Below are 110,565 nucleotides of genomic sequence, written 5' to 3'. Positions count from 1 at the left end.
CGCCATTGGCTTCACCCTGGGCATGGGCATGTTCGCCGCGCTGGCCTTCGTCCCGACGTTCCTCCAGATGTCCACAGGCACCTCGGCGGCTGTCTCCAGCTGGGAGTGCACGGTGCTGAAACCGGTCAGCAGCCGGCTGGCCGATTCTTCGCCCACTTCGGCGGCGACCGTGTCATGGACCGAGGCGGTGAGCTTGTCCACGATGCTGCTGAGCAGGTAATTGTTCGCGTCATTGGTGGTGACGTGCAGGGTGGCCTGTCGGGCGCCGCCGAGGTCTGCGGCTGAGGCGAGGTTCGCGGAGAAATCCGCCGGAATGGCCAGGGCGAATTCGTAGCTGCCGGCACGGACCCCCTCATCGGCAGCACCGGCCCCGTCAACAATCTCCCAGTCGAAGGTGCCGTCCTCCAGCAGGTTCTCCCGCACCGAAGCGCCGACGTCGAGGCGGCCGTCGGCGGTGTCAGCGCCTTCATCGTCAACCACCAGCGCGGCCTTGACGCCGTCGAGGTTCCCGTAAGGGTCCCAGTTGGCGTACAGGTAGATGGCGCCGTACAGCAGGGGCACCAGGGACAGGGCAAGGATGGCCAGCTTGGGCAGGATGCCGGCGGTCATGCGTTTGAGCTCGCTCAGGGCGAGGCGGAAGACGGTCATGCGGAAGCCTTCGCGGTTTGGGCGGTCCCGGCGGTATCCGCCGCGGAACCTGCATTGGTATCTGCCGTGTCGCCGGCAACGGCGGAGGGTCCGGTCCACTCCGCAGGCAGCTGCGCAACCACGGCAACGGCGGTCACCTGCCGCCCGGCCGCGGAAACGGCTTCCGCCAGGAGGGGAAGCCAGGCATCCGGGTCCGGTCCGTGGCGGTCCGGTGAGTCAACCACCAGCAGGTCCACGGCAGCATCCGCCAGCGCCAGCCGGAGCAGCAGGTCCAGCCGTGCCGCGGCGCCCAGTTCCTCAATCCACAGCGGTCCCAGGTCCGCCAGGCCTTCGCCGGACAGCCAGGCGGACGCGCCCGTTCGCGGCCGGCTGCGGCGGGGAATCAGTGCCAGGTCCTCCGCCACCAGGTCCCGGACGCGCAGATGCCGCTCCGGTTCGCTGACCTCGGGCGAATCCAGCAGTGCTGCGTGCCGGCGCAGATGTTCCGGACGGGGATCGCGGCCCCAGGAAACGGAACCGGAGGTGGGGAGCATGCGGCCTGAAAGGGTCAGAGCCAGGGCCGTCCGGACGGACTGGTTGCCGCCGCAGGCAAGGAACAGTTCCCCGGCGCGGACCGTCAGGGACGTTGGCGGCAGAAGCGGGCTGTGGCGCCCCTTCACGAATAGATTGTCCGCACTGAGCATGGTCTTCGCCTTTTTGTCCGTGGATGCTTCGCGCCGGGCATACGGCGGGGCGCATCTGCCAACCTAGGCGAAACTGACTGGTCAGTGCAAATAGTGGTGCGGAGAGTTCCGCCACGTCCCAGCAGGCGGCAGTCCTACAGCCCGTATTTCTCCAGCAGCCTCAGCCATACTTCGCTGATGGTGGGGTAGGCCGGGACGGCGTGCCACAGACGGTCCAGGGGTACTTCGCCAACAATGGCGATGGTGGCGGCATGCAGCAGCTCCGAGACGCCCGGGCCGGCAAAGGTCATCCCGACCAGTACGCGGCGGTCCTCATCCACCACCATCTGCGCCCACCCGGTGTAATCATCCGCATACAGCGCTGAGCCCGCCACGGCAATGTCCAGCGAGGTTTCGGACACGTTGAGCCCGTCGGCCCGTGCCTGTTCAACGGTGCGCCCCACCATGGCGAGCTCGGGATCGGTAAACACCACCTGCGGTACGGCGTACTTGTCCGCGGTGGCGGTGTAGCGGGTCCAGGCAGCCGAGGCAGGCGCGGGTTTCCCGGCAGCCCGGGCTGCAATGGCATCACCCGTGGCGCGGGCTTCGTATTTCCCCTGGTGGGTAAGCAGTACCTTTCCGGCGGCATCGCCCACGGCATACAGCCAGCCGCCGTCCACACCCGCCACCTGTCCCGAGTCATCGACTTCCAGGGTGCGCGGATCCAGGCCCACCTCTTCCAGGCCGAGGTCCGCCAGTGCCGGACGGCGGCCGGTGGAAACCAGCAGTTTGTCTGCCGCTACGCTTTCGCCGCCCTCGAGCTCAAGGTGGACGCCGCCGTCGTCGGCTCCCCGGACCGAGGCGGGGGAAGTGTTGGTCCGTACGTCCACGCCGGCGTTCTTCAGTCCCTGCTCCACCAGGTTGCGCGCCGGTTCCGGAAAGGATTTCAGGAGGGGGCCGCGGGCGAGCAGCGTGACGGCCGAACCGAGCCGGGCGTAGGCCTGGGCCAGCTCCACGCCGGAAACTCCGCCGCCGATCACCACGAGCCGGCCGGGAATCTCCTGTGCGGAGGTCGCTTCCCGGGTTCCCCAGTAATCAACGGTGTCCAGCCCCGGAAGCGGGGGAGGGGTAGGTGTGGACCCTGTGGCCAGCACGACGGCGTGGCGTGCGGAAATGCGCAGGGTCCGGCCGTCGGTGGTCCGGACGTCCATTTCGCGCGGTGCGCTCAGCCGTGCCCGCCCGCGGACCAGCTCGATCCCGGCGTCGGCCACCCAGTCGGCCTGCCCGGCATCATCCCACTGAGAGGTGAAGGAATTCCGGCGGTCCAGTACGGCGCCGGTGTCCAAGGCGCCGGTGACGGCTTCGCGGGAACCGGCCACTGCCCGGGCCTCGGCCAGTGCGGTGCCGGGTCGCAGGAGTGCCTTCGAAGGCATGCAGGCCCAGTACGAGCACTCGCCGCCCACCAGATCCGCTTCAACGAGGACGGCGGAAAGTCCGCCCCGGACAACGCGGTCTGCCGCGTTTTCGCCGACGGCGCCGGCGCCGATAACAATTACATCGGTCTGCAGAGTCTCAGTCATGGACCGAGCCTTGCACTGCCGCGGTGCCGGGGCAACCTGTGGGCGGGCAACAAAAAACCCGGCCCGATCAGGTTGTCCTGATCGGGCCGGGTCCGAGTGGTGCGCGCGAAGGGATTCGAACCCCCAACCTTCTGATCCGTAGTCAGATGCTCTATCCGTTGAGCTACGCACGCATAAGAACTAGTCTATCAAAACCGATTCTCACCGGTTTCTTTCAAGTTCTTCCGTGGCTGTTTGGCCGTAGATAACTATAGCGGGGTTTTGAGGGGAGCGCCAATCGAGAGTGATGACGTCTCCGTCACTAGACCGGTCTATGTGACGTTAGTCACATTCACTTGGGGTTGAGGGCACATAACTCGTGGATTTCAGGGAGTCTTTGAGTCGCAGCCGCTAAAGGTGCGACCTTTCCAGCCGAAGCCGTCCGGAAGGCGCAACTAGCATCAAAACACACCACTGACCCAACGAAGGGAAGAGTCATGGGCGATGACGCGCGTCAGCTAGTTCTCGATGAGAGCGGCGAAAACGCTGCTAGCCAGCCGCTGGACAGCATAGACGGTGGGGCTGATGCCCCGACCACCCACCAGGCCCTCCTTGCGTGGGTGAAGGAAGTTGCCGAGCTGACGCAGCCTGACCGCGTGTATTGGGTCGATGGCTCCGAGGATGAAAACCGGATCCTGACCGATGAACTCGTGGACGCCGGAACCCTGGTCCGGCTGAACCCGGAAACCTTCCCGAACTCCTTCGCTGCGTTCTCCGATCCGAAGGACGTGGCCCGCGTCGAAGAGCAGACCTTCATCTGCTCGGAAAAGCGCGAAGACGCAGGGTTCACCAACAACTGGATGGACCCGGCCGAAATGCGTACCAAGCTGAACGGGCTTTTCGCCGGTTCCATGCGCGGACGCACCATGTACATTGTTCCCTTCGTGATGGGCCACCTCGAGGCCGAAGATCCGAAGTTCGGCGTCGAAATCACCGACAGCGCCTACGTGGTGGCCTCCATGCGCATCATGGCCCGGATCGGCACCGATGTGCTGCGGAAGATGGAAGAGCTGGATGCCTTCTTCGTGCCGGCGCTGCACTCCGTGGGCTACCCGCTGGCCGAGGGTGCCGAGGATGTTGCCTGGCCCTGCAGCGACGAGAAGTGGATTGTGCACTTCCCGGAGGACCGGTCCATCTGGTCCTACGGTTCCGGTTACGGCGGCAATGCCCTGCTGGGCAAGAAATGCTACGCCCTGCGTATTGCCTCCATCATGGCCCGCGACGAGGGCTGGCTCGCCGAGCACATGCTGATCCTCAAGCTCACCAGCCCGGAGCAGAAGGACTACTACGTTTCCGCCGCCTTCCCCTCGGCCTGCGGCAAGACCAACCTGGCCCTCCTTGATCCCACGATCGAGGGCTGGAAGGTGGAAACCCTGGGGGATGACATCACCTGGATGCGGTTCGGCAAGGAAGGGGAACTGCGCGCAGTCAACCCCGAGGCGGGCCTGTTCGGCGTTGCCCCCGGCACCGGCTGGAGCACCAACCCCAACGCCATGCGCGCCATCGCCAAGGGCAACTCCATTTTCACCAACGTGGCTCTGACCGATGACGGCGGAGTCTGGTGGGAGGGCATGACGGACGAAGCGCCGGCGCACCTGACGGACTGGCTCGGCCAGGACTGGACCCCCGAGTCCGGCCGCCCGGCAGCGCACCCGAACTCGCGGTTCTGCACCCCGATTGACCAGATTGACATGCTGGCCGACGAGTACCATTCCCCGAACGGCGTCCCGGTCTCCGCGATCCTCTTCGGCGGCCGCCGCAAGACCACGGTCCCGCTGGTGACCGAGGCCCGCGACTGGGCCAGCGGCATCTTCATGGGTTCCACGCTGTCCTCCGAAACCACCGCGGCCGCTGCCGGCCAGGTGGGCGTGGTCCGCCGCGACCCCATGGCCATGCTGCCCTTTATGGGCTACGACGCCGGGGACTACCTGCGCCACTGGATCGAACTCAGCGGCAAGGCCAATCAGGAGACGCTGCCCAAGATCTTCCTGGTCAACTGGTTCCGCCGGACGGCTGACGGCGGATTTGCGTGGCCGGGCTTCGGCGACAACGCCCGGGTGCTCAAGTGGGTCATTGAACGCCTCGAAGGCAAGGCCGGCGCCGTGGAAACCCCCATCGGCTTTGTGCCGACCGGGGATTCCATTGACCTCACCGGCCTGGACATGACGCCCGAGGACGTGGAGCAGGCAGTGCGGGTGGATCCGCAGGAATGGGCCACCGAACTGGACGGTATCGATGAGTGGTACGCCCGCTTCGGGTCCACTCTGCCGCAGGAGCTTCAGGACCGGCTGGCTGAGCTGAAGGAACGCTTCGCTGCCTGAGGCTGAACCTCACGGATAGAAGAACAAAAAGGGTGGTCCCGCCGAATCCGGCGGGACCACCCTTTTTGTTTTACTGCTGATTGTTTTACTGCTGAGGCTTAGGCTTCCTCTGCGGCCCAGACGATCGGTTCGCCGCCCTCCCAGATGGGCTCGTTGAAGGTCCACTCTTCCCCGTTGGAGGAGTAGGTCTGGATGGCGGAAATGCAGACGCCTTCGGAGTGTTCGGTCACCACGTGGATGGCGTCGGTGTTTTCCTCCGGCAGGTGGATGTCGGAGAAGACCGCCACTGCACGGTTCTCACCCTTCTGCTCGGTAAGCACCGTGTAAATGTCATCGATCATGGCGTCGGCGTCGAGGTCCTCGTCGCTTTCCTCCGGTGCAACAGCGATCATCCGCAGTTCGCCGTCGTTCTGCACCACGAGTGCGGCGGGCAGGAACGCGCCCTGCGCTTCCAGCTGCTCCTGGGCGACGCCCAGGGCCGTGCCGATCAGGGAGTTCAGATCCTCCTGGACCTGGGCGGAGGGTTCGCTGCCGTTCAGTTCTACATCTGCCATGTTTATTTCCTCACTAGTTCAAGTACGTGGTCGCGGACGCGCTCCATGGTGGGCAGGTCCTCTGCTTCAGCGTTCAGCCGCAGGAAGGGTTCTGTGTTCGAGGCGCGGAGGTTGAACCACCACGCGCCGTCGTCGGAAGTGAACGTCAGGCCGTCGAGCGCGTCAACCGTGACGCCGTCGCGCCCGTATTCGGCGCGGACGCGGTCCAGCGCAGCGGGGACGTCCTCGACCCGGGAGTTCACTTCGCCGGAGGAGAAGTACGGTTCGTATTCACGGGCCAGGTCCGAGAGGATGCGGTTCTGCTCGCCCAGGGCGGCCAGGACGTGCATGGCCGCCAGCATGCCGGTATCCGCGTTGTAGAAATCCCGGAAGTAATAGTGCGCGGAGTGCTCGCCGCCGAAGACAGCTCCTTCGCTGGCCATGACGGCCTTGATGAAGGAGTGGCCCACCCGCGTGCGGACGGCGCGGCCGCCGTCATGCGCCACCAGCTCGGGCACGGCACGGGAGGTGATCAGGTTGTGGATGATCACCGGGGTCTGCTCCCCGGCCGCCTTGGCACGGGCAATTTCGCGGCGGGCCACCAGCGCGGTGACGGCGGACGGGCTCACCGGCTCGCCCTTTTCATCAATCACGAAGCAGCGGTCGGCGTCGCCGTCGAACGCAAGGCCGATGTCGGCGCCGTGTTCGATGACGGCGGCCTGCAGGTCCCGCAGGTTTTCCGGCTCCAGCGGGTTGGCCGGGTGGTTCGGGAAGGACCCGTCCAGTTCAAAGTACAGCGGCACAATATCCAGCGGCAGGCCGGGCAGGATGCTGTCACCCAGCACCGCCGGGGTGGTCATGCCGGCCATACCGTTGCCGGCGTCCACCACAACCTTCAGCGGGCGGATACCGGAAAGGTCCACCAGGTTGCGCAGGTAGCCGGCGTAATCGGCGAGCACGTCGCGGACGGAGATCCGGCCGGGCTGAGCCACGGTGTCAAACCCCGCGCCGTTCAGGTACTGCTCGGCGAGGGCCTGGATTTCCCGCAGGCCGGTCTCGGAAGAGATGGGCACGGCTCCGGCCTTGGCCATTTTGATGCCGTTGTACTGTGCCGGGTTGTGGCTGGCCGTGAACGTGACACCGGCAGCGTTGAGCACACCGCAGGCGTAGTACAGCTCGTCTGTGGAGATCAGGTCCAGCAGCAGCACATCGGCGCCGCGGGCGGTGGCCCCGCGGGCAAAGTCCCGGATGAACTCGGGCGAGGACGGACGCATGTCACCGCCTACCAGCACCGTCTGTCCGGCCAGGCCCTGGACGTCAACAAACGCGGCCCCTACGGCCTCGACGATCTGCGGGGTGATTGTCTCGCCCACGACGCCGCGGACGTCATAGGCCTTAAAGGACGCGGAGAGGTCGAATGCATTGTTCACGTGGGCCAGTCTATAGGGCCGCCTGCGGCACGGGACTTGTGCACACCGGAAATCCGCCGCAGGAAACAGTCAGAGGAGGCTGGGATAGTGGAGGTATGGAACGCACGGATATAGATGCCCCCTCTGACGCCCCTTCTGACGGCGCGGCCCGGAACCCCGCCCTGCATGCTGAAGCCGTGCAGCTGCTGCGGGCCTTGGTGGGCACCGATTCGGCGCAGTTCCACCAGGACCAGTTTGAGGCCATTGAGGCGCTGGTCTCCGGCGGACGGCGTGCCCTGGTGGTCCAGCGCACCGGCTGGGGAAAGTCCGCCGTGTACTTCGTCGCCAGCCTCCTGCTGCGTGCCCGCGGTGCCGGACCCACACTGATTGTCTCCCCGCTGCTGGCCCTGATGCGGGACCAGGTGGCCGCCGCCGGGCGTGCCGGGGTCCGGGCGGAGGCCATCAACTCCGCCAACCAGCTGGAATGGCAGGAGATCTCCGCCAAGCTGGAAGCCGATGAGGTGGATGTGCTGCTGGTCTCCCCGGAGCGGCTGAACAACCCGGGATTCCGGGAACAGCACCTGCCCGAACTGATCCGCCGCTCCGGGCTGCTGGTGATTGATGAAGCGCACTGCATTTCCGACTGGGGCCACGATTTCCGCCCGGATTACCGCCGGATCCGGAACCTGATTGAACAGCTGCCCGCCACCGTGCCGGTGCTGGCCACCACGGCAACCGCCAACAGCCGTGTGGTGAAGGACATAGAGGACCAGCTGGCCGCAGGCGGGGAAGACGTCTTCACCATCCGCGGTCCGCTGGCACGGAAGTCACTGCGGCTGGGAGTGCTGCGGCTGCCCAATCCTCGGGACCGGCTGGCCTGGCTGCTGACCCACCTGGAGGAGCTGCCAGGCAGCGGCATCATCTACGCCCTGACGGTATCCGGCGCTGAAGACACGGCCCGGCTGCTGCAGAAGGCCGGGCATCCGGTACTCGCGTACACCGGGCGCACCGATCCGGCGGACCGGGAGGAAGCCGAAGCGGCACTGAAGGAGAACCGGGTCAAGGCACTGGTGGCCACCAGTGCGCTGGGCATGGGTTTCGACAAACCGGACCTGGGCTTCGTGATCCATCTGGGTGCACCCTCCTCCCCGGTGGCGTACTACCAGCAGGTGGGACGCGCCGGCCGCGGCACTCCCAATGCCGACGTCCTGCTGCTGCCCGGTGCCGAGGACCGGGACATCTGGCAGTACTTCGCCACCTCCTCCATGCCCGCCGAAGGCCCGGCCAACGCGGTGCTCGCGGAACTGGCCGACGGCGCGGTGCTGTCCACCGGAGCCCTGGAAACCCGGGTCAACCTCAAGCGCTCGCCGCTGGAACTGCTGCTGAAGGTGCTGTCCGTGGACGGCGCCGTGGAAAAGGTGACCGGCGGCTGGCGGGGCACCGGGAAGCCGTGGCACTACGACCGCGAACGCTACGAGCGGATTGCCGCAGCCCGGGTGAAGGAACAGCAGGCAATGCTGGATTACGAGAGCACCTCCGGCTGCCGGATGCAGTTCCTCTCCCTGCAGCTCGATGATCCCGCTGCGGCGCCGTGCGGACGGTGCGACAACTGTGCCGGACGCTGGTTTGCCTCCGATGTTGCCGAGGAGGCGGCGGACAACGCCGGACAGGCACTGAACAAGGTGGGTGTGGATGTGGACCCGCGGGGTATGTACCCCTCGGGCATGGACCGGCTGGGCGTGCCGGTGAAGGGCAAAATCAAGCCGGCCCAGGCGGTCTCCTCCGGGCGTGCGCTGGCCCGGCTCACCGATCTGGGCTGGGGCGGCCGGCTGCGGGAGATCTTCGCCCCCGGCGCCGGGGACGCTCCGGCGGATGCCGCGCTGATCAACGGCTGCGTCCAGGTGCTGGCGCAGTGGGGCTGGGAGCAGCGCCCGGTGGCGATTGTGTCCGTCCCGTCCCGGTCTCATCCGCAGCTGGTGGATTCGCTGGCACGCGGGCTGTCCGAGTTGGGCCGGATTCCGTATCTGGGCGCCCTGCTGGCCCCGCACGGCGGCCCCACCGGCGGCCCGGGCGGCAACAGCGCCTTCCGGCTCGCGTCGGTCTGGGACCAGTTCGCCGTCCCGCCCGAGGGCGCTGCCTGGTTCGCTGCCAACCCGGGTCCGGTGCTGCTGGTGGACGATTTCGCGGACAGCCGCTGGACCCTGACCGAAGCAGGCCGGGTGCTGCGCGAGGCCGGTGCCGAGTCGGTGCTGCCCTTTGTCCTGGCGCTGAAGGCCTGACCGGCAGCCTCAGCCCTCGGCGAGGAAGCCCAGCAGTGCCTTGTTGACCTCGGTGTGGTGGGTCCACAGCAGTCCATGGGGTGCGCCGTCGATCTCCACATACCCGGCTTCCGGCACCAGTGTGCGGAACCGGCGGGCAGTGGCATCGATGGGCAGGATGTTGTCCGCTGTGCCGTGCAGAATCAATACCGGCTTCCCACTGTCGCGGACCGCCTCCACATCCGCCCGGAAGTCCTCAATCCAGGTGGGAACCACCGCGTAGGCGGCCATCGGCGCGCTGCCCGCGGCGGTATTCCAGCTGGCGGTCACCGCTTCCTGGCTAATCCGCGTGCCCAGGTTCTCCTCCAGGTTGTAAAAGTCGGAGAAGAAGCTGGTGAACCAGGCGAACCGGTCCTCCCGGGCCGCGGCTTCGATCCCGTCGAAGACATCCTGCGGCACACCGTCCGGGTTGTCCTCCCGGGCCACCAGGAAGGGTTCAAGCGAGGCGAGGAAGGCGAGTTTTGAAATGCGCCCGGCACCGTACCGGGAGACGTACCGGGCCAGCTCGCCGGTGCCCATGGAAAAACCGACCAGAACCACGTTGTTCAGGTCCAAGGTCTCCAACAGTGCGTTCAGGTCCTCAGCGAACGTGTCGTAGTCGTATCCGGTCCCTGCCATCGCGGACCGGCCAAACCCGCGGCGGTCGTAGGTGATCACACGGTAGCCGGCCGCCAGCAGCTCACGGGTCTGCCGCTCCCAACTGGAGCCATCCAAGGGATAACCGTGGATCAGCACCACCGGTTGCCCGTCGCCGTGGTCTTCGTAATAGAGGTGGACTGTGGTGCTGTTTTCGGTGCCTGCGGCAATGTATCCCATGCTGGTTTCCTCTTCCCGGTCCCTGCGGAACCAATGATCCGCTGCGCAGTACCCGCTCTGCGTCGAAGGTGACACTATTTCCGCAGCGTCGCGCCGTAAACACGTGGCCGGGGAAACGGGCTCGCGGCCCGCCGACGCCGCGGCAGCGGAACCGCGGACGGCGTGCTAGATTTCCCGACACCGGGACCCGACCCACGGACTAGGGCATCCCGGCAGGACGAGGGGACACACGGGGGAGAACCATGGGCACCCAAACGGCAGCGCCCACACCGGGCACGGATGCGGCGTATTCCGCCGACCGCCGGGCGGCCCTGTGGCTGTACGCTGCCACAGGCACGGCGGCAGCGCTCGGGATGGTGTGGCAGCTGGCGGGAGCCGGCGGGCTGCCGTTTGTTCCGCAGAACCAGGCCGGCTCCCTGCTGGTGGCCTTCGGCGCCGGAATCCTGGCGGCGGCCCTGCTGGTGGCCGCCTGGTTCCTCACTGCACGCGCGGAGGAACGCCTGGGGATCCGGCAGCAGCGCGGAGCCCTGGCGGCACTGGCCGGGCTGGGCGTCTTCTGTATTCCGTTTACTCCCGCACTGGTCTTCAGCCCGGTTCCCGGTCTTGCGCTGATTCTGCTCTCGGTGCGGACCCGGGACCTCCGCACCGCAGCCATGGGTGGAACGGCACTGGCGGCGGCCCTGGTGCTGGCTTTTTTCCCGGACCTGCCCTTCGCCGTGCCGATCCTGGCTCTGGTTGCCGCAGCCGCGTTCGCCGTGGTTGTGCAGGCACACTCCCGCCACGGCCGGGGCGGCGCGGGTTACTCCCCGCGGAAAACCGGCTGACGCCGCTCGGCGAACGCGGCGGTGGCCTCACCGAAGTCGTGGCTGGCCAGGAACGCCGAGTTCCAGACCTGCACATAATCCAGCCCGTCCTGCACGGAGTTCTGCGTCCGCCGGTTCATCACCTGCTTGACGCCCTGCACCACCAGCGGCGGGTTCGCTGCCACCTGGGCGGCCAGCTCACGGCCCCGGGCGACGACGTCGTCAGCCACTTCGGTGACCAGGCCCAGTTCACGGGCGCGGGCGGCGTCGAAGTCTTCGCCTGTCAGGGCCAGCTGCCGGGTGGCACCCTCACCGATGATGGCCGGCAGGCGCTGCAGCGAGCCGAGATCGGCCACGATGGCCACCTTCACTTCGCGGACGCTGAACCGTGCGGCAGGGGAGGAGATGCGGATGTCCGCCGCGGCGATCACATCAATGGCCCCGCCGATGCACCAGCCGTCCACGGCGGCAATCACGGGTTTGGCGCAGCGGGCCAGCGAACTGACGGCGTCCTGCAATGCGCGGATCTGCCGGCGGAAACCCTCACGCAACCTGGCGTCCATCCCGCCGGCACCCAGCAACGGGGCGAAGACGGGAGCCATGGCCGGCAGGTCCAGGCCGTAGCTGAAGTTCCCGCCGGACCCGTACAGCAGGACGGACCGGACGTCGTCGTTGGTGCTCAGGGCATCAAAGACCTCGGGCAGCTCCGTCCAGAAATCCGGGCCCATGGCGTTGCCCTTAGACGGGCCAATCAGCTGGACCTCGGCTACGCCGGCATGAATTTCGACACGGAGGGACCGCAGTCCCGGCAAAGTGGTGGCGCTGGAAGTCATGGCATCTCCGTTGATTGGCCGTGCATGTGTCGAACGTCAATATACCGGCCGTTTTAGGGCCCGGAGAAAGCGAAGCTAGGATCAAGGTATGGAGCTTGCGGTTATCATCCTCTTCGTCCTATCCATCGCTGTTGTGAGCGCGCTCGTGGGCAGGTTCGAGAAGCGCCGCGCCGCCGCGGCCAAGGACCGTCCGGCCTCGGCCGAACCGCGCCCCACCGACGGGCAGCCGGCCAGGCCTGCCCGCCCGTCGCGCCCGCGTCCCGCACCCGGGGAGACCGGCACCTCGCCGCAGGCCGCCAAGGACGCGGCCGCCCTGCTTAGCGCGGACCAGCACCGGCAGATCTATGCCGCACTGGGCCAGGGTCAGCCGGTCAAGGCACTGAAGCTTTACGCCATGTTTACCGGCGCCGGTATCCGCGCCTCGGGTGCCGCCATCCAGAACATGGCCGCACACCCGCAGCCGTACGTGCGCCCCATCCCGGACCCCGCACCCGAATCCGGGAGCGATGCCGCACCCGCAAAGGGTGCTGCGACACCGGACGCCGCCGCGAAGGCAGGCAAGGCCGATCCGGTGGAGGAAGAGGAAATCAGCAAATGGGCGCAGCAGCTGCGGCCCGAGGATTTCCTGAAGCCCTGACGGCTCTTCGAACCTGAAACAGCAACGCCGGACCGGCAGCCCGGTCCGGCGTTGCTGTTCTTCGGGGCTCTCCCTGCGTCGGGAGCTTAGCGTCCGGTGCGTCCGCCGCCGAGCAGGCGCTCGCGCTGGTTCAGCCCGTCGGGGCCATAGGGATAGTTCCCTACCTGCGGCATGCTCAGCTCGGTGAGCCTCTCGGTCTCCTCCTGAGTGAGCGTGAGGAACGCTGCGCCCAGATTGTCTGCCAGCTGGTCGGTGGTCCGTGCACCGAGAATCACCGAAGTCACTCCCGGGCGTCCTGCCAGCCAGGCCAGGGCCACCTGTGCCACCGTTGCCCCGTGGGCGTGTGCAACGGTGCGCAGCTCGTCCAGGATCCGCCAGGTCCGTTCGTTGTGGCTGCGCAGATCCCAGCCCTGGAACTGGCGGGTGGGGTTATCTCCCACGCGGGTGTTTCCCGCAGGCACGGTCTCCCGGTCATACTTGCCGGTGAGCCAGCCGCCGGCCAGCGGGGACCAGGGCAGCAGGCCCAGGCCGGCATCGAGTGCCGCCGGAACAATTTCCGATTCGATTTCACGTTCCAGCAGGTTGTACTGCGGCTGCAGGGTCACCGGCAGCGCCCAGCCGTGTTCGCGGGCCACATACACGGCCTTGGTCAGCTGCCAGCCGGTGAAATTGGAGAGACCGTAGTAGCTGATCTTGCCTGCGGTGATGGCGTCATTGAGGAAGCCCAGGCTTTCCTCCAGCGGAGTGTACGGATCCCAGGAGTGCAGCTGGTACAGGTCCACGTGGTCCACGCCCAGCCGGGTGAGGGAGTCATCCAGGGCGCGGCGCAGGTGCCGGCGGGAGGTGCCCAGGTCATTGGCGCCCGAGCCCATGGGGAAACGGCCTTTGGTGGCCAGCACGACGTCGGCGGCGGCGTCGGGATTGGCGTGCAGCCAGCGGCCGATGATTTCCTCCGATGCACCGGAGGTGTAGACATCCGCGGTGTCAATGAAGTTGCCGCCGGCGGCCACGTAGTCATTGAGCAGGGCGTGCGAGACGCGCTCGTCGGACTCGTTGCCGAAGGTCATGGTGCCGAGGGCATAGTTGCTCACCGCAGTGCCGCTGCGGCCCAGTAGTCGCATTTCCATGGGGGCTTCCTTCACTGTTGGGATGCTGACGGACCGGCTGCCAGCCTATCCGGCTCCGGCTCCGAACGCAGCGGCATACGATCGATGCGCAATGCGGCGAACAGCAGGGAGTCCCGCCGCTGCCCGTTGACGCTCTTATGGCCGCGCAGCCTGCCTTCAAAGCGGAAGCCGTTTTTCTCCAGCACCCGCACCGAGCCGGTGTTGTCCGGGTGGCAGGTGGCTTCCACCCGTTCCAGTCCCACGGTGTCGAAAGCATGGTCCAGCAGCAGCCCGGCGGTTTCGGTGCCGATGCCCTGCCCCCAGGCATCCTTCGCCAGGGTATAGCCCAGTTCCCCGTTCCGGTCCGCGGGGCTGGTGGTCCACACCGCTGCCGTGCCCACTACCTCACAGTTCACCGTGACGGCGAGCGTGAAGCCGGGCCGCTCCGGCGCGGCAGCTTCCGCGACGGCGCCGTCAAGAAAAGAGCGGGTTTCCTCGGGCGTGTTGGGCCCCCACGTGGACCACTGAACCACCGCCGGGTCCGAGGCGAAGGAATGTACGGCGTCGAAATCGGTGGGCATGAGGTCCCGCAGGGTCACGCGCGGTCCCCTGCGTGGTCCCCTGCGCGGGAAGTTGTTAGTCGGCACGGAGCTGAATCTACCGGAGCCGGAGCGCAGTTGCCGGAGCAGGGATGCGCGCCGAAAAGGAGGGGATAAGCCGCCGTCCCGGGGGTGAACGCAAAAAGTCCCCCGGAAAACCGGGGGACTAGTGGCGGAGACGGGGAGATTTGAACTCCCGGTGGGCTTTAGGCCCACACTTCATTAGCAGTGAAGCCCATTCGGCCGCTCTGGCACGTCTCCAACATACTGATTCAGCATGGCTTGCAGCTTCCGCTGCCAGCCTGACAAGACTACCGGCAAGCGGCCGGTTTCGGCAAAACGCCTCAGGCAAGCCCGCCGGTCAGCGCTTCCCAGAGAAATTCGTAGGACATGGCGTACATGCGGGCGCTCTGCCGGTTGTCCGCCGCACCGGCATGGCCGCCCTCCAGGGCCTCATGGAACCAGACCTTGCCGGCGCCCATGGACTTCATGCGGGCGGCCATCTTGCGGGCCTGCACCGGTCCCACCCGGTCATCGCTGGTAGCGGTCCAGATCAGCGCGGGCGGGTAGGACACGCCTTCCCTGATCAGGTGGTAGGGCGAGAAGGTCTGCACAAACTCCCACTGCGCCGGATCATCCGGATCCCCGTATTCGGCAATCCAGGAATAGCCCGCCGAAAGCTTGGTGTAGCGGCGCATGTCCAGCAGCGGCACCCCGCAGGACACGGCACCGAACAGGTGCGGATACGTGGTGAGCATGTTGCCTACCAGCAGTCCGCCGTTGCTGCGGCCGGTGCAGCCAAGATGCTCCCGGGAGGCGACGCCGCGCGCGGCCAGATCCTCTGCCACGGCAGCGAAATCCTCATAGGCCCGGTGCCGGTTCTCCTGCAGTGCGGCCCGGTGCCATGCCGGACCGTATTCCCCGCCGCCGCGGATGTTGGCCAGCACATACACCCCGCGGCGTTCCACACCGCCGGCATCGGTGATGCGGCGTTCCAGCCAGCCGCGGCCCACCATGCCGCTGTAGGCAGGAGTCAGGGAGGCCTCGAATCCGCCGTATCCGTTCAGCAGGGTCGGGTTCCCGCCGTCGAGCACCAGGTCCTTGGGGCCCACTTGGAAATACGGGACCCGGGTGCCGTCGGCGGATACAGCGAAATGCTGTTCGACGGTAAGCCCGGAGGTGTCGAAGAACGCCGGTGAGGTCTTTACTGCCGTAGCGGTGCTTCCTTCGGACCCGCCCACAGCCAGCGTTCCCCGGGAAACAGTGGACGGGGTCAGGAACCCGGTGCTGATCAGCCAGTAATCGTTGCCGGCTTCCTCATCCTCGTCGTCCACCGCGTAGGCATCCACCGAGTGCAGCGGCGGGCAGGCGTCCAGCAGTTCCGCCCGCCAGCCCTCCTCCGGTGCCAGGACGGTGATTTGGGAGCTTACGTCGCGCAGCAGGTTCAGCAGCAGGCGGTCGCGGGTCCAGCTCCAGGATTGCAGGGAAGTGGACGGTTCCGGGGTGAAGATGCGGTGCACCTTCCGGTTTCCGCCGGTGAAGTCCGCCAGTGACGCCGCCAGCAGCGACCCGGCCGGGTGGGTCTCGCCGTCGAGCTCCCAGTCGGTGCGTGGACGCAGAAGCAGCCACTGCCGGTGCACATCCACGTTCACATCCAGCGGTACGTCCAGCTGGACCCATTCGCCGCCCTCCCGCAGGAAGGTGCGGGTGTTGTAGAAGTCGATGATGTCCACGGCGATGTCGCGTTCGAACCCGGGCGTCTGGTCCCGCTGCACCACTGCCATCATGTGGTCTTCCGGGACCTCGAAGTACAGCTCGGCGTCCGCCAGCTCCTGGCCGCGGCGCAGGATCCTGCTGGTGCGGGGGTAGGAGGAGGTGGTCATGGAGCCGGGGCCGAAATCAGTGCCGACGTACAGTGTGTCCTCACCGGCCCAGCTGATCCGGCTTTTCGCCGTGGGGATGTCGAAACCGCCGGGAACAAAGGCGCGGTCCACGACGTCGAACTCGCGGTAGCGGGCGGCGTCCCCGCCGTCGGGGGAAAGGACCAGCAGGGCACGCCGGTAGGAAACGCCGTCCGCGGGACGCAGGAACAGAGATCCGCCCCAGACCCACTCGGTGCCCTCGGCGGCGCTGAGTTCATCGAGGTCCAGCAGCACCTCCCACTCGGTATCCGGTGCCACGTAGCTTTCCCAAGTGGTGCGGCGCCACAGGCCCTTGGGATGTTCAGCGTCGCGCCAGAAGTTGTAATAGTGGTCCCCGCGTTTTCCGGCCATGGGGATGCGGTCGGTGGAATCCAGCACCTCCAGCAGTCGTTCCTCGGTGCGCTCAAAGCCCGTCCGGGACAGCAGCTCCTCCGTCACGGCGTTCTCGCGGCGGACCCAGTCCAGCTGCCTGTCGCCATAAATGTCCTCCAGCCAGAGGAACTCGTCAGTTTCTGCAGGGGCCTGGTCAGGGTTCGCCGAAGTCATGGCCCCATCCTAGTTCCGAACACCGCCCGCGGCCGGGACACCTCTCCTGCGGGTAGGCGCGGGAATCCGGGGCACGGACTGCCGATACCCTAGAGGCATGGGTTCCACGCAAAGTCTCCGGGTAGCTGTCATCGGTGCCGGCCCGCGCGGGCTGTCGGTGCTGGACCGGCTGCTTAGCCACCGCCGCGCGTCGGAGGACCGGCGGCCGCTGACCGTTGAGCTGGTGGATCCCTTCAACCCCGGTCCCGGCCACGTCTGGCGCACCGGCCAGTCCAGGCTTTTCCTGATGAACACTCCGGCGCTGTTTCCCACGGTGGTTCCCGCCGGTGACACGGTCCGGGACCTGCTGCCCTCACCGGAGGGGCTCTCCTTTAATCAGTGGCGCGAGCTGATGTCTGCCCGCGGCCATGCCGCCGAAGGACTCCCGGCCGGGGACCAGGCGGAACTCGCGGCCCTCGGCCCGGCGGACTTCCCCAGCCGTCCGCTGTACGGCCGGTATCTGGAATGGATGTTCGAGCAGCTGAAGAAAACCGCTGCCGAAGACGGCGTGGAGCTGGTGCACCGGCGTACCGAAGCCCTCAGCGTGACGCGGGCACCCGATGGCCGGCTCGTGGTGGAACTGGAGGCACAGCAGGTGCTGGCCGCGGACGCCGTCGTCCTGGCCATCGGCCACCTGCCGGCTCTGCTCTCGCCCGAGCAGGCGCGCCTGCAGGACGCCGCCGAGCGCCATCACCTCACCTACCTGCCGCCGGCGGTACCGGCCGACGTCGACTTCTCCCGCCTTCCCGCGGGAGAGCCGGTCCTGATCCGCGGGCTGGGGCTGAACTTCTTCGATGTCATGGCCGCCGTGACCATTGGCCGCGGCGGACGGTTCGTGGCGACCGGGCAGCCGGCCGGCCGGGCCCTGCGCTACGAACCGTCCGGGCGGGAGCCGCAGCTGATTGCCGCATCCCGCCGCGGCACACCGTACCGGGCCAAGGCCCGGCTGGACTCCTATGTGCCGCGCAGCGTACGGCTGCGCTGGCTCACCCGGGAAGCTGCGCAGGCGTTCAAGGCGGACGGGCTGCAGCCCGGCTTCGACCATGACCTGTGGCCGCTGTTGCACCGCGACGCCGTCTGGGCCTACTACAGCACCCTGGCCCGGGTGGCCGGGGACGAGTTGAACGGAACACCGCAGGAATTCCTGGAACAACTCGAAGCCGCACTGCACCTGCCCGGGCCGGAATGGGACGCGGCGAAGGAAGCAGTGCTGGACCGTTACGTCCCGTCAGCCCGGCGCACCAACCTTGAAGGTCTTGCCCAGCCGCTGGGCCGCCGCCCGTTCTCCGGTCCGCAGGAACTCGATGACGCCGTTCTCGCCTACCTGGAAGACGACGCCGCCGGGTCCGCCGCCGGGGAGGACGATCCGCTGAAGATGCTCATCGGCGCACTGAACGCCGGCCGCAGCCTGCTCAAATCCGTGGTGGCGGACGGTGGGCTGGCCGAGGCATCCTGGCTGGCGGAACTGCGCGGCTGGTTTGAACCATTGGTGGAGGGCCTGGCCAGCGGTCCGCCCCCGGAACGGATTGAGCAGCTGGCCGCGCTGGTCCGTGCCGGCCTGGTGCACTTTGTCGGCCCAGACCCGCGGTTCGACGTGGACGAGGCGCGCGGCGTGTTTACCGCCTCTTCGCCATGGGTCGGCACGGAGTACGCGGCACGGACCCTGATGGAGGCGATGATGCCGCCCAACCGGGTGGACCGCAGCGTGTCCCCGCTGCTGGCCGGCCTGATCCGCGACGGACTGGCCCGGCCCAAGGTGATGATGTCCGCCGACGGTACGCCGGTGGTGACGCCCGGACTGGATGTCACGCTCCCGCCGTATCGGAGCGTGAGCGTGAGCGGTGAACCCGTCCCCAACCTGTACGTCCTGGGGCTGCAGCTCTCCTCGGTCCAGTGGGGCACCGCCATCGCCGCGGAAGCCGGGTCCTCGGCCGCGGAAGGTTCGCGGACGCTCCGCGACGCGGACGACATTGCCGCCGCTGTGCTCAGGGGTATCGGATCCGGCACCCGGGACGACGCCGGTATGCCGGCTGTGCCGGCCGGCACCTGACCGTTCCCGCACCGGGGCCTGTGCGTCGCAGACTACCAGCGGCGTCGGCACTGCTATCTCTGCCACGCCCGGGACTCCGCGTCGCGCGAACCACCGGGGCCGGCAGCTGCCGGAAACTTAAAATTAGGGCAAGGGCATGGTCGAGGTACGTGCTCCGGCAGGCGCCGGCAGGTCCGGTTGCTTGGTCTTCCCGTCCCGAAAGGAAACCGTCCGATGAAAGCTTGGCAGTACATGGGGAACCGTCAGCCGATCCAGCTGAACGAGGTCCCGGAACCCGTCCTAAGCCCCACCCAGGTCCTCATCGATGTGAAGGCCGCCGGCCTCTGCCACTCGGATGTGATGTACATGGAGGTGGGGGACTCCGCCATGCCGTTCCTGCCGATGACGCAGGGCCATGAAAATGCCGGTGTTATTACCGCGCTCGGCTCCGAGGTTACCGGTTTCAAGGTGGGCGATGTGGTGGGGGTGTGCTCCTCCGGCGTTCAGCCGCCCCTGGGCATGTTCACCCCCGGCGGCTTCGCCGACAAGCTGGCGGCCGACTACCGTGACCTCGCCCGGGTCCCGGACGGCTTGGATCTCTCCCTCGCCGCCCTGGCCACCGACGCCGGCATGACCTCCTACCACGCGATGATCAAGGTCGGTGGTGCCGGCAAGGGCATGAAGGTGGGCGTTATCGGCTTCGGCGGGCTGGGACAGATCGGGGCCCGCGCAGCGGTACTCGCCGGCGCCGAAGTGCACGTGGCAGAGATGAAAGAGGAAGCATGGGAGGCGGCCCGGGAAGTGGGAGCCGTTTCCTGTGTCAGGGATGCCGCGGAATGGGTGACGGATCCCCGGCGTGGCGGCGACTTTGACCTCATCGTTGACTACGCAGGCTTCGACACCACGCAGAAGGCCGTGAACGCCGTCCGGCGCGGCGGCAAGGTGGTCCAGGTGGGCTTGGGCAAGCCCACTTTCACCGTGGCGACCAACACCATCCTGGGTAAGTCCATCGAAGGGTCGCTCGGCGGCACCGTGGCCGACATTGAGGAAGTCTTCGATCTGATGCTGCGCGGGGAAATCACCCCTGCGTACGAGGAAATCGGCTTCGACCAGGTGGGTGAGGGCCTGGAACGGCTGAAGAACAACCAGGTCCTGGGCAGGCTCGTGGCCCGCTTCGGGGACTAGCTTCTGTTCCACCCCGTAAACGACGGCGGCCCCGCACCACCAAAGGTGCGGGGCCGCCGTCGTGCTTTATACCCTTGTGCCGCTTAGAACGGGTAGTCGCGCGGAGCGTGCTGGATGCTGATGGTGTGGTCGGTGGTGAACTCATCAATGGCCCACTCGCCGTTGAACCGGCCGAGGCCGGAGTTCTTCTCGCCGCCGAAGGCAATGTGCGCCTCGTCCTGGACCGGGAAGTCATTGACGTGGGTCATGCCTGCCTTGATGCGGCGGGCAAAGGACACACCCTGTTCCAGGTTGGAGGTGAACACGGCGCTGGAGAGGCCAAGATCGGTGTCATTGGCCAGGGCCAGTGCATCCTCGGCGTCCTTGGCGCGCATGATGCCTGCGATCGGGCCGAAGATTTCCTCGCGGGCCAGTTCCATGTCCTTGGTGACGTCGGCAAAGACGGTCGGGGTGAGGACCTGTCCGTTAACTTCGCCTTCAAGCACCAGGCGGGCGCCCTCGGACTTGGCCGTCTCGATCTTGGTCTGCAGGCCCTCGAGCTGGTTGGCGTTGATGATCGGGCCCACAATATTCTTCGGGTCCGTGGGATCGCCGGAGTTCAGCGTCTTCACGTGTGCGGTGAACTTCTCCACGAACTCGTCATAGACGGCGTCTTCCACAATGATCCGGTTCACGGCCATGCAGATCTGGCCCTGGTGCAGGAACTTGCCCATCGCTGCGGCGCGGACCGCCTGGTCCACGTCGGCGTCCGCCAGCACCACAAAGGGGCTGTTGCCGCCGAGCTCCAGCGCGGTGTACTTCAGCGTGGCGCCGGTGGCAGCCAGGGCGCCGATGTTCTTGCCCACCGGGGTGGAGCCGGTGAAGGAGATCATGCGGGGTACCGGGTGCTCCACGAACGCGTCACCGATTTCCGAACCGGCGCCGACGACGGCGTTCAGTACGCCCGCGGGCAGGCCGGCCTCTTCGAAGACCTTGGCAATGATCAGGGCGCCGGTGACCGGGGTGTCGCTGGCCGGCTTCAGGACCACTGCGTTGCCCAGGGCCAGGGCCGGAGCCACGGAGCGCTGGGACAGGTGCAGGGGGAAGTTCCACGGGCTGATGACACCCACAACGCCCAGCGGGGCGCGGTAGACACGCAGTTCCTTGTTCGGAGTATCCGATTCCATGATCTTGCCGGAGACCCGGTGCGGGAACGTTGCCGCTTCGCGGGTGATGGAAGCGGCGGAAGCCACCTCAATGTTTGCCTTGAGCATGGTGCTGCCGGACTCGGCGTTCAGCCACGCGATGATCTCATCGCGGCGCTCATCCAGGATCTCAGCTGCCCGGGCAATCACGGCGCGGCGCTCGTTGGGGGTTTTCGCCGCCCATTCCTTCTGGGCTTCGGCAGCTGCAGCGTACGCGTCATCCAGATCCTCCCGGGAGGCCTGCTGCATGGTCAGCAACTGGGACCCGTCGAAAGGATTGGTATCTGTCAGGACCTTTTCCGACCGGCCGTCGCGCCACTCGCCGCCGATGAACTGCTTGGCGGGGATCCAATCCGTGAGGGCGGGGGACGTTGCTTCAACCTGCGTTGTCATGACTTCTCCTTGATGAATCTTGACGTGTGTTGAGGGGTATAACGCCTCTCTCGGGGCGATCCATTCCCGAATGATGAGGATAGGACGGAGTCAAGGTGAAAACTAAACTAAGCACCCTTTGTTTTCCCGGCGACTGCGCCTACCGTGTGGCGTACACAGGCATTGCTTCCGGCAGTTCCAACGGCAAAGGACACACCTCATGAGTACAGGGGCGAGCGCTGCGGGTGACCGCGCGCGGGGGCAGGGGATCGGAGCAGGGCGACGGGCCGGTGCTGACCCGACACCGGACGGCCGGCGTTCGGAAGATCTGCGGCCGGACACCACCGATGTGGGGGACAGCAGCAGGCAGCGGGTGGTGGAGCGCGAGAAGGCCAGCTTCGGCGGGGTGAAGATAGGCTCGGCCTTTTTCGGCTGGCTTACCGCCATCGGCACCACGGTTTTGCTCAGTGCCCTGGCCACGGCGCTCGGCGCGGTGCTGGTAGCCAATACCGACGCCGGGTCAGCGGACGCTGCCGCGGTCAGCGTAACCGGGACCATCGTGCTGCTGGTCATCCTGTTTGTGGCCTATTACTGCGGCGGTTACGTTGCCGGGCGGATGGCCCGGTTCAACGGGATGAAACAGGGAATAGCAGTGTGGGTCTGGGCTCTCCTCATTGCCGTTGTTGCCGCCATCGCAGCGGCCATCGCCGGAGACCAGTTCAATATCCTGGTCCAACTCAACGGTTTTCCGCAGATTCCTGCCCTTGGCGGCAATGCAGCCGCTTCGGCTGTCATCGCCGCAGTGATTGCCGCTGCCGTGGCCCTGCTGGGTGCCGTATTGGGTGGCCTGGGCGGGATGCGCTTCCACCGGCGTGTGGACAAGGCCGGCCTGGGGGACTGAGCGCTAACAGTTTGGGGGATGCACGATCCAACACAGCACCAGGCGCTGCGGCGCGGATATAGGAGATAATCGTGATCACCACCGAACAAATCGACGCCATCCTGAACCACGGGACGGTCGAAGGCCCCAACGGCGAGAAAATCGGGTCCGCCGGAGAGGTCTACCTGGACGATGAAACAGGGCAGCCAGCCTGGGTTACCACCAAGACCGGCCTCTTCGGGTCTTCAGAGACCTTTGTTCCCCTGGCGGACGCCACCCTGGAAGGTTCAGTAGTCCGGGTGCCGTACTCCAAGAGCATGGTCAAGGATGCGCCGCGGGTGGACGAGGACGGGCACATCAGCGAACAGGAGCAGGACGAGCTCTACAGCTACTACTCCGTTGGCACCTCCTCGACCGGCCATCGTACGGATTCGTCCGGTACCTCCGGCTCTGCGGGAACGGACACGGATTCGTCCGGCACCTCGGGTTCCGGGGGAATGCAGGCGGATTCGTCCGGCACCTCGGGTTCCGCAGGAACGCACTCCGGTGTGGATGGGTCCGGGCGGTCCAGCGGTCAGCACGCACCCAAGGTGGGCCATGACACCTCCGGTCCCACCACCGATGATGCGATGACCCGGTCAGAGGAACAGTTGCGGGTGGGCAAGCAGAGCCGGGAATCCGGACGGGCGCGCCTGCGGAAATATGTCACCACCGAGAACGTCACCAAGACGGTCCCGGTGAGCCACGAGGAGCCCAGGCTTCGCCGCGAGCCGATTACCGACGCCAACCGTGACGCGGCAATGGATGGGCCTGCCATCAGCGAAGAGGAACACGAGGTTACCCTCCACGCTGAGGAACCGGTGGTACAGAAGGACACCGTTCCGGTGGAACGGGTCCGGCTGGACACCGAAACCGTGACCGAAGAGGCCACCGTCAGCGAGGACGTCAGCAAGGAAGAGATCGAAATGGAAGGCGAGGGCGGCCACGGGACGGAAGGGCGTCACCGCTCGTAGCCGTTCCTAAGCACCTCCATAGACGCAACATGGCAGCGGCAGCCGGAAGGCCTGCCGCTGCCATGCGTTAGCGGGTACTTCTCTCTGGATGCGACCGGATCCACCGATCCAGCAGGCGTGCAAACTCGGCACTGTTGTCTTCCGGGAACCAGTGGCCGGCATCCACTGCCACTACTTCAACTTTGGGGAAACGGTCCTTCAGACCGGAGGCCAGCAGGGGAGAGATAAAAGGATCCTCCAGCGGTACGATCACCTGCACGGGACCGGCATACGTGCCCATGGGCGGGGTGGACCCGGATAACATATTGGCCCGGTAAAGCTGCAGTCCGCGGATGGCGTTATCCCCGATGCTCCGCCCTGACCGTTTTTCATAGCGCGAGGTCAGCACGTACTTCCACGCCGCCTCCGGGACGGCCGGCAGTTGAAAGGCCGCCACGTAGGAACTGCGGAGCACCTGTTCCAGCGCCTGCGGCCAGCGCAGGGGAGTCCGAACCCGGGACGCCAGCCAGTTCCGGACATGTCCCAGGTCCGGGCCGGAAACGCTGGTGTAGCTGAGGATGCGTTCCTCGGCGCGTGGATCCTGCAGGGCGGCCCAGCCCTGGATTGAACCCCAGTCATGGGCGGCCAGATGAACGCTGCCTGCTCCGGTGGCGTCCAGTACCGCGTACAGATCCTCCACCAGCAGATCCAGCCGGTAGGACGCCGTCTCCTCGGTATCCACGCGTGAGGCTCCGGCATTCCGGGTGTCGTACGTAATCACATGCCGGTCCGCAGCGAGTGCCTCAACTACGGCGTCGAACACATGATGATCATCCGGGTACCCGTGCACCAGTAGGAGCGCCGGGTTCTCCGCAGTGGGCGGGGGCCCGTACTCGAACACCGCCAGATCGGCGCCCCTGCTGCGCACCGTACTCCGCCGTTCCGCCGCCGTCACCGGTTGCCTGCCTCAGTGTGGACACTCATTCCAGCACCCTAGCCGGTAGCAGCTGCCACGCCAGAGTATTTGCCCGATATCGTCAGCCGACTTACAGTTGGGCTCCGGGTCAAGCAACGGCCCGCCGCATCCACCACTGAAGGGCGGAGCTATGCGCACCGTCGGGATTGAAGAGGAATACCTCCTGGTCGACGGCGACACCGGCGTGCCGTTGCCGGTGGGGCCGGTGATCTGCGCGTCGGCCCCGGCGGACGGACAGCTGACGGCGGAGTTCAAGCAGGAACAGATCGAATCGGGTACCCGTGTGCATCTGGCCCTGGATACCCTCGCTGCGGACCTGATTGCCTGCCGGGCGCTCGCCGACTCGGCCGCGTCAGCGGCCGGAGCACGGGCTGCGGCACTTGCTACGTCTCCCTTGCCCTGCCTGCCCACCCTGACGGAAGGCAGCCGTTTCGCCGGTATGGAGCAGCGGTTCGCGCAGATTGCCCGGGAACAGCTCACCTGCGGGTGCCACGTGCACGTGGGGGTGGAATCCGATGAGGAGGGCGTGGCGGTTCTGGACCGGATCCGCTCCTGGCTTCCGCTGCTCGCGGCACTGAGTGCCAATTCCCCGTTCTGGAACGGTATGGATACCGGCTTCGCCAGTTACCGTTCCCAGGTCTGGAGCCGGTGGCCGATGGCCGGACCGTACCCGGTCTTCGGCTCAGCAGGGAATTATCACCGTTTGGTCGGTGACCTGCTGGCCACCCAGGTTCCCATGGACCATGGACAGATTTACTTTGATGCCCGGCTCAGCCGCAGCCACCCCACCGTTGAGGTACGGATAGCTGATGTCTGCCTGTACCCGGATGACGCCGTCCTGTTAGCCGCCCTGGTGCGTGCGCTGGTGGAAACAGCTGCCCGGGAATGGCGGAGCGGGGCGCAGCCGCGTGAGGTCCCGGAAAGCCTGCTGCGGCTGGCCGCATGGCGGGCAGGGCGGTTTGGTCTGGACGGGGAACTGGTGGACCCGCTCGGCGCCGCCATTGCGGACAACTCCACCGTGGCGAAAACACTGCTGGAATACGTCCGGCCGGTACTGGAGGAGCAGGGCGAAGTGGCCCTGGTGGAATCCCTGGGCCGGCAGGTGCTGGGCCGCGGGACCGGGGCCCGCCGGCAACGTGCCGTGTTTGCGCGCACCGGCAGCTTGGCGGCGGTGGTGTCCGACGCCGTTCGTCTCAGCAATCTCAGCGCGGCGCCGCTGCTCGAACGCCACCGTACCTGAGCCGGCGTCGGAAACACCCGCACGTCCCGGGCCAACACGTCCCGCAACCACAGGAAGCGCCGCCCCGGATATCCGGAGCGGCGCTTCCTGTGTTGTGCTGTCCGCCCTGTCCCATACTCAGGACAGGGCGGGACTCAGCGCAGGGCGGGGTTTACCGCCGTCCGGTCAGGCACAGGACGTACTGCGCCAGCTCGACGGCGTAGCGGACCCAGCCGCGGACATCCCACCAGTTCTTCGGTGCCGTGGGCGCCTTGCAGACCGGTGCCGGCGGGGTGGGTTTCTCCACCGTTACCGGCAGGGTGACCGTGGTGCCGGATCCGGCAGCCGTCAGCACCAGGCTTCCGGTTCCGGAGGCCGACGCCGGTACGGTCACCGTGACGGACGCCGAACCTGCGTTGACCGGCGCGGTGCCCAGCGGAGTTGCGGTGCCGGCGGCGTTCACGAAGCTGACGGCCAGCGAGGTGTTGGCCGGGCTGCCCAGAGATGTCAGGTTCAGCTGGGAAACCGTGAAGGTTGCTGCGGTTCCGGCCTTCACCGTGGTTGGTGCTCCCTTGACCACTACGCCCTGGCGGGCGAAGTCCGGGGAGAGCGGGCTGTTGGCCGAGATGTAGCTGATCCAGGCATCCCGGTCCACCAGGCCGGTGTCGCGGGTGTTGGTGCCTTCCTGGAAGACGGTGAAGTTGTCTCCGCCCTGGGCCAGGAAGCTGAAGGTGCCCACCCGGTAGTCCCGGGCCGGATCCAGGGCGGCACCGTTGACGGTCACGCTCTGGATCCGTGAGCCCCGCGGCTGGTCCGGATCGAAGGTGTAGGTGATGTTGTCTGACAGGCCGAGCGCCAGGAAGGCCCGGGAGCTGCCGTCCGGCTGCCACTGCTGCTCCAGCATCGTCTTCAGCTGGGCGCCGGTCAGCGTGGTTGTCCAGAGGTTGTTGACGAAGGGCAGTACGGCGTTGGCCTCGGCGTAGGTGATCACGCCGTCCTCACCGTAGTAGAGCTCGCCGCGCAGGCCGCCCGGGTTGGTGACACCGATTTCGGCGCCGCCGCGTTCGGGCGAAGAGAGCGTGGACAGCAGCGAATCCGCCACCAGCCCGCCGAGCGTGGACTCGGAGCTGCGGTCATCGCGGGCGGTGCCCACGAAGGCCGTAGTGATATCCGCGGTGACGGACCCGATCGGCTGGTTGCCGATTTCGGCCGAGTAGGCCAGGGCGGCGTCGACAATCCGCTTCACCTCGGCAACGGCCGGGTAGGTGGCTACCAGCTCGGCGGGAGCAGTGGTGGTACGTGCCACGTTGGACGCGGTGTAGGAAAGCACCTCGTCGGTTTCGGCGTTGTACTCGAGCTTGATCTGGCCGACGAATTCGCCGTAGGAGCCGGTCTGCACCACGGGACGGGTCTTGCCGTCGCCGCCCGGAATGGCAGCGTCCCACGCGTACTGCTTGTGCGTGTGGCCGGTGTAGATGGCGTCCACCAGTTCGGTGGTGTCGTTGATGATCGAAGCGAACGCCCCGCCGGCGGCCAGTTCCTGCTCCAGGTCCGCGCCGTCGGGAGTGCCGCTGCCGGCACCCTCGTGGTACTCGGCGATGATGACGTCGGCCAGGTCCTGTTCCTCGAGCTGCTGCGCCACCCGGTTGACGGCCTCGACCGGATCCCCGAATTCGATGGTGCTGATGCCGCCCGGGGTGACCAGCGTGCCGGTCTCCTCGGTGACGGCGCCGATGATGGCAACCTGCACGCCGTTCACATCGATGATCTCGTACTCCTGCAGGGCGGGAGTGGTGGTGCCCTTGGTGTAGACATTGGCGCCCAGGTACGGGAACTGAGCTGCCGAAGCCACGCGTCCGGTGAGGTCCTCCAAACCGGCGTCGAACTCGTGGTTGCCGACGGCGGAGGCCCGCAGCCCGAGGGCGTTGAGCACGTCAAGGGTGGGGGCGTCCTGCTGTACCGAGGAGGCAAACAGCGAGGCGCCGATGTTGTCGCCGGCGGAGAGGAACAGCGAGCTGCCTTCCGGCGCGCCGGCCTTCAGCTCTTCGACCGTTCCCGCGAAGGGCACGGTGTTGGCATCAATGCGTCCGTGGAAATCATTGATGTTCAGCAGGTTGAGGGTGGAGGTGTCCGTACCCTCGGCGGTGAGGTTCATTCCCACGAGGATCGGGTCATGGTCCGAGGCCCGGTAGGGATCAGCGGCGTAGAAATCAGTGGCGTTGTAGTTGTAGCGGCTGTATTCCAGCGCCACGGACTCCACCGAGTTGATGTTCCAGATATCGGTGCCGGTGACCGCTTCATTGGCTGCCGGGGAGGCCAGGATGTGGTCGAGGCTGCCGACTGTGCCGCCGAAGGCGTAGGAGTGCTTGCCGGTGGTTGCACCGAGGTCAACGTAGCCCGCATCGGTGAGGACCTTCAGCGGGTCCTCTGCGTGGTAGGCATTGAAGTCACCGAGCAGGAAGACCTTGTCGGTGCCGGCTGCCTCCGAGGCGGTGCCGGCAAAGTCCACCAGTGCCTGCGCCTGCCGGACGCGGTCCGCGTTCCAGCCGCCCTGCCCGGTGTCGGCGTTCTCACCCGAGGCCGGGGCGGAGCCCTTGGACTTGAAGTGGTTGGTCACGGCCAGGATCTCGGTACCCTCGTCAGCGCCGGCGGGCCGGAAGGCCTGCGCCATCGGCTCACGGGCGTTGGAGAAGACGGCCTCGTTGTCCAGGATGGTGGATTCGCCCACCGGCTCTGCCGTGCCGGTGCGGTAGATGAAGGCGGTCCGGATCACGTCCTCGTCCGCGGGCAGGGCCGCGGGGGAGCGGACGTAGTCCCAGGTGCCCGGTGCCTCGGCGTTCAGTGCGGCCACGAGGCGGGAGAGTGCATCGTCGCGGTCCTTGCCGAACTTGGCGGAATTCTCCACCTCCATCAGCGAGACCACGTCGGCGCCCAGCGCGTTGATGGCGGCCACGATCTTGGCCTGCTGGCGCTCCAGGTTGGCCGCGTTGGCGGCGCCGCGGGCATCGCAGCCGCCGCGGACGGTTACGGGAGCTCCGCTGCGGTCATTGTAGAAAGTGCAGCCGGTCAGGCTGTCTCCGGTGGTGGTGAAGTAATTCAGCACGTTGAAGGAGGCCAGCTTCAGGTTGCCGCCCACGCTCTCGGGCGCAGCGGTGCGGGTGTTGGAGAACGACGCCGGCTGGACCGACGCGGCGTTGGCGGGCGTCAGCTCGGTCAGCGGCTGGAACTTCCAGGCGCTGTTGCGGAAGTCCAGGATGACACCGGTGCTGAACGTGGCTGCCGCGCCCACCCGGACCGGGGTTTCGGGTGTGAGGTAGGGCAGCGGCTTGTCCATGTTGGCCGCGTTGAGGAAGTTGGTGCTGGCACCGTCGTCGAGCTTTACGGCCCGGGCGGCGTTGTCGGCCACGACTGCGGCGTGTTCCGCGGTGCCGACGGCGGCCACGGCGGTGGGCTGGACCAGCGCGGACGTGCCGGCGGCGAGGCCGATTTCGGCGTACTGGTTCAGGGAGAAGTTGTCGGTGACGGTGAAGTCCCCCTGCGGGGCGAGGAGCATGCCCTCCAGGGTTTCGCGGGCTTCGTCCGTGGCGGGCCAGGCCACCGCTGCGGGCTTGACCTCCGGTGCGGCCTCGCTGAGCTTGGTCATGGCGCCGGCGGCAACTGTGAGCTGGGTGAGCTCGAAGTATTCGCCCACGGTGCCGGTGACCTCGACGTAGTCGCCTGCGGCTACCTGGCCGACCGTGGCCGCGGAGAAGATGAAAATGCCGTCCGACGCGGCGTGCGCAGCGGGATCAAGGTCTCCGCCGGTTCCCGGGGTCTGGATGTAATACCCGTTGAAGCCACCGGTGGGGTACACCGCGGTGACCTTGCCGCGTGTGGTGACGGACTGGCCGATCATCGGGCTGGCAGCTCCGGTGCCCTGGATCTCGGCAATCGGAACCACCGCGCCGGGTTCAACCGGTGTCGTCGGCGTCGGCGTCGGTGTGGGTGTCGGTGTCGGTGTCGGTTCCGGGGTGACCGTACCTGCGGAGGATGTCGGCGTGACGGCGGTGCTCAGCGTGAAGTCCGCGGCGTTGTTGTTGGAGTCTGCGAAGCCGGTGCGGTTCAGTGACTTCGGATCGGAATTGCCCGCCGGTGCCCCGGCCGCAGCAGTCTCGAACGTGTTGGAGGCACCGTAGCCGAGCAGGTCGACGACGCCGGGGGCGGCGGTCACCGAGCCGGTGGGCAGGGGATCCACCCGGGTGGACTGGTTGGAGAGGATCAGGGTGCCGGCCGTGCCGGAGAAGCTGGCTCCGATGGTGGCGTCAGCGGCAGGAAGTGCTGCACCGGTGGTGCCGTTGCTGGCGCCCGAGACCAGGTAGTAGCCGCCGGGGGCGATGCTGCCCGAGAGCGCACCAATACCGGTGGGAGCTGCAGTGGCACCGGAGGAGCGGTACTGGAGGGACCAGCCGTCCAGGCTCACCGGCTCACTGGTGGGATTGTAGAGCTCAACGAATTTCGTGTTGAACGGGGCATTGGCGCTGCCGCCGGACAAATATGCCTCATTGATAATGATGCCGGGGACGGCAGCTTTGCCGTCCTGTGCGTAAGCCGGGAACGCGGTCAGCGGCGCGGCGAGCAGGCCGGCCGAGAGGGTTGTTCCCAGCACGGCCTTCCAGGTTGAAGGTCTCATGCCTCATACTCCTTGGTCGGCCGTGCGGGCCGACGGGTCATGGCCGCGCGGTGCGGCAAGGGGGTAGCGCAAGTGATGCTGTCCGGCTCCGTGACGGACGGACGGCGGTGGTGGCGGGTGGTACGGAATGACGCTAAATGACGCAGGTTACAACCAGATGACCGTGAGGTGTCCTGCAACGTTGCAGGGCACGGTGGCCAGCCGATACTGCCAGCCCCCCAGGATGACAGAAAGTGATTGCCAGCACAGTGTACTGGCTCCCGCCCCCACTTCCACTTCCGGAGTCCGAGTACGTCCCGGACAGTAAAAAAGCGCTGCCGTCCCCGCGGACGGCAGCGCTTTTGCGGGTGGCAGGATCGCCCTACCGGTCCGCGTCCCTGAAGGATTCGGAGGAGGGCTCACCCATCGGTCCCAGCACCGTGCAGACAATTTCCCTGTCGTCGGCGTACTGCCAGGATTCAAGGCTGGGCACAATGTAGGCCGCTTCCAGCTCCGAGCTTCCGAAGGCCTGGCCCACGTACCCTTCGAATTCGGCGGAGCAGAATTCCTGCGCCTCCGTGTCCACGGCGTCTTCGCCCGGGAACTCGCCGGCAGGCAGCGTGGTCAGCGCGTAGACCTCCTGCTCGTGCGGCTGGTCGCAGGGGAAGACGTCCACTTCGGTGAGTTGTGCCTGCTCCTCGTCCGCCGGCGGATTGGAGAAGCAGTCACCAAGGGCCAGCTCTGTCGCGTCCACGCTGCGGGCCGGAACCGGCGGCGCGGCCGGTTCAGAGGCCGACGCCGAGGCGGTCCGCCCGTCTGCCTCGACCGACGGGGCGGGGGATGCGGATTCACGCTCCCCTCCGTCGGAACCGGTGCAGCCGCTGAGCAGGCCGGCGAGCAGGACAGAGAGGACCAGTCCGCGCAGGCGGAAGGTCTTCGGGGAATTCATCGGTGAGACTCCTTGGATGGCGGTTGTCGCGGCCCACCCCCGTGGCGGCCGAAAACCATGCGTACAGCCTATGGCAGGTGTGCCTCAGTCAGTCCGCTCCTCGTAGGCGGCCGGCCGCTGCTGGATTTTGCGCAGCCGCTCGACGTCGAACTTCTGGCCCCGCTTGAAGTCATAAACGCCGTTCTTTTCCTGGAAGACGTCCGTCAGCTGCGTGTAGCAGTACCCGAACATGTTCGGGTCATCGAGCAGGACGTTGGTCAGGCCCTCGAACCGGGCGTAGAACTCCTCCTCGGACCGGACACGGTCGCCGTACCCCCAGGAATCGGCCTGGTCGCTGCCGACGGCCTTGCGCTCCTGCTCCGCCTCGGCGGCTTCATGCTCGTTCCACCAGATGCCGCCGTATTCGGACACGAAGAAAGGCTGGCCGGCGTACGGGACGGAGTACTCGGTCTGTCCGTGCGGCAGGCCGATCTCACCCAGCGTGGCGGGCCGGTTCAGGAACGGCCTGCCCTCGGCAAGGCCCTGCTGCTCGGTGCGGAAGGCCTCCGGATCCTGCTCGTAGGAGTGCGAGTCGTAAACATCGGTCTCCAGCACGCGGTGCGAGTAGCCGGACGCGTCGATGACCGGGCGGGACGGGTCAGCCAGTTTGGTGGCCAGGAACATCGCGCGGGTGACGTCGTCGAGCACCGTAATGCGGTCATGCAGCACCTGGTGGGTCTCATTCAGCGGGCACCAGCCCACGATCGAGGGATGGTTGATGTCCCGCTGCACCGCTTCCAGCCACTGCGAGACAAAAGAGGCATCCGGTTTCTGGTTGGCGCCCATCGGGCCCTGGCCGGAGACGCCCCAGTCCCCGAACTCGCCCCAGACCAGGTAGCCGCGCATGTCCGCGTGGAAGAGGAACCGCTCTTCGAAGACCTTCTGGTGCAGCCGGGCGCCGTTGAACCCGGCAGCGAGGGAAAGCTCAATGTCGTCGATCAGGGCCTGGTCCGAGGGCGCCGTCATCAGCGATTCCGGCCAGTAGCCCTGGTCCAGGACCAGCCGCTGGAATACCCGGCGGCCGTTGAGGCGGAAGGAGTTGCCGTCAATGCCAACCGACCGCAGCGCGGTGTAGCTGCTGATCCGGTCCACTTCGGTGTCTCCGGTGCGCAGGGAGATTTCCAGGCCGTAAAGCTGCGGATCGCCCACATCCCAGATCCGGACATCCTCAGCCGGAACCGTAAGCACCAGGGACGGAGCCAGGTCATAGGCAGTGCCCACGGATGCTTCCGCGACCGTGCGCCCGTTCATGTCGGTGAGGGTGGCCGTCAGCGTGCCGCCGGGCAGGTTGGCGCTGAGCGGTGCGGTGACCGAGAAGCTGCGGCCGGCCAGGTTCGGGGTGACCTGGATGCGGTTCACCGCCGTGCGGGGGACCCCTTCCAGCCAGACCGTCTGCCAGATTCCTGTGGTGCGGGTGTACTGGCAGTGCGTGTTGGCATACCAGGTGGCCTGCTTGCCCCGGGCCTGGACTTCACCGTGCAGGTCACGGGCACGGACGGTGATTTCGACGTCGTCGCCCGGCGCCGCAATGCCGGAAAGATCCGCGTCGAAGGGGGTGAAACCGCCGCGGTGCCGGGCAACTTCGGTGCCGTTGGCCCACACCGTGGCGTCATAGTCCACGGCGCCGAAGTGCAGGACCGGCCGCAGGCCGGCCCAGTCTGCCGGAACGGTGATGGTCCTGCGGTACCAGACGGCATCCATAAAATCGGTGTCGCCGATGCCCGAGAGCTCTGCCTCGGGGGCAAAGGGCACGGTGATGGAGGCATTGAGCGGGCGTTCCAGCAGGCCGCGGTCCAGTCCCGAGTCGCTGCGGTCAATTTCGAAGTCCCAGGTGCCGTTGAGGTTCACCCAGTTTTTCCGCACGAACTGCGGTCGGGGGTGTTCGGGGCGGGGGATATCCGTAGCGGTTACGGGCGGGTCAAACGCGGGGAGGGTCATGGAACATCCTTCGGGCGGCGTGAAAATTGTGATCCCAGTCAACCGCAGGGGCCGCAATATTGCAACGTTAGAATTTTTGGTTCTTTCTGCCCAGCAGACTCCGTCAGGGCCGGCGCAGGCAGGGCGGGCCGAGGGGGCTGAGGAGGAGGCGAGTCAGGCCCGGACTGCCGGCGCGGAGGATTCGCGCTCCATCAGGCGGTGCGGAATGACCACCTCGCCGGCCAGCTCCCCGAGAACCGAATCCAGTGCGGCCTCGGCCAGGGCCGGAAGGTCCGGGGCCACCGAAGTCAGCCCGGGGGAGGTGTAACTGACCTCGTCGATGTTGTCCCAGCCCACCAGCGCCAGATCGGAGGGAACCTGCCGGCCGAGGTCGCGGGCTGCTGCCAGGGCGCCGACGGCGAGCAGGTCATTGGCGCAGACAATGGCATCCACCCCGGGGGTGGCCAGGATCTGCTGTGCGAGGTCATAGCCGTCCTGGCGGAACCACGAGTTGGTGGCCGCCACCAAGGCTGCGTCGTACGGCAGTCCGGCAAACCGCAGAGCCGCCTTGTACCCTTCGAACCGCTGGCTTCCGGTGGAGATGCCTCCGGTGCTGTCCGCGCCCAGGAAGGCAATCCGGCGTCGTCCGCCCTCCACCAGGTGACGCACCAGGTCCACGCTGGAGGCGACATTGTCGATGGCTACGTGGGGCACATCGGTGCTGATGATGCGTTCGCCCAGCAGTACCAGTGGCGTGGGATCAGTACGTTTGGCGATGGCCTCGGCGGTCACGGCCGACGGCGAGAAGATCAGCCCGTCGAACAGGCGGCCGTGCCAGCCATGCAGGTAATGCTGTTCGATATCCACCGTGCCGCCGGAGATTTCAATGGAGATGGTGTAGCCGCGCTGCTTGGCCGCATGCTCGAGGGTCTGGGCCAGCACACCGAAGTAGGGATTGTGCAGATCAGGCACCACCAGGGCAATGGCCCGGGTGGAGCCCTGGCGCAGCTGGCGGCCGATGAGGTTGGGCGTGTAGCCCAGTTCCTCCACGGCCTGCAGGACGCGGGCGCGCGTTTCCGGGTGCACTACCGGGCGGTTGTTCATCACGTTGGAGACGGTCTTCCAGGACACCCCCGCACGCTCAGCGACTTCCTTGATCCCCACACGCTTCACTGGCCGGTTCCCTTCCCTTGTTGGACCCTGAGGTTCCGGGCCGGGTATTTCATTGCTTCGACACCAAGAGTAGACGGTTGCGGATTGCTAACGTTAGAATCCACGTCATGTGGTTCAGCTCACCACAGAGTCTGTCCTCAACGATGAGCCAGCACCGACGGCCAGGAATGGAGCAGGATGAACACCAGATATCCGGACCGCAGGCAGTTCCTGCGGGGAGCGCTGGCCGCTGCCGTCACGGCAGCCGGCGTAGGTGCAGTGGCCGGTTGCGGCAGCCCGGGCGCGGGCAGCGGCAGCCGGACACCGGTGACCGTCTGGGATCCCTTCCAGGGATCCGACGGCGCCAACATGCGCGGCATCATCGCGGACATCCAGGAACGGACCGAGCTCAGCGTTGAGCCCACCACGCTTTCCTGGGGCTCGCCGTATTACACCAAGCTCGCCATGAGCTCGGCCTCCCAGCAGCCGCCGGACGCCGCCATCATGCACCTGTCACGGATGCCCGGCTACGCGCCCGGCGGCCTCCTGGAACCGTGGGACACGGACCTGCTGGCAGAGCTGGGTGTCAGCGAGAAGGACTTCGCGCCGGCAGTGTGGGAATCCTGCCAGTACGAGGGCAAGCTGTACTCGCTGCCGCTGGACACCCACCCCTTCATCTCCTTCTTCAACCAGGACCTGGCCGAGCGTGCCGGGGTACTGGCCAGCGACGGGACCATGGACATTTCCTCCCCGGAGCAGCTGCAGGAAGTAGGGGCCAAACTCGCAGAAGCCACCGGCGGATACGGGATCAGCTTTGGCTACCTCATGGACACCGCGCAGGCCTGGCGGCTGTTCTGGGGCCTGTACCGGCAGACCGGCGGCGAGTGGAGCCTCGAGCCGGGCGGGAAAGCCGGCCTGGACGAGGACAAAGCCGCACAGGTGATCGGATCCGTGGCGTCCTGGATGGACGGCAAGGCCCTGACGGACAACCTGGACTATGAGGGCGGCCTGGCGGCCTTCAACGGCGGACGGGTCGGGATGATCCTTTCGGGCGTCTGGGAAGTCGCCGGCCTCAGCGCTGCCGTCCCCAACCTCGGTGCCATGCCGATGCCCACCATGTTCGGGACCCCCGCCGCGTACGCCGATTCACACAGCTACGTGCTGCCCCGGCAGCGGTCCATGACGGCGGAACACCGCCGCTCGGTCTACGAATTCGTCACCTCGGTCATCCGGGACGGCGGACCGCAGTGGGGCACGGCTGGGCACATCCCCGCCTACCTCCCCGCCCAGGACACCGCCGAATACCGGGACCTGCGGCCGCAGTCCGACTACGCTGCCGCCGGTGCCAATGTGGTGTTTGACCCGCCCGCATGGTTCGCGGGGGCAGGCACCGACTTCCAGAACCAGATGTCCCAGGCCCTTGCCGATGCCTTCCGCGGACTGAAGAAACCAATGGACGCCGTCGGCGGCATGCTCTCCGCCATGGACCGTTTCCTCGCCGCCCCGAACCCGACTGCGTGAGGAACCAGCCATGACCACCACCACCAACAGTCCCGCCAGCACGCCCCGTCCGCCCGCCGCAGCCGGAACAAGCCTTGCGCCCCGGCGGCGCCCCGGTAAGCAGCCGGCCCCGTCCCGCACCGGATACTGGTTCCTGGCCCCGTATCTGTTCTTCTTCGCAGTCTTCCTCGTGTGGCCGATTATCTACGGCCTCTGGATGAGCCTTACCAACCGGTCCCTGGTCAACGACGAATCCTCGTTTGCCGGGTTCGCCAACTATTCGGAGGCCCTGACCGACCCGCAGATGTGGTCCAGCCTGGGCAACACCCTGTTCTTCACGGTCATTTCCTCGGTGCCGCTGATCCTGGTTTCCTTCGCCATGGCGTACCTCGTGTACACCGGGCTCAAGGGCCAGTGGCTGTGGCGGCTGACCTTCTTCGCGCCGTTCCTGCTGCCGGTCTCCGTGGTCACTGCCATCTGGGCCTTCCTCTTCACCAACGACTTCGGGCTCATCAACGGCCTGCTGGACCGTTTCGGCATCAGCCAGGTCGGCTGGCTCAGCGATGACCAGGTGGCCATGTGGTCCATAGCCCTGGTGACCCTGTGGTGGACGGTGGGCTTCAACTTCCTGCTCTACCTGTCCGCCCTGCAGAACATCCCGGACCACCTCTATGAGGCGGCCCAGCTGGACGGGGCCGGCACCTGGCGGCGGCTGTTCTCCATCACGCTGCCCATGATGAAAAGCACCACCGGGCTGATTGTGCTGCTGCAGGCACTGGCCTCGCTGAAGGTCTTTGACCAGATCTTCCTGCTGACCGCCGGAGGGCCCAACGGCGCCACCCGCTCCATCCTGCAGTACATCTACGACGCCGGCTTCACCGGATACCGGCTCGGCTACGCCTCCGCGACCTCCTACATATTCTTCGCGCTGATTGTTCTGGTCTCCCTGGTCCAGATGTGGTTCGCGAAGCGGAAGGACTCCTGACATGGCTACGTCCACAACACCGGCAACCGCCCCGGCCGGCTCCGGCCGGGAACCCGTGGGGTCCGACGTCGAGGCCCGGGCCCGCGCCCGGGCCCAGAAAAAGCGGGAAGCCGAACACCTGCGCACCCTGACCCTCGGCCCCGGCAGGAAAGGCCGGGTTGCGGCATACACCGTGGTGGCCGTCCTGGCTGCCCTCTGGGCACTGCCGATGGTCTGGGCCGTTCTCTCGTCCTTCAAATCCGAGGCCGATGTTTCGGCTGCGCCGCTGCAGTTCTGGCCCGAGGGCGGGTGGACGGCGGACGCTTACCGCAACGTGCTGGCCGCCGGAGACATCCCCCTGTGGATCTGGAACTCTGTCCTGGTCTCCACCCTGGTCACGGTGATTACCGTAATCATCTCCGCTTTGGCCGCCTATGCCTTTTCCCGGCAGAAATTCCGCGGCCGGCGCTGGCTGTTCGTGCTGACCATTGCCGCGCTGATGGTGCCGCCGCAGATCCTCATTGTTCCGCTGTTTGACCAGATGATTGCCCTGCGGCTTTCGGACACGCTCCTGGGCGTTGCCCTGCCGCAGGTGGTGATGCCGCTGATGGTGATTGTGATGAAGAACTTCTTCGACCAGATTCCGGTGGAACTGGAGGAAGCTGCCCGGCTGGACGGGGCGAGTGACTTCCGGGTGTTCTTCTCCGTGGTGCTGCCGCTCTCCCGGTCAATCCTCACGGCGGTCTCGATCTTTGTGTTCATCAGTGCCTGGAACAACTTCCTGTGGCCGTTCATCGTGACCAATTCCCCGGAGATCATGACGATCCCCGTGGGGCTGGGTACGGTGAAGAATGCCTATGGTGTGCAGTACGCATCCGAAATGGCGAGCGCCATGATCGGTGCGCTGCCGCTGCTGATCGTCTTTATGCTCTTCCAGCGGCACATCATCCGCGGATTCGCGACATCCGGCATGGGAGGCCAGTAAGTGTCCAGCACGTCCCCGGCAGCGCGGCAGGAAAATGCCGCACTGCCCATCGTCCACCGCCGCCATCAGCTGGCGGACGGCCGCGAATCGCTGTTCTTCACGGACCGCGGCGGCCGGCCGGTGGACGAGGTCTCCGATGCCCGTCCGCTCGATCCCCGTTCCGGCAACGGCGAGGTCCGCTTCGACCGGCTGACCGGGGAATGGGTGGCCGTGGCTGCCCACCGGCAGTCCCGCACCTATCTGCCGCCCGCGGACCAGTGCCCGCTCTGCCCGTCCACGGACACCCGGGCCTCCGAAATCCCGGCCGGGGACTTCGACGTCGTTGTGTTTGAAAACCGTTTTCCGTCCCTGGGCCCGGCCCTGGGCGAACTGCCGGCCGACGACGACGGCGCCCGGTTGTGGGGCGCCCCCGAGCCCGCGTTCGGGCGCTGCGAAGTGGTGGTGTTCACCCCCGAGCACAACGCCTCCTTCGGGCAGCTGCCGTATGAACGCGCCCGCACGGTGGTGGAGGCCTGGGCGCAGCGCACCGCGGAGCTCTCCGCACTGCCCGGCATCCGGCATGTGTTCCCGTTCGAGAACCGCGGCCAGGACATTGGCGTCACCCTGCACCACCCGCACGGACAGATCTATGCCTACCCGTACGCCGCCCCGTATGCGGCGCGGCTGGCCGAACGTTCCCGCCGGCACCTGGCAGACCACGGGCAGCCGCTCATGGGCGAGCTGCTCCGCGCCGAAACCGAGGCCGGGGACCGGATGGTGCTGCAGGGCGAGCATTTCTCCGCCTATGTCCCCTATGCCGCCCGCTGGCCGCTGGAAGTCCATCTGGTGCCGCACCGCCAGGTGCCGGACCTCGCTGCACTGTCCGGTGCCGAACGCGACGAGCTCGCCGGTATGTACCTGGACCTGCTGCAGCGCGTGGACGGACTGTATGACACTCCCACCCCCTACATTGCGGCGTGGCACCAGACTCCCGTCACCGCTGCGGACCGGGAGGCCGGGTGGCTGCACCTGCAGCTGACCAGCCCGCGCCGGGCCGCAGACAAACTGAAGTTCCTGGCCGGCTCCGAAGCCGCCATGGGCGCCTTTATCAATGACACCACCGCGGAACAGACCGCCGCGAAACTCCGGGAGGTCCGCGCATGAGCGCCGCCGTCAACGCCGAACCGCTGCAGGACCGCGCGGAAAGCCTGTCCCGGCGGTTTGCCGAGGTTTACGGCCAGGAGCCCGACGGCGTGTGGCGCGCACCGGGGCGGGTGAACCTGATCGGGGAGCACACGGATTACAACAACGGTTTTGTGCTGCCCTTCGCGATCGACCGCAGTGCCCTCGTCGCCGTGCGGCTGCGCCGGCCGGACCAGGATCCGGAGGACGAGGCCGACGTCGTCCGGCTCGCCTCCACCTATGGGCAGAAGGGCCGGGGGCTCTCGCACGCGCGGTTCCGGACCGGCGGCCTGGTGCCGGGAGCCGCGGAGGGCTGGGGCAGCTATCCGGCGGGAGTGGTCTATGCACTGCAGCAACGTGCCGGGGTTTCCGTACCCGGCTTTGACCTGCTGCTGGATTCCACCGTCCCGGTGGGTGCCGGGCTCTCTTCCTCCCACGCCGTGGAGGTAGCGGTGATCGTGGCGCTGAATGACCTGCTGGGCCTGGGCCTGGACCGGCCCGGGATGGCCCGCCTGACCCAGTATGCCGAGAACGAGTTTGTCGGCGCCCCCACCGGGATCATGGACCAGTCGGCCTCACTGATGGGACAGGACGGCGGTGCCCTGTTCCTGGACTGCCGCTCCCTGGACGCCGAAAACGTGCCGCTTCCGCTGGCTGACCACGGGCTGGAGGTGCTGGTGATGGACACCCGGGTGGCGCACAGCCATGCCGACGGCGGCTACAGCGCCCGCCGGTCCGCCTGCGAACGCGGCGCGGCAGCCCTCGGCGCGGACTCGCTGCGGGATGTGGCAGCCGATGCGGACCTCTCCGGACTGGATGCGGAGGTTCAGCGCCGGGTGCGCCACGTGCTGGGCGAGAACCAGCGGGTACTGGCCGTGGTCGAGGAACTGCGCCGCGGAAACGTGGACGGCATCGGCGGGCTGCTGGTTGCCTCCCACGCCTCACTGCGGGATGACTTCGAGGTTTCCTGCCCGGAGCTGGACCTGGCTGTGGACGCAGCGCTCGCGGCCGGTGCGTTGGGGGCACGGATGACCGGCGGCGGCTTCGGTGGCTCGGCCATAGCCCTGATCCGGGCTGAGGCCGAGGACGAGGTCCGGGCGGCCGTGCGTGCAGCCTTCGAGGACAAAGGCTGGAAGGAACCGGCACTGTTTACCGTCCTGCCCGCCGCCGGCGCCGGGCGGCTCTAAGCTGCCTCGGGGTTACCCGGGCCCGAAGGGAATGACGGCCCGGCCGTCCCGGGGAGCTGCGTCGCCCTCCTCGACCGGTGACTGCACAGCGTAGGAGATGGTTGCGCTGTCGCGTCCCCACTGCACGGAAAATGCCCCGGTGCCGAACGGATCGTAGCCGTCATCTGTCAGCACGGTGTCCCGGAGGACGTAAACGGGTCCGTGCTGCTGTTCATATACGACATGCGTCCCGAGCAGCAAGAAACTCCGGTTGTTGATTAGCAGTGTATGTTCCCCCGCCGGGGCCGACACTTTTTCATAGCCTGGCCCTGAACTCAGGAGGGCAATGAATCCGTACCCGGCCAGCAGTGCCAACGCGAGGCAACTGGCGGCTGTGCCGAGGATACCGGCGGACCATCGCCACACCCCGTGGCGGACCAGGCCGCTGAACCAGGGAACCATCGCGACCGACGATCCGAGCAGGAACCCCCAGGCTCCGGCCAGGGCAACCAGCCGCAGCTGGCCCGACCCGATTCCTCCGCCCAGATAGACCAAGGTCCCGGCGTCACGGAAGCGGCCAAGCAGGTAAGCCAGGGCCACCAGCCCGGCCGCTTGGACCAGCCGGCTGATACCTGCGATCAGCGCCGGCGGGACGGTGATCATCTTGGTGAGTCCGTCCCGCGGTTCACCTCGGCGTCAACGGCACGCATGCCCTGTTCCAGCGCGCGGAGGTCTTCCAGGGCGAGCTTGGCCAGAATGTCGAAGTTCAGCTCCGGACGTCCCGAGACGAGCCTGCGGACCACGCTGCGGCCCAGCTCCGTGGCCTTCACCCGGCGCACCCGTGCGTCCCTGGGATCCTCCGAACGCACCGCTACGCCCTGCGCGACGAGGCGGTCGATCAGCCCGGACATGGAGGCCATCGAGACGCCAAAGGACTCCGATAATCCCCGCCCGGTGGCCCCTTCCTCGGACGTGACCAGGATGGTGAGCACCTTCAGCTGGCGCACCGTCAGGTCCGTGGAAAGCAGCGGGTCAAGAAAGGTGGGTACGGATGAGGACTGCAGTGAATCGGCGAGGTCTTCGAGGTCGCGCAGGATTCGCTCGCGTTCCTGCTGCTCGTTGCCTGTGCCGCCGCTTCCGTCGCTCATGAGTTCACCGTAGCCGCAGCACCGGAGTCAGCAAACACTCAGCCAATTTAGTTAGGGTGAGGCTAACCGTTTAGGCGGTGAACGTAATACCGGCGTTCCCGGTTGGCGTAGGGGGAGCAAGCTGCATTCCCGCGCGCCCCGGCGTCGTTCGTCTTCCTTGCTCCGCTGTGCCTCCCGGGCGCGCAAGCGACGTAAGGAAACAAATGAGCTATCAAACGCCCGCAAATGAACGGGACCTGTCGGACGGCCTGGACGTTGAGGCCCTCCGGGCCAAATACAAGGCAGAACGGGACCGGCGCATCCGCCCGGACGCAGCCTCCCAGTACCAGCCGGCCAAGGGGAAATTCGGCTACTACGCCACGGACCCCTACACTCCCCGCACGGAGCGGGAACCGCTGAGCGACTCGGTGGAGGTACTGGTGATCGGCGGCGGCTTCGGCGGGCTTATGACCGGAGCGCGCCTGCGGCAGGCCGGCGTCGAAAACATCCGGATGATGGACGAGGCCGGAGACTTCGGCGGGACCTGGTACTGGAACCGCTACCCCGGCATCCGCTGCGACATTGAGTCCTACGTCTACATGCCGCTGCTTGAGGAAGTCGGCTACATCCCCAGCGAACGCTACGCTCCGGGGGAAGAGATCCGCCGGCATGCCGTGGCCATTGCGGAGCGCTTCGACCTGTACCGCGACACCGTCTTCCACACCCGGGTGACGGGGCTGGTATGGGACGAGGCGGCACTGGAATGGATTGTTTCCACCGACCGCGGCGATTCCATGCGGGCCCGTTTTGTGATCACGTCCTCCGGAACGCTCACGCAGCCAAAGCTCCCGGGCATCCCGGGCATCGACTCCTTCAAAGGCCACACCTTCCACACCAGCCGCTGGGACTACGGCTACACCGGCGGAGACCAGTTCGGCAACCTCACCGGGCTGGCGGACAAAAAAGTGGCGGTGGTCGGCACCGGTGCCACGGGCATCCAGGTGGTCCCCATGGTGGCGCGCGACGCCGAGCAGCTGGTGGTCTTCCAGCGCACACCGTCCTCGGTGGACATCCGGAACAACCGGCCCACCGATCCCGCCTGGGCGGCTTCCCTGCAGCCGGGCTGGCAAAAGGAACGGATGGAGAACTTCTTGGCCGTGGTGTCCGGGGAGCCGGTGGAGGAGGACCTGACCCGGGACGGCTGGACCTCGGTTCCGCAGCTGCACCGCAAAATGATCAGCGGCGCCGTCGACACGTCCGTTTCCGCGGAAGAACGCGAACGGCTCGACGAGCTTGTTGATTTCCGGAAAATGAACGCCATCCGCGCCCGTGTGGATGAGGAAGTCTCCGATCCGGAGACGGCCGAAAAGCTCAAGCCCTGGTACCGCTACATGTGCAAGCGCCCGGCCTTCAGCGACTACTACCTGGAGACCTTCAACCGTCCCAACGTGACCCTGGTGGACACCGCGGACTTCGGCGGGATCAGCCGCATCAAGGAGAACGCGGTCGTGGTGGGCGAGGAGGAATACGAGGTGGACTGCATCATCTTCGCCACCGGCTTTGAGGTGGGCGTCTCAGGTGTCACTTCCGGCGCCATGCCGGTGACCGGACGCGGCGGGCAGACCCTGCTGGAAGCCTGGGGGCGCGGACCGCGGACCCTGCACGGCTTCTACACGCACGGCTTCCCGAACCTGTTCCACCTCGGATCGCTGCAGAACGCCAACTCGGTGAACTTCGTGCACATCCTGATGGAACAGGCGAACCATATTGCCGCCGTCATCGGCAAGGCACGCGAGGTGGGTGCCCAGTACATCGAACCGACGGCCGAAGCCGAAGCGGCCTGGGGGGAAACCATCCAGCGCACTGCGGCGGACAACCGGAAGTTCGCCGCGGAGTGCACACCGGGCTACTACAACCGCGAGGGTAACCCGCCGCCCGTCAGCTTCTCCTTCAGCCCGGGGCCGGTAGTGTTCCACCGGATGCTGGAGCAGTGGCGCGGGGAGTTCATCGAGGATGTGCTCGTGACTGAGGTTTAGCGCCTCTTTGTCCTGGTCCGTGTGCGGGGCCTGGCAGCCTTGGCCCCGCCTGCTCGGCCCCGCCTGCGGGGCCTGGCTCCGGCGGCAACGAAATTCCAGAGCTCGCAGAGCTCGCTTGGAATATTAAAGCCGCCTCCGCCAGGCCCCTACGGCGGTACGTCACCGGGGCAGGCAACAAAACAGGCCCCGCCAGCGCGTCCTAGGTTGCCGCCTTTAGTTGGGTGGAGGTTAGCCGCCGTTTGATTGGCGGATGCCGGTGGAGAGGGCGTCGAATTCATAGATGAAACCGCCGTCCGGGCCGCTGGCCGTCAGGTAGGCCTCGGTGGTGCCGGGTTTGATGGCGATATTGGTGGCCGAGGTGAGGCCGTCGGCGTCGTCGGTGGGGACGGTGACCGTGGAGAGCAGTTCGCCCTCGGGGCTGTAGACAAAGATGCGGGGCTGTCCGTGGACGGCCTGGTACACGTTGCCGTCGGCGTCCACGGCGTTGGAATCCGTCTGGCTCGTGCCGCCGTCGAAGTGCATGCCGGGGTGGGACGTGGCGACCTCGGTTTTGTCCTCATTCAGCACCAGGTAGTCGATCCGGTTGTCCATGTACTGGCTGACCCACAGCGCCTTGAAATCCTCGCTGAAGGAGATGCCGTTCGGAGCGGCAAGGTTCTCCGCCAGGACGGTGGCCTCCGCGGTGTCCTTGTCGATCCGCACCACGCGGCCCTGTGCTTCCCACGCCGGATCGGCGTAGCCGGTGGAGTCGCTGACGAAGAGGTTGCCCTCCTCGTCGAACGCGAGGTCGTCCGGGCGCATGGGGGCGCCGTCGACGTCGCCGGTGAAGAAGGTCTTGTGGTCCTTGCCGTCGGCGGTGATGCTGTCGATCTTTCCGCCGGCAAAGTCCGTTAGGTAGATCCGGCCGTCCTTCGGGCTGAACTGCGCCGAGGTGTAGGCGCCGTTGCCCTCGGTGTAGACCGGGGAAACGGACTCCTCCTCCACATCCACCCGCATCACCTTCGCGTCGCCGGCCGGAGCGGTGACATCGACAACGAACAGGCCGCCGTCGGGCCCGAAGGTCGGGCCTTCGATGAGGGTCATGCCGGTTTCGGGATGGACGGAGCTGACCTGGACCACGCGCTCGGCGGTGCGCTCCTCTACCCCGTGCATGCCGATGCCCGACGCCGGCTGATCATGATCGTTGCCGGCGGCGCATCCGGTGAGTGCAAGGGGCAGGGTGAGGGCGGCCAGGCCGGCCGGCTTCCTCCATGAGATGGGCTGGAGATGGTGGGACATACTGCGGCTCCGACGTGGTGGGGGACTGCGGACTCGATTACTTAAGACCAGCCTAAGTTATTTAGTCCGTGCCCTGCCGCCCGGAACGGAGCCCTTAAACGGAGCCTTAAACACCGGAAGCGGCCCCGTGACGGGACCGCTTCCGGTGTGTCTGTGCGGAAGGTAAGGGATTCGAACCCTTGGTACGGGGTTACCGCACACTGGTTTTCAAGACCAGCTCCATCGGCCGCTCGGACAACCTTCCTCACTATGTAGTCTGGCAGAAGGGATGAAATCACCAAAATTCCCCAAAGCAGGAAGGACAGCATGAAAGCCATCGTTATTGGAACACCCGGCGGCCCCGAGGCCCTGGAAGTGCAGGATGTCCCGGCGCCCGAAGCCGGGCCCGGGGAAGTGCTGATTGATGTCATTGCCGCCGGCATCAACCGTGCAGACGTGCTGCAGCGCCAGGGGCACTACCCGGTCCCGGCGGGAACCTCCGAATATCCCGGCCTGGAAGTCTCCGGCCGGATCGCCGCACTGGGGGAGGGCGTGGAGGGACTGGCCGTGGGCACCGAGGTAGCCGCCCTGCTGACCGGCGGCGGCTACGCCGAACAGGTGGCCGTACCCGCCGTCCAGGTCCTGCCCCTGCCGGACGGCATCGACGCGGTCACCGCAGCCTCGCTGCCGGAAACCGCCGCAACCGTCTTCTCCAACCTCTTTATGGCCGCCGCCGTACAGGAAGGGGACTACGTCCTCATCCACGGTGCCTCCGGCGGGATCGGCACCATGGCCATCCAGATGGTTGCCGCGTTCGGCGCCGTCCCGATCGTCACCGCAGGATCCGCTGAAAAGCTGGAGCTGGCCGAGTCGCTGGGCGCGAAGGTGCTGATCAACTACAAGGAACAGGACTTTGTTGAAGCGGTCCGGGAAGCGACGGACGGCCACGGAGCCGACGTCATCCTGGACGTGGTGGGCGCCAAATACCTGCAGCGGAACCTGGACGCGCTCGCCGTCGCCGGACGCCTGGTCATTATCGGCCTGCAGGGCGGGGCAAAGGCCGAGCTGAACCTGAACCAGCTGATGGCCAAGCGGGCCGCCGTCATCGGCACCACCCTGCGCGGACGCCCCGTGGAGGAAAAGGGCGCCATCATGTCTGCCGTGGGCCAGTACGTCTGGCCGCTGCTCGCCTCCGGCGCCATCCGCCCGCTGGTGGACCGCACCTTCCCGCTGGCTGAGGCAGCCGCTGCCCACGAGTACTTCGACTCCGGACAACACACCGGCAAGATCCTGCTGACCGTCTAGCGGAAGGACAACGACGGCGGCCGCCCACCCGGTGCGGCCGCCGTCGCGCTTTAACGTGATGTAACACACCCCCGTGGTAGTAATCTCTAGGTGCAGGGCCACTCCCTGCCTATCGGTATGACTGTCAACGCAGACAACGCCACCGCACACAAAGGGATTCATCATGAGCGAGAAACATCGGCGCCGGGCCGAAACCCCGGACACGCCAGGCCCCACCGGCCGGCCGGACGGCGACGTCCTGGAACAGGACCCGGCACTGCCGCCGGTGGCCGTGGATCCGGAAGTCCTCGACGCCGAGGACCGCCGCTGGACCCCGGCAAAAATTGCCATCTGGGCGGGCATCGCCCTGCTGGGCGGCCTGAGCTGGACCATGCTCGCCGTAGTCCGCGGCGAAACCGTGAACGCCATCTGGTTTGTCTTCGCCGCGGTCTGTACCTACCTGATCGGCTACCGCTTCTACTCCAAGCTCATCGAAGCGAAGCTGCTCAAGCCCAATGACCGCCGCGCCACCCCCGCCGAATACAAGGCGGACGGCAAGGACTACGCCGCCACGGACCGCCGGGTTCTTTACGGCCACCACTTCGCCGCCATCGCCGGCGCCGGACCGCTGGTCGGGCCGGTCCTGGCCGCGCAGATGGGCTACCTGCCCGGCACCATCTGGATCATCGTCGGCGTGGTGCTGGCAGGCGCGGTGCAGGACTACCTGGTGATGTTCTTCTCCATGCGGCGCGGCGGGCGTTCCCTGGGCCAGATGGCACGGGACGAACTCGGACTCATCGGCGGCACCGCCGCCCTGATCGCCACCCTGGTCATCATGATCATCATCGTGGCCATCCTTGCCCTGGTGGTGGTGAACGCCCTCGCCGAAAGCCCGTGGGGCGTCTTCTCCGTCAGCATGACCATCCCCATCGCCCTGTTCATGGGCGTGTACCTGCGCTACCTGCGTCCGGGCAAGGTCACCGAGGTCTCCATTATCGGCTTCGTCCTGCTGCTGGCCGCCATTATTGCCGGCGGCTGGGTTGCCGATACTCCGCTGGGCGACGCCCTGACCCTGGAACCGACCACCATTGCCTGGGGCATCATCATCTACGGCTTCATCGCCGCCGTCCTGCCGGTCTGGCTGCTGCTGGCCCCGCGCGACTACCTCTCCACCTTTATGAAGGTGGGCACCATCGTGATGCTGGCCGTGGCCATCATCATCGTCCGCCCGGAGATCAACGTTCCGGCGGTCAGCGAGTTCGCCAGCCGGGACGACGGGCCGGTGGTCGCCGGACCGCTCTTCCCGTTCCTCTTCGTCACCATCGCGTGCGGTGCGCTCTCCGGCTTCCACGCGCTCATCTCCTCCGGCACCACTCCGAAGATGCTGCAGAAGGAACGCCAGACCCGCTTTATCGGCTACGGCGGCATGCTGATGGAGTCCTTCGTGGCCATCATGGCGCTGGTGGCGGCCATCTCCATTGACCGCGGCATCTACTTCGCCATGAACTCGTCCGCCGGCGCCACCGGCGGCACGGTGGAAGGCGCCGTCGCCTTCGTAAACAGCCTGGGCCTGGCCGGAGTGAACCTCACCCCGGACATGCTCTCCTCCCTGGCATCCGACGTGGGCGAGGAATCCATTGTGTCGCGCACCGGCGGCGCGCCCACCCTCGCCGTCGGCCTCGCCACAATCATGCAGAGCCTGATCGGCGGACCCGGCATGATGGCCTTCTGGTACCACTTCGCCATCATGTTCGAGGCCCTGTTCATCCTCACCGCAGTGGACGCCGGCACCCGGGTGGCCCGTTTTATGCTGCAGGACACCATCGGCAACGTGGCCCCGAAGTTCAAGGACATGGCCTGGCGTCCCGGAGCCTGGATATGTACGGCCATCATGGTCGCCGGATGGGGATCGATCCTGATCATGGGGGTCACGGACCCGCTGGGCGGCATCAATACGCTGTTCCCGCTCTTCGGCATCGCCAACCAGCTCCTGGCCGCCATTGCACTGGCCATCTGCATGGCCATCATCGCCAAGAACAATGCGTTCAAGTGGCTGTGGATCGTGGCATTGCCGCTGGCGTTCGCTGCGGTGGTGACCATCACGGCGTCGTTCTACAAGATCTTCTCGCCGGTGCCGAGCGTTGGCTACTGGGCCAACCACGAGGCGTTCCAGCAGGCGCTGGCCGACGGCAAGACCAGCTTCGGTACGGCCAAGACGGTGGAGGCCATGGAGGCAGTGGTGCGCAATACGCTCATCCAGACCACGCTTTCGGTGGTGTTTGTGACCCTGGCGATCATTGTCATCATCACGGCCATCATCGCCACCATCCGGTCCTTCCGCTCCGGCGGCGCCCCGAGCGCCGAGGACCCGGCAGTTCCGTCCCGCACCTTCGCACCGGCAGGTTTCCTGGCCACGCCGGCGGAGAAGGAGATCATGGCTCAGTGGGATGCGCTGCCGGAGGAGAGCCGGCCCGGGAAACGGGCGGCACACTCATGAGTGCCGCAGTCGCCGTCCGGCAGGGCCTGGCCGGATTTGTGCGCTTCTTCCGGGACGTGATGGGGGAGGACGCCTACCGCAAGTACGCGGACTTCCACGCTGCCTCCGGCTGCTCGTCGCCGTTGATGAGCGAGCGGGAGTTCTGGCGGGACAAGATGGACCGGCAGGACGCCAACCCCGAGGGGCGCTGCTGCTGACGGCCGCATAGCCGGCCCATTCCGACGGCGGTGCCGCGGCTTTTTCAGAAGCTGCGGCACCGCCGTCGTCCGTCCGCGTCCCTTTGTTGCGTCCCCTTGAGTGCACGCACGGATGCTGGTTGGGTGGAGGAATGCGAAAAGACGATGATCTGCAGGCACTGCCGGAGCACCTCCGCGAGGACATCAGCGCAGCCTCGGCCCCCGAGGTGCAGGACGACGACGAGCACCTGGAACAGGACATCAACCTGCCGGCCGGGGAGAAGGTCTCCGGCCCCGAGTTCGACAGCCGGCATTACACCGCCGGCCAGCTGAACGCCGGCGCCCAGGTGGCGGGGCTGAGCCCGGACGGCGAATACGCAAAAAGCCGCGAAGAAGAGCTGGAAAGCTGACCGCCCCGGCGGCAACGGCCACCAACCGTGAGAGCATTAAGCCCATGACTGAACAGAACGGATCCTCCGACCGGCCGCAGGCCGCGGACGCTCCTGTCGGGCAGAAGTCACATGAGACTCCGGACGGCGGCGGAACGGCGGGTGGCGCTGCAGCCGATTCCGGCGCGGCGGCGGACGGGAACCGCGCTGCGGACACGGCACACGCGGACACGGCACAGGCGGACGGGCAGGACGGGCACCCCAAACACAAAAACGGCCCGGCCAAGCTGAACGAGCTGGTGGATGAACCCGCGAAGGTCATGCGGATCGGCACCATGATCAAGCAGCTGCTCGAGGAAGTGCGCAACGCGCCCCTGGACGATGCCGCCCGCAACCGGCTGGCGGAAATCCATGCCCGCTCGGTGAGCGAGCTCGAAGACGGGCTGGCACCGGAGCTGGTGAACGAGCTGCACCGCATCAACCTGCCGTTCCTGGATGATGCCACCCCCACCGACGCCGAATTGCGGATTGCCCAGGCCCAGCTGGTCGGCTGGCTGGAGGGGCTGTTCCGCGGCATCCAGACGGCCATCGCCGCCCAGCAGACCGCCAACCAGCTAAACGCCGGCCGCCTGCAGCTGCGCCAGCTGCCGCCCGGGACCATGCTGGCCCCGGGAGTTGTTATCGGAGATGACGGGGAACCGCACCGCGCGCAGGGACCCCAGGGAACGGGCAGCCCGCGGCAGGAACCCCACGCGGGCCCCGGTCAGTACCTGTAGTAGGACGTAGATGGCACTTTTTGCAGCCGCCCGGCAGGGGCGGAAGGACGATGTTGAACTCGGCAAGGGCGTGTGGCGCCGTGCCCATGACCGGTTTACCCGCGGGCTGGACCGCTATTACCAGATGCTCGAAGGCGTGGAGGATGACGCCGTTTACAACGGGCTGGTGACGGTGGCCAATGACCTGGCGGCCCTGCTGCCGCGCGTGCGTGAGGTGTGCGCCCGCGCCCAGCGGCAGCTGCCCAGCACCGGGCAGAACATTCCCGGTGCCCTGACGGCCGTGCACCGGGCACTCTCGCGCAGCGGCAACTCGCTGGCCGCCGCGGCGGAAGCCGCAGCCATGTCCCGGCTGGAAGGGGAGCGCTGGGGGATTGCCTCGGCCGGGCTGGAGAACGTGCGCCGCCGGGCTGCCCTGGTGGAGGAGGACGTAGCCGAGGCCGAACGTGCGCTGAAGGCTGCCGGACTGCAGTAGAAGATCCCGGAAATAACCGCCGGAAACGGGAATACGTTAAGCCGGCTTTTCGCGGTGAGCATATCCGCTTTGTATCCCGGGGAGCGCGGGATAAGGATGTGGGAATGACTACATCACCGGTTCTGACTTTCAATGACGGCAATACCATCCCCCAGCTTGGCTACGGCGTCTGGCAGGTTGAGGACGAGGTTGCCGAAAAGGTAGTGGGACAGGCCTTCGAGGTTGGCTACCGCCACATCGACACGGCCAAGATCTACGGCAACGAGGCCGGCGTCGGCCGCGCCATTGCCGCCACCTCGGTTCCCCGCGAGGACATGTTCATCACCACCAAGGTGTGGAACGCAGACCAGGGCTACGAAGAGACCCTGAAGGCCTTCGACGCTTCCATGGAGCGCCTGGGCCTGGAAACTCTGGACCTGTACCTGATCCACTGGCTGCAGCCGAAGCAGAACAAGTACGTGGACACCTGGAAGGCCCTGGTGGAACTGCAGAAGCAGGGCCGGGTCAAGTCCATCGGCGTCTGCAACTTCACCAAGGAAGCCCTGCAGGAAATCATCGACGCCACCGGCGTGGTCCCGGTCCTGAACCAGGTGGAAACCCACCCGTACCTGAACCAGGCGGACCTGCGCGCCTTCGAGGCCGAGCACAACATCCTGCACGAGTCCTGGTCCCCGCTGGGTTCCGGCAAGGGCCTGCTCGAGGATCCCAAGCTGGTGGAGATCGCCGCGAAGTACGACGGCGCCACCCCGGCCCAGGTGGTCATCGCCTGGCACCTGGCCCTGGGCAGCATCGTGATCCCCAAGTCCGTGACCGAATCCCGGATCCGGGAAAACTGGGAAGCGCTGAACCTCACGCTCAGCGATGAGGACATTGAGGCCATCAACGCGCTGGATAACGGCACCCGCTACGGTGCGGATCCGGCCACGGCCGACTTCGCCTAATAGCTGCGAAACACTAAAGGCGCACACCCCGCGGGGTGTGCGCCTTTTTCGTGTGGTGGGTCCGGCTGGCCTGGCTGCGCCGCGACCGGGCTGTGTCGCGACCGGGCTGTGTCGCGACCGGGTTAGGCTGCGACCGGCTCCAGCGGAGCGCGGACCGGCCAGTCCTGGCCCTCCAGGATCACCTGGGCGCAGCTGCCGGTGTGGACGTTGAGCACGATCGGTGCCAGCAGGTTCACGGTGGTGCCGTCCAGTGCCGGGTTGGCGACCACCAGCACCGCGGCGTCCTCGGAGGTGTTCAGGTCCAGCTGGCGGCGCTGGTCGTCGGTGATTTCCGGGTGGTAGTCCGGCAGGTAGACGGAAGCATCCAGCACATAGAGCCGGTGGCTGCCGCCGGATGCCGAAGCGGCGGTGAGCGCGAACAGCCCCGCGGCGCCGTCGATCTCTTCCAGCTCGAAATGCACTTCCGGCGCCAGTCCGGGAGGCGGGGTCAGGAACGTCAGGCCCGTGCTCATCGCAGGAAGTCCATCAGGGTCGGCTGCAGCGCCCGTGCGGTGACGGCCAGGGCCGACTGGTAGGCGACTTCCTGCAGTTTCATATCCAGGATGACCTTGGCGGTATCCAGATCCTCGATGCCGGAGCGGCGGGTTTCCAGGCTGATGGACTGGTCCGCCAGCGTGTCCTTGGCCTTGAGCGTGGCTGCGTGCCGCACACCCAGGGCCGAGTGTTCCCGCAGCACAGTGTTGGCTGCCGCGTCGATCTTGGTGAGATACCCGGTGGAATCCTTGTTCGCCTTCAGATCCGAGACCAGGTCATCCACGAGCCGGAAGACGGAATTCTCGCCCTTGCCAAAGACTGCTTCACCATCGGTATCAACGCGCATGAGCGTACTGCTGTCCAATCGGCGCGTAGTGGGGGTGCCGCTTCCGCTGTAGTCGTAGGTGCCTGCGGGATTTTCGGTGAAGGCCTTGCCGGTGTCCGAGGTGCCCGCGAAGACGGTACGGCCCAGGTAGGTGGTGTTGGCCTCGCGCAGCAGGTCCGTTTTCAGGCCCTCCAGCTCGGTGGCAATGGCCTGCCGGTCCGTGGGGGACATGGTGCCGGTGCTGGCGCTGAGCGCCAGGTCCTTGACCCGCCCGAGGATCTTGTTGGTGTTGGCTAGGGCGCCGTCGGTCACGCTGAGCCAGCCCTCGGCGTCGCTCACGTTGGCGGCGTGCTGGGTGTTGGCCCGGATTTCGGCCCGGACCTTCATCGCATTGGCGGTGCCGGTGGGATCGTCGGAGGGACGGGCAATGGCGGAGGAGGAGGTGACCTGCTCCTGCAGCTTGGCCATCCGGGACATGCTGGCCTGCAGGTTCTGCTGGGCCGTCCGGGCCATGGTCTGGTTGGTGGTGCGGCTGATCACGGGTTACCTTCCCACAATTCCGGTGCGGTTGATGAGGGTGTCAAGCATTTCGTCAATGGCGCTCATAACGCGCGAGGCGCCCTGATACGCGTGCTGGTACATCAGTAGGTTCACGTTTTCCTCGTCCAGATCCACCGAGGCGTTGGACAGCTGCAGGTCCACGGCCGAGGAGGAGGCCACCCCGGCCAGGGTGGCCTGCTGCAGCTCCGCCCGGCTCTGGGAGGCCGTGGCAGTGACAAAACCGCTCCACACCTTGTCCGCGGAACCGGCCTTGGACCCGAGCTGGGAGATCGCCTCGGCCAGGCTGCCGTCCAGGGCACCGGCATTCGGGTAGCCGGCGGCGATGCCGGAGGCATCCGTCGGGATCGCCTTCAGCGTGGTGGCTGCCGGATTGCCGACGGCGAAGAAGTTCAGGCCGGTGGTCCCGGCCGTGGTGGCGCCCTGGCGGTGCAGATCGTTGACGGAGGCAGCCAGCGTGGCGGCTACCTCGTTGTAGGACGCTGCAGCCTTCGCGAACACACCGCCGCTGTCGGCGGAAGCCAGCAGGGAAACGGCGCCGGCTATTTCGCCCTTGCTGATTCCTGCCGTGCCGGACCGGTCGGTCCAGCCCACGGCGGTTTCCCGGGCGTCCTCCATGGAGGTGCCGCCGGTGACCTGCAGGGTCCGGGCATTGGTGCCGGAGACCAGGGCGTTGCCGTCAATGAGCACATCCACCATGCCGTCCGCGGATTCCCGGACCGTGGCGCCGCTCAGGGCGGAGATGGTGGTGGCGAGGGCATTGCGCTGGTCCACCAGTTCGTTTGCGGAGGCGCCGGAGGCGAGCGTGGACCGGATGGTGCCGTTGAGGGCGGCCAGCTGCGCGGCGCTGGCGTTGAGCTCGCCCACCATGTCATTGAGCGAGCCGCGGGTGCTGTTCCACTGGTCCTTGACGGTGTTGTAGCCGTTGGCAATCTGTCCGGCGGCGGCGCCTGCCGCGTTCAGCAGCACGGCAGCGGCGGCATTGTCGCCGGGGCTGTTTTTGATGCCCTGCCACGCGGCGGAGAAGTTCTGCAGCGCTGCGGACAGGCCGTTTTCGCCTGGCTCGTTGAAGCTGTCCTCCAGATCGATCAGCGCATTGGCACGGACCGCGGAGTAGCCGGCAACGGCTGCGGTGCTGCGCACCCGGGTATCCAGCTGCAGGCTGCCGAGACGGGCAATGGAGTCCACGGACACGCCCTGGCCCACACCGGTGCCGGAGGCGAACCGGCCGGTCGGTGCCACGGAGGGCGCGGCGGAGGTGTTCAGTCGCTGGCGGGTGTAACCGGCCACGTTGGCGTTCGCCACGTTCTGGCCCACTACGTCCAGGCCCTTGCGGGCGGCCGAAAGGCCTGTGTAGGCCGTGTTAAGGCCGCTGAAGGTGCTCATTGCTTAGGAGTCCTTAACGTCAGATGTTCTGGTCAACCAGCCGTGCGGCTGACGTAGGAGCGGCCGAGGTGCCGGACGCCGTGTAGGTATTGGCTTCGGGATTCAGCCCGGCCAGGGTTTCCTGCGCCGAGCGCGCGGCGGTGCGCAGGAACTGCTCATTGATGTCCCGCAGTTCGCGGATCTTCACTGTCAGTTCCGTCATGGCCTGCAGATGGGCGCCGAAGATTTCGGTCCAAGGTCCGGGAGGCGCAGCGGCCACCAGCTCGCGCAGGGTCGCGTCTTCGGCGGTACCCCATTCGGCGGCGAGACCGGCTACGGCGACGGCGCGGCCCAGGTCGGCCGCGCGCAGGCGCTCAAGGACCTGCTCCACTTCGCGGGTGGCATGCGTCAGCCACTTGGTTTTCCCGGAGGTAAGCAGCAATTGTTCTTCTTCGAGCTTGAACACAAGAAGTTCCAATAACTCGCGTTCCTCCCAGAGAAGCGCCGAGAGTTTCTGGGTACCCATGCTTAGCTCACCTCCTAGGTTGTGCACTGAATATCAATAAGCAGAACTAAGACGTCTGCTTCCAGGCCCCAACCTGCGGCAAAAGTCTTCGGTTTGGCGGACATCTGGCTATTTGTCCGCCACAAAACACTATCGGCCGGTTCCCTCTCAATGTTAGTGGTATGTTTCAGCTAAAGCGCTTGAGCGTGGATACCGCAGGGGACTCAGCCACTGACCACGAAGCCGGCGCACAACTGGAGACAGTTGGGCAACTGGAAAAAAACAGTTGGGTCATTTGGGGAACAAGGGCTTGGGGGTCCAAAAATTGAATCGCGCCGAACGCAATGCCCTTGTGGTGGAAAACCTGCCGCTGGTTGGCTATCTAGTATCCGAAGTCTGCGCCAAGGCCACGCACCTCTCGCGTGATGACCTGGCGTCCGCCGGGTCCATAGCCCTGATTACGTCGGCGGATTCCTTCGACCCGACTCTGGGCGTGCCGTTCGGTGCTTACGCCCGCCGCCGCATCGTTGGCGCGTTCGCTGACGAAATGCGCTCCAGCGACTGGGCCACCCGCTCCGCCCGGCGCCGGATCAAGGAAACCCTCGCAGTTAAAGAGACGCTGACCGCTGCCCTGGGCCGCACCCCGAATGTGGATGAGATTGCCTCCGCGCTGGGCGTGGACCGCACGGTGGCTGAAGATGCCCTGTCTGATGCGTCCCGCACCGTGTCCAGCCTGGATGAGTCCGTCTCCGACTTCCTGGTGACGGACCTGCCCACCCCGGAAGGGTCCCTGCTGGCCTCGGAGCGGTTGAAATACCTGACCGCTGCGGTGGCCGCGCTGCCGGAGAAGATGCGGTACATCGTGGAGGAAATCTACTTCCATGACCGCACCGTCAAGGACCTGGCCGAAGAGCTGGGCAGCACTCATTCGGCCGTCTCCCAGCAGCGTGCCGAAGCCGTCCGCCTGCTCCGAGACGGACTGGGGACGCATTACTCTGACGAAGGCGCAGCCCCGCAGATCTCGTCCCGGATTGCCCCGGCCCGCCGGAACGCCTACCTCACCTCGGTAGGGGACCGTACTGCCGGCGGGATCACCCGTCACCACCTGGCACCTGCCATGCCTGCCGCTCCGGTGCTGCCCCCGCTGTTCAACCCTGCAGCGTCCTAGGAACTCCGGCTACGAATACCGGTTAAGAAGTCGTTGAAAAAAGCCTAAAAAACTTTTTCCCGAACTCCTAACATCGATTGATGCTCCGCCGATAGCTATGGTTGCAGGCCCACGGACGGGCCTGGGAACACAGCCCGCTCACGGAGGAATACATCATGGGTTTCACAATTAACACCAATACCTCGTCGCTCAACGCGATGCGTAACCTCAACCTGAACCAGACGGCTCAGGCCAAGTCGGTGGAGCGTCTCTCCAGCGGTATGCGCATCAACCGTGCGGCTGACGACGCTGCAGGCCTGTCCATCTCCGAAGGTCTGAAGAACCAGGTCTCCGGTCTTCAGGTTGCCGGCCGCAACGCCCAGGACGGCGTCAGCCTCATCCAGACCGCTGAAGGCGCTCTGACCGAGGTCCACAACATCCTCAACCGGATGCGCGACCTGGCCGTGCAGTCCGCGAATGATACGAACAATGAAGCATCTCGCGGAGCCATCGAGTCCGAGGTCACCGCTCTCACGAGCGAGCTCGACCGCATTGTCTCGAAGACCAACTTCAACGGCATTCAGCTGCTGGACAACACGAACAACAATGCAGCCGGAACCGGCGCAGCAAACGTGAGCATTCAGGTTGGTGCTTCTGCTGAGGACACGATCGTTGTCGATCTGGCGGATGTTGCCGGCACAATGACGACGCTGAAGGGTACAGGCGCTGATGCGCTCTCGGTCTCCACCGAGGACGGTGCCCAGAAGGCTATCGCCGCGCTGGATATCGCTATCGCCAGCACCTCGGAGCAGCGCGCCACCCTTGGTGCACAGCAGAACCGCCTGGAATCCACCGGACGCTCCATCGCGGTGTCCGTGGAGAACCTCTCCTCGGCCAACTCCCGCATCCGCGACACGGATATGGCACAGGAAATGGGTAACTTCACCAAGTCCCAGATCCTGTCTCAGGCAGCCACCGCCATGCTGGCCCAGGCCAACCAGATGAACTCCGGCGTTATGTCGCTCCTGCAGTAGTAGCAGCGCCTGACTCGATTCATCAGCAGTAACCGCAGAACCGGCAGGTGAATGGCCGCTGGCGGCGGGGAAACATGACTTGGACCTCACGCTTCCCGCCGCCAGCCCATTCCCTGCCTTCGGTTTTTCTCAGCAGGACCAGCAGCACACAGACAGCAGGACTTCTCAAGGAGCATTTCCATGGCGCTAGGCATTGACGGGCTGATCAGCGGCATCGACACCACCGCCATGATTGCTGATCTGATGAAGATTGAGGCACGCCCGCAGGCGATGCTCAAGCAAAAGGTCGAAACCAACAAACTGTTCGCTACGGCCCTGCAAAACCTGAATACCAAGATCGCGTCCCTGGCCGAGTCCGCCGGAAAGATCGCCAAAGCAGGCGGAACCGACCGTTACGCCGCCGTCACCGGCTCGGAGACGGTTCAAGCGGCTGTGAAGCCAGGTGCCGCCGCCGGCTCCCTGGACCTCACCGTCAACAAACTGGCCACCGCGCAGGTGTCGCTGTCCGGAGCTATGGCTGCCTGGCCCAACGGCGACGCCCTCGCCATTTCCGCCAACGGAACCATCACCGAGCTGGATACCGCCGGCAAAAGCCTTGACGAGGTGATCAGCACCGTCAACAAGGCAAACCTCGGCGTGACCGCCGTGAAGATCTCCGCCGGCAGCGTGGATGGCGTGCAGCAGTACCGGATGCAGTTCACCGCTGCTGCCACCGGTGCTGCCGGGACATTTACCGTCTCCCAGAACGGCACCGACTTGGGGGCCATCCGCACCGGGCAGGACGCCGAGGTCACCCTCTGGGCCGGGGTCGCCGGTGCGGAAACAAAAATTACCTCGGCCACCAACACCTTCGCGGACTTGATGCCGGGCGTGGACATCACCGTTTCCGCCGTGTCTGCCGATCCCGTCACCGTGGCCGTGAGCCGGGATACCAAAGCCATTTCCGACGTCGCGGCGTCCCTGGTTGCCAGCCTCACCGACGTTTTCACTTACATCGACCGGAACTCCGCCGTCAGCGTCAACACCTCCGACGGGGTCACCAAGACCGTGGGCGGAGTGTTCACCGGAGACTCGGCCACCCGCTCCCTGAAGCAGTCCATTATGGACGCTGCCACCGGCGCACTGGAGGGGAGTTCGACGTCGGCCATCGGCATCACCCTCACCAAGTACGGCACGGTCGAGTTTGACGCCGAGAAGTTCACCGCCGCCCTCACAGCGGATCCGGAAAAGACCCAGGCCGCGCTGGGTGCCATTGCCGCCCGCGTGGAAACCGCCGGCAAAGCCGCCTCGGACAAATACGACGGCTCCATCACCAAACGGATCACCAGCCAGGAATCCATGGTGCGAACCCTCAACACCCAGGTGGAGGATTGGGACCGCCGGCTGGCCTCCCGCGAATCCACGCTGAAACTCATCTGGACCAACCTGGAAGTCAAACTCGGCTCGCTGAACAGCCAGATGGACTGGCTGACCGGCCAGCTTGATTCCCTCTCCGCCAACTCGAGTAAGAAGTGACCGTGAACTACGGACTTGCCGCCAAACGCGCCGAATACGCACGCAACGCAGTGCTCTCCGCCTCACCGGCGCGGCTGCTGACCATGCTCTACGACCGGCTGCTGCTGGACCTGGCCCGGGCCGAGGAAGCGCAGCAGAACGGCAACTGGCAGGTTGCCTCCGAGAACCTGCTCCACGCCCAGGCCATCATCACCGAACTGCTCGGCACGCTGAAGACCGACGTGTGGGAGGGCGGGGAGAACCTGCACGCCCTGTACACCTACTCGCTCTCCACCCTGATGAACGCCAACATCGGCCGCGACGCCAAACTGACCCGCGAGTGCATTGACCTGCTGGAGCCGATCCGGTTGGCCTGGCATGACGCCGCCGGCCAGCTGCCCGCCGCCGGTGCAGCACCGGCAGTAGCGGGCGTTCCGGGAGGGGTCCTCGGTGTCGGCTGAATCCGCGGAGCCCTACCCCGCACCGGAGGACCTGGCCAACTTCCTGCTCTGGGAAACCGTACTCACGCAGCTCGAGGACAACCTCGAGGCCTTCCTGGAAGGACAGTCGCTGGCTGAACAGGCCAACGAGCTGGCCGCTGAATGGGAACCGCCGGCCGAGCTCGGCCCACTGCCCGAGGCACTCACCCAGCGGGCCCGCCTGCTGGCAAAGGCGCAGGCGCGTGCCTACGCGCAGCTGCGCAACGAATCCCGGACCAACCGGAAGCAGTCCATGCTGATCCGCAGTGTCCCCGGACCGTCGTCGTCGGCCGTTTACCTGGAAGTGGACGGCTGAAAGCAGACATAGGAAAGTCTGCTTACTTTTTTGTGTAACGCATACCTGCAAAAAGTATAAAAATTACTCGGCATTCCACTTACATGGATTTGCGATATGCCGATAACTCACAGTGAGCATGGATCGCTCACGTCTTAGGCCACGGATCGGCCGCACTGTCCCCTTAGCGAGAACTGGGTTCCACTGTGTTCGATTCCGTTTCCTCCATTGCGCTGCAAAGTGCCCTGGACGGGCTCGCCCTCCGCCAGCGCGCCATCGCGAACAACATTGCGAATGTGAATACCCCCGGCTACCAGGCCCAGCGCGTCAGCTTCGAAGACGCCCTCGCCAAATCGGTCAAGGCCGGCAACGGGGCGGCAGCCGCCACCACCTCCCGCTCCCTCGAGCCCACCCGACTGGACGGCAGCAACGTCAACCTGGACACGGAAACCCTGTCCAACATCGACACAGTGCTGCGCTACCAGTTCGCCACCCAGGCCGTAGGCGGGGAAGCCAACTCCCTCCGCACCGCAATGAGGACCAACTAATGACTTTTGACGCCATCGGCATTGCCGCCACCGGCCTCACCACCCACCGCAAGTGGCTCGACGCGGTCTCCGACAACCTGGCCAACGCCAACAACGTTTCCAGCACCGACGGTGCAGCCTTCCAGGCCCGCTACGTCGTGGCGCAGGAAGGTGCGGAGGGCAACGGCGTCTACGTTGCCGGCGTCCAGTACGGCGACGCCGAAGGCCGGATGGTTTACCAGCCGGACCACGCCCTGGCCGACGCGGAAGGCTACGTCCGCTACCCGGACATTGACCTCTCGGAACAGATGGGCAACCTGATCCTCGCCCAGCGCGGCTATGAAGCCAACGCCGCCGTCGTTGACCGTGCCAAGAGCACATATGAAGCAGCACTGCAGATTGGACGCTCCTAATGCCTGTCCCCGCCATCGCGGCCGTCAGCGGCACCACGCCCACGGCCTACGTTGAGATGGTGAAGCCGGCCGTCTCCACTGACGGATCCTCCTTCGCAGCCTCGCTGACCGGGGCCGTGGACAACGTCACCGATCTGTCCGCCCAGTCCAAGACCCTCGCGGTCCAGGCCGTCACCGGCGACCTGGATGACATCCATGCCGCCACGATCGCCTCCACCCGGGCATCCCTGACCCTGGAACTGGTTGCCGCGGTGCGGAACAAGGGTGTTGACGCGTTCAACGAGATCATGCGGATGCAGGCCTGATGCCGCCGGCAGTAAAAGGGATGGCCGGCCGCTTCGGCTCCACCATCCGGGAATTCAGCCTCGCCCAGAAGACCATCGCCATTATCGGCGTCGCCGTGCTGGCCCTGGGTGTGGCGCTGCTGGCCTCGTGGCTGACCAAGCCCGCCTACACCCCGCTGTTCTCCGGCCTGCAGGCTGAGGACGCCAACGCCATTGTGGAACAGCTCAAGACCGACGGCGTGCCCTACGAAATTGCCGGGGGCGGCGGCACCGTGATGGTGCCGGAAGAGAACGTCTACGACCAGCGGCTCAAGGCTGCCGGTGCCGGCCTGCCCTCCGCCTCCACCGGCGGTTACTCGCTGTTGGATGAAATGGGTGTCACCTCCTCCGAATTCCAGCAGTCCGTGACCTACAAGCGGGCACTGGAAGGCGAGATTGCCAAGACCGTGGGCTCCATCGACGGGGTCAAGAACGCCTCGGTGCAGCTGGCCATCCCCGAAGACACCGTGTTTGTCTCCGAAAAGTCGGATCCCACGGCATCGGTGTTCGTGGAAACCGCCAACGGCACCACGCTCACCGCGGACCAGGTGCAGGCCATTGTCCACCTGACCTCCGCGTCCGTGGATGGCATGCAGTCCACCGACGTGGCAGTGATTGACGCCACCGGCACTGTGCTGTCCGCCGTCGGCGTCGGAGCCACCGGATCCGCGGACAAGCAGGCCACTGACTACGAACAGCGCGTCGGCGCCTCCGTCCAGTCCATGCTGGACCGCGTGGTCGGCCCGGGCAACGCCACCGTGGCAGTGGCCGCGGACATGAATTACGAATCCGCCAACCGGGTGGAGGAGTCCTTCAACGCACCGCAGGACACCCCCGCACTGAACGAGTCCACCAGCGTTGAGGAATACACCGGAGCCAACGGCAACACCGCTGCCGGCGTGCTGGGCCCGGACAACATTGCCGTACCCAACGGCGGCAACGACGACGGGTCTTTCCGGTCCGAGACCAGCACCAAGAACAACGCGGTCAACAAGGTCACCGAAACCCGGGAGATCCCGGCCGGCTCACTGAACCGCCAGACCGTCTCGGTGGCGCTGAACACGCAGGCCGCGGCCGGACTCAACGTCGCGGACCTGGAAGCACTCGTGGCCTCGGCCGCCGGCATCAACGTGGAACGCGGGGATGAAATCACCGTGGAAATGGTCTCCTTCAACGCCGACGGCGCCGCCCAGGCACAGGGCGCCCTGGCCGAGGCGCAGGCAGCGGAAGAAGCCGAGCGCCGCGCGCAGATGCTGCAGATGGGCATCATCGTGGCAGGCATCGTGCTGGTGGTCATCCTGGCCCTGGTGGCCTACGCGATGCGCTCACGCCGGCAGAACCGCGAAGTGGTGGACCTCGGCGAACTGCCCGAGCTGGATCCGCTGGCTCCCGCCGCCGGACTGGCCATGCTGGGCGAACCGGTGCCGGAAGTTCCCACTGACACTGCCTCGCTGCAGATTGTTGCCGCCACGGTGGACCAGGACCGCAAGCGGGCAGAGCTTGATGCCCTGGCTGCCCAGGATCCGGTCCGCACCGCGGACTATCTGCGCAACCTCATGGAGGAGAGCCGGTCATGACCGAGCTTGCCACCGCCCCGGTGGGGATGCCGCTAGCGCTGGGCACCGCCGTCGCGCCGGAAACCAAGGAACTGACCGGCATCCAGAAAGCCGCCGTCATCCTGATGCAGCTGGAGACTTCCCGCGCCGCAGTGGTGATGCAACAGTTCACCGAGGCCGAAGCGCAGCTTATTGCTGCGGAAATTGTCCGGCTCAAGCGGGTGGATGCCGGGTTGGCCGAGAAGGCCATCAACGAGTTCTACGACATGACCGTGGACGGCCGCCGCCGTGCGCACGGCGGCCGCGACGTCGCCATGGGCCTGCTCGAAGCGTCCTTCGGCGTCGAGCGTGCCTCCGGTGTGATGGAACGGCTCGCGTCCTCCATGGCCGGCAAGTCCTTCGAATTCCTCGAAAGCGCCGAACCGAATCAGGTGATCTCCCTGCTGGACGGGGAACTGCCGCAGACCATCGCGCTGGTCCTGGCGCACATGCGCCCCCAGCGTGCTTCCGCGGTGCTCACCGGCCTGAACGCCGAACTGCGTACCGACGTTGCGCAGGCCATCGCCACCATGGCCCGGGCCACGCCCGAAGCCGTGCGGGTGGTCGCCGAAACGCTGAAGTCCCGTGCCTCCGCGCTGGGTGCTGCCCGCGAGGCATCCGATGCCATCGGCGGAGTGCAGCCGCTGGTGGACATCATCAACCGCTCCGACGCCGTCACTGAACGCGCACTGCTGGAAGCACTCGAGGAACGCGATCCGGAGCTTGCCGAGGAAGTACGCTCCCGGATGCTCACCTTCGCCGACCTGGTCAAGCTCGAACGCCGGGACGTGCAGCTGGTGCTGCGCGGCATCGACGTCGGGACCTTGGCACTGGCCATGAAGGGGGCCACCGAAGCGGTGCTGGACGCCATCCGCACCAACGTCTCCGAGCGCAACCGCGAACTGCTCGACGACGAAATCAAGGTTTCCGGCCCCGCCCGCCTCTCGCAGGTGGAAGAGGCACGCGCCAACATTGTCCGGGCCATCCGCGAGATGGAAGCCCAGGGCATCATCGAGGTGCACCACGCGGACGAGGAAGAATATGTCTACTGAGCAGCAGACGTTCTCCCGGCTCGTCTACACCGCGCTGGGCGCCACCGACGAGGAACAGCTCAATGCACAGGTGGAAGCCCGCGGCCACGCCGCCGGGTATGCCGCCGGCCTGCGCGCAGCCGCCGCCGATACGGAGCTGCTGCGCCGCACCCTGCGCGAGCAGCATGAGGATGAAATACGCCGCGGGCAGGAACGCGTGAACCGCACCGTCGCCGCCCTGAACGCTGCGGTGTTCAGCCTTGAAGGCCGCACCGTTGCCCTGATCACGGACATGCAGGACACCCTAGCCGCCGCGGCCATTGAACTGGCCGAAGCCCTGCTGCGCCGCGAACTGGCCGACGACGAAGCCTCCGCCCGTGCGGCCCTGGCCCGGGCGCTGGAAGGCGTGGACACCGATCTCGTCCAGCGGGTGCGGATGCATCCGGTGGACCTGGCCGCCCTGGACGAAGAAACCCTCCGCCGTGCCCGCGTGGATTTTGTTGGCGACGCCGGCCTGCAGCGAGGAGACGCCGTGACCGAGTTCCCCAACGGCTACCTGGATGCCTCCCTCAGCGGAGCCATTGAGCGCGCCCGCCGCGCCCTGCTTGAGGATGCCGGATGACCGCCACCGCCTGGCGGCCCCGCAGCGCCGGTTTCGCCGCCGCCCTCCGCACCGCCGCCCCGCAGCGGGTTGGCCGGGTGTCCTCCGTGCTCGGCCTCAGCGTGGAAATCTCCGGCCTGGACTGCGGCGTGGGTGACCTGGTGTCCATCGGGGATCCCGGTTCCGCGGTGGACGCCGAGGTAGTGGCAGCCACCCGCGAGGGCGTCCGCTGCATGCCGTTTGGCCGGCTCACCGGCCTGACCGCCGGCGCTCCGGCCCGGTCCAAGGGCACCCCGCTGCTGGTTCCCACCGGCACCGGACTGTTCGGCCGTGTGCTGGACGGCCTGGGCCGGCCCATTGACGGCAAGGGCCCGCTGGACATCGAAGCCCTGGTCCCGCTGGACCACGAAACCCCCTCCGCCATGCTCCGCACCCGGATCGACACCCCGCTGCAGCTGGGCGTGCGGGCACTGGATACGCTCACCACCGTGGGCCGCGGCCAGCGCATGGGCCTGTTCGCCGGCTCCGGCGTCGGCAAGTCCTCACTGCTGTCCATGATTGCCCGCGGCACGGACGCCGAAGTGTCCGTGATTGCCCTGGTAGGGGAGCGCGGGCGTGAAGTGCGCGAGTTCCTCGAAGACGATCTGGGTGCCGAAGGCCTGGCCCGCTCCATCGTGGTGGTGTCGACGTCGGACGAACCGGCCCTGATGCGCCTGCGCGCCGCTTTTGTGGCCACCCGCATCGCCGAATCCTTCCGCGACCGCGGCGCCGACGTAATGCTGATGATGGATTCCCTGACCCGCGTGGCCATGGCCCAACGCGAAATCGGACTCTCCGTGGGCGAACCGCCCGCCACCCGCGGCTATCCGCCCTCCACCTTCTCCCTGTTGGCCCAGCTCCTGGAGCGCGCCGGCACCGGAGAGCGCGGTTCGGTCACCGGCATGTACACCGTGCTGGTGGACGGCGATGACCACAACGAGCCCATTGCCGACAGTGCCCGGTCCATCCTGGATGGCCACGTGGTGCTGGACCGCAAGCTGGCCGTCTCCGGCCACTTCCCGTCCGTGGACGCCCTGGCATCCATCTCCCGGGTGGCCTCCCGGGTGAACCCGCGCGAACGCAGTGACGCGGCCTCCACCCTGCGCCGGGTCATGGCTGCGCGCCGGGCGGCACAGGACCTGCTCGACGTCGGCGCCTACCAGCGCGGCTCCAACCCGCTGGTGGACGCGGCAGTGGATAACGAAGACGCCATCAACGCTTTCCTGCAGCAGCGGATGGATGAACAGACCCCGGCGGAAACCGCCTGGGCGCAGCTGCACCAACTGACCCGGATGCTGGGGGTGTCCTAAATGTCCCGTGCCTTTCCACTGGCCGGCCTGCTTCGCCTGCGCCAGCTGCAGCAGGACCGCGCAGCCGGTGAACTCTCGGCCGCCAACGCCCGGAACCGGGAAGCCCGGCAGGCCCGCGTCGAGGCCTACGCTTCGCTGGAAACCTCCAACACTGACGCGGTGGACGCCGCCACCATGAACGCCATTGCCGCCGCCCGCGCCTCCTCCCGCAGCATGCTCGCGGACCTGAACGCATTGGGCGCCCAACGGACCGCCGAGGTGGAAACCGCGCGTGCCGAGTTTTCCGCCGCCCGCGCCCGGTCCGTGGGCCTGGAAAAACTGCAGGGCAAGCACGCCGAGGCCGAAGCCGCCGAGAACCTGCGCGCAGAACAAACCATCCTGGATGAACTTGTCGGCACCGCCTGGCACCGCCGGCAGAAGGAAGCCAACTCATGAGTATGACTGACGCCCTGGGGCGGATCGAGGAAATCCGGAGCACGCTGAGCCAGCTCTCCGGCGCCGCGGGCACCAAAACAGCTCCGCTCGGTACGACGTCGTCCGTCACCGGAACGGATACGGAGTTCGCCTCCACCCTGTCCTCCCTGACATCGGCGGCAACGGGGACCGCAGGAGCTGCAGGCGCCGCCGGGGCCGCAGGTGCCGCCGCCGGCGGTGCCGCAGCGGACGGCAAAGTGCTCGACGCCGTGCAGAAGTACCTTGGCCTGCCCTACATCTGGGGCGGCAACGACCCGGCTCAGGGGCTGGACTGCTCCTCCTTTGTACAGAATGTCTACAAGGATCTCGGCTACACGCTGCCCCGCGTCACCTGGGACCAGATGAACTCCGGAACCGAGGTGGCCTCCCTGGCCCAGGCCCAGCCCGGTGACCTGATCTTCAGCCACGACGGCGGACACGTCGCCATCTACCTGGGCAACGGAAAGGCAGTGGACGCCCCGCAGCCGGGCCAGACCATCGCCATCCGGGATGCCTGGGAAAACGATTCCAACATCACCACCATCCGGCGCATCCTGCCTACCGAGACTGCGGGGGCCGCCGGATCCCTTTCGGCTCCCGGCGGAGCCGGTGTTCCGGGCATTTCTGACCTGGTTGCCTCCGCCCGGGCCGCGCAGGCCGCACTGATGGGTTCGGCAGCATGAGTGCCGCCGCCGGGCTCCTCCGGCCTGCCGTCCCCACGGTTCGGGATTCCGCACTGACCGGCACCCGGACGGGGTCCGCTTCGCAGGATGGCGCACAGCGTTTCGGTTCTTCCCTCGAAGATGCCGTCAACGCCACCAGCCGCAGCGACAAGGCTAGCCAGCGCAACGACGCCGGGGCCCGCGACAGTGCGGGTGGCGGCAGTGCCTCCTCCGCCTCGGATCCGCGGTACGCCGGCGCGGGAACCGTGGTCTCGGGAACCGCGGCCGCCGGAACTGGTGCCGGGCAGGGCGACGGCGGGTCCGATGCTGCCCGGGCTGTTGCAGCAGATTCCGCGACCGCGTCTCCGGCGGATAATTCCCTGAACGGTGCTTCCCTGAACGGTGCTTCCCTGAACGGTGCTTCCCTGAACGGTGCTTCCCTGACGGTGGAAACCGCGGGGGGCGCCGCCCTGGCCACGGCGTTTGCCGGCCTGGCCGGGAGCAGCCTGCCCGGCTCGTCCCTGTCAGCGATGGACGGTTCACCCTCCGGTGCTGCCGCTGCAGGAACCGCAACTGCAGGGGAAGAGATGCCCGCCGTCGCAGCCGCTGCCCCTGCCGGGCCCACCTCCGGAGAGACCGGAGTGCCAGCCGGGCGCAGCACCGCGGCTCAGGCCACTTCAGCTGCAACCGCCACCCACGCCTCCGCCGCGACCATCGGTACGGCCGGTGCCGTCAGCGCTGCCGGGTTCGCCTCAGCCGCCGGCCCTGCGGGATCCGCTGCCGCGTCTTCCGGAGCGTCAGCTGTCGTTGCACCGCCGGCGCCCTTGGGCACCGGGACGGCCGCCGCAACGTCCGGCATCCCCGCTGCCGGGAACGCCGTTCCGGTGTTGCCCATGCAGGGCACCGCCACCCCGGCAGGCACCCTTCCCGGCACCCTTCCCGGTGCCGCTGCACAGACTGCGCATAGTGCGGCCGCCGCAGGAGCCGGTACCGGCTTCAGCGCCGCTGCCACCACGGCTTCCTCCATCACAGCTTCCTCCACCGTGTTCGCCACGACGCTCTCGGCTGCGGCCGGCACCGACGCCACCGGAGCTATTGCGGCCGGAGCGGTGTCACCGGAAGGTTCCGCTCCCGCCGTCGCGCCGGTTGCTCCTGCCGCCGTCCCCCTTCCCCAGACCGCCGCACCGCAGATCGTCGCTGCCCCGGCCGCCACGCCGCCCGCTCCGGCTCCTGCCACACCGCTGCTAAACCAGGTGGCGCAGCCGCTCTTCAGCCTCGCGACCGCCCAACAGGGTGAGCATGTCATGACCCTGAGCGTCACTCCGGAAAACCTCGGCCCGGTGACCGTCCGCGCCCATGTGGGAGCCGACGGTGTGCGGATTGAACTCTTCGCACCCTCCGATGCCGGCCGCGATGCGCTGCGGACCCTGCTGACCGATCTCCGCCGTGACCTGGCCGGGTCCGGGATGAGCGCCAACCTTTCGTTGTCCTCACAGGATTCCCCGGGCAGGGAAGGCGCCGAACGCGGCGACGGCGAACCGCGGCCCGGAACCGGAGCCGACGCTCCGCCCGGCCAGCGCCGGTCCGAGACGGACGCCGTCCCCCGCACTTTCCGTACCGGACTTCCCGGCACGGCCTCAACCATCGACTTCCTGGCCTAGAAAAGGAGACCACTGTGCCCGTTGACGCAATAGCGGCAATCGGCGGCGTAAACAACGCCGCAGCAACCCGTGCGCCCAAACAAACCCTGGACAGCGAGGTCTTTATGCATCTGCTGGTCACCCAGCTGCGCAACCAGGATCCCAGCTCGCCCATGGACACCAACGAGATGATCGCCCAGACCACCCAGCTGGCATCCATGGAACAGCTCACCGCCATGGCCAAGATGGATGAAGAGAACTTCTCCCTCCAGATGCGCATCGCCGCGGCAGCGCTGATTGGCCAGAGCGTCACCTACACCAACGAAGCAGGGGAGTCCGTCACCGGAATCGCCCGTTCCGTGTCCTACGCAGCCGGTGTTCCCACCGTCAACGTCGACGGCGTGGACATCCAGCTGGACAGCATCTCCGGCGTCGTCTCAACAGCTGCCGCCGCACCGCCGGCAACAGCACCGGACGCCACACCAGGGACTCCGGAAGACACCGCACCGGTCCCCGCAGCAGTTCCCGCACCAGCCACTGCATAACCCTCCACCTCCCGGCACCACCCAAGCTGAAAGGCGCCAGCCATGCTTCGCTCCCTTTACTCCGGCATCTCCGGACTCCGTTCACACCAGACCATGCTCGACGTCACCGGCAACAACATCGCCAACGTCAACACCACCGGCTACAAGGCCACCGCCGTCCAGTTCCAGGACACCCTCTCTCAGCTGACCCAGGGCGCCACTGCTCCCGGCGCCAACAACGGCGGCGGCAACCCGGCACAGGTGGGCCTCGGCGTGCTCGTCTCGGGTATCACCACAAACTTCACCCAGGGTTCGGCCCAGTCCACCGGACGGGCTGAGGACCTGATGATTTCCGGCGACGGCTACTTCATCACCCGCCAGGGAGCGCAGACCACCTACACCCGCTCCGGTGCGTTCAACCTCGACGCCGCCGGCCGGCTGGTCTCCACCGACGGCAGCATTGTCCAGGGCTGGACGGCGGATGCCGCCGGCAACATCAACACGGGCGGCGCGGTAGGCAACATCACCCTGCCCGACGGCGCTATCTCTCCGGCCGCGGCCACCAGCGCCGCGACTATGGGCGGCAACCTGCCTTCCGAAACTGCGGTGGGCGGCACCGTGGTCAAGGACATGAATGTCTACGACGCCAACGGCAACGTGTCCGTGGTCACCATGACCTTCACCCGGGTCGCCGCAGGCACACCTGCCGGGGCAGCTGAAGGTTGGACGGTGTCGGCCGACGGTGCCACCGATGTCAGGTTGGGCTTTGAAAACGGTGTGCAGGCAACCGGCAATCCCAAAACCTTCACAGTGAACGGCGTGGCCGTGGACCTGGCGGCGCTGACCAGCTACGCCGGTGTCAGCACCGCCTCGGTCACCGGCCAGAACGGCCGCAGCGCCGGCACCCTGGAATCCTTCTCCATTGCCAAGGACGGCACCCTGATTGGGTCCTTCACCAATGAGTCCAAGATTGCCCTGGGCCGCATTGCTCTGGCCACCTTCACCAACCCTGCGGGTCTGGAGAAGGCCGGCAACTCGGGCTACACCGCCACGGTGAACTCCGGCAATGCCGTCATCACCGGCCCCGGCGAGGCCGGCAGCGGCGGAATCGGGTCCGGCATGCTGGAGATGTCCAACGTGGACCTCTCGCAGGAATTCACCAACCTGATTGTTGCCCAGCGCGGTTTCCAGGCCAACGCCCGCATCATCACCACCTCCGATGAAGTGCTGCAGGAACTCACGAACCTCAAGCGCTAATCCCGCCCCCCTGAGGGCGAACGGCTCCGCAGCACGGTGTGCAGCGGGGCCGTTTGGCGCTTAACCCGTGCCGGACGCCCGCGGCGCGCGCCCCGGCGTCGTTGTTCCCGCCGTGCCGCTGCCGGGTCTTCCTAACGACGGCGGCATTCCGGCCGAAAGTAGGGGTGAGGACCTATCGGAGTCCTGCGGAACCGAACCTGGACGGGGCAATGATTGTACTTACGCGTCTCAATGATGCTCAGTTTGCGATCAACCCTGACCTGATCGAGCGGATCCATGTCAATCCGGATACCACGCTGGTTATGGTCGACGGTTCGAAATACATCGTGACTGAAAGCCTGCAGGAGGTCATTGACCGTATTGCGGCTTACCGGGCGCAGGTGATTTCCATGGCCCGCGACATTCCCCCGCAGATTTATGAACGGCCCGGTCTGGGCCTGGTACCGGAGGTTTTCTCCGCGGAGCCGGCCGGTGCCAAAACCGGTGACAAAACAGCCGGGGACAGTACGTCCGGCGGCAAGACAGTGCCCCTTCGCCCTAGGAACAGCTAATGGATCCAGCAACAATTATCGGCTTAGTCCTGGCCTTCGGGTCGCTCTATGCCATGATCACCCTCGAAGGCGCCCACGTCTCCGCACTGCTGCTGCCGGCCCCGATGATCCTGGTCTTCGGCGCAACCATTGCCGTGGGCCTGGCCGGGGGAACGCTGAAGGACTTCCTGATCTCCTTTAAGGCTGTGCCTCGGGCGTTTATGGGGAAAACGCCGCAGCCGCAGGAGACCATTGACCGGGTGGTCCTGCTGGCCGAGAAGGCCCGCAGCGAAGGCCTGCTGTCCCTTGAACAGGACGCCGCCGAAGTGGAGGATCCGTTCCTGCGCACAGCACTGCAGAACATTGCCGACGGCACCGACGGTGAGGAACTGCGGATGCTGCTCGAAGATGAAGTGGCCACCAAAACCGCCAGCGACAAGATCCCGGTCAAATTCTTTAACAGCCTGGGCGGCTACGCGCCGACCGTCGGCATCATCGGCACGGTGGTGTCCCTGACCCACGTGCTGGAGAACCTCTCCACCCCTGACCACTTGGGACCCATGATTGCCACTGCCTTTGTGGCCACCCTCTGGGGCCTGCTGTCGGCAAACTTCATCTGGCTGCCCATCAGCGCCCGGCTCAAGCGCCTGGCGGACCTGGAAGCAGAGGAAATGACTCTGCTGATGGAAGGCGTCCTCGCCCTGCAGGCAGGCAGCCAGCCGCGTCTTCTGGGCGAACGGCTCCGGGCCATGGTGCCCGCGCATGCCCTGGGCACCAAGGCTGAGAAGGCAGAAAAGGGCGACAGCGCCGATAAGGTGCAGGACGCCGCGTGAGCGCCAGCAAACGGCGCCGCCCCAAGGTGGAGGAGGACGAGCACCCGGACGAACGCTGGATGGCCTCCTACATGGACATGGTCACCGTGCTGATGTGCATGTTCATTGTCCTGTTCGCCATGTCCAGCGTGGACGCGGAGAAGTTCGCCCAGCTTAAGGAGTCCCTGGCCACCGGGTTCGGTGCCGAGGAGACCAACACCGTGGACACCGCCGTCGGAATTGTGGTGCCTCCGGACAAGGTGGACAGCGAGGAGGTCATTGAACCCGATGCGGCCCTGGCCGCCAAGGAAGTCGACGACCTGACCGCGCTGCAGGACGCTATCTATGCCGGCCTGCAGGAAAAGGGCCTGGAAGACGCCGTCCGCTTTGAGATGGATGAACGCGGCCTGACCATCCGCCTGGTCAGCTCCGAAATGTTCTTCGCCCCGGACCTGGCGGACCTGACCGGCGAGGCCGTGCGGGTCCTGGATACCGTGGGGCCGGCCCTGGCACCCACCACCTACCAGGTCTCCGTTGAGGGGCACACCGCCCAGGTGCGCCAGTTTGCCGACAATGCCCTGGATTGGGAGCTCTCATCCTCCCGCTCGGTCAATGTGCTGCGCTACCTCGTGTCCCAGGGTGGAGTGGTCCAGGACCGCATCAAGGCCGTGGGCTACGGCGAATCGCGTCCGCTGACCCCCGGACTGACGGCGGCGGAGCTGGCCCAGAACCGGCGGGTGGACATAGTGGTGCTGTCCGGGCAGAGCGAGGACGTACGCTCGCTGATTCCCGGTATTGTGGCCGAGCGCGATGCCACGGCAGGCACCTAGCAGCACTGCTTACGCGCCCGGCCCGGCTGCCGATAGTGCGGAATGTGACGGTCCAAGAATCACCTTCCTTAGGCGTGCCTGCAAAGGCTGCGCATTCCAAATCCAAGCCTGTTGAGGTCTACGACTTCAGCCGGCCCACCACCCTCGCCCGCGAGCATGCCCGGGTGCTGGAAATGGCCTTCGATACCTTCGCCCGGCAGTGGGGCACCCAGCTCACTGCCAAGGTGCGTGTGCTCTCGCAGGTCACCTCCGAGGACGTCCAGGTCCTCAGCTATGACGAATACGCTGCGTCCCTGCCGGACAACACCGGCATGGTGCTGTTCAACATGGGCAGCATTCCGGCCAAGGCCGTCATCCAGTTCCCGGTGGCGGCAGCGCTGTCCTGGGTGGGACACATGCTCGGCGGCACCGGCTTCCAGACCGCGCCGGACCGCAAGTTCACCCACATTGAACAGGCCCTCCTGGGCAAGATCATGGACGACGCCGTTGAGGACCTGCACTATTCCCTCGGCCACCTCCTGACTGCCCCGCTGACACTTTCATCGGTGCAGTACAACTCCCAGTTCGCCCAGGCGGCGGCATCCGGCGATCCCATGATCGTGGCGACCTTCGACATGGCGGTGGGCGAAACCACCGCCCCGGCCACCGTGGCCATTCCGGCAGCGGCCCTGCTCCCGCAGCTGGATCCGCTGGGCGCACAAACCAGCACCGCCACCCCCGCCGAACTTGTCCAGCTGCAGATGGCGCACGTGCCCGTCAAGGTGTGCCTGCAGCTCGAACCCATCGTGGTGAAGCCCGCCATGGTCCTAAACCTTGCCGTGGGGGACGTCCTAAACCTTGGACACCCGCGCCACCGCCCGTTGAACGTGACCGTAGACGGTCAGACCCTGGCCCAGGCAGCCGTCGGAGCCAGCGGCTCCCGGCTGGCCGGCAGCATCGTCAGCATCGAGGAGAACTAACCTTATGACCAGCCCCCACAGCCTGCACGCCGACGCCGTTTCCGCCCTGGTACGCGGCCTGCCCACCCCCATTGTCCTGGAGCCGATCCCGCACACCGGTGCCGGGGTGCCGGCGGCGCACACCGCTGCTGCCGTCACCGCCTCCTTCGTCGGTTCCGAGTCCGCGGACCTGGCCCTGATCCTGGACAGCTCCTCACCGCTGGCCGACGTTGCCGGCACCGATTCCCCGCTGGTTTCCGCGGCGGACGTGCTGCGCCCCTCGCTGGAAGCCGCCAGCGCCACGCTCGGCGTCGGTGTCCTGGGCGAGGCCCGCACCGAAGACGCCGCCGCCTTGTTCGCGGACCCGGCTACCGCCGTCTTCGAGCTGCGCTCCCCGGACGGCACCGCCGGCTGGTTCGCCATCCGGCTGCGGGACAGCAGTGCCGCCGGGGCCACCCCGGACAGCTCGATCGTGGGAAAAATGGGGCGCATCAACAACATTGAGATGGCCCTGACCGTGGAAATCGGCCACACGCGGATGTCGGTCCGCGACGTCCTGAACCTGGAACCCGGCCGCGTGGTGGAACTGGACCGCTCCGCCGGAGCACCCGCCGACATTCTTTTGAACGGACGCCTCATCGCCAACGGCGAGGTAGTGGTCATTGACCAGGACTATGCGGTGCGCATTACCAAGATCCTGGACGTGGTTGAGGGGCTCAATTAGTGGAAACCCTCTTTCTGGGACTCCGTGTCCTGGTTTCCCTGGGCGCCGTGCTCGGGCTGCTGTGGTGGCTCCAGCGGCGGTTCGCCCGCACCAACGGTTCGGCGGCCAGCCAGCCGGAAGTCCGGGTGATCAGCCGGCAGCCGATCACGCCGAAGGCTTCCGTGGTGGTGCTGGAAACCGGCGGCCAGCGTTTCCTCCTGGGCGTGACCGAAGGGTCCGTGAACGTGCTGCACACTGCGGATGCCCCTGAACCCGCACCGGACACCGCTGCCGCGCCCGACGCCGGTTTCGCGGCGTCGCTGAAGGCCGCAGGAGCGGACGGCATCAGCCGTGATCCGTACGCACCCGTACCGGCAGGGCACACCGCGGACACCCGCCGCGCGGCCCGTGGTGCGCATGCGCTGCCCGGGGTTACTCCCGGAAAATCCCCGCTGAGCGGTTCCATCCTCTCGCCGGATACCTGGCGCCAGACAGGTGCCGTCCTGCGCAGCCGCGGACGCAAAGGGTGAGCACCGCCGCCCCGGCGCGCACGGCTCCGTTCCTGCGTGCCCTGACCCTTGCCGCGGCACTGCTCTTCGCCGTCGCCGCCCTGCTCCTGCTCGGGGCCGCTGCCGGTCACGCCAATACCCTGGACCCCGCGCCGCCGGTGGCGCCGGAGGACCCGACAGCCCCCGCCGAACCGAACGACGGCGGACTGAGCATCGACATCAACGGCCAGGACGGCGGACCTTCCACGGCCGTCACCACACTGATCGGCATCACGCTGCTCTCCGTGGCGCCGTCACTGCTGCTGATGCTCAGCTCCTTCACCAAGATCTTCGTGGTGCTGGCGATGACGCGCAACGCGCTCTCGCTGCCCTCCATCCCGCCGAACCAGGTGCTCGCCGGGCTGGCCCTGTTCCTTTCCCTGTTCATCATGGCGCCGGTGATCAGTGAGATTAACTCCATCGCGGTGCAGCCCTACCTCAACGGCGAGATCAACTTCGACTCCGCCCTGGACACCGGCTCCGGGCCGCTGCAGCAGTTTATGCTCGCCCACACCCGGGAAGAGGACATTGCGCTGATGACCCGGGCTGCGGGACAGGAGAACCCGGAGAACCCGGAGTCGGTGCCGCTGACCACGCTGATACCGGCGTTTATGATCTCGGAACTGCGTGCGGCGTTCATTATCGGCTTCGTCATTTTCATTCCCTTCCTGGTCATTGACCTGGTGGTGGCCGCGGCCCTGATGTCCATGGGCATGATGATGCTTCCGCCCGTGATGATCTCGCTTCCCTTCAAGATCCTCCTGTTTGTCCTGGTGGACGGCTGGGGCCTGATCATTACCTCGCTGATCAACAGTTATCAGGGCGGCACCTGATGGATACGAATGCCGTCCTGGACATCGCCCTGCAGGGGCTGTGGGTTGCCGCGAAACTCTCGGCGCCGGTGCTGATCACGGCACTGGTGGTGGGTTTCGCCATTTCGCTGCTGCAGTCCATTACCCAGATCCAGGAAGTGACGCTTTCCTTTGTGCCCAAGGCCGTGGCCGTGGGAATCGCCCTGCTGGTGTGCGGGCACTGGATGATTTCGGAAATAGTGTCCTTCACCCACGAAATGTTCGCCAGGATTCCGTCCCTGCTCGGCGGCAGCTAAGTGAATATCACCCTTGACCAGAACTGGATCGAGGCGTTCCTGCTGGCGTCGGTACGGATGGTCGCCTTCCTGGTGATCGCCCCGCCGTTTTCCTACAACGCCTTTCCCGCCCGGGTGAAGGCCATGCTCGGCCTCGGCCTTGCCCTCGCGGTGGCGCCGCAGGTCAGCCAGGGCTACAGCGCACTGGGCACCGGCGCGTTTTTTATGGCCCTGGTGCTGGAACTGCTGGTCGGGGCGCTGCTTGGCTTCCTGGTGCTGGTGGTCTTTTCCGCGGTCCAGTCCGCCGGCAACCTGATCGATACGTTCGGCGGCTTCCAGCTGGCCCAGGCCTTCGATCCGCAGTCCATGGTCAACGGCGCCCAGTTCACCCGCGTCTTCCAGATCACCGCCCTGGCACTGCTCTTCGCTTCAGACGGCTACCAGCTCATCATCGGCGGTCTGCTGCGCAGCTTCACCGCGCTGCCGCTGACCGGGGGAGTGGACCTGAGCGAACCGGCGGCAGCAATGGTCACCGCCGTTTCGCAGATGTTCCTGGCCGCGGTGCAGATTGCCGGCCCGCTGCTGGTGGTCCTGTTCCTGGCCGACGCCGGGCTGGGCCTGCTCACCCGCGTCGCCCCGGCGCTGAACGCCTTCGCCCTCGGCTTCCCGCTCAAGATTTTACTGACGCTGACCCTTGCCTCGATGGTGTTCCTGGCCCTGCCCCGGATTGTCTCCTCGCTGGTCTCCACCATTGTGCGCGCCGTGACGGGGGTGGAGTAGATGCCGGAACCGGACTCAGGGGAACGGACAGAGCAGGCCACCCAAAAACGGATGAAGGATGTCCGTTCCAAGGGCCAGCTCTCCCGCTCCGATGACCTCACCGCCTGGGTGGGGGTGGGCGCCACGGCGATGATGATGCCGCTGACCATTTCCCGCGGCTCCTCTGCCGGCGGGGAAATGCTCGACGGCGTATCCACCATTACCGCCAACCCGGACCCGGAACTGGCCCTGGCCATCATGACCGAGGGGCTGGGCGCCATGGGCTACATCCTGGGGCCGATGCTGGGGGTGGTGGCCGCCGTTGTGCTGCTGACCGCTGCGGTGCAGGGCGGTATCCACGTGAAGAAATTCAAGGGCAAGTTCGAGCAGTTTGACCTGGTCAAGGGGCTCAAACGTGTCTTTGGCACGCAGGCCCTGTGGAACGGTGTGAAATCACTGCTGAAAACCGCCGTTGTGGGACTGGTGCTCTACGCCGTAATCCAGCAGCTGATGCCGGTCCTGATGTCTGCCGGCGGCCTGCCGGTTGCTGCGGTGCTGGAAGCGGCGGGCGGCGGCACCGCCCTGCTGCTGCAGACAGCCGTAGCCGCCGGCCTGGTGCTGGCTGCGGCGGACATTTTTGTGGTGATGAAGCGCAACCGGAAGAAAACCCGGATGACCAAAAAGGAAGTCAAGGATGAAAACAAGAACTCCGAAGGTGATCCGCTGATCAAATCGCAGCGGCGTTCCCGTCAGCTGGCGATGAGCCGGAACCGGATGATCGCCGCCGTGGCGGATGCCGACGTCGTGCTGGTTAACCCCACGCACGTGGCGGTCGCCCTCAAATACGAGCCGGGCAAATCGGCGCCCCGGGTCGTGGCCAAGGGCGCGGACAACATTGCCGCACGCATCCGCGAGGAAGCCGAAAAGCAGCGCGTTCCCATGGTCCAGGACATTCCCCTGGCCCGCGCACTGCACAGCGCCTGTGAACTCAATGCCGAAATCCCCGTGGAACTCTACAACGCCGTGGCCCGCGTGCTGGCGTTCGTGATGTCCCTGAAGCGGCGCGGCGCCGCGTACGGGATGCACGCCATGGCGGCAGCCCCGCCCGAACCAGTGACCACCCCACAACACCGTAAGGCCGCGTCATGAACCGCAACCGCAACCTCCTGAAACTCGCCGTCCCGGTGGGTGTCGTTGGCATTATCCTGCTGCTGGTGGTGCCTGTGCCCGCCGGGCTGCTGGATATCCTCATCATCATCAACATCCTGCTGGCCCTGGTGATCCTGCTGACCACCATGTTTGTCCGCAAGCCGCTGGACTTCTCGGTCTTCCCGTCCCTGCTGCTGGTCGCCACCCTGTTCCGGCTGGGCCTGAACGTGGCCTCCACCCGGCTGGTGCTGGGGGAGGGGTACGCCGGGCAGGTGATCGAGGCGTTCGGCCACGTTGCCGTGGGCGGCTCCCTGGTCATCGGCGCGGTGATCTTCCTGATCCTGGTGGTCATCCAGTTTGTGGTGGTCACCAAGGGCGCCGAGCGCGTGGCGGAAGTCGGGGCGCGGTTCACCCTCGACGCCATGCCGGGCAAGCAGATGGCCATTGACGCGGACCTGAACGCCGGACTGATTACCGATACCCAGGCCCGGGAACGCCGCGCGGAGGTCTCTGCCGAAGCTGACTTCTACGGTGCCATGGACGGCGCCTCGAAGTTCGTGAAGGGCGATGCCATCGCCGGACTGATCATTATCATCATCAACGTCATCGGCGGCATTGCCATCGGTATGCTCCAGCGCGGTATGTCCGCCGGGGAAGCGGTGAATACCTACAGCCTGCTGACCATCGGCGACGGCCTGGTCACCCAGATCCCCGCCCTGCTGATGGCTGTCTCCACCGGTATGATCGTCACCCGCTCCAACGCCGAAGCGGACATGGGTTCCACTGCAGGCGCGCAGCTGGGGCAGTCCCGCAACGCGCTGATGATCGCCGGCGGCGCCGCCATCGTCATGGCGCTGATTCCGGGGATGCCAAAGATCCCGTTCATCGTCATCGGCGCACTGCTGATCCTGGTGGCCCAGCGGATCAAGGTCCGTGAGGGAACCGAGCAGGCGGAGAAGGACGCGGCGCAGGCCGCCCTGGACTTACCTGCCACCTCGGAAACCACCGAGGACCTGATTGAGCAGATGCGGGTGCATGCCCTGGAAATCATGCTTGCCCCGGACCTGGTGGATATTGTCACCGGCGGATCCGATGACCTGCTGGCCCGCGTCCGGGCGCTGCGCCGCAAGATCGCCATGGACCTGGGCATTGTGGTGCCGCCGGTCCGCACCCGGGACAGCGTGGACCTTCCGCTGTCCACCTATGTCATCCGGATTGCCGGTGTGGAGGCCGGGCGCGGCGAGGCGCCGGCGGGCCGGATCCTGGCTCTGGGCGACGCCCTGGAGGGGCTGCCCGGAACCGCCACCGTTGAACCGGTGTTTGGCCTGGCCGGGAAATGGGTACCGGCGGAAATGCAGCATGCTGCAGAGATGTCCGGCGCCACGGTGATTGACCGGGTTTCGGTGCTGGTGACGCATCTGTCCGCCGTCATCACCGCCAACGCCGCACGGCTGCTAACCCGTGAAGACGTACGGGTGCTGACCGAAGGCGTTAAGCAGGTCAACCCCTCCGCGGTGGAGGAACTGGTGCCCAACGTGCTTTCGCTGGCCGAGGTGCAGCGGGTCCTGCAGGGACTGCTGGCCGAGCAGATCCCGATCAATGACCTGCCGCGCATCTACGAGTCGCTGCTGCTGCGGGCCAAGGTCTCACCCGATCCCGAGGGCCTGATCGAGACAGCCCGGACCGCCCTGGGACCGGCCCTGGCCGCCCAGTACGTTGCCGACGGCGTCCTGCGCGTGATCATGATCGACCCGGCACTGGAGCAGTCCATGCTCGAGGCGCTGCGTCCCTCGGACCAGGGCAGCCAGATCCTGCTGGACCCGGCACGGATCGATGCGGTGCTCGGCTCGCTGAAAACCGCCGTCGCGGGAGCGGAGAATGCCGGCTACAACGCCGTACTGGTCTGCGCACCCGCCCTGCGCCCGGCCATCCGGCGGCTGGTGACATCCCAGACCGGCGGACTGCCTGTCCTGTCCTATCAGGAAGCCACTGCAGGTAATGTCAATATCGAGACTGTAGGGGTGGTACGTGGAACCGAGACGATTTCAGCTTGAAGGGCCGTCGCTGGACGCGCTGAAGGCCAAGGTGCTGGCCGAACACGGCCCGCGCGCAAGGATTATCGCTGCCGAGAAAGTGACGGTAGGCGGGATAGGCGGCTTCCTGTCCCGGCATCACTATGAAGTGACGGTGGAACTGCCTCCCAGCGGCCGCCGCCGCGCTCCGGTGGAACCGGACCTCCCCAGCCGGGCCTCCGCGGCACGGGCCGGCATTTCGGCACTGCTCGAAGAGGCCGAACGGGCGGAGTCCACGCTGCATCCCGCTGCGCCTGCCGCGCCGGCCGGACCCGCCGCTCCGGCGGTCTCCACCGGTTCCTTCGCGTTCGCTGAGTTGATCGACAACATCTCCGCCAGCACCGGCACACCCGCCGCACAGGCGCCCCCGGCACCGGCTGCGCCGGGAGTCGCGAAGGCGGACGCCGCCCGGCTGTATCCGCCGCCGCTGAACCAGGGCAGGATCAACCAGGGCCTGGAGCCGGAACGCCGCGCCATCCCGCAGGCACCCGCCCCGCTCGGCAACGCCGGTGATCTGGTCATGGTGGTGGGGCTGGGGGATGAGCCGCTGGAAGTCTGCCGGTCCATGGCCGAACTCGCGGGCAGCGGTGCTGCCGCGGTCAGGGTTGCCGGTGCGCTGGAGACCGAGGGTGTGGGCCGCGCAGCAGACCGCCGGGCTGTGGCCACGGCCCGTGCCGCCGGCGTGATGGCCGGGCACAGCATCTATCTTGCCTACGGGCTGGGCCGGTCCGGCACCGAAATGGGCCGGCACACCACCCTGATCGCAGCACTGGCGGCAGACCAGGTGTGGGTAGCCGTGGACGCCGGCCGCAAGCCCGAGGATACGGCCGCCTGGGTGGGGGCGGTGCGCAACGCCGTCCCGGTGGACGCCGCGGCGGTTGAAGGCATCGACACCACCGGAACACCTCAGTCAGTGAACGCGCTGAACCTGCCGATCGGCTGGCTCGACGGCGAGCCTTCACCCTCACCGGTGCTGTAGCTGCCCGCCCGCGCACCCATGGTGCCGCGGCCCCGCCTGCAGCTTCCCGGCAGGGGTCTCCGGTTGCGATAGAGTGGGCGGATGCTGGTGCTAACACGCAGGTCCGGAGAGCAGATCCTGATAGGGGATGACATTGTCATTACCGTCCTGGATTCACGCGGTGACGGCGTACGCATCGGCATCGACGCGCCGCGCGGGGTCAAGATCCAGCGTCACGAGGTAGTCCGTGCCGTGGAAGAAGCCAACGTGGCTGCCGCAGAGGCACTCCCGGACGCCGAAGAGCGCATCAAGGCGCTGCTGGCCGGCCGTATTGCGCCGCCCGAAAGCCAGTAACCCCCAGAGCAGATCTTCCGAAAACGACGCCCCGAGGTATCCCCCGGGGCGTCGTTGTTTTCTTAGCACCAAAACAGAAACCCCCGTTGTTCCTTGGGGAGAACATCGGGGGTTTCCGGTCAACTGCCCGGGGACGGCCGGGCATATCAAGGGACCGGCGGCTAGGAGATACCTCGCTGTGCGCGTTTGGCACCCAGCCACGGGAACCGGCTGCCGGCGGAACCCCGCCGGGCAGACGTTGCAGAGTCCCGCCGTACACTCAGGCCGGGGGACGGGTTGTGAGGGGAGAGCCCGAAATACTCGGGCAGCACGCGGCGTTCATGCGCACTGCAGCGGACGCCGGGGTATTGGAAGCTGCGGATAATCCAGCGGCCGCGGTCCTCGAGCCAGTTCGGCACCATGCGGCGGTTGCATTCCGCGCAGATGGGAGCCTGGTAGTTGTCCCGCTGGACCTGCGTATAGCGGCGGGCGGTGTGGCCCAACGGCGCGGTTTCCATGCGTGTCTCCTCGATTCTCCGGCGGTTGCTGCCGGTCTGGCTCCACCACTGAGATTAGGTGCGGCGGCACCGGAAACCATCAACTCGGGCTCAAGGACATCCGAATTTTTCCGCAGGATTACCGCAAGACCGTATCCGGGCCCGGCAGGGACCCGGCGGACTGCTGCCGGGACGCAAAAAGCCCCCGGCGCGAAGGCGCCGGGGGCTTTGCTGTTGCTGCTGAGCCTCCTGCCAGAATCGAACTGGCGACCTTCTCATTACGAGTGAGACGCTCTACCAACTGAGCTAAGGAGGCGGGCTTCATCAGTCCGTTGCCGGCCAGAATCCACAAGGAACTACTTTATACGTACGGGCGGGTGCGGTCAAAATGAGCCGGGCGCTCAGCAGACGGTGTTCTCCGCCGGCAGGGTCCCGTCCACAAAGTAATCGTCCACTATGTTGTCAATGCAGTCGCTGCCGCGGCCGTAGGCGGTGTGGCCCTCGCCTTCAAGGGTCACCAGCACGGCGGACTCCATCTGCGCGGCAAGGGCCTCGGCCCACTCGTACGGGGTGGCGGGATCTCCGGTGGTGCCGATGACAAGCACCTCATCCGCCCCGGATGCCTTGATGGGATGCGGCTCATTCACGGGTGCGTAGGGCCAGGCCTCGCAGGTGATGCCGCCGTAGGCCAGGTATTTGCCCAGGGTGGGGGAAGCGGCTTCCAGTTCCTTCGCGTCCGCGGCCATCTGCGCGTCGTCGGAGACCATCGGATAGTCCAGGCAGTTAATGGCGTTGAAAACCACAAAGCTGTTGGACGCGTACGTGCCGTCATCGGTGCGGTCGGCGCTGATATCAGCGAGCCGGAGCATATAGGTCGGATCGCCCTCGGTCAGGACCTGCTCAAGCGCCTGCGACAGCGCGGGCCAGTTCGCGTCGTCGTACAAGGGAGTGATGAAGCCGGAGACAAAGGTGGAGACGGTCACGGTCCGTCCGTCCGCCGCAGTCAGCGGGCTTTCCTCCACTGACGCGAACAGGGCCTGGATGGTTTCCACGGCCTCGTCGACGCTGCCTTCAAGCGGGCAATTGCTGCCGGAGAGGCAGTCCTCAACGTAGGCGCGGATGGCCTTTTCAAAGGCAGCGGCCTGGCCGAGCGTGACGTCCTCGTTGCTGGCCGCGGGGTCCAGTGCGCCGTCGAGCACCAGGCGGCCCACGTTGTTCGGGAACAGTTCTGCGTAGGTGGCGCCCAGGAAGGTGCCATAGGAGAAACCGAGGTAGTTCAGCTTCCGGTCCCCGACGACGGCGCGGAGGATGTCCATGTCGCGTGCGGCGCTGGTGGTATCCACAAAGCCGAGCAGTTCGCCGGACTCTGCGGCGCAGGCGTCGGCGAACTCCTTGGCGCTGAGCCGCGCCTCGGCCAGCCCTTCAGGGGTACTTGGGTCCACGTATTCGGCGCGGGCTTCATCCAGTTCTTCATCGCTGAGGCACTCCACGGGGGTGGATCGGCCGACTCCGCGGGGGTCGAAGCCCAGGATGTTGAAGTTTTCGCGCAGCCGGTCGCTGGTGACGTTCTCCACGTACTCGCTGACCACGGAGTACCCGGAGCCGCCGGGGCCGCCGGGATTGAGCAGTACGGTGCCCCGGGCTTCCTTGTCCGCTTCCGCCATTACCACGGCAAGTTCCACGGTTCCGGCGCCGGGGTCGGCATAATCCAGGGGCGCATCCACGGTGGCGCAGCGGAGGCTTCCCTCGCAGTCCGTCCAGGTGACCTCCTGGCTGTAGAACTCCATCAGGTCCTCGGGCACGGTGCCGATGACATCCGCAGCCGCGGTGGTGGCCGTGTCGCTGCTGCCGGTTTCCTCCCCATTGGGCTCGGTGCCGGCGGTGCAGGCAGTGGCTGTGGCCAGAAGTACCACCGAGGCGGCGGCGGCAGCCAGCCGCGGGAAACGGCGGCGTGCGGTGGCGGTGGTCATGTCATGCTCCTGGCGGGGTAGGTCAGCGCTCATGGCGGATTTGGTCATTACAACAGGCTCAGCGTCATGGCTTCGATGGCCAGCAGCGGGGCCACGTTGGTGGTCACCAGCCGGCGGCGCACCGTGTTGATCTCTTCCATGCGCATCAGCGTTTGTTCCGGTGAACCATAGGCGGCAAACTCGTCCAGTTCGCGGCGCAGGGATTCGTTAACCAGCGGTCCGCCGCTGCCGAGCTGGATCATCAGCACATCGCGGTAGAAGGACAGCAGATCCGTCAGGGCGCGGTCAAAATAGTCGTTCTTGGACCGCTTGGCCCGGCGCACCTGATCCTCCTCCAGCCGCTTGAGCTGGCTGCGCAGCGCCGGCGGCAGCGTGCCCCCGGCAGGCGCCCCGAGGGACGCCAGCAGCGCCTCCTTCTCGGCAGCGTCCCGCTGTTCAAAGGAGCTGGTTGCCTCCGCTTCTGCCAGCGCCACCAGATCAGCGGCAGCCTTCATGGCCCCGGAGACATTCCGCAGCATCAACGGCAGCCGGACAATACTCTCCCGCCGGGTGCGGGCCCCTTCGTCGGTAGCCAGCCGCTTGGCCACACCGATATGGCTCTGGGCAGCGCGGGCAGCACTGAGCGCCACATCCGGATCGATGCCGTCACGGCGGATCAGCAGCTCGGCCACATCCTCCACCGGCGGCAGACGCAGGCCCACCGGGCGGCAGCGGGACCGGATGGTCACCAGGACATCGCCGGGGCTGGGGGCGCAGAGCAGCCAGATGGTCCGCGGCGGGGGCTCTTCGATGGCTTTAAGCAGCACGTTGGTGCTGCGTTCCTGCATGCGGTCCGCATCTTCGACAATGATGACCCGCCAGCGCCCGGTGGACGGCTTGTCCTGTGCCTTGCGAACCAGTTCGCGGGCCTCATCGATGCTGATGGTGACCTTTTCCGTGGTCACGGACGTCACGTCTGCGTGGGAGCCTGCCAGCACGGTCCGGCAGGCCTTGCACTCCCCGCAGCCACGCAGGGCGGGATCTTCCTGGTCACAGACCAGGGCGGCAGCGAAGGCACGGGCGGCGTTGGAGCGGCCGGAGCCGGGCGGGCCGGTGAACAGCCAGGCGTGGTTGGGGCGGGCTTCCGCGGCCCCGCGGCGCAGCTGCTCCACCACGGGATCCTGTCCCTGCAGGTCCTCCCAGACACTCACGGCAGCAGGGTTTCCACGCGCTGCAGGATGGTCCGGGCCAGTTCCTCCACGGGACGGCCGGCGTCGAGGACCAGGTACCGGCCGGGGTCCGCCTGCGCGGTTTCCAGGAAGGCACGGCGGATCTGCAGATGGAAGGTATCCGGTTCCGATTCCAGCCGGTCTTCAGCGGCCTGACCTGCGGTCCTGCGGTCCCGTCCGCGTTCAGGGTCGACGTCGAGCAGCACCGTCAGGTCCGGTTCCAGGCCTTCGGTGGCCCACTCGTTCAAGCCGCGCACCGTATCGGTGCCCAGGCCGCGGCCCGCTCCCTGATAGGCAACGGAGCTGTCTATGTAGCGGTCGCAGACCACTACGGTTCCGGCAGTGAGCGCCGGTCGGATCACCTGCCGGACATGTGCGGCCCGGGATGCGGCGAAGATCAGGGCTTCGGTGCGCGCATCAATTTCGCCGTTGCCGTGTTCCAGCACAAGTGCGCGAAGCGACTCACCCACGGGGGTGCCGCCGGGCTCACGGGTGCGCAGGACCGAATGCCCGCGATCCTGCAGGGCGGCAGCCAGACGCTGTGCCTGCGTGGACTTGCCGGCACCGTCTCCGCCCTCCATGGCAATAAACAGGCCGCGGGGTTCGGGGGGAATAGAAGTGCTCACCCGCCTAGCCTACCTAGTGAGTCTGGGAAGGCTGAGCCGGGGCGGCCGCGGGCAGCAGGAGGCCCGGGGTGCGGCAAAGCGTCGAGGCGGAGCCGTGCGTGTGAAGGGCCACGACACCCGGATAGCGTTTCCCCGGCACGGCTCCCGGCGGCAGCTTCATTGAGCCGGCGCGTAACACGCAGTCCCGGCGGAGCCGGCCGGCGGTTTAGGCTGGCAACCATGAGCCACACTTTTGCCGACGGGCCTGCACCGGAGCTTTCTCCCGAGACCCTGGTTGTCTCGGCCGGACGTCCCCCGCGTGAACATGACGCCCCGGTGAATCCGCCGATTGTCCTGACCTCCACTTTCTTCGGCACCGGCGCGCCGGTACCGGGGGAGCGGGGCTACGGTCGGTACTCGAACCCCACGTGGGATCCGTTCGAGGAAGCGCTTGCCGGCCTGGAAGGCGCCGAACAACCGGCCCTGGTCTTTTCCTCCGGCCTGGCCGCCGTGATGGCCGCCCTGTCCCTGGTGCCTCCGGGGGGAGTTGTGGTGATGCCGCGGCACAGCTATCAGGGCTCGCTGCTGCTCGCGGCGGGCGAGGCGGAGAACGGCCGCTTCAGCGTACGCACCGTGGATATCGCGGACACCCGTGAGGTGATAGCGCAGCTCGACGGCGCGTCCCTGCTCTGGCTGGAGAGCCCCACCAACCCGATGCTGGAGGTGGCGGAAATCGCGGTGCTGGCTGATGCCGCCCACGCCGCCGGGGCGCTGGTGGTTGTGGACAACACCTTCGCTACCCCGCTGGTCACCCAACCCCTGTCCCTCGGCGCCGACGTCGTGGTGCACTCGGTGACCAAGTACCTGGCCGGGCACTCCGACGTCGTACTCGGAGCCACGGTGACCTCCGACCCGGACCTGCTGGCCCGCCTGTTGCGCTACCGTTCGCTGCACGGCGCCGTCGCCGGACCGTTCGAGGTGTGGCTGGCACTGCGCGGCCTGCGAACCCTTGCCCTGCGGATTGAGCGCTCGCAGGCCACAGCCATGGAACTGGCACGGCGGCTGCAGATACTGCCGCAGGTGGAACGGGTGCGCTACCCGGGGCTGCCGGATGACCCGGGGCATTCCCGCGCTGCCGCCCAGATGAGCGGGTTCGGCTCCATTCTGTGTATTGAGGTTGCCGGCGGCGCGGCAGCCGCGGAGAAAGTCACCGAAGCCGTGAACCTGTGGCTGCCCGCCACCTCGCTGGGCGGCGTGGAGTCCCTGATTGAGCGGCGTCGGCGGCAGCCCGGTGAACCGCATACCGTTCCGGAGGGGCTGCTGCGGCTGTCCACTGGAATAGAAAACCTCGAAGACCTCTGGAAAGACCTCGAGCAGGCACTTACACGGTAGGCTAGCGCTGTGTTCCTAATGTTCCAGATTCAGCACTACCTTTACGTGGCGCTCGGCATCATTGCGCTCGTCATCGAGCTGTGGGCCTTCTTCGACTGCGTGCGGCGCAAACCCGCCGAGTTTGAGCGCGCCTACAAACGGACCAAGGGATTCTGGCTTGGCCTTACCGGCGGTGCCAGTGCCGTGGGCGTGATTGCCGTACTGCTGCCCTCGCCGCTGAGCCTGCTGCTGTTCCAGCTGGCCGCTGTGATTGCCGCGTGCGTGTATCTGGCCGATGTAAAGCCGGCCATGGGAAGCTCCCGCGGCCGCGGCAGCAGCCAGGGACCGTACGGCCCCTGGTAAACCGGGCCCGGTCAGGGCCTACCCCGGCCGGACAGCGTCCCACGCCACGGTGATTTCGCCGAGCCGCCACCGTGCCGGTCCGGTCAGCAGCGGCGCGCCGCCGGCCTTCAGTGCGGCGCACATCGCGATCCAGCGCTGGCGGTTGCCGTAGGAAGCCATCGGGGCAGCTTCCTCCCACGCGCGGTCCATGGCCTGCAGAAACGCATGGACCCGTTCGCCCGGCATATTGCGGTGGATCAGCGCCTTGGGCAGCCGCTCGGCCACATCGGATGGCCGGTCAAAATCTCCGAACCGCAGCGAAATGCTCAGCGACACCGGACCCCTTGCATCCAGTTCCACCCACGTGGCCCGCCGGCCGATTTCATCGCAGGTCCCGTCGATGAAAATACCGTCCGGTGCCAGCCGGGAGCAGACCATCTCCCAATGCTGGGCGTAATCCTCCTCCGCATACTGGCGCAGCACGTTGAAGGCCCGGACCATGACCGGCCTGCGCCCGTCCACCGGCAGTTCAAAACCACCCTGACGGAAGCTGAGCCCGCTGCGTTCCAACGGTTTTGCGGCGCGCACGCGGGCCGGATCAATTTCAATGCCCACCACCTCCACGTCCGAACGCACCCGGCCCAGCCGGCCGTGGAGCTCGACGGCGGTGGTGGGCGCAGCGCCGTAGCCCAGGTCCACGATCAGCGGATCCGCGGCCTGCCGCAACCGCCACCGCGCAGGGCCGGCCAACCAGCGGTCCACCCGTCGGAGTCGGTTCGGGTTTGTAGTGCCCCGGGTCACATTTCCTACGGGTTTTTGCGGTTTTTGCACCAGACAATGGTAGTGCCCCTCGGGGGATGCTCCGGTCCGGGGTGAGCTGGGGAACCCCGGGCATCGCGGCGCCCGCACGCACCCCCGCCCTCCCCGTCCGGGTGTGCTCTCCGATACCATGCAGGTATGACCTACAAACTGATCCTTCTGCGCCACGGGCAGAGTGAATGGAATGAAAAGAACCTCTTCACGGGCTGGGTGGATGTGGATCTGACGGACCTCGGCCGCGAGGAAGCCCTCCGCGGCGGCGAGCTGCTGGTGGAGAACAACGTTCTCCCGGACATCCTCTACACCTCCCGGCTCCAGCGTGCCATCAACACGGCCAATCTGGCTCTTGGTGCCGCTGACCGCATCTGGATCGACGTCAAGCGCAGCTGGCGCCTGAACGAGCGCCACTACGGTGCGCTGCAGGGCAAGGACAAGGCACAGACGCTGGCCGAATACGGCGAGGAGCAGTTTATGCTCTGGCGCCGTTCCTATGACACCCCGCCGCCGCCCCTGCCGGATGACAGCGACTTCTCCCAGGCGCACGATCCGCGCTACGCGGACCTGGACCCGAACGAGCTGCCACGCACCGAGTGCCTCAAGGACGTCCTGGAGCGTTTCCTGCCGTACTGGGAATCCGATATCTCCAAGGACATCCGCACCGGCAAGACCGTTATGATCGCGGCACACGGCAACTCGCTGCGTGCACTGGTCAAGCACCTGGACGGCATCAGCGACGCCGACATTGCCGCCGTCAACATCCCCACCGGCATTCCGCTGGTCTACGAACTGGATGAGGACCTGAAGCCGATCAAGGCCGGTGGCACCTACCTCGATCCCGAGGCCGCCGCGGCATCCATCAAGGCCGTGGCGAACCAGGGCAAAAAGAAGTAGTTTCCGGTTTACCGGTAAAAGAACAGCAAAAAGGGCGGTCCCGCGGGACCGCCCTTTTTGCTGTCTGCCTCCTGGCTACATGCCGCTCTCAGAGAGCGGCTGCCATTCCCCGGTCACCAGGTAGTTGACCTTGCGGGTCACGGAGACGCCGTGGTCTGCGAACCGCTCGAAATAGCGGCTGGCGAGGGTCAGGTCCACCGTGCTCACTGCCGGCACATTCCAGTCCGGGGAAGCAATGGACTTAAAGACCCCGGCGTGCAGCTCGTTGATGCGGCTGTTGGACGCGTAGATGTCCTTGCTCAGTTCCAGGTTCCGGGTCTCCAGCAGCTCGGTGAGCTTCTCCGAGATGCTGATGTCCAGACGGGCCATTTCGCGGAAGGTCTCGACCATGTTCTCCGGGACCACGTTCGCCGGGTACCGCAGGCGGGCGAGCTGGGCGACGTGCCGGGCAAGGTCGCCCATGCGCTCCAGCGAGGCGCTCATCCGGAGGGAACCGACAATCATGCGCAGGTCACTGGCCACGGGTCCCTGGAGGGCCAGGACATCGATGGCCCGCTCGTCCAGGTCATTCTGGAGGAAGTCGATGCGCGCATCGGCGGCAATCACGTCCTGGGCCAGTTCAATGTCGGCACCTTCGAAGGCAAGCGTTGCCTTCCGCATCGCCTCCGTGACCAACTGGGAAATCTGGGTCAGCTCCTCACCGATCTGGTGAAGTTCGGCCTGAAAAACCTTGCGCACTGAAGCGTCCTCTCGAAACGGCGGATCCTGAACATCAGCGGGGCAGTACGGCCACGCCGCTCCTGCAGGATGTCAGCCGGGGGTTAACCGCACGGACCCGTTAGATGAACGTTAGTTTAACGGACGAAGCAAAGCCACCGGCGATCCCGCCCCGCGGCGAAGACATGCCTAAGCTAGGAGGGTGAATCCTGTACTGCTGGCATTGCTGGCCGGCATGCTCGGCCTGGCCGCTGGGGCTTTCGGTGTCCTTGCCTACGCCGCGAGCCAACGCCAGCGCCGGGACCTCGCCACCATCTCCGAGCCCACCATCCCCGAGGGCGCCGCCGAGGTACTCAGCGTCATCGGGCGTGCCTACATCATTGCGGACGCCATTGACGGCGTGGTGCGGGCAAGCCCGGGTGCGTACGCCTTCGGGCTGGTGCGCGGCCACACCATTGTGAATGAGCAGCTGCTGGGCATCTGCGCCCGGGTCCGCCGCGACGGGGTGATCGAAGAGGCGCGGCTGGAGCTGCCCCGCGGTCCGCTCGGAGACGGCGCACTCATCCTGCAGGTCCGGGTGGCCACGGTGGGGGAGGAGTATGTGCTGATCCTGGCCGATGACCGGACGGAGATTACGCGCACCGAGGAAGTCCGCAACGACTTTGTCGCCAACGTTTCGCATGAACTGAAAACCCCGGTCGGTGCTATTTCGCTGCTCTCCGAAGCGCTGGACGACGCCGCCGGAGACGAGGACGCGGTACGCAGGTTCGCCGGCCGCATGCGCCGGGAATCCAGCCGCCTGACCGCGCTGGTGCAGGACATCATTGAGCTTTCCCGGCTGCAGAGCACCGACATCGTGGACCGGGCCAAGCCCGTCAACGTTGCCCGCGTGCTCGAAGACGCGGTTGAAGCCAACCGGCTGAACGCGGAGAACAAGAACATCGAGGTGCTCCTCGGCGGGACGTCCGACGCCGCCGTCTACGGTGATGCGCCCATGCTCACCACTGCGTTCCGCAACCTGATCGATAACGCCATCCGCTATTCGCCCGAGGGCAGCCGGGTGGGGATCGGGCTGCAGTCCCGGGACGGCATGGCGCAGGTGGCTGTGACGGACCAGGGCCCCGGAATTGCGGCCGAGGAACAGGAACGCATCTTCGAGCGCTTCTACCGGATCGATTCCGCACGGTCGCGCCACACCGGCGGCACCGGCCTGGGCCTGAGCATCGTCAAACACGTTGTCGCCAACCACGGCGGGGAAGTGGACCTTTGGTCCCGTCCCGGGCAGGGTTCCACTTTCACCGTCCGCCTGCCGGAAATGGACCCGGTGGACACCCGCGAGTCCGAACAGGGAGTAACCGCTTGACCCGGATCCTGATTGTTGAAGACGAGGAGTCCTTCAGCGACCCCCTTTCCTACCTGCTGGCCCGGGAAGGCTTCGAAGTGGCGGTGGTGGATAACGGCTTGGAGGCTGTCACCTCCTACGAGCAGAACGGCGCCGATCTGATCCTGCTGGACCTGATGCTGCCCGGGCTTTCCGGTACCGAAGTATGCCGCCGGATCCGCCAGCGCTCCGACGTCCCGGTGATTATGCTGACGGCCCGCGACGCGGAGATCGACAAGGTGGTGGGCCTGGAAATCGGGGCCGACGACTACGTCACCAAGCCCTACTCCTCCCGGGAGCTGCTGGCCCGGGTGCGTGCCGTCCTGCGCCGCCGGGGTGAGACGGGCGACTTTGCCGATGCTGCCCTGGAGGCCGGCCCGGTGCGCATGGACGTGGACCGCCACGTGGTCCAGGTCAACGGCACCGGTGTGCAGTTCCCGCTGAAGGAGTTTGAACTGCTGGAGATGCTGCTGCGCAACGCCGGGCGGGTGCTGACCCGCGGCCAGCTCATCGAACGTGTCTGGGGCGCGGACTACGTGGGGGACACCAAGACCCTGGATGTCCACGTCAAACGGCTGCGCGCGAAGATTGAACCCGATTCCTCCGCGCCGCGCCACCTGGTGACGGTCCGCGGCCTCGGGTACAAGTTCGAGTCCTGAGACCGGGCTTCCCCAAACAGCGAAGGGGGCCTGCGCCGCGGCGCAGGCCCCCTTCGGGCCACTCTTCCCCGGTTAGGGGAACAGGGATGTTAGCCGTTGCTGGTTTCCGTAGCCGCCGGCTCCGTTGCCATGTCCGTGGCGGTCTCGGTAGGCATAACCGTGGACTCGTCGGTTGCCGGTGCGGTGGGCGCGGAGGTGGGCAGGAAGGGCGCGTAGTCCTGGTTGTCACCGTTGACCACGGGAATGTTCAGGCCGGTGCTCTCACCGTTGACGGTCAGCTGGCCGTCGATGCCGGTGCCGGGCTCGTCCTCAACGGTCTGGACGAGGACCTTTTCCTGGGGCTCATCTTCAAACACGACCTTTTCGCCGGCCGGCAGGTCCCAGGGGAGGGTGGAGCCGCCCACGGCCAGCGTGAAGGACTGCGTCTCGGAGGAATCGTTGAGGATGGTGCCGATCAGCCGGCCCGGCTCGCCAAAGCCGTCGCTGACCACCAGGACGTTGCGCAGCTGCAGGTCGCCGACGTTCTCGACGATGCCGTCGGAGGGGGCATACTGGGCAGTCGTTGCCTGATCGTTCACTGCGCTGCAGCCTGCCGAGCCCAGCATGGCCAGCGCGATGACACCGGCTGCAGCGGTGCGCCGGACCCGGTTCTTGGGTGTGAATCTCACAGCACAAACTCCTGAAGTATTGCGGTCTACCGACCTGAGGCTATCTTTGCTGCCTAGCCTATCGGCAAAAGGGTAAAAAACTGGATTTTACGGGCAGCCGGGACAGCGCGGGAGCGGTGAAGGCCGGCGGCCTCCGGGTACCCGCGTGAGGCGGCATAGTACCCACATGCAGGCCCAAGATATACCTGACCTGCGAAAACTCTACTCGGCGTGTCGCATCTCTGCTAAACTGAGGGCCGGGAAAGGGGAAAGACCACATGGTTTTTGAGGTTGGCGAAACAGTTGTTTACCCTCACCACGGTGCCGCGAAGATCGAAGAGATCAAGATGCGAACCATCAAGGGCGAAGAGAAAATGTATCTCAAGCTTAAGGTGGCCCAGGGTGATCTGACCATTGAAGTACCGGCTGAAAACGTCGACCTCGTTGGGGTGCGCGATGTAGTGGGCAAGGAAGGTTTGGAGCACGTCTTTGATGTGCTTCGCGCCGAGCTCACTGAAGAGCCCACTAACTGGTCGCGCCGATACAAGGCAAACCTGGAAAAGCTCGCATCAGGTGATGTCGTCAAGGTGGCCGAGGTCGTCCGCGACCTCTGGCGCCGCGACCATGACCGCGGGCTGTCCGCAGGCGAGAAGCGAATGCTCGCCAAGGCACGCCAGATTCTGATTTCAGAGCTGGCGCTTGCTGAGAAAACGGATGAAGACCAGGCAGCAGCCGTGCTTGACGAGGTTCTCGCAAGCTAGGCAGCTGAACATTTTCCTGCGATTGCCGGTCCCCAGGGGCCGGCAATTGTTGTTTTAAGCCCCGTTAGCGGGGCATTAGGCTGGAACCGTGCCTTCACCTACCAATTCCCGGCCGCGCATCGGCGTCATTGTGGTGGCCGGCGGCTCCGGCCAGCGCCTTGGCTACGGCGTGCCCAAAGCCCAGGTCCCCCTGGCCGGCGAACCAATGCTCGTTCACGCGCTGCGCGCGGTGCAGGCCGCAGAGCTGGCAGCGGCCGTCGCCGTCGCCGTACCCGCCGGGGACACCCTGATGCGCAGCATCTGCGCCGCCGATGAGTTTGCCGGCACCGTCACGGCGGTCGACGGCGGTGCCACCCGGCCCGAATCCGTGCGGGCCGCGCTGGCTGTCCTGCCAACGGACCTGGATGCAGTGCTCGTCCACGACGCAGCCCGCGCACTGACGCCCCCCGAGGTTTTCCACCGGGTGGCCGCAGCACTGGCCGCCGGCGCCCGGGCAGTGATTCCGGCAGTGCCCGTGGTTGACACGGTGAAGGAGACCGCACCCGTTCCGGCACCGCAGGACGCGATTGCCGCCCGGCAGGTCACCGGTACACCGGACCGTTCCCGGCTGCGCGCCGTGCAGACCCCGCAGGGCTTCGACGCGGACCTGCTGCGCCGCGCACATGATGCCGCACTGTCCTTCGGACCGGAGCAGGCCGCCGCCGTCACGGATGACGCGATGCTGGCCGAGTCCCTTGGCGTCGGGGTTTATGTGGTTGACGGCTCTCAGCTGTCCCTGAAAATCACCACACCGTTGGACCTGGTGCTCGCGGAAGCGATCCTTGCCGGCGGCCACCGCGGAAAGGAATGACCATGGTTCTGCCCCGAACCGGTATCGGCGTTGATGTCCATGCCTTCGCCCCCGAGGACGCCCCGCGACCATTGTGGGTTGCCGGCCTGCTCTGGGAGGGTGAACGCGGACTCGCGGGGCACTCCGACGGCGATCCGGTGGCCCATGCGGCAGCCGATGCCCTGTTCTCCGCCGCAGGGCTGGGAGATCTTGGCACGCACTTCGGCACGGACCGGCCGGAATATGCCGGCGCCCCGGGGACGGTCCTGCTGGCTGAAGCGGCGCGGATTGTCCGCGACGCCGGGTTTGAGATCGGCAACATCGCAGTCCAGCTGATCGGCAACCGGCCGAAGTTCAGTCCCCGCAGGGCCCAGGCCGAAGCAGTCCTCAGCGAGGCAGCCGGCGCACCGGTCAGCGTATCCGCCACCACCACCGACGGATTGGGCTTCACCGGCCGGGGCGAGGGAATCGCCGCGGTGGCCACCGCCGTCGTTGCCCCGTTGGCTGCAGCCGGCAACTGACTGCACGCGCGGGGTTTCCGCTAGCCTAGAGCAGTGAGCTTGAGATTCTATGACACGGCAACAGCGCAGGTCCGGGACTTCGTTCCCCTGGTGGAAGGCAAGGCCAGCCTCTACTACTGCGGTGCCACCGTGCAGGGACTGCCGCACGTAGGGCACATCCGTTCGGCGATCGCCTTCGACCAGCTCACCCGCTGGCTCCGCTACCGCGGCCTGGCTGTGACCGTAGTGCGCAATGTGACGGATATTGACGACAAGATCCTGGCCAAGGCCGCCGATTCCGTAGGGGCGCAGCCGGGCGACGGCGTTGTCCCGGACGAACCGTGGTGGGCCCTTGCCTACCGCTACGAGCAGGAATTTGCCCGCGCCTACGACACCCTCGGTGTGCAGCGGCCCACCTACGAGCCGCGGGCCACCGGCCACATCCCCGAAATGCACGCACTGATCGCCACCCTGATCGAACGGGGCCACGCCTACCCGGCGCTGGATGATTCCGGTGACGTGTACTTTGACGTGCGCTCCTGGGAGAAATACGGTTCCCTCACGCACCAGAGCATTGACGATATGCAGGCAGCGCCCGACGCCGGTCCGCGCGGCAAGCGCGATCCGCGGGACTTCGCCCTGTGGAAGGGGCATAAGGAAGGCGAGCCGGAAACGGCAGCCTGGGACAGCCCGTGGGGACGTGGACGGCCCGGCTGGCACCTGGAGTGCTCCGCGATGGTCACCAAGTACCTCGGCACCGAGTTCGATATCCACGGCGGCGGGCTGGATCTTCGCTTCCCGCACCACGAAAACGAAATGGCGCAGTCCCAGGCCGCCGGCCACGGCTTCGCCAACTTCTGGATGCACAACGGGATGGTCACCTTCGAAGGCGAGAAGATGTCCAAGTCCATCGGCAACACCGTCAGCCCCGAGCAGATGCTGGCCCAGGCCAGCCCCCGGGTGGTCCGGTACTACCTTGGCCAGGCCCACTACCGCTCCGTGCTGGACTACCGGCCCACCTCGCTGCAGGAGGCGGCCGCCGCCGTCGAGCGCATTGACGGGTTCATCAGCAAGGCGCAGGCAAAGGTCTACGGGACCGGGGACTTCGGCTTTGTCCTGGACAGCCGCGCCATGCCCGACGCCTTCGCTGCCGCCATGGATGATGACCTGAACGTGCCGCAGGCGCTGGCCGTGCTGCACGAGACCGTCCGCGCCGGAAACACCGCCCTTGCCGAGGACAACAAAGACGCCGTGCAGAAGGCGCTCCATGCGGTATTGACCATGACCTCCGTCCTGGGCCTGGATGACACGGCCGGGGCAGCAGCAGCATCGGGCCCGGCGGACGCCGCCCTGGACGCCCTGGTACAGGAGCGCCTGTCCGAGCGCCGGCAGGCCCGCGCCGAAAAGGACTGGGCACGGGCCGATGCGATCCGGGATTCCCTGGCAGCAGCCGGGATCACCGTGGAGGACACTGCCGACGGCGCAACCTGGAGTGTTGGCTAAAGTCCTGCCCGGCTTTGGGGCAGTGTCCGGCCGCTGTCCGCCAACCGGGCTGCAGCCTGCGTAAACTGGAAGAGAATGCTTTCTTCTAGTAAAGGTGTAACCGATGGCCAACAATGGACGTCCCGGCGCAATGCGCAAAGCCAAGAAGGGTCCCAGCGGCGGTACCGGCGGGCTCGGCCGCAAGGCCCTCGAGGGTAAGGGCCCCACACCCAAGGCTGAAGACCGCCCGTACCACAAGGCGTTCAAGAACAAGCAGCTTTCCGAGCGCTCCGCCGCCAAGCGCACTGACGCCCGCGCCGGCGGCCGCAGCGGCACCAACGTCCGCGGCAAGGTTGCCGAAGAGGTTGTCACGGGCCGCAACTCCGTGGTGGAGGCACTGCGGGCAGGCATCCCGGCGAAGGCCCTGCACGTTGCCGTGCGCATCGACATGGATGACCGTGTCCGTGAATCCCTGAAGATGGCCGCCGAGCGCGGCCTGCCGGTGATGGAGACGCACAAGCCCGAACTGGACCGCATGACCAACGAGGCCGTGCACCAGGGCCTGGTCCTGCAGATCCCGCCGTACGAATATGCCGATCCCACCGACCTTGCCTCCGAGACCCTCGAGGCCTGGAAGAAGGGGCACATCCGCAACGCGCCGCTCTTTGTGGCCCTGGACGGCATCACGGATCCGCGCAACCTCGGTGCGATCATCCGCTCGGCTTCCGCTTTCAGCGCGCACGGCGTGATTGTGCCGGAACGCCGCGCCGTGGGCGTGACCGCCTCAGCCTGGAAGACCAGCGCCGGCGCGGCCGTCCGTGTCCCGGTAGCCCGGGCCGGCAACCTGAACAACACGCTGAAGACGTTCAAGAAGATGGGCATTTTTGTCCTCGGACTGGACGGCGACGGCGATGTCTCGCTGCCGTCGATTGTGCTCGCCAAGGAACCGATCTGCATTGTGGTCGGTTCCGAGGGCAAGGGCCTGTCCCGCCTGGTCCGCGAGAACTGCGACCAGATTGTCTCCATCCCGATCGACTCCGCCATGGAGTCCCTCAACGCCTCCATGGCTGTCGGTATCACTCTGTACGAGATTTCCCGGCAGCGCTCCGCCTGATCCGGACGGAGCCAGGGCAGCGAAGGGCAGCATGGCGCACGTGATCACCGGAACTGCCGCGGGCACCGCATCACAGCGGGACTCGCGGCCCTTTCCCCTGGGTGTCAGGCATACCGTTCCCGGTGTGCCTGACGTCCCCGGTGCCGTTAACGTGTCCGTCTACGCCCCCGGCCTGCCGGAGGTGGACGTGTACTTCGAGACCGCCCCCGGCGCCTGGGCTTCGGCGCCGCTGGTGGACACGGTGCCCGGCGTCCACCACGGGCGGGTTCACGGACTCAGGCACGGCCACCGGTACGGATTCTGGCCCCGAGGGCAGCAGCTTCCCGGCGAACCCGGCACATTCCAGCTGCTGCTGGACCCCTATGGGCGCGGCATTGAGGAAACCGACTCACCCGGCGCGGAACCGCTTTATTTTTCCGTCTACACCGGCAGCGGTTTTGACTGGGGTAATTCGCAGCGCCCGCACACCCCATGGCGGGACACGGTGATCTATGAGGCCAATGTCCGCGGGCAGACCATGCTGCACCCCGGCATCCCGGAAGAACTCCGTGGAACCTACGCCGGCATGGGCCATCCGGCCATGGTGGAATACCTCAGGGACCTGGGCATCACCGCGGTGGAGCTGCTGCCCGTGCATTTCCACATCGACGAGCAGCATCTGCAGGAACTGGGGCTAAGCAACTACTGGGGCTACAACACCCTGGGCTTCTTCGCGCCCCACACCGGCTACGCCACCGAAGCCGCACGGAAGGCCGGTGCCAAGGCCGTTCAGGATGAAGTGAAGGCCATGGTGAAATCCCTGCACGAGGCCGGCATCGAAGTGATCCTGGATGTGGTCTACAACCACACCGCCGAGGGCCGTGCCGAGCAGCCGGCCCTAAGCTGGCGGGGACTAGGCGACGCCGTCTACTACCGGCACGGAGCCGGCGGCGAGTACGTGGACACCACAGGCTGCGGCAACACCCTGGATTTCAGCGAGCCGCGCGTTGTCCAGCTTGCCTTGGACTCACTGCGTTACTGGGTGCAGGAATACCAGGTGGACGGCTTCCGCTTCGATCTGGCTCCCACCCTGTGCCGCAACGCCGAAGGCAGGTTCGATCCGCGCCATCCCTTCCTGGTGGCAGTGGCGGCGGACTCCGTCCTGCAGGACGTAAAACTCATTTCCGAGCCGTGGGACCTCGGGCCGGACGGCTGGCAGACCGGCAGGTTCCCGCCGGGCTGGGCTGACTGGAATGACCATTTCCGTGACATCGTCCGGGACTTCTGGCTTTGTGACCAGGCGGCGATGGCCGGTGGGCGCGAGGGCGGATCCCTGGCCCGCATTGCCGGCGCCCTGGCCGGATCAGCCCATCTGTTTGCCGAATCGGGCCGGACCCCGCTGGCGTCCGTCAACTTCGTCACCGCCCACGACGGGTTTACCCTTGCGGACCTGACCAGGTTTGAGCGCAAGCATAATGAGGCCAACGGGGAAGAGAACCGGGACGGAACCGGAGAAAACCGCAGCTACAACCACGGCGCCGAAGGGCCCGTCGATGATGAACGGATCAACGCCGCCCGCGCACTGACCGCCCGCAACCTCATGGCAACGCTCACCATGTCCCTTGGTGTGCCCATGATTACCGCGGGGGACGAACGCGGCCGCACCCAGCGGGGAAACAACAACGCCTACTGCCAGGACAATGAAATCTCCTGGCTGCACTGGGACCTGGACGACGACGGCCGGCGGATGCTCTCAACCACACGGACACTGCTGCGCCTGCGCCGTGAATACCTGGCCGGCCAGCCCTACCGGTTCCCGGCGGACCCGCGGCAGTCCTTCCTGCTCTGGTTTGACCGGGACGGCCGGCCGATGACCCCGGAACGCTGGAATGATCCAACCTGCCGGCTGGTGCAGGTGCTGATCGGCTCGGGCGACGGGAACGTGAACGGAACCATAGTCCTCAACGGCGGCCTTTCCGATGCGGAGATCAGGCTGCCGGATGCTGCCGCCTTGTCCGCGGCTCGCCGGGACGCCGGCATCGACCCGGAGACAGTGGATCCCGACAGCGCGGATCCCCACACCGAAGATCCCCACAGTCCAGATCCCGACACTACCGAGCGGGGATATCAGCTCCTGTTCTCCACCGGATTTGTCCCGGGGGATGAGAGCCGCCGCGGCGCACTGCTCCGGGCCGGGGATACGGATACCGTTCCGGCGAACTCGGTGAGTTTCTACCGCGCCTAGCCCCGGTTTTCCTTTCGCCGGGTCGGGCCGGGACGTCGGCACATTGCGCCGCGCCCCGGCAGCAGCCGTTAGGCGTTGGCCACGAGTCCCAGTTCAGCCTTGGATGCCAGGCCTGAGTGTGTGGGCAGTACCCGCACGGTGTAGCCGAACGGCCCTGCCTGCTCAATCCGAATGGTGCCCTTGAACAGGTGCCGGCCGGAGCCCAGGTCTTCGGCCGGGGACAGTTCCTGCAGGTGGTGCTCGCTGATCCTGTCGTTTTCCAGCACCACGCCGTAGGCGGCTTCCACGCTCACGTCCTCGGGACGCAGCGATCCCAGGGATACGTAGGCCAGTACGGTCAGGCTGTCACCGATCTGCGGGTTTTCGCTGATACCCACCGAATCCACATGTTCCACCTGCACCGTTGACCAACCGCCACGGACCCGGGTAATCCACAGGGCCAGATCCTTCGCGGCGGCATATCCGTTCGCGGACATGGCCCGGCCACTTGAACTGGCGGGGCGGTAGAGCCGGTTGACGTAGTCCTTGAGCATCCGGGATGCAGACACGTTCGGGCCCAGATCCGCCAGCGTGTGCTTCACCATTTCCAGCCACTCATGAGGCAGGGAATCTGCGGACGGATCGGACGGTCCGGCGGCACCGGCCTCGGCCGGCGGCTCGGTCCCGTAGAACAGGGGGCCGACGGCGTTTTCCAGCAGGTCGTAGAGGGCCGCAGCCTCGATGTCGTCGCGCTGGTCCGCGTTGTACACCTCCCGGGTGCGGGTTCCCTTGCTGGGGTTGGCGGAGGGGATGGCCCAGCCGTTGTTGCCGTCATACATCTCGTCCCACCACCCGTCGAGGATGGACAGGTTCAGCCCGCCGTTGATGGCGGATTTCATCCCGGAGGTCCCCGATGCTTCCAGCGGCCGCAGCGGATTGTTCAGCCAGACGTCACACCCCGGGAACAGGGTGCGTGCCATCGCTATGTCGTAGTTGGGGAGGAAAACAATCCGGTGGCGGACCTCGGGATCGTCAGTGAAGCGGACCAGGTCCTGGATCATCTTCTTGCCCTGTTCATCGGCCGGGTGCGACTTTCCTGCCACCACCACCTGGATTGGCCGGGTGGGATGCAGCAGCAGGGCCTTCAGCCGGGCCGGATCCCGTAGCATAAGCGTCAGCCGCTTGTAGGTGGGCACCCGGCGGGCAAAACCGATGGTCAGTACGTCCGGGTCCAGCACGTTATCCGTCCACGCCAGCTCCGCGTCGGAGGCGCCGCGCTTGCGCCAGGCGTGCTTCACCCGCTGCCGGACGTCCTCCACCAGGTTGCTGCGCAGCTTCCGCCGCAGGTCCCAGAGGTCCCCGTCCTCAATCTCATAGGCCCGGCCCCAGTCGCGGTCATGCACGGTGGCGACGCCGAACTTCTCGCTGGCAAGCTCGGTGACCGCCGGGTCAACCCAGGTGGGAACGTGCACGCCGTTGGTTACCGAGGTGATGGGCACTTCCGAGACATCGAAACCCGGCCACAGGCCGGAGAACATCTCCCGGGAAACTTCCCCGTGCAGTTTGGCCACACCGTTGGCCCGCTGCGCCAGCCGCAGCCCCATCACTGCCATGTTGAACTTGGACGGATCCCCGCCGTCGTAGTTTTCGGCCCCCAGTCCCAGGATCCTGTCGGTAGGAACGGACTGCGCCAGGCCGGCGTTCAGGAAGTGGCGGATCTGGGCCTGCTCGAAGCGGTCAATGCCGGCAGGCACCGGGGTGTGCGTGGTGAACACCGTGGAAGCGCGGGAAACCGTCAGGGCTTCCTCCCACGTCATGCCCTGGTCCATGAGTTCGCGGATCCGTTCCACGCCCAGGAATCCGGCGTGGCCCTCGTTGGTGTGGAACACCTCGGGCGCCGGGGCTCCGGTGAGGCGCTGATAGACGCGCAGGGCCTTGACCCCGCCCATCCCCAGCAGCAGTTCCTGCTGCAGCCGGTGGTCACCGCCTCCGCCGTACAGGCGGTCGGTGATGCCGCGGGCGGCGTCGTCGCTGCCGATGACATCGGAGTCCAGCAGCAGCAGCGGCACACGCCCGACGTCGGCGCGCCAGATCTGTGCGGAGAGCTGGCGGTTGTCCGGCAGCGGCAGGGTGATCTTTGCCGGGGTGCCGTCCTCTTCACGGAGCAGGGTCAGCGGCAGCCCGTTGGGATCCAGCACCGGGTAGGTCTCCAGCTGCCAGCCGTCGCGGGACAGTGCCTGCTTGAAGTACCCCGCCTTGTAAAGCAGTCCCACTGCCACCAGCGGCAGCCCCAGATCAGAGGCAGCCTTCAAATGGTCGCCGGCCAGGATGCCCAGGCCGCCCGAGTACTGGGGGAGTACCGCGCTGATCCCGTACTCAGGGGAGAAATAGGCGATCGACTGGGGAGCATCCTCGCCGAGGCCCTGGTACCAGCGCGGCTCGTTGAGGTAATGGTCCAGGTCCCTGCCGAGGTCGGAGATGACGGAGACCAGGTGCTCGTCGCGTGCGATGGCTTCCAGCTTGTCCCTGCTGACCGTACCCAGCAGCTTGACCGGGTCACCGCCGCTGGAGCGCCAGGCCTGGGGATCAAGGCTCTCGAATAGTCGAAGCGTGGGCTGGTGCCAGGACCAGCGCAGGTTCGACGCCAGCCGGCCCAGAGGGGCAATGCTGGCTGGGAGGACAGTTCGGACGGTAAATCTGCGGATTGCCTTCACCCGGGCTACGCTAGCGCACATACCGGCCGGGCAAACCGAAATGACGGACAAAAAACGGCGAATTGGTCAGGTGTCTTGAAAACCCCGGCAAACCGATGCCGACCTGCGGCGATACGGGAAAAAGTACGTTGCCTTAGCATTCTGTCCGAAATCTCGCTAACGTCTAGTCTGTGACCACATCCAGCGCATTGACACCAGAAGATCTGCCCTCAAAGGACCTGCGGTTTGGCCGGATTCCGATCACCAATGTGTCCCCGGTTCTCGATTACGGCCGATTCCCCGCCAAGGCGGTGCCCGGAGAAGACCTGATTATCGGCGCCACCGTGTTCCGCGAGGGGCATGACCTGGTAGGGGCCAGCGCCGTCCTTTATGACCCCGAGGGAAACGTTGTACAGCGGAACAGAATGCACCCGGTGGGCCTGGGCCTGGACCGGTGGGAAGGCATGCTGCGTCCGGAGGGCACCGGCAACTGGAGTTTCGCGGTGGAAGGCTGGGCGGATGTTTACGCCACTTGGCACCACAATGCCGAGGTCAAGATTGCCGCCGGCGTGGACGTCGAGGTCATGCTGACGGAAGGCCACCTGCTCTTCAGTGCTGCCGCTGACGAACGCACCGGCACCGACGCCGACATTCTGCGGAGCGCTGCCTCCGCGCTCGCGGACACCGGCCTCGAGGTCCAGGAACGCCTGGCCGCCGCCGGGACAGACGCCGTCCGGACCGTGCTGGAGCGGGATCCCATCCGCGAGCTGGTGACCAGCTCCGACCGCTTCCCGATCCGGGTGGAACGGGAGCTGGCCGGCCGCGGTGCCTGGTACGAGTTCTTCCCCCGGTCCGAAGGCGCAGAGTTCAACCCCTCCACCCGTGAGTGGACCTCCGGAAACTTCCGGACCGCCGCCCGAAGCCTGCAGCGCGTGGCGGATATGGCTTTTGACGTCATCTACCTGCCGCCGATTCACCCGATCGGCACCACACACCGCAAGGGCCCGAACAACACCCTGGTGGCAGGTCCGCAGGATCCGGGCTCGCCCTGGGCAATCGGCGCGGCAGAGGGCGGCCATGACGCCATCCACCCCGAGTTGGGGACGTTCGAGGATTTCGACGCCTTCGTGGACACCGCCAGGGAGCTGGGCCTCGAGGTTGCCATTGACCTGGCCCTGCAGGCCTCACCCGACCACCCCTGGGTGGCCAGCCATCCGGAGTGGTTCACCACCCGCGTGGACGGCACCATTGCCTACGCGGAGAACCCGCCAAAGAAGTACCAGGACATCTACCCGCTGAACTTCGACAATGACTATGAGGGCCTGTCCCGTGAAATCCTGCGGATTGTGCGGCTGTGGATAAGCCACGGCGTCCGTATTTTCCGGGTCGATAACCCGCATACAAAACCGCTGCGGTTCTGGGAATGGCTGATCGCCACGGTTAACGAGGAGCATCCGGACGTGATCTTCCTCGCGGAGGCCTTTACCCGGCCGCCCATGATGCATGCGCTGGCGAAGGCCGGGTTCCAGCAGTCCTACAGCTACTTCACGTGGCGGAACACCAGAAAGGAAATCGAGGACTATTTCACCGAAATCTCCCACGAATCCTCGGCGTTTTTCCGCCCGAATTTCTTCGTAAATACCCCGGACATCCTCACCGAGTTCCTGCAGTACGGCGGCCCCGGAGCGTTCAAGATCCGTTCCGTGCTGGCCTCCACCGGGAGCCCGCTCTGGGGCGTCTACGCGGGCTTCGAGCTCTTCGAACACGTGGCCCGTCCAGGTGCCGAGGAGTACATCGACAACGAGAAGTTCGAATACAAGCAGCGCGACTTCGCAGCGGCCGAAGCAGAGGGCCGCAGCCTGGCCCCGTACATCACCCGGCTGAACGAAATCAGGCGGGCGCATCCCGCCCTGGGCGACCTGGAAAACCTCACCGTGCACAGCAGCACCGATGAGGCCACCGTGGTGTATTCCAAGCACAAGGAGACACGTCCGGGGGATCCGAGCAGCAGGGACACCCTGATTATTGTGGTTAACGTGGACCCCCACAGCGCCCGCGAATCCACTGTCTCGCTCAACCTGGACGCCCTTCAGCTGGACCCCAGGGACCTGAATGAAGACGGCACCTTCTGGGTGGATGACCTGATCAGCGGACAAAGCTGGCGCTGGGGAGCACACAATTACGTCCGGCTCGACGCCCACTTTGAACCCGCGCACATCCTGTCAGTTCGGAGGAACTCCTAGTGCCCAACCCGTTTCAACTGCACGCACCCGGCTTGACCAATGATCCGCATTGGTACCGCAAAGCCGTTTTCTATGAGGTACTCGTCCGCGGCTTCGCGGACGCCAATGGGGACGGGTCAGGTGACTTCAGCGGCCTGATCGAAAAACTGGACTACCTGCAGTGGCTGGGAATCGACTGCCTGTGGCTGCCGCCGTTCTTCAAGTCGCCCCTGCGCGACGGCGGCTACGACATCTCCGACTACTACGACGTCCTGGACGAGTTCGGCACCATCAGTGACTTCAAGCGCCTCGTGGCAGAAGCCCACGCCCGGGGCCTGCGCGTCATCATCGACCTGCCGCTGAACCACACTTCGGACAAGCACCCGTGGTTTGAGGAATCCCGCAACGATCCGGACGGCCCCTACGGCGACTTCTACGTCTGGTCCGACACGGATGACAAGTATGAGGATGCACGGATCATCTTCGTGGACACCGAGGAGTCCAACTGGACCTTCGATCCGGTCCGCCGGCAGTTCTTCTGGCACCGGTTCTTCAGCCACCAGCCGGACCTGAACTTCGAGAATCCCAAAGTGGTCGAGGCCATCTTCGACGTCGTCAAGTTCTGGCTGGACCAGGGCATCGACGGCTTCCGGGCCGACGCGATCCCGTACCTCTTCGAAGAAGACGGAACGAACTGCGAAAACCTCCCCGCCACGCACCGGTTTCTCAAGGACCTGCGGACCATGGTGGATGAGAATTACCCGGGCCGCGTGATCATCGCCGAAGCAAACCAGATGCCGCACGAAGTGGTGGAGTACTTCGGCGACGAAACCGGCGACGAGTGCCACATGTGCTTCCACTTCCCGATCATGCCGCGGCTGTTCTACGCGCTTCGGGACCAGAAGGCCGCACCGATTATCCAGACCATGGAGGAGACCCCGGACATTCCCCCGGGCGCACAGTGGGGCACCTTCCTGCGCAACCATGACGAGCTGACGCTGGAAATGGTCACCAACGAGGAACGCCAGGCCATGCTCGGCTGGTACGCACCGGACTCCCGCATGCGGGCCAACATCGGCATCCGCCGCAGGCTGGCACCGCTGCTGGATAACTCCCGCTCGGAAATCGAGCTCATCCACGCCATGCTCCTTGCCCTGCCGGGCAGCCCGTTCCTGTATTACGGGGACGAACTGGGGATGGGGGACAACATCTGGCTGGAGGACAGGGACTCCTCGCGGACGCCCATGCAGTGGAACCCCGACCGCAACGCCGGGTTCTCCACCGCCGATCCGGGCAAGCTCTACCTGCCGGTAGTCCAGTCGCTGGTCTACCACTACAACCACGTCAATGTGGAGGCGCAGCTGGCCAGCTCCAGTTCACTGCTGCACTGGATCCGGCAGATGATCATGGTCCGCCGCTCGCATCCGGCCTTCGGGCTTGGTTCCTACCGGAACGTCCAGACCGACGCCGAGGCAGCACTGGCCTTCGTGCGCGAGCTTCCGGACAACAACCCGGAAGGAGAGGTGGGGGAGACCATGCTGTGCATCTTCAACCTTTCCCAGCATCCGATCTCCGCGACCATGAAGCTGCCGGAGTTCGCCAACCGCGGCCTGCGCGACGCCTTCGGCGGGACGCTCTTCCCCACCATCGGTGAAGACGGATCGCTGACCCTGACCCTGGGCAGCCACGATTTCTACTGGCTGCGCCTGCGCTCCACGAAATCGGACACCTCCTCGCCCCAGACCGAAGCAATCCCCCTCATACCGATCTCGGAGGCCACACGGAAATGACCCAGCTGACCCCGTCCCTGCCCGAACTGCTCACCTCCTGGCTGCCCGGGCAACGATGGTTCCCGGCCAAGGGGCGGGACGTCCTGCTGGAGCGGGTGGGCGGGATCCGGCTCGAAGACCCCGCCGGCGAGGTAGGCATGGAAGTCCACCTCATCGCCGTCGTCTCCGGGGACCGCAGGGACGTCATCAGCGTCCCCGTGAGTTACCGGTCCGCCCCGGCATCCGAGCTTCAGGCAGCGCTGCTGGGCCGGGCACATCATGAGGAGCTGGGGGAGCGGTGGCTCTACGACGCCACCGCCGACCCGGTTTTCGTCACAGCCTGGCTGGAGATGATGCGTTCGCAGGCATCCTCCCTGGACGGACATACCCATGGTGTGGCGCAGGACGGGTTCCCCGACTGGGAGCCGTTCACGGAACCGCTGCCCACCAAGGTGCTCAAGGGGGAACAGTCCAACACCTCGGTGATCGTGACTGCGCCGGAGGCGCCGCTGATTGTGAAGTTCTACCGGGTGGTTGCCGCCGGGATCAGTCCCGACGTCGAGGTGAGCGCCCGGCTCACCGAGGTCGGATCCGTGGATGTCCCGGCTACCTACGGGTGGGTCACCGGCTCGTGGCAGAATCCGGGCGACGGCGGGACCTGGCTGACCGGGCATCTGTCGGTCCTGCGCGAATTCTTCCCCGGCAGTGAGGATGCCTGGCGCACCGCGTCCGCAGCAGCAGTGGCGGGCCGTGACTTCACCACCGAGGCGGAGGAACTGGGCGCCGCCACCGGCAGGATCCACCAGCAGCTTGCGGCTGCCTTTGGCAGCCGTCCGCCCACGCCGGAGGAACGCGCAGACTTCCTTTCCTCCCTGAGCGGCAGGATCCGCTGGGCCTGGGCCGAAGCGCGGGACACCGTGGGCCCCTATGACGGCGCCGTCGAGTACCTGCTGGAACAGGTGGGGAATCTCCAGAGCCTGCCCAACCTGCAGCGCATCCACTCGGACTACCATCTGGGCCAGGTGCTGCATTCGCCGGAACGCGGCTGGATCATCCTGGACTTTGAAGGCGAACCGCTGAGGCCCGCCGCCGAGCGGAGCGTCCCGGACGCGCCCTTGCGCGACGTCGTCGGCATGCTCCGTTCCATTGACTACGCCGCCGGCGTTGCAGTGATCGACGGCGCTCCCGAGGCCGCCGGTGACACGGATTCCCGGCAGCGCAACGAGGACGCGTACCGTTGGGCCGCTGCCGCGTCGGATGCCTTCCTTCGCGGTTACGAGAAGGAAACCGGCACCACCATCAACCGCAGCGATCCCTTGTTCCTTGCCCTCTGGCTGGACAAGGCGCTGTACGAAGTTGTCTACGAGATGCGAAACCGTCCCCGTTGGGTCAGCGTGCCGGTGACAGCCGTCCGCCACATTCTGGCGCAGGCCGAGAACGCAGCCCGAGCAGACGAAAGCCAGGAAGAGAGCACAGTGAATAAGCACCGCAAGTCCCCGGCCGCATCTTCCACAGCGGAACCCGAGGCGCCCAAGGATTCCGGAGCAACCGGCCTCGCGGCCCCGGCCGGGCCAATCCCCGTTTCCGAGGACGTCCTGCGGGCAGTATCCGAAGGCCGTTATTACCAGCCGCATGCCGTCCTCGGGGCGCACCTGGATGACCACGGGAACGTCACCATCCGCACCCTGCGTCCGCTGGCCCGGGAAGTTACGGCCGTCACCCCCGATCAGCGGGTGCCGCTGAGCCACGAATACAACGGAATCTGGGTGGGAACGCTGCCCGCCGGGACGGCCGGAACCGTCCCTGACTACCGGGTGGAGGTCACATACGACGGCGGGGATCCCCAGCTGTTCGATGACCCGTACCGTTTCCTGCCGTCGCTGGGTGACATGGACCTGCACCTGATCGGCGAGGGAAGGCATGAAAATCTCTGGACGGTGCTGGGCGCCAACCTGCACCACTACAACTCAGTGCTCGGGGATATCACCGGCGTCAGCTTCGCCGTCTGGGCACCGAACGCACAGGCTGTCAGGGTAAAGGGCGATTTCAACGCCTGGAACGGCACCATCAATGCCATGCGGTCGCTGGGCAGCTCGGGCGTCTGGGAATTGTTCCTGCCCGGTGTGGAGCCGGGAGCCCGCTACAAGTTCGAAATCCTGGGCAGCGACGGTGTCTGGCGCGAAAAGGCCGATCCCATGGCCAAGGGCACCGAAATACCTCCGCTGACCGGTTCCCGCGTGGTCGAGTCCAAGTACCAGTTCAACGATGCAGAGTGGATGGAAGCCCGCGCGGCCCGGGATCCGCACAACTCCCCGATGAGTGTGTACGAAGTGCACCTGGGCTCCTGGCGCCTCGGGCTGAACTACCGGGAAATGGCCGACCAGCTGGCGGAATACGTCAAGTGGCAGGGCTTCACCCATGTGGAATTCATGCCCGTGGCCGAACACCCCTTCGGCGGTTCCTGGGGTTACCAGGTCACCTCCTACTTCGCCCCCACAGCACGGTTCGGGCATCCGGATGAGTTCCGCTACCTCGTGGACACCCTGCACCAGGCCGGCATCGGCGTCATCCTGGACTGGGTGCCGGCGCACTTCCCGAAGGACGAGTGGGCACTGGCGAAGTTCGACGGGCAGACGCTGTACGAACACGGTGACCCCTGGCGCGGCGAACACCCGGACTGGGGAACGCTGATTTTCGACTACGGCCGCCGCGAGGTGCGTAACTTCCTGGTTGCCAACGCCGTGTACTGGCTCGAGGAGTTCCACATTGACGGCCTGCGCGTCGACGCCGTGGCCTCCATGCTGTACCTGGACTACTCCCGGCCGGCCGATCAGTGGCGCCCGAACGCCTTTGGCGGGCGGGAAAACCTCGAGGCCATTTCCTTCCTTCAGGAGGTCAACGCGACTGCCTACAAGCGGGTCCCGGGCATTGTGATGATCGCCGAAGAGTCCACGGCATTTCCGGGCGTCACCCGCCCCACCAGCACCGGCGGACTCGGGTTCGGCCTGAAGTGGAACATGGGCTGGATGCACGACACCCTGGAGTACATGGCCGAGGATCCCATCAACCGGGTTTACCACCATGCCAAGCTCACGTTCTCACTGGTGTACGCCTACACGGAGAACTTCCTGCTGCCCATCAGCCATGACGAAGTGGTGCACGGAAAGGGATCGCTGCTGCGCAAGATGCCAGGTGACCGCTGGCAGCAGCTCGCCAACCTCCGCGCCTACCTGGCGTTCCAGTGGGCACACCCGGGCAAGCAGCTGATCTTTATGGGTACGGAGTTCGGCCAGGAGGCGGAGTGGTCCGAGCAGTACGGGCTGGACTGGTACCTGACGGACACCCCGCAGCATAAGGGCGTACAGCTGATGGTGAAGCAGCTCAACGAGATCTACCGTGCCACCCCGGCTCTTTCCGAACGGGACAATGAGCCGGCGGGCTTCCAGTGGATCAATGAGAACGACGGCGCTCACAACGTCCTGTCCTTCATCCGCTGGGATCATCAGGGCAATCCGCTGGTGTGCATAGCGAACTTTGCCGGCGCACCCCACCAGGAGTTCCGTGTGGGGATGCCGTGGGCCGGTGAATGGGTGGAAGCCCTGAACACCGACGCCGCGGAGTTCGGCGGTTCCGGGGTAGGAAACCTTGGGGTAGTCCACGCCGTCGAAGGTGCCTGCAACGGTCAGCCGGCCTCCGCCACCCTGACGGTTCCGCCGTTGGGCGTGCTGTACCTGGTCCCGCAGCAGTAAGGATCTCCCTACCCGCAGGGGTCGCCGGGCTGCGCCCCGCTAATGGTGTGCGCAGCCCGGCGAAAACCGTGCTAGAGTTAGTACCCGCGCTGAACGAGGTAATCGAACAGTCGTGAGTCCGGGAAGCAGGTCTTCCTACCGGTTCGCCGGACGGACAAACGGCCGGTTTGACACCACCGAGTCAGTGTGGCTAAGATAGAAAAGTTGCTCCGGAGCGACGCAGAGCTTAGATCTTCGCAGATCAGCCTGCCGGTGCCGGAAGCAGTCTGTTGTTTGAGAACTCAATAGTGTGCCAAGTTTATTGATACCAATTTATTTTGATTGGTTGAATCGACCGTGTCCGCCCACCCCGTGGGTATGGAACGGTTTTTTTAGCCGGTTTCGAATTTAGTGCAGTGCCTGGCGGCCAATTTTCCTTGGCCCCGGCATTGTGTCTGTAAAACATTTACGGAGAGTTTGATCCTGGCTCAGGATGAACGCTGGCGGCGTGCTTAACACATGCAAGTCGAACGATGACTTCTGTGCTTGCACAGAATGATTAGTGGCGAACGGGTGAGTAACACGTGAGTAACCTGCCCTTGACTTCGGGATAAGCCTGGGAAACCGGGTCTAATACCGGATACGACCTCCTGGCGCATGCCATGGGGGTGGAAAGCTTTATGCGGTTTTGGATGGACTCGCGGCCTATCAGCTTGTTGGTTGGGGTAATGGCCCACCAAGGCGACGACGGGTAGCCGGCCTGAGAGGGTGACCGGCCACACTGGGACTGAGACACGGCCCAGACTCCTACGGGAGGCAGCAGTGGGGAATATTGCACAATGGGCGAAAGCCTGATGCAGCGACGCCGCGTGAGGGACGAATGCCTTCGGGTTGTAAACCTCTTTCAGCAGGGAAGAAGCGAAAGTGACGGTACCTGCAGAAGAAGCGCCGGCTAACTACGTGCCAGCAGCCGCGGTAATACGTAGGGCGCAAGCGTTATCCGGAATTATTGGGCGTAAAGAGCTCGTAGGCGGTTTGTCGCGTCTGCTGTGAAAGCCCGGGGCTCAACCCCGGGTCTGCAGTGGGTACGGGCAGACTAGAGTGATGTAGGGGAGACTGGAATTCCTGGTGTAGCGGTGAAATGCGCAGATATCAGGAGGAACACCGATGGCGAAGGCAGGTCTCTGGGCATTAACTGACGCTGAGGAGCGAAAGCATGGGGAGCGAACAGGATTAGATACCCTGGTAGTCCATGCCGTAAACGTTGGGCACTAGGTGTGGGGGACATTCCACGTTTTCCGCGCCGTAGCTAACGCATTAAGTGCCCCGCCTGGGGAGTACGGCCGCAAGGCTAAAACTCAAAGGAATTGACGGGGGCCCGCACAAGCGGCGGAGCATGCGGATTAATTCGATGCAACGCGAAGAACCTTACCAAGGCTTGACATGAACCGGAAAGACCTGGAAACAGGTCCCCCACTTGTGGCCGGTTTACAGGTGGTGCATGGTTGTCGTCAGCTCGTGTCGTGAGATGTTGGGTTAAGTCCCGCAACGAGCGCAACCCTCGTTCTATGTTGCCAGCGCGTTATGGCGGGGACTCATAGGAGACTGCCGGGGTCAACTCGGAGGAAGGTGGGGACGACGTCAAATCATCATGCCCCTTATGTCTTGGGCTTCACGCATGCTACAATGGCCGGTACAAAGGGTTGCGATACTGTGAGGTGGAGCTAATCCCAAAAAGCCGGTCTCAGTTCGGATTGAGGTCTGCAACTCGACCTCATGAAGTTGGAGTCGCTAGTAATCGCAGATCAGCAACGCTGCGGTGAATACGTTCCCGGGCCTTGTACACACCGCCCGTCAAGTCACGAAAGTTGGTAACACCCGAAGCCGGTGGCCTAACCCCTTGTGGGAGGGAGCCGTCGAAGGTGGGACCGGCGATTGGGACTAAGTCGTAACAAGGTAGCCGTACCGGAAGGTGCGGCTGGATCACCTCCTTTCTAAGGAGCACCTCAGGACGGTATGTCCGGCCACAGTGCCGGATGTGTCTCCTGCAGGAGATGCCCATATCGGAGACATCTGTTCTCCGGTGGGTGCTCAAGGGTGGAATATCAATGGATAGGCGCCGGCGTGATGCCCGGATCGGTGAGTACGGTCTTCCCCTTGGGGGAGTCCTGGAAAGCGTTGGTTCGGGCGGGTATGCCGGTTGACCGTTTGGCACACTGTTGGGTCCTGAGACAACAGGACCG

The 110,565-nt window shown here is 66.1% G+C and carries 97 protein-coding genes, 4 tRNA genes and 1 rRNA gene; 67 read left to right on the top strand and 35 right to left on the bottom strand.

Features of this window, described 5'->3' with window-relative positions:
• The 4 genes from AC5RVB_RS06875 to AC5RVB_RS06860 all read right to left on the bottom strand — a co-directional run.
• A partial coding sequence (locus tag AC5RVB_RS06875; RefSeq protein WP_494142290.1) for a YhgE/Pip domain-containing protein occupies positions 1 to 648 on the bottom strand: 648 nt, incomplete at its 3' end.
• Entirely contained in the window at positions 645 to 1,331 is a 687-nt protein-coding gene (locus AC5RVB_RS06870) for a P-loop NTPase family protein (protein ID WP_494142289.1), read from the bottom strand. The genes AC5RVB_RS06870 and AC5RVB_RS06875, both read right to left, overlap by 4 nt.
• A 134-nt stretch (positions 1,332 to 1,465) precedes the next feature.
• A complete protein-coding gene (locus AC5RVB_RS06865; RefSeq protein WP_494142288.1) occupies positions 1,466 to 2,890 on the bottom strand; it encodes a dihydrolipoyl dehydrogenase family protein in 1,425 nt (474 codons plus the stop codon).
• 97 nt (positions 2,891 to 2,987) lie between these two features.
• Positions 2,988 to 3,063, bottom strand: a tRNA-Arg gene (locus AC5RVB_RS06860).
• Between the two features lie 303 nt (positions 3,064 to 3,366).
• Here AC5RVB_RS06860 and AC5RVB_RS06855 point away from each other — a divergent pair.
• Positions 3,367 to 5,250: a phosphoenolpyruvate carboxykinase (GTP) gene (locus tag AC5RVB_RS06855; RefSeq protein ID WP_227905026.1), complete on the top strand. Its 1,884-nt coding sequence runs from the start codon at positions 3,367 to 3,369 to the stop codon at positions 5,248 to 5,250.
• 98 nt (positions 5,251 to 5,348) lie between these two features.
• Here AC5RVB_RS06855 and AC5RVB_RS06850 read toward each other — a convergent pair whose 3' ends face one another.
• Both AC5RVB_RS06850 and AC5RVB_RS06845 read right to left on the bottom strand, forming a co-directional pair.
• Positions 5,349 to 5,804, bottom strand: a complete 456-nt coding sequence (locus AC5RVB_RS06850) for a hypothetical protein (protein WP_494142287.1) — start codon at positions 5,802 to 5,804, stop codon at positions 5,349 to 5,351.
• 2 nt (positions 5,805 to 5,806) lie between these two features.
• On the bottom strand, positions 5,807 to 7,213 hold the full coding sequence (locus AC5RVB_RS06845) for a phosphomannomutase/phosphoglucomutase (protein WP_494142286.1): 1,407 nt from the start codon (positions 7,211 to 7,213) through the stop codon (positions 5,807 to 5,809).
• Positions 7,214 to 7,308: 95 nt separating this feature from the next.
• On the opposite strand from AC5RVB_RS06845, the gene AC5RVB_RS06840 reads away from it, so the two are divergent.
• On the top strand, positions 7,309 to 9,471 hold the full coding sequence (locus AC5RVB_RS06840; protein WP_494142285.1) for a RecQ family ATP-dependent DNA helicase: 2,163 nt from the start codon (positions 7,309 to 7,311) through the stop codon (positions 9,469 to 9,471).
• 9 nt (positions 9,472 to 9,480) lie between these two features.
• Here the strand turns inward: AC5RVB_RS06840 and AC5RVB_RS06835 are convergent, their stop codons facing one another.
• The gene (locus AC5RVB_RS06835) at positions 9,481 to 10,326 is read right to left on the bottom strand and encodes an alpha/beta fold hydrolase (protein ID WP_227929376.1); all 846 of its coding nucleotides are present in this window, start codon (positions 10,324 to 10,326) and stop codon (positions 9,481 to 9,483) included.
• Between the two features lie 242 nt (positions 10,327 to 10,568).
• On the opposite strand from AC5RVB_RS06835, the gene AC5RVB_RS06830 reads away from it, so the two are divergent.
• Positions 10,569 to 11,150: a hypothetical protein gene (locus AC5RVB_RS06830; RefSeq protein WP_227905034.1), complete on the top strand. Its 582-nt coding sequence runs from the start codon at positions 10,569 to 10,571 to the stop codon at positions 11,148 to 11,150.
• Here AC5RVB_RS06830 and AC5RVB_RS06825 read toward each other — a convergent pair.
• The gene (locus AC5RVB_RS06825; RefSeq protein ID WP_227905037.1) at positions 11,126 to 11,962 is read right to left on the bottom strand and encodes a crotonase/enoyl-CoA hydratase family protein; all 837 of its coding nucleotides are present in this window, start codon (positions 11,960 to 11,962) and stop codon (positions 11,126 to 11,128) included. The two genes, AC5RVB_RS06830 and AC5RVB_RS06825, sit on opposite strands and share 25 nt — an antisense overlap.
• Before the next feature lie 88 nt (positions 11,963 to 12,050).
• On the opposite strand from AC5RVB_RS06825, the gene AC5RVB_RS06820 reads away from it, so the two are divergent.
• Positions 12,051 to 12,599, top strand: coding sequence for a hypothetical protein (locus AC5RVB_RS06820; RefSeq protein WP_494142284.1), 549 nt, complete (start codon positions 12,051 to 12,053; stop codon positions 12,597 to 12,599).
• 86 nt (positions 12,600 to 12,685) lie between these two features.
• On the opposite strand, the gene AC5RVB_RS06815 is transcribed toward AC5RVB_RS06820, so the two are convergent.
• From AC5RVB_RS06815 to AC5RVB_RS06800, 4 genes are all read right to left on the bottom strand, one after another.
• On the bottom strand, positions 12,686 to 13,726 hold the full coding sequence (locus AC5RVB_RS06815; protein WP_494142283.1) for an aldo/keto reductase: 1,041 nt from the start codon (positions 13,724 to 13,726) through the stop codon (positions 12,686 to 12,688).
• Between the two features lie 11 nt (positions 13,727 to 13,737).
• Positions 13,738 to 14,352: a GNAT family N-acetyltransferase gene (locus tag AC5RVB_RS06810; RefSeq protein ID WP_290245888.1), complete on the bottom strand. Its 615-nt coding sequence runs from the start codon at positions 14,350 to 14,352 to the stop codon at positions 13,738 to 13,740.
• A gap of 122 nt (positions 14,353 to 14,474) precedes the next feature.
• Positions 14,475 to 14,565 (bottom strand) — tRNA-Ser (locus tag AC5RVB_RS06805).
• An 83-nt stretch (positions 14,566 to 14,648) separates the two neighbouring features.
• A complete protein-coding gene (locus AC5RVB_RS06800; RefSeq protein WP_227905043.1) occupies positions 14,649 to 16,772 on the bottom strand; it encodes a prolyl oligopeptidase family serine peptidase in 2,124 nt (707 codons plus the stop codon).
• Between the two features lie 97 nt (positions 16,773 to 16,869).
• Between AC5RVB_RS06800 and AC5RVB_RS06795 the strand changes: the two genes are divergently transcribed.
• Entirely contained in the window at positions 16,870 to 18,861 is a 1,992-nt protein-coding gene (locus AC5RVB_RS06795; RefSeq protein ID WP_494142282.1) for an FAD/NAD(P)-binding protein, read from the top strand.
• Positions 18,862 to 19,074: 213 nt separating this feature from the next.
• Positions 19,075 to 20,025 carry a zinc-binding dehydrogenase gene (locus tag AC5RVB_RS06790; RefSeq protein WP_227905045.1) on the top strand — a complete coding sequence of 317 codons (951 nt, stop codon included), beginning with the start codon at positions 19,075 to 19,077 and terminating at the stop codon, positions 20,023 to 20,025.
• Positions 20,026 to 20,108: 83 nt separating this feature from the next.
• On the opposite strand, the gene AC5RVB_RS06785 is transcribed toward AC5RVB_RS06790, so the two are convergent.
• Complete coding sequence (locus AC5RVB_RS06785; protein ID WP_494142281.1) at positions 20,109 to 21,602, bottom strand: aldehyde dehydrogenase family protein; 1,494 nt, start codon at positions 21,600 to 21,602, stop codon at positions 20,109 to 20,111.
• Between the two features lie 199 nt (positions 21,603 to 21,801).
• Here AC5RVB_RS06785 and AC5RVB_RS06780 point away from each other — a divergent pair, with 199 nt between their 5' ends.
• Positions 21,802 to 22,482 carry a hypothetical protein gene (locus tag AC5RVB_RS06780; RefSeq protein ID WP_227905048.1) on the top strand — a complete coding sequence of 227 codons (681 nt, stop codon included), beginning with the start codon at positions 21,802 to 21,804 and terminating at the stop codon, positions 22,480 to 22,482.
• Between the two features lie 71 nt (positions 22,483 to 22,553).
• The gene (locus tag AC5RVB_RS06775; protein WP_494142280.1) at positions 22,554 to 23,474 is read left to right on the top strand and encodes a DUF2382 domain-containing protein; all 921 of its coding nucleotides are present in this window, start codon (positions 22,554 to 22,556) and stop codon (positions 23,472 to 23,474) included.
• Between the two features lie 67 nt (positions 23,475 to 23,541).
• Here AC5RVB_RS06775 and AC5RVB_RS06770 read toward each other — a convergent pair whose 3' ends face one another.
• Positions 23,542 to 24,381, bottom strand: coding sequence for an alpha/beta fold hydrolase (locus AC5RVB_RS06770; RefSeq protein ID WP_494142279.1), 840 nt, complete (start codon positions 24,379 to 24,381; stop codon positions 23,542 to 23,544).
• A 178-nt stretch (positions 24,382 to 24,559) separates the two neighbouring features.
• Here AC5RVB_RS06770 and AC5RVB_RS06765 point away from each other — a divergent pair, with 178 nt between their 5' ends.
• Positions 24,560 to 25,669 (top strand): carboxylate-amine ligase, encoded by a 1,110-nt coding sequence (locus AC5RVB_RS06765; protein ID WP_227905058.1) that lies wholly within the window; start codon positions 24,560 to 24,562, stop codon positions 25,667 to 25,669.
• Positions 25,670 to 25,820: 151 nt separating this feature from the next.
• Here AC5RVB_RS06765 and AC5RVB_RS06760 read toward each other — a convergent pair whose 3' ends face one another.
• The 4 genes from AC5RVB_RS06760 to AC5RVB_RS06745 all read right to left on the bottom strand — a co-directional run bounded on the left by AC5RVB_RS06760 (position 25,821) and on the right by AC5RVB_RS06745 (position 34,374).
• Complete coding sequence (locus AC5RVB_RS06760) at positions 25,821 to 30,317, bottom strand: ExeM/NucH family extracellular endonuclease (protein WP_494142278.1); 4,497 nt, start codon at positions 30,315 to 30,317, stop codon at positions 25,821 to 25,823.
• 361 nt (positions 30,318 to 30,678) lie between these two features.
• A complete protein-coding gene (locus AC5RVB_RS06755) occupies positions 30,679 to 31,245 on the bottom strand; it encodes a septum formation family protein (protein ID WP_494142277.1) in 567 nt (188 codons plus the stop codon).
• A gap of 84 nt (positions 31,246 to 31,329) precedes the next feature.
• The gene (locus AC5RVB_RS06750; RefSeq protein WP_494142276.1) at positions 31,330 to 33,222 is read right to left on the bottom strand and encodes a glycoside hydrolase family 2 protein; all 1,893 of its coding nucleotides are present in this window, start codon (positions 33,220 to 33,222) and stop codon (positions 31,330 to 31,332) included.
• Positions 33,223 to 33,375: 153 nt separating this feature from the next.
• On the bottom strand, positions 33,376 to 34,374 hold the full coding sequence (locus tag AC5RVB_RS06745; protein ID WP_227905064.1) for a LacI family DNA-binding transcriptional regulator: 999 nt from the start codon (positions 34,372 to 34,374) through the stop codon (positions 33,376 to 33,378).
• A gap of 177 nt (positions 34,375 to 34,551) precedes the next feature.
• Here AC5RVB_RS06745 and AC5RVB_RS06740 point away from each other — a divergent pair, with 177 nt between their 5' ends.
• Genes AC5RVB_RS06740 through galK form a run of 5 tightly spaced genes read left to right on the top strand, consistent with a single transcriptional unit; the run spans position 34,552 to position 40,150 of the window.
• A complete protein-coding gene (locus tag AC5RVB_RS06740) occupies positions 34,552 to 35,874 on the top strand; it encodes an extracellular solute-binding protein (protein ID WP_494142275.1) in 1,323 nt (440 codons plus the stop codon).
• Positions 35,875 to 35,884: 10 nt separating this feature from the next.
• Positions 35,885 to 36,838, top strand: a complete 954-nt coding sequence (locus AC5RVB_RS06735; RefSeq protein ID WP_227905066.1) for a carbohydrate ABC transporter permease — start codon at positions 35,885 to 35,887, stop codon at positions 36,836 to 36,838.
• Between the two features lies 1 nt (position 36,839).
• On the top strand, positions 36,840 to 37,802 hold the full coding sequence (locus tag AC5RVB_RS06730) for a carbohydrate ABC transporter permease (RefSeq protein ID WP_494142274.1): 963 nt from the start codon (positions 36,840 to 36,842) through the stop codon (positions 37,800 to 37,802).
• Between the two features lie 48 nt (positions 37,803 to 37,850).
• Positions 37,851 to 38,945 (top strand): galactose-1-phosphate uridylyltransferase, encoded by a 1,095-nt coding sequence (gene galT, locus AC5RVB_RS06725; RefSeq protein ID WP_494142293.1) that lies wholly within the window; start codon positions 37,851 to 37,853, stop codon positions 38,943 to 38,945.
• Positions 38,942 to 40,150, top strand: coding sequence for a galactokinase (gene galK / locus AC5RVB_RS06720; RefSeq protein ID WP_494142273.1), 1,209 nt, complete (start codon positions 38,942 to 38,944; stop codon positions 40,148 to 40,150). Before galT ends, galK begins: the two co-directional genes overlap by 4 nt.
• A gap of 12 nt (positions 40,151 to 40,162) precedes the next feature.
• Here the strand turns inward: galK and AC5RVB_RS06715 are convergent, their stop codons facing one another.
• Both AC5RVB_RS06715 and AC5RVB_RS06710 read right to left on the bottom strand, forming a co-directional pair.
• Positions 40,163 to 40,792 (bottom strand): hypothetical protein, encoded by a 630-nt coding sequence (locus tag AC5RVB_RS06715; RefSeq protein ID WP_494142272.1) that lies wholly within the window; start codon positions 40,790 to 40,792, stop codon positions 40,163 to 40,165.
• A complete protein-coding gene (locus AC5RVB_RS06710) occupies positions 40,789 to 41,277 on the bottom strand; it encodes a MarR family winged helix-turn-helix transcriptional regulator (protein WP_494142271.1) in 489 nt (162 codons plus the stop codon). Before AC5RVB_RS06710 ends, AC5RVB_RS06715 begins: the two co-directional genes overlap by 4 nt.
• 203 nt (positions 41,278 to 41,480) lie before the next feature.
• Here AC5RVB_RS06710 and AC5RVB_RS06705 point away from each other — a divergent pair, with 203 nt between their 5' ends.
• On the top strand, positions 41,481 to 43,292 hold the full coding sequence (locus tag AC5RVB_RS06705) for a flavin-containing monooxygenase (protein ID WP_494142270.1): 1,812 nt from the start codon (positions 41,481 to 41,483) through the stop codon (positions 43,290 to 43,292).
• Positions 43,293 to 43,520: 228 nt separating this feature from the next.
• Here the strand turns inward: AC5RVB_RS06705 and AC5RVB_RS06700 are convergent, their stop codons facing one another.
• Complete coding sequence (locus AC5RVB_RS06700) at positions 43,521 to 44,570, bottom strand: SMP-30/gluconolactonase/LRE family protein (protein WP_494142269.1); 1,050 nt, start codon at positions 44,568 to 44,570, stop codon at positions 43,521 to 43,523.
• A gap of 156 nt (positions 44,571 to 44,726) precedes the next feature.
• A tRNA-Ser gene (locus AC5RVB_RS06695) sits at positions 44,727 to 44,814 on the bottom strand.
• Between the two features lie 62 nt (positions 44,815 to 44,876).
• Between AC5RVB_RS06695 and AC5RVB_RS06690 the strand changes: the two genes are divergently transcribed.
• The 7 genes from AC5RVB_RS06690 (at position 44,877) to AC5RVB_RS06660 (ending at position 51,084) form a co-directional block, all read left to right on the top strand.
• Positions 44,877 to 45,854 carry an NAD(P)H-quinone oxidoreductase gene (locus AC5RVB_RS06690; RefSeq protein WP_227905091.1) on the top strand — a complete coding sequence of 326 codons (978 nt, stop codon included), beginning with the start codon at positions 44,877 to 44,879 and terminating at the stop codon, positions 45,852 to 45,854.
• A 163-nt stretch (positions 45,855 to 46,017) separates the two neighbouring features.
• Positions 46,018 to 48,330 carry a carbon starvation CstA family protein gene (locus tag AC5RVB_RS06685; RefSeq protein ID WP_227905093.1) on the top strand — a complete coding sequence of 771 codons (2,313 nt, stop codon included), beginning with the start codon at positions 46,018 to 46,020 and terminating at the stop codon, positions 48,328 to 48,330.
• A complete protein-coding gene (locus tag AC5RVB_RS06680) occupies positions 48,327 to 48,527 on the top strand; it encodes a YbdD/YjiX family protein (RefSeq protein ID WP_227905095.1) in 201 nt (66 codons plus the stop codon). The genes AC5RVB_RS06685 and AC5RVB_RS06680 overlap by 4 nt, the downstream gene beginning before the upstream one ends.
• Before the next feature lie 131 nt (positions 48,528 to 48,658).
• Positions 48,659 to 48,916, top strand: coding sequence for a hypothetical protein (locus AC5RVB_RS06675; protein WP_227929395.1), 258 nt, complete (start codon positions 48,659 to 48,661; stop codon positions 48,914 to 48,916).
• Positions 48,917 to 48,960: 44 nt separating this feature from the next.
• Positions 48,961 to 49,671, top strand: a complete 711-nt coding sequence (locus AC5RVB_RS06670; RefSeq protein ID WP_494142268.1) for a bacterial proteasome activator family protein — start codon at positions 48,961 to 48,963, stop codon at positions 49,669 to 49,671.
• 10 nt (positions 49,672 to 49,681) lie between these two features.
• The gene (locus AC5RVB_RS06665) at positions 49,682 to 50,143 is read left to right on the top strand and encodes a hypothetical protein (protein WP_227905100.1); all 462 of its coding nucleotides are present in this window, start codon (positions 49,682 to 49,684) and stop codon (positions 50,141 to 50,143) included.
• 104 nt (positions 50,144 to 50,247) lie between these two features.
• Positions 50,248 to 51,084, top strand: coding sequence for an aldo/keto reductase (locus AC5RVB_RS06660; RefSeq protein WP_227905102.1), 837 nt, complete (start codon positions 50,248 to 50,250; stop codon positions 51,082 to 51,084).
• Between the two features lie 122 nt (positions 51,085 to 51,206).
• Here AC5RVB_RS06660 and AC5RVB_RS06655 read toward each other — a convergent pair whose 3' ends face one another.
• From AC5RVB_RS06655 to AC5RVB_RS06640, 4 genes are read right to left on the bottom strand one after another with little or no spacing between them, the layout of a single operon-like run.
• On the bottom strand, positions 51,207 to 51,596 hold the full coding sequence (locus AC5RVB_RS06655; RefSeq protein WP_227905105.1) for a flagellar assembly protein FliW: 390 nt from the start codon (positions 51,594 to 51,596) through the stop codon (positions 51,207 to 51,209).
• The gene (gene flgL, locus AC5RVB_RS06650; protein WP_227905107.1) at positions 51,593 to 52,483 is read right to left on the bottom strand and encodes a flagellar hook-associated protein FlgL; all 891 of its coding nucleotides are present in this window, start codon (positions 52,481 to 52,483) and stop codon (positions 51,593 to 51,595) included. The genes AC5RVB_RS06655 and flgL overlap by 4 nt, the downstream gene beginning before the upstream one ends.
• Before the next feature lie 3 nt (positions 52,484 to 52,486).
• On the bottom strand, positions 52,487 to 53,887 hold the full coding sequence (gene flgK, locus AC5RVB_RS06645) for a flagellar hook-associated protein FlgK (protein ID WP_227905109.1): 1,401 nt from the start codon (positions 53,885 to 53,887) through the stop codon (positions 52,487 to 52,489).
• A gap of 19 nt (positions 53,888 to 53,906) precedes the next feature.
• A complete protein-coding gene (locus AC5RVB_RS06640; protein ID WP_227905111.1) occupies positions 53,907 to 54,392 on the bottom strand; it encodes a flagellar protein FlgN in 486 nt (161 codons plus the stop codon).
• A 304-nt stretch (positions 54,393 to 54,696) separates the two neighbouring features.
• Between AC5RVB_RS06640 and AC5RVB_RS06635 the strand changes: the two genes are divergently transcribed.
• The 30 genes from AC5RVB_RS06635 to csrA all read left to right on the top strand — a co-directional run bounded on the left by AC5RVB_RS06635 (position 54,697) and on the right by csrA (position 79,935).
• The gene (locus AC5RVB_RS06635) at positions 54,697 to 55,539 is read left to right on the top strand and encodes a sigma-70 family RNA polymerase sigma factor (protein ID WP_227905114.1); all 843 of its coding nucleotides are present in this window, start codon (positions 54,697 to 54,699) and stop codon (positions 55,537 to 55,539) included.
• 155 nt (positions 55,540 to 55,694) lie between these two features.
• The gene (locus AC5RVB_RS06630) at positions 55,695 to 56,552 is read left to right on the top strand and encodes a flagellin N-terminal helical domain-containing protein (protein ID WP_494142267.1); all 858 of its coding nucleotides are present in this window, start codon (positions 55,695 to 55,697) and stop codon (positions 56,550 to 56,552) included.
• A 180-nt stretch (positions 56,553 to 56,732) separates the two neighbouring features.
• The gene (fliD, locus tag AC5RVB_RS06625) at positions 56,733 to 58,067 is read left to right on the top strand and encodes a flagellar filament capping protein FliD (RefSeq protein ID WP_494142266.1); all 1,335 of its coding nucleotides are present in this window, start codon (positions 56,733 to 56,735) and stop codon (positions 58,065 to 58,067) included.
• Positions 58,068 to 58,069: 2 nt separating this feature from the next.
• Positions 58,070 to 58,507, top strand: coding sequence for a flagellar export chaperone FliS (gene fliS, locus AC5RVB_RS06620; protein WP_494142265.1), 438 nt, complete (start codon positions 58,070 to 58,072; stop codon positions 58,505 to 58,507).
• On the top strand, positions 58,497 to 58,841 hold the full coding sequence (locus AC5RVB_RS06615; RefSeq protein ID WP_227905127.1) for a hypothetical protein: 345 nt from the start codon (positions 58,497 to 58,499) through the stop codon (positions 58,839 to 58,841). The genes fliS and AC5RVB_RS06615 overlap by 11 nt, the downstream gene beginning before the upstream one ends.
• Before the next feature lie 185 nt (positions 58,842 to 59,026).
• The gene (locus AC5RVB_RS06610) at positions 59,027 to 59,368 is read left to right on the top strand and encodes a flagellar basal body rod protein FlgB (RefSeq protein WP_227905129.1); all 342 of its coding nucleotides are present in this window, start codon (positions 59,027 to 59,029) and stop codon (positions 59,366 to 59,368) included.
• Complete coding sequence (flgC, locus tag AC5RVB_RS06605; protein ID WP_227929404.1) at positions 59,368 to 59,760, top strand: flagellar basal body rod protein FlgC; 393 nt, start codon at positions 59,368 to 59,370, stop codon at positions 59,758 to 59,760. The genes AC5RVB_RS06610 and flgC overlap by 1 nt, the downstream gene beginning before the upstream one ends.
• A complete protein-coding gene (gene fliE, locus AC5RVB_RS06600; protein WP_227905133.1) occupies positions 59,760 to 60,065 on the top strand; it encodes a flagellar hook-basal body complex protein FliE in 306 nt (101 codons plus the stop codon). Before flgC ends, fliE begins: the two co-directional genes overlap by 1 nt.
• Positions 60,065 to 61,660, top strand: a complete 1,596-nt coding sequence (fliF, locus tag AC5RVB_RS06595; protein WP_227905135.1) for a flagellar basal-body MS-ring/collar protein FliF — start codon at positions 60,065 to 60,067, stop codon at positions 61,658 to 61,660. Before fliE ends, fliF begins: the two co-directional genes overlap by 1 nt.
• Positions 61,661 to 61,686: 26 nt before the next feature.
• Positions 61,687 to 62,730 (top strand): flagellar motor switch protein FliG, encoded by a 1,044-nt coding sequence (fliG, locus tag AC5RVB_RS06590; protein WP_494142292.1) that lies wholly within the window; start codon positions 61,687 to 61,689, stop codon positions 62,728 to 62,730.
• Entirely contained in the window at positions 62,720 to 63,331 is a 612-nt protein-coding gene (locus tag AC5RVB_RS06585) for a FliH/SctL family protein (protein ID WP_227905137.1), read from the top strand. Before fliG ends, AC5RVB_RS06585 begins: the two co-directional genes overlap by 11 nt.
• The gene (locus tag AC5RVB_RS06580) at positions 63,328 to 64,659 is read left to right on the top strand and encodes a FliI/YscN family ATPase (RefSeq protein WP_227905139.1); all 1,332 of its coding nucleotides are present in this window, start codon (positions 63,328 to 63,330) and stop codon (positions 64,657 to 64,659) included. Before AC5RVB_RS06585 ends, AC5RVB_RS06580 begins: the two co-directional genes overlap by 4 nt.
• Positions 64,660 to 65,094: a flagellar FliJ family protein gene (locus AC5RVB_RS06575; RefSeq protein ID WP_494142264.1), complete on the top strand. Its 435-nt coding sequence runs from the start codon at positions 64,660 to 64,662 to the stop codon at positions 65,092 to 65,094. It begins immediately after the preceding gene.
• Positions 65,091 to 65,795 (top strand): C40 family peptidase, encoded by a 705-nt coding sequence (locus AC5RVB_RS06570; protein ID WP_227905144.1) that lies wholly within the window; start codon positions 65,091 to 65,093, stop codon positions 65,793 to 65,795. The genes AC5RVB_RS06575 and AC5RVB_RS06570 overlap by 4 nt, the downstream gene beginning before the upstream one ends.
• Complete coding sequence (locus tag AC5RVB_RS06565) at positions 65,792 to 67,435, top strand: flagellar hook-length control protein FliK (RefSeq protein ID WP_494142263.1); 1,644 nt, start codon at positions 65,792 to 65,794, stop codon at positions 67,433 to 67,435. Before AC5RVB_RS06570 ends, AC5RVB_RS06565 begins: the two co-directional genes overlap by 4 nt.
• A 14-nt stretch (positions 67,436 to 67,449) precedes the next feature.
• Complete coding sequence (locus AC5RVB_RS06560; RefSeq protein WP_494142262.1) at positions 67,450 to 67,959, top strand: flagellar hook assembly protein FlgD; 510 nt, start codon at positions 67,450 to 67,452, stop codon at positions 67,957 to 67,959.
• A gap of 42 nt (positions 67,960 to 68,001) precedes the next feature.
• Positions 68,002 to 69,195, top strand: a complete 1,194-nt coding sequence (locus AC5RVB_RS06555; RefSeq protein WP_290245918.1) for a flagellar hook protein FlgE — start codon at positions 68,002 to 68,004, stop codon at positions 69,193 to 69,195.
• 209 nt (positions 69,196 to 69,404) lie between these two features.
• A complete protein-coding gene (locus AC5RVB_RS06550; RefSeq protein WP_227905151.1) occupies positions 69,405 to 69,746 on the top strand; it encodes a flagellar FlbD family protein in 342 nt (113 codons plus the stop codon).
• Positions 69,746 to 70,558 carry a motility protein A gene (locus AC5RVB_RS06545; RefSeq protein WP_227905154.1) on the top strand — a complete coding sequence of 271 codons (813 nt, stop codon included), beginning with the start codon at positions 69,746 to 69,748 and terminating at the stop codon, positions 70,556 to 70,558. The genes AC5RVB_RS06550 and AC5RVB_RS06545 overlap by 1 nt, the downstream gene beginning before the upstream one ends.
• Positions 70,555 to 71,367 carry an OmpA/MotB family protein gene (locus AC5RVB_RS06540; RefSeq protein WP_227929410.1) on the top strand — a complete coding sequence of 271 codons (813 nt, stop codon included), beginning with the start codon at positions 70,555 to 70,557 and terminating at the stop codon, positions 71,365 to 71,367. The genes AC5RVB_RS06545 and AC5RVB_RS06540 overlap by 4 nt, the downstream gene beginning before the upstream one ends.
• A gap of 74 nt (positions 71,368 to 71,441) precedes the next feature.
• Positions 71,442 to 72,326, top strand: a complete 885-nt coding sequence (locus tag AC5RVB_RS06535; protein WP_227905159.1) for a flagellar motor switch protein FliM — start codon at positions 71,442 to 71,444, stop codon at positions 72,324 to 72,326.
• 4 nt (positions 72,327 to 72,330) lie between these two features.
• Positions 72,331 to 73,029 (top strand): flagellar motor switch protein FliN, encoded by a 699-nt coding sequence (gene fliN, locus AC5RVB_RS06530; protein ID WP_227929411.1) that lies wholly within the window; start codon positions 72,331 to 72,333, stop codon positions 73,027 to 73,029.
• Entirely contained in the window at positions 73,029 to 73,538 is a 510-nt protein-coding gene (gene fliO / locus AC5RVB_RS06525) for a flagellar biosynthetic protein FliO (protein WP_227929412.1), read from the top strand. The genes fliN and fliO overlap by 1 nt, the downstream gene beginning before the upstream one ends.
• Positions 73,535 to 74,389 (top strand): flagellar type III secretion system pore protein FliP, encoded by an 855-nt coding sequence (gene fliP, locus AC5RVB_RS06520; protein ID WP_494142261.1) that lies wholly within the window; start codon positions 73,535 to 73,537, stop codon positions 74,387 to 74,389. The genes fliO and fliP overlap by 4 nt, the downstream gene beginning before the upstream one ends.
• Positions 74,389 to 74,664, top strand: a complete 276-nt coding sequence (fliQ, locus tag AC5RVB_RS06515) for a flagellar biosynthesis protein FliQ (RefSeq protein ID WP_227905168.1) — start codon at positions 74,389 to 74,391, stop codon at positions 74,662 to 74,664. Before fliP ends, fliQ begins: the two co-directional genes overlap by 1 nt.
• The gene (locus tag AC5RVB_RS06510) at positions 74,665 to 75,423 is read left to right on the top strand and encodes a flagellar biosynthetic protein FliR (RefSeq protein WP_227905170.1); all 759 of its coding nucleotides are present in this window, start codon (positions 74,665 to 74,667) and stop codon (positions 75,421 to 75,423) included.
• Positions 75,424 to 76,551, top strand: coding sequence for an EscU/YscU/HrcU family type III secretion system export apparatus switch protein (locus AC5RVB_RS06505; protein ID WP_494142260.1), 1,128 nt, complete (start codon positions 75,424 to 75,426; stop codon positions 76,549 to 76,551). It abuts the gene before it with no gap.
• A complete protein-coding gene (locus tag AC5RVB_RS06500) occupies positions 76,548 to 78,605 on the top strand; it encodes a flagellar biosynthesis protein FlhA (RefSeq protein ID WP_494142259.1) in 2,058 nt (685 codons plus the stop codon). Before AC5RVB_RS06505 ends, AC5RVB_RS06500 begins: the two co-directional genes overlap by 4 nt.
• Positions 78,580 to 79,602 (top strand): hypothetical protein, encoded by a 1,023-nt coding sequence (locus AC5RVB_RS06495; RefSeq protein ID WP_494142258.1) that lies wholly within the window; start codon positions 78,580 to 78,582, stop codon positions 79,600 to 79,602. The genes AC5RVB_RS06500 and AC5RVB_RS06495 overlap by 26 nt, the downstream gene beginning before the upstream one ends.
• 81 nt (positions 79,603 to 79,683) lie before the next feature.
• A complete protein-coding gene (csrA, locus tag AC5RVB_RS06490; protein ID WP_227929417.1) occupies positions 79,684 to 79,935 on the top strand; it encodes a carbon storage regulator CsrA in 252 nt (83 codons plus the stop codon).
• Positions 79,936 to 80,096: 161 nt separating this feature from the next.
• Here the strand turns inward: csrA and AC5RVB_RS06485 are convergent, their stop codons facing one another.
• The 5 genes from AC5RVB_RS06485 to tmk form a co-directional block, all read right to left on the bottom strand.
• Positions 80,097 to 80,432, bottom strand: coding sequence for a hypothetical protein (locus tag AC5RVB_RS06485; RefSeq protein WP_227929418.1), 336 nt, complete (start codon positions 80,430 to 80,432; stop codon positions 80,097 to 80,099).
• Positions 80,433 to 80,654: 222 nt separating this feature from the next.
• A tRNA-Thr gene (locus tag AC5RVB_RS06480) sits at positions 80,655 to 80,727 on the bottom strand.
• A gap of 85 nt (positions 80,728 to 80,812) precedes the next feature.
• On the bottom strand, positions 80,813 to 82,429 hold the full coding sequence (locus AC5RVB_RS06475; RefSeq protein WP_494142257.1) for an alpha/beta hydrolase: 1,617 nt from the start codon (positions 82,427 to 82,429) through the stop codon (positions 80,813 to 80,815).
• Positions 82,429 to 83,571, bottom strand: coding sequence for a DNA polymerase III subunit delta' (locus AC5RVB_RS06470; protein WP_494142256.1), 1,143 nt, complete (start codon positions 83,569 to 83,571; stop codon positions 82,429 to 82,431). Before AC5RVB_RS06470 ends, AC5RVB_RS06475 begins: the two co-directional genes overlap by 1 nt.
• Complete coding sequence (tmk, locus tag AC5RVB_RS06465; protein ID WP_231716152.1) at positions 83,568 to 84,170, bottom strand: dTMP kinase; 603 nt, start codon at positions 84,168 to 84,170, stop codon at positions 83,568 to 83,570. The genes AC5RVB_RS06470 and tmk overlap by 4 nt, the downstream gene beginning before the upstream one ends.
• A gap of 264 nt (positions 84,171 to 84,434) precedes the next feature.
• Here tmk and AC5RVB_RS06460 point away from each other — a divergent pair, with 264 nt between their 5' ends.
• Both AC5RVB_RS06460 and AC5RVB_RS06455 read left to right on the top strand, forming a co-directional pair.
• On the top strand, positions 84,435 to 85,586 hold the full coding sequence (locus AC5RVB_RS06460) for a trans-sulfuration enzyme family protein (RefSeq protein ID WP_494142255.1): 1,152 nt from the start codon (positions 84,435 to 84,437) through the stop codon (positions 85,584 to 85,586).
• 18 nt (positions 85,587 to 85,604) lie between these two features.
• Entirely contained in the window at positions 85,605 to 85,928 is a 324-nt protein-coding gene (locus tag AC5RVB_RS06455; RefSeq protein WP_494142254.1) for a DUF2516 family protein, read from the top strand.
• A gap of 18 nt (positions 85,929 to 85,946) precedes the next feature.
• Here the strand turns inward: AC5RVB_RS06455 and AC5RVB_RS06450 are convergent, their stop codons facing one another.
• A complete protein-coding gene (locus AC5RVB_RS06450; protein WP_494142291.1) occupies positions 85,947 to 86,741 on the bottom strand; it encodes a class I SAM-dependent methyltransferase in 795 nt (264 codons plus the stop codon).
• A gap of 123 nt (positions 86,742 to 86,864) precedes the next feature.
• Here AC5RVB_RS06450 and AC5RVB_RS06445 point away from each other — a divergent pair, with 123 nt between their 5' ends.
• Positions 86,865 to 87,617: a phosphoglyceromutase gene (locus tag AC5RVB_RS06445; protein ID WP_227905191.1), complete on the top strand. Its 753-nt coding sequence runs from the start codon at positions 86,865 to 86,867 to the stop codon at positions 87,615 to 87,617.
• A 75-nt stretch (positions 87,618 to 87,692) separates the two neighbouring features.
• On the opposite strand, the gene phoU is transcribed toward AC5RVB_RS06445, so the two are convergent.
• The gene (gene phoU, locus AC5RVB_RS06440) at positions 87,693 to 88,355 is read right to left on the bottom strand and encodes a phosphate signaling complex protein PhoU (protein ID WP_227905192.1); all 663 of its coding nucleotides are present in this window, start codon (positions 88,353 to 88,355) and stop codon (positions 87,693 to 87,695) included.
• Between the two features lie 181 nt (positions 88,356 to 88,536).
• Here phoU and AC5RVB_RS06435 point away from each other — a divergent pair, with 181 nt between their 5' ends.
• Positions 88,537 to 89,697: a sensor histidine kinase gene (locus tag AC5RVB_RS06435; protein ID WP_227905193.1), complete on the top strand. Its 1,161-nt coding sequence runs from the start codon at positions 88,537 to 88,539 to the stop codon at positions 89,695 to 89,697.
• Positions 89,694 to 90,374 (top strand): response regulator, encoded by a 681-nt coding sequence (locus AC5RVB_RS06430; RefSeq protein ID WP_227905194.1) that lies wholly within the window; start codon positions 89,694 to 89,696, stop codon positions 90,372 to 90,374. The genes AC5RVB_RS06435 and AC5RVB_RS06430 overlap by 4 nt, the downstream gene beginning before the upstream one ends.
• A gap of 89 nt (positions 90,375 to 90,463) precedes the next feature.
• On the opposite strand, the gene AC5RVB_RS06425 is transcribed toward AC5RVB_RS06430, so the two are convergent.
• Positions 90,464 to 91,042 carry a hypothetical protein gene (locus AC5RVB_RS06425; protein WP_227905196.1) on the bottom strand — a complete coding sequence of 193 codons (579 nt, stop codon included), beginning with the start codon at positions 91,040 to 91,042 and terminating at the stop codon, positions 90,464 to 90,466.
• 257 nt (positions 91,043 to 91,299) lie between these two features.
• Here AC5RVB_RS06425 and AC5RVB_RS06420 point away from each other — a divergent pair, with 257 nt between their 5' ends.
• The 6 genes from AC5RVB_RS06420 (at position 91,300) to glgX (ending at position 97,931) form a co-directional block, all read left to right on the top strand.
• Entirely contained in the window at positions 91,300 to 91,782 is a 483-nt protein-coding gene (locus AC5RVB_RS06420; protein ID WP_066300159.1) for a CarD family transcriptional regulator, read from the top strand.
• A gap of 88 nt (positions 91,783 to 91,870) precedes the next feature.
• Complete coding sequence (gene ispD, locus AC5RVB_RS06415) at positions 91,871 to 92,632, top strand: 2-C-methyl-D-erythritol 4-phosphate cytidylyltransferase (protein WP_494142253.1); 762 nt, start codon at positions 91,871 to 91,873, stop codon at positions 92,630 to 92,632.
• 2 nt (positions 92,633 to 92,634) lie between these two features.
• Positions 92,635 to 93,132, top strand: a complete 498-nt coding sequence (ispF, locus tag AC5RVB_RS06410; RefSeq protein ID WP_227905198.1) for a 2-C-methyl-D-erythritol 2,4-cyclodiphosphate synthase — start codon at positions 92,635 to 92,637, stop codon at positions 93,130 to 93,132.
• Between the two features lie 33 nt (positions 93,133 to 93,165).
• The gene (cysS, locus tag AC5RVB_RS06405) at positions 93,166 to 94,614 is read left to right on the top strand and encodes a cysteine--tRNA ligase (protein WP_290245935.1); all 1,449 of its coding nucleotides are present in this window, start codon (positions 93,166 to 93,168) and stop codon (positions 94,612 to 94,614) included.
• 103 nt (positions 94,615 to 94,717) lie between these two features.
• Positions 94,718 to 95,707: a 23S rRNA (guanosine(2251)-2'-O)-methyltransferase RlmB gene (gene rlmB, locus AC5RVB_RS06400; RefSeq protein ID WP_227905201.1), complete on the top strand. Its 990-nt coding sequence runs from the start codon at positions 94,718 to 94,720 to the stop codon at positions 95,705 to 95,707.
• A gap of 31 nt (positions 95,708 to 95,738) precedes the next feature.
• Positions 95,739 to 97,931 carry a glycogen debranching protein GlgX gene (gene glgX, locus AC5RVB_RS06395; RefSeq protein ID WP_494142252.1) on the top strand — a complete coding sequence of 731 codons (2,193 nt, stop codon included), beginning with the start codon at positions 95,739 to 95,741 and terminating at the stop codon, positions 97,929 to 97,931.
• A 68-nt stretch (positions 97,932 to 97,999) separates the two neighbouring features.
• Here glgX and glgP read toward each other — a convergent pair whose 3' ends face one another.
• Positions 98,000 to 100,624, bottom strand: coding sequence for an alpha-glucan family phosphorylase (gene glgP / locus AC5RVB_RS06390; protein WP_494142251.1), 2,625 nt, complete (start codon positions 100,622 to 100,624; stop codon positions 98,000 to 98,002).
• 170 nt (positions 100,625 to 100,794) lie between these two features.
• Between glgP and AC5RVB_RS06385 the strand changes: the two genes are divergently transcribed.
• The 4 genes from AC5RVB_RS06385 to AC5RVB_RS06370 all read left to right on the top strand — a co-directional run bounded on the left by AC5RVB_RS06385 (position 100,795) and on the right by AC5RVB_RS06370 (position 110,316).
• Positions 100,795 to 102,846, top strand: a complete 2,052-nt coding sequence (locus tag AC5RVB_RS06385) for an alpha-1,4-glucan--maltose-1-phosphate maltosyltransferase (protein ID WP_494142250.1) — start codon at positions 100,795 to 100,797, stop codon at positions 102,844 to 102,846.
• Positions 102,846 to 104,615, top strand: coding sequence for a maltose alpha-D-glucosyltransferase (gene treS, locus AC5RVB_RS06380; protein WP_227905208.1), 1,770 nt, complete (start codon positions 102,846 to 102,848; stop codon positions 104,613 to 104,615). The genes AC5RVB_RS06385 and treS overlap by 1 nt, the downstream gene beginning before the upstream one ends.
• Positions 104,612 to 108,343: a 1,4-alpha-glucan branching protein GlgB gene (glgB, locus tag AC5RVB_RS06375; RefSeq protein WP_494142249.1), complete on the top strand. Its 3,732-nt coding sequence runs from the start codon at positions 104,612 to 104,614 to the stop codon at positions 108,341 to 108,343. The genes treS and glgB overlap by 4 nt, the downstream gene beginning before the upstream one ends.
• Before the next feature lie 444 nt (positions 108,344 to 108,787).
• A 16S ribosomal RNA gene (locus AC5RVB_RS06370) occupies positions 108,788 to 110,316 on the top strand.
• Positions 110,317 to 110,565: the final 249 nt, after the last annotated feature.

Source organism: Arthrobacter sp. Y3225209 (assembly GCF_059090685.1).
The sequence above is the reverse complement of the archived record's forward strand: the minus strand, read 5'-3'. Positions and strand labels throughout refer to the sequence as shown.

What these genes read in the sequence shown, in the direction of transcription:
- AC5RVB_RS06870 (WP_494142289.1), bottom strand. Translation starts at nt 1,331, where the DNA reads ATGCTCAGTGCGGACAATCTATTCGTGAAGGGGCGCCACAGCCCGCTT.
- AC5RVB_RS06700 (WP_494142269.1), bottom strand. Translation starts at nt 44,570, where the DNA reads ATGTCCCACCATCTCCAGCCCATCTCATGGAGGAAGCCGGCCGGCCTG.
- AC5RVB_RS06705 (WP_494142270.1), top strand. Translation starts at nt 41,481, where the DNA reads ATGAGCTATCAAACGCCCGCAAATGAACGGGACCTGTCGGACGGCCTG.
- AC5RVB_RS06485 (WP_227929418.1), bottom strand. Translation starts at nt 80,432, where the DNA reads ATGGAAACCGCGCCGTTGGGCCACACCGCCCGCCGCTATACGCAGGTC.
- AC5RVB_RS06715 (WP_494142272.1), bottom strand. Translation starts at nt 40,792, where the DNA reads ATGATCACCGTCCCGCCGGCGCTGATCGCAGGTATCAGCCGGCTGGTC.
- AC5RVB_RS06730 (WP_494142274.1), top strand. Translation starts at nt 36,840, where the DNA reads ATGGCTACGTCCACAACACCGGCAACCGCCCCGGCCGGCTCCGGCCGG.
- AC5RVB_RS06640 (WP_227905111.1), bottom strand. Translation starts at nt 54,392, where the DNA reads ATGGGTACCCAGAAACTCTCGGCGCTTCTCTGGGAGGAACGCGAGTTA.
- flgC (WP_227929404.1), top strand. Translation starts at nt 59,368, where the DNA reads ATGACTTTTGACGCCATCGGCATTGCCGCCACCGGCCTCACCACCCAC.
- AC5RVB_RS06750 (WP_494142276.1), bottom strand. Translation starts at nt 33,222, where the DNA reads ATGACCCTCCCCGCGTTTGACCCGCCCGTAACCGCTACGGATATCCCC.
- AC5RVB_RS06820 (WP_494142284.1), top strand. Translation starts at nt 12,051, where the DNA reads ATGGAGCTTGCGGTTATCATCCTCTTCGTCCTATCCATCGCTGTTGTG.
- AC5RVB_RS06760 (WP_494142278.1), bottom strand. Translation starts at nt 30,317, where the DNA reads ATGAGACCTTCAACCTGGAAGGCCGTGCTGGGAACAACCCTCTCGGCC.
- AC5RVB_RS06500 (WP_494142259.1), top strand. Translation starts at nt 76,548, where the DNA reads ATGAACCGCAACCGCAACCTCCTGAAACTCGCCGTCCCGGTGGGTGTC.
- AC5RVB_RS06795 (WP_494142282.1), top strand. Translation starts at nt 16,870, where the DNA reads ATGGGTTCCACGCAAAGTCTCCGGGTAGCTGTCATCGGTGCCGGCCCG.
- AC5RVB_RS06710 (WP_494142271.1), bottom strand. Translation starts at nt 41,277, where the DNA reads ATGAGCGACGGAAGCGGCGGCACAGGCAACGAGCAGCAGGAACGCGAG.
- AC5RVB_RS06840 (WP_494142285.1), top strand. Translation starts at nt 7,309, where the DNA reads ATGGAACGCACGGATATAGATGCCCCCTCTGACGCCCCTTCTGACGGC.
- AC5RVB_RS06790 (WP_227905045.1), top strand. Translation starts at nt 19,075, where the DNA reads ATGAAAGCTTGGCAGTACATGGGGAACCGTCAGCCGATCCAGCTGAAC.
- glgB (WP_494142249.1), top strand. Translation starts at nt 104,612, where the DNA reads ATGACCCAGCTGACCCCGTCCCTGCCCGAACTGCTCACCTCCTGGCTG.
- AC5RVB_RS06835 (WP_227929376.1), bottom strand. Translation starts at nt 10,326, where the DNA reads ATGGGATACATTGCCGCAGGCACCGAAAACAGCACCACAGTCCACCTC.
- flgK (WP_227905109.1), bottom strand. Translation starts at nt 53,887, where the DNA reads ATGAGCACCTTCAGCGGCCTTAACACGGCCTACACAGGCCTTTCGGCC.
- AC5RVB_RS06475 (WP_494142257.1), bottom strand. Translation starts at nt 82,429, where the DNA reads ATGACCAAATCCGCCATGAGCGCTGACCTACCCCGCCAGGAGCATGAC.
- AC5RVB_RS06580 (WP_227905139.1), top strand. Translation starts at nt 63,328, where the DNA reads ATGACCGCCACCGCCTGGCGGCCCCGCAGCGCCGGTTTCGCCGCCGCC.
- AC5RVB_RS06665 (WP_227905100.1), top strand. Translation starts at nt 49,682, where the DNA reads ATGGCACTTTTTGCAGCCGCCCGGCAGGGGCGGAAGGACGATGTTGAA.
- AC5RVB_RS06855 (WP_227905026.1), top strand. Translation starts at nt 3,367, where the DNA reads ATGGGCGATGACGCGCGTCAGCTAGTTCTCGATGAGAGCGGCGAAAAC.
- AC5RVB_RS06460 (WP_494142255.1), top strand. Translation starts at nt 84,435, where the DNA reads ATGAGCCACACTTTTGCCGACGGGCCTGCACCGGAGCTTTCTCCCGAG.
- AC5RVB_RS06680 (WP_227905095.1), top strand. Translation starts at nt 48,327, where the DNA reads ATGAGTGCCGCAGTCGCCGTCCGGCAGGGCCTGGCCGGATTTGTGCGC.
- AC5RVB_RS06670 (WP_494142268.1), top strand. Translation starts at nt 48,961, where the DNA reads ATGACTGAACAGAACGGATCCTCCGACCGGCCGCAGGCCGCGGACGCT.
- AC5RVB_RS06505 (WP_494142260.1), top strand. Translation starts at nt 75,424, where the DNA reads ATGCCGGAACCGGACTCAGGGGAACGGACAGAGCAGGCCACCCAAAAA.
- AC5RVB_RS06655 (WP_227905105.1), bottom strand. Translation starts at nt 51,596, where the DNA reads ATGAGCACGGGCCTGACGTTCCTGACCCCGCCTCCCGGACTGGCGCCG.
- AC5RVB_RS06755 (WP_494142277.1), bottom strand. Translation starts at nt 31,245, where the DNA reads ATGAATTCCCCGAAGACCTTCCGCCTGCGCGGACTGGTCCTCTCTGTC.
- AC5RVB_RS06800 (WP_227905043.1), bottom strand. Translation starts at nt 16,772, where the DNA reads ATGACTTCGGCGAACCCTGACCAGGCCCCTGCAGAAACTGACGAGTTC.
- tmk (WP_231716152.1), bottom strand. Translation starts at nt 84,170, where the DNA reads ATGGAGGGCGGAGACGGTGCCGGCAAGTCCACGCAGGCACAGCGTCTG.
- AC5RVB_RS06570 (WP_227905144.1), top strand. Translation starts at nt 65,091, where the DNA reads ATGAGTATGACTGACGCCCTGGGGCGGATCGAGGAAATCCGGAGCACG.
- AC5RVB_RS06420 (WP_066300159.1), top strand. Translation starts at nt 91,300, where the DNA reads ATGGTTTTTGAGGTTGGCGAAACAGTTGTTTACCCTCACCACGGTGCC.
- AC5RVB_RS06690 (WP_227905091.1), top strand. Translation starts at nt 44,877, where the DNA reads ATGAAAGCCATCGTTATTGGAACACCCGGCGGCCCCGAGGCCCTGGAA.
- galK (WP_494142273.1), top strand. Translation starts at nt 38,942, where the DNA reads ATGAGCGCCGCCGTCAACGCCGAACCGCTGCAGGACCGCGCGGAAAGC.
- fliD (WP_494142266.1), top strand. Translation starts at nt 56,733, where the DNA reads ATGGCGCTAGGCATTGACGGGCTGATCAGCGGCATCGACACCACCGCC.
- AC5RVB_RS06545 (WP_227905154.1), top strand. Translation starts at nt 69,746, where the DNA reads ATGGATCCAGCAACAATTATCGGCTTAGTCCTGGCCTTCGGGTCGCTC.
- AC5RVB_RS06685 (WP_227905093.1), top strand. Translation starts at nt 46,018, where the DNA reads ATGAGCGAGAAACATCGGCGCCGGGCCGAAACCCCGGACACGCCAGGC.
- AC5RVB_RS06780 (WP_227905048.1), top strand. Translation starts at nt 21,802, where the DNA reads ATGAGTACAGGGGCGAGCGCTGCGGGTGACCGCGCGCGGGGGCAGGGG.
- AC5RVB_RS06455 (WP_494142254.1), top strand. Translation starts at nt 85,605, where the DNA reads ATGTTCCAGATTCAGCACTACCTTTACGTGGCGCTCGGCATCATTGCG.
- AC5RVB_RS06575 (WP_494142264.1), top strand. Translation starts at nt 64,660, where the DNA reads ATGTCCCGTGCCTTTCCACTGGCCGGCCTGCTTCGCCTGCGCCAGCTG.
- rlmB (WP_227905201.1), top strand. Translation starts at nt 94,718, where the DNA reads ATGGCCAACAATGGACGTCCCGGCGCAATGCGCAAAGCCAAGAAGGGT.
- ispF (WP_227905198.1), top strand. Translation starts at nt 92,635, where the DNA reads ATGGTTCTGCCCCGAACCGGTATCGGCGTTGATGTCCATGCCTTCGCC.
- AC5RVB_RS06585 (WP_227905137.1), top strand. Translation starts at nt 62,720, where the DNA reads ATGTCTACTGAGCAGCAGACGTTCTCCCGGCTCGTCTACACCGCGCTG.
- AC5RVB_RS06735 (WP_227905066.1), top strand. Translation starts at nt 35,885, where the DNA reads ATGACCACCACCACCAACAGTCCCGCCAGCACGCCCCGTCCGCCCGCC.
- AC5RVB_RS06630 (WP_494142267.1), top strand. Translation starts at nt 55,695, where the DNA reads ATGGGTTTCACAATTAACACCAATACCTCGTCGCTCAACGCGATGCGT.
- AC5RVB_RS06740 (WP_494142275.1), top strand. Translation starts at nt 34,552, where the DNA reads ATGAACACCAGATATCCGGACCGCAGGCAGTTCCTGCGGGGAGCGCTG.
- fliN (WP_227929411.1), top strand. Translation starts at nt 72,331, where the DNA reads ATGACCAGCCCCCACAGCCTGCACGCCGACGCCGTTTCCGCCCTGGTA.
- AC5RVB_RS06765 (WP_227905058.1), top strand. Translation starts at nt 24,560, where the DNA reads ATGCGCACCGTCGGGATTGAAGAGGAATACCTCCTGGTCGACGGCGAC.
- AC5RVB_RS06445 (WP_227905191.1), top strand. Translation starts at nt 86,865, where the DNA reads ATGACCTACAAACTGATCCTTCTGCGCCACGGGCAGAGTGAATGGAAT.
- fliQ (WP_227905168.1), top strand. Translation starts at nt 74,389, where the DNA reads ATGGATACGAATGCCGTCCTGGACATCGCCCTGCAGGGGCTGTGGGTT.
- fliG (WP_494142292.1), top strand. Translation starts at nt 61,687, where the DNA reads ATGCCGCTAGCGCTGGGCACCGCCGTCGCGCCGGAAACCAAGGAACTG.
- AC5RVB_RS06675 (WP_227929395.1), top strand. Translation starts at nt 48,659, where the DNA reads ATGCGAAAAGACGATGATCTGCAGGCACTGCCGGAGCACCTCCGCGAG.
- AC5RVB_RS06555 (WP_290245918.1), top strand. Translation starts at nt 68,002, where the DNA reads ATGCTTCGCTCCCTTTACTCCGGCATCTCCGGACTCCGTTCACACCAG.
- AC5RVB_RS06850 (WP_494142287.1), bottom strand. Translation starts at nt 5,804, where the DNA reads ATGGCAGATGTAGAACTGAACGGCAGCGAACCCTCCGCCCAGGTCCAG.
- AC5RVB_RS06565 (WP_494142263.1), top strand. Translation starts at nt 65,792, where the DNA reads ATGAGTGCCGCCGCCGGGCTCCTCCGGCCTGCCGTCCCCACGGTTCGG.
- fliF (WP_227905135.1), top strand. Translation starts at nt 60,065, where the DNA reads ATGCCGCCGGCAGTAAAAGGGATGGCCGGCCGCTTCGGCTCCACCATC.
- glgX (WP_494142252.1), top strand. Translation starts at nt 95,739, where the DNA reads ATGGCGCACGTGATCACCGGAACTGCCGCGGGCACCGCATCACAGCGG.
- AC5RVB_RS06815 (WP_494142283.1), bottom strand. Translation starts at nt 13,726, where the DNA reads ATGGAAATGCGACTACTGGGCCGCAGCGGCACTGCGGTGAGCAACTAT.
- AC5RVB_RS06830 (WP_227905034.1), top strand. Translation starts at nt 10,569, where the DNA reads ATGGGCACCCAAACGGCAGCGCCCACACCGGGCACGGATGCGGCGTAT.
- fliE (WP_227905133.1), top strand. Translation starts at nt 59,760, where the DNA reads ATGCCTGTCCCCGCCATCGCGGCCGTCAGCGGCACCACGCCCACGGCC.
- AC5RVB_RS06825 (WP_227905037.1), bottom strand. Translation starts at nt 11,962, where the DNA reads ATGACTTCCAGCGCCACCACTTTGCCGGGACTGCGGTCCCTCCGTGTC.
- AC5RVB_RS06550 (WP_227905151.1), top strand. Translation starts at nt 69,405, where the DNA reads ATGATTGTACTTACGCGTCTCAATGATGCTCAGTTTGCGATCAACCCT.
- AC5RVB_RS06785 (WP_494142281.1), bottom strand. Translation starts at nt 21,602, where the DNA reads ATGACAACGCAGGTTGAAGCAACGTCCCCCGCCCTCACGGATTGGATC.
- AC5RVB_RS06865 (WP_494142288.1), bottom strand. Translation starts at nt 2,890, where the DNA reads ATGACTGAGACTCTGCAGACCGATGTAATTGTTATCGGCGCCGGCGCC.
- csrA (WP_227929417.1), top strand. Translation starts at nt 79,684, where the DNA reads ATGCTGGTGCTAACACGCAGGTCCGGAGAGCAGATCCTGATAGGGGAT.
- AC5RVB_RS06660 (WP_227905102.1), top strand. Translation starts at nt 50,248, where the DNA reads ATGACTACATCACCGGTTCTGACTTTCAATGACGGCAATACCATCCCC.